Origin of the sequence: Shewanella sp. TB7-MNA-CIBAN-0143, from assembly GCF_040310065.1 — a bacterium.
In the GTDB taxonomy this organism is placed as follows: Bacteria; Pseudomonadota; Gammaproteobacteria; order Enterobacterales; family Shewanellaceae; genus Shewanella.
The window spans coordinates 1-90,194 of sequence record NZ_JBEOPL010000023.1; the positions used below are offsets into that span (position 1 = coordinate 1).

The following is a 90,194-nucleotide window of genomic DNA, read 5'->3' on the forward strand; positions in this document are numbered from 1 at the left end:
AAAACATGACAGCAGTTTGTCGAATATGCCCATGCGTCCCCTTCGGGGATAAAAGAGTAGGTCATTTCCAGGCGCCTGATGGATTTGAAAGAGTCGTGACCTGGCGTGATAATCAGGTATTTTTACTTCTGCCATTTACTGACATGCAGGTCTTTAACAATATTTACTTCAGTAAACAAGAAGCTAATTTTTTTAACCAGAGTCATTACTGCTAATTCATGGTTACAATGTAAAATATTGGTGAAGATATCATCATTTTTTACATGATATGTAGTAGGTATAAGGCTTTATTATATTTTTTGCGAGCAATTATTAATCTTGAAACCAAATTTCGGTATTTGAAAATTGATATAATCTATTGTTAACATAAGTTGATTTCGTCTGCTGTATATTCCTACCACTTTAACCTTATTGATAATATGATAGTGGTTTGAGCTGTGTGCCATACTTCATCTGTGTAAATAAAATAACACTTATCCGTTAAACAAGTTAAAGTGTGTAGATCTATTTAAAGTGTTTAATAAATAAAAAGTTTTTATGTCGTATATGCTATTAGGATTCATAACTATTTCTTTACTTATTGATAAGATTACCGCTAGCATATCTTCATATATTTAATTGGGTGGGTCTATTTTGCCTCGGTTGCCAAAACTTTCTCTGTCTCTACTTGTTCCTGCATGTATCTTTATCCTTTACCTTGGCTTGGTATGTGGGGAGTATTTCTATGAGCATGCAGAGCTAAATGATCAGCTTGCATTAAGACAGTCAGAGCAAATACAGAAAGATTTATTTCGAATGCGGCATGTAGTTGAATCATCGCTGTTGACGCATGATTTAGAACGAATAGAGCAGGAGGTTGCTTTAGTTTCAACAGATCAAAACATGATGGTGTATGTGATACTTGATTCGAGTAGTGAAATTCAATTCGCTAATCATATTATTTGGCGAGAAAGTAATGCCACTAACGTGCTAGAAGGTTATTCTGCTGATTTACATAGAATTGTCATCACCAATAATAAACCTTATTTAAAGGTGAATTTGGACCGTTTATCGATTCAGGCTTACTATCCTCTTAATGCTAATTCTCGTTATAGTTATTCAAATTCTGTAGAGCTTATTTATCTAGAATATGACATTACCAATATTTTATCAGAAGCGGTTGATAGTCTGTTAAAGCGCTTTATAGAGATATGGGGGATTGGTGCTCTATTGTTGTCTTTATTCTGTGTCATGTTGCATTATTTACTGATTAGACCGTTAACTCAATTAAGCCAAGCCGCTAAAAACCTCGACTCTCCTGATTTCAATACTGATATCGTGTGCACATCGACCGAACTAGTTAACTTACGCGATTATTTGAATCAGGTTAATGGCCGGTTATCTCGCAGTAAAAAACGCCTCAATGATGCAGAGCAACGTTGGCTTTTTGTGGTTGAGGGTGCTCGTAATGGTATTTGGGATTGGTGTATTGCTACTGGCGATGTGTTTGTTTCTGATCGTTGGAAAGATATCCTAGGTTATCAACCTTATGAGCTCGATAATGATTATTCTGTTTGGGAGTCGCGTTTACATCGTGATGATAAGGCGCAGGTATTAAATACCTTACAGAATTACATCAGTAATCAACATGAATATTATGAAAGTGTGCATCGTTTACGTCATAAAGATGGACGATATATTTGGATTCTAGATCGTGGCAAAATAGTTGAGTGGGATGAATTAGGACGGCCATTACGAATTATCGGCACAATAACAGATGTTTCTGGTGATGTAAAAAGCCAACATATTACAACCGAAAAACAGGGTCATAGTGGTCTTACGGATTTAATTAATCGTGATGTATTAGCCGATCAGCTCTATGATTTACAGGTTCTTAGCCGCAAGACTGGTCAGTTTTCTGCACTGCTTATGATTAATTTAGATAATTTTAAATTAATTAATGATGCTTTGGGTCATCAACTTGGTGATAGATTATTAATGCAGATAGCAGCACGCTTATCTGGCACATTTTCTAGTGCTGGTTTGGTTGCTCGACTTGGCGCGGACGAGTTCGTTATTCTAGCCAAAAATTTTGGTAATGAAATTGATCAAGCAAGTAAACGTGCATTAGCATTGGCAAGTGAAGTGAGGCAGTTAATTGGCCGCGGTTACACCATTTCAGATCAAAACTTATCCATTTCAGCTCGGATCGGATTAGTTGTTTTTGATGGTATTGAGTCATTAGAACCTCAAATATTATTGGCCCGTGCAGATAGCGCTCTGGAGCAAGCAAAAGATAGTCGCTCTAATGGTTGCGCTATTTATCAACCGGAATTAGACCAGAATCAAGTGCAACCATTCAAATTACAAAACGAGTTGAAACTGGCTATCCAGAACAAGCAGATGTCATTGGTTTATCAACCCGTTGTTGATCAGGCCGGGCAGCTCAATAGCATTGAAGTGCTAATGCGTTGGTATCACCCACAGTACGGATATATTAGCCCGCGTAAGTTTATTGCGTCAGCTGAACTGTCTGATTGTATCTTTGAATTAGAGCTGTGGGCATTAGATCAAGTCTGTGAACTTATTCAAACACTGCAACAGGCAAATGCGACAGTTCCTTTAATGTCATTAAATGTATCTTCACGTCACTTTCATCAAGATCATTTTGTAAACGTAGTGATGAACCGAATCAATGCAGCACATGTCTCTCCTGCATTGTTTCAGTTCGAATTATCTGAAGATGTATTCGTGGTGAACGCTAATGTTGCCAGAAACAAAATAGCTGAGTTACAACGATTTGGTGTCAACATTGCGATGGATAATTTTGGTGGAGGTTCTTGCGCGGTCCATTTATTACAAGGTATTCGTTTTTCACAAGTGAAGTTAGCAGCTGTTTATATTGAGGACATAGAATATAACCCTGAAACCTTTAACATAGTGAATGCCATTGTTGAGTTTGCCACTAAGTTAAACTTCCCTGTAGTGGCTAAACAAGTCGAGAATAAGCAGCAACTCAATTTACTGACCCATGCAAAATGTACTTGGTTTCAAGGCTATATTATCAGCCGCCCATTAGCTCATGACGACATTATTCAATTAATTAAGACACAGTTATCTTTGAGTGTTGTGCAATAAAGTCAATGGTATGAGATAGGGCGATATTACGCATGTTATCTTTTTCGATGAACACTTCGTGATATGCGCCTTCAATAATGACTTTATGGCAATGAGTACTTAGTGCTACGTTTTGCGCCTCATTACAGACAATCGTGTCTTTTTCAGCTTGCAAAATTAGTATCGGAGTCTGGCTGTGCTTAGCGTAGTTGATGCATTTCTCCGCTGCATCCATTGCCTCTAGTAACCAATGGTTAGTCGGTGAGCCTAACTGTGCTTTAGTGGTTTCTTCGAAGATATTGCGATAGTGCTTATAGCGTTGTTGGCTATGAGTGAGTCGGTTGCGTTTAAAGCTGTCTGGTTTGTAATGAGTTCCCCCTATTACAAATGTACTGTGTACTTTATTTGCTTCCAGACGATTATTATCAAGCTTTTGTGCTAGCCAACGAATGATGGGTTTTGTAAACGGTAATCGAATACCAAACATTGGAGCAGAGAAGACTGCTGCCGTAAACGTATTTGGGTGTTGATTAATGTAATCGCTGGCAATGGTGCATCCCATTGAGTGAGCGATGATAAATAGCTCATCATGCTGTTGTTGGCGTACGACCTGCTCAATAAATTGAGTTAAATCCTCGGTGTAATCGGTAAAGTTGGCAACATAACCCTGATGTGGATTGTGTGTCAGCCGGTCTGATAACCCTTGTCCTCGATGATCTAAAGCGTAAACGCTAAATCCTTGTTGGTATAAATCAAACATCAATTCTTGATATTTTATATAGGATTCAACTCTGCCATTGCTTATCACGATTGCGCGCTGATTGTTTGGATGTTGGATCATCGCATAGGCAATATTTATACCGTCATCAGTACAGAAACTCGATTGGTGTACTTGTTGCCAAAAGTGTCGTTGCTCACTGGTATCGAGCTTTAGTTCTGATGAAAATTTCATGTAATGCATAGTTATTAAGCCAGCTCATTTATATCTAAAGTATTGTGTGTTCGATGTATTTATCTGTCTGATTATCCGTTACTTGCTTGTTTTATTATCGCCTTTTGGCTAGCAATAAACTCATCAACCATTTGTTCTAATACCGACATTGGGATAGAACCATTTTCTAAAATGGCATCATGAAACTTTCGGATATCAAAGTTTTTTCCTAATGCCTTTTCAGACTTAGCCCGTAACCGTTTTATGGTTAATTCACCAATTTTGTATGACAACGCTTGGCCAGGCCAGGAAATATAGCGATCTATTTCAGTGGTAACGTTGTGCATTGAAAGTGCAGTATTACCGGCCATAAAATCTATCGCTTGTTGGCGGCTCCAACCTTTAGCATGCATGCCGGTGTCGACGACTAAACGCGCCGCACGCCACATCTCATAGGTTAGCCGGCCAAAGTTACTGTATGGGTCTTGATAAAATCCAGCTTCTACGCCTAAATATTCTGAATATAAGCCCCAACCTTCACCAAATGCAGAGATGTAACTGTAACGTCTAAAATTAGGTAAGTCAGTGAGTTCTTTATTGAGTGATATTTGTAAATGGTGCCCAGGCACTGCTTCGTGTAGGGTTAGAGCTTCAAGCTCATAGAGTGGTCGCTTGTCTAAGGCGTAGGTGTTTACCCAATAATAGCCAGGCTCGTCGTCACGGTTTGAACCCGAGTAGCGCCCTGTGGTGTATTTAGGCGCAATTTCAGCAGGTACCGGTGCAATACCATAAGGTGTGCGCGGTAATTTGCCGAAATACTTAGGCAACATGGCATCTGCTTTTTTGGCAATAAATGCTGCTTCTTTAAGTAACTCATCAGCGGTTTTAGGATAAAACTGTGGATCCGTGCGTAAAAACATTAAAAAATCCGCAAAACTGCCTTTAAAGCCAACACCTTTAATTACCTGCTCCATTTCTGATCTTATACGAGCAACTTCTTGTAATCCAAGTTGATGGACTTGTTCAGCTGTCATTGGCAGCGTGGTGTAATACTCAACTCTGTTTTGATAAAACGCAGCGCCATCTGGTAAAGCCGAAGCCGCGATGTCTATTCGTGCGTTGGGAATATACTCCTCAGTCATGAAATTATAAAACTGTTGGTACAGAGGAAGCACGATTTGTTCTACGATTGTTTTGCCTTGTTGGGTCAGCGTATTTTTTTCTGTTGCGCTAAAATGGTCAGGATAGTGGGTAAACGGAGTAAAGTAGCCGCTGCTCTCAACCGGAACAATAAATGCGCTAATACTGTCTTCAAATCCATTCAGGGTGATTTTTGCCGGAGTAATACCGCTGGCTAAACCTTGTTTGAGCCAATATATTTGTTGGGCAAAATAACGTGGTAATTGTTCAAGTTTAGCTAAATAGTGCTGATAATCTTCAATACTATTGAAGCGAGCTTTAGCAATAGACGCAATATAAGCATGAAAACCACTTTCAGCTGTTATGGGTAAATAGTGGTCATGAAACCGATACATGTCGACTTCGTTTTGTAGCTGGTCTTGTAAAATCTTAGCATTGATGACATCTGATTTGGATAAGTTTTTCCGGTCAAGCTGCTTAAGTGTATGGAGAATTTTGAGCGTCTGTTGGTTCTTTTCTGCTAATGTTTCTGCAGATAAATCGTCAAGCTTTGCAGCTACTGATGCATCTCCTAAACTGGCGGCTAACTCCGGTGAGTAAGCTAAATTAACCGCCCAACTCTGGTCTATAATCGCTTGTAAATCTCTATCTATCTGCGTTTGTTGGCCAGTGATTGGGGTATCAACCTGAGTCGTGGTTGAATGGCTACTACAACCCAATAAACTTAACATTATCAGTGCAGGTAGGATAAGCAAGCGCATCTATAGTCCTTTATGGTTTAATCTGTTTGTTAGCATTAGAGTATGCCCGATTTAAGTATAAAAAACACATTCCAAATTAGCGTTTGCTTTTTAGTGTGGTAGATTCCAGAAAAAAACATTGGCCATCAGAATTTGTATAAATACATGTTAAACTGAATACGATTCTCTGACCGACAAAATTAAACTAATGGCAGGGTAAGTTTATAGGGGTTAATTATGATAGATAAAACCATTCCGTTGGTTGATTTGCATCGACATTTAGACGGTAATGTTAATGTAAAAACTATTTGGGAATTAGGCCACCAACACGGTATTCAGTTACCCGCTAATTCGCTAGAAGAGCTTGCGCCATTTGTGCAAATCCAAGGGAAAGAGAACAACCTAGTCGATTTTTTGAAGAAACTAGATTGGATGGTCGCGGTATTAGCTGATCTAGATGCTGTAAAGCGTGTTGCTTATGAAAATGTTATTGATGCAGCATCGCAAGGGTTAGATTACGCTGAATTGCGCTTTAGCCCTTATTACATGGCGATGAATCATAATCTGCCCATTGAAGGTGTCGTTGAAGCCGTTATCGATGGTGTACGTGCAGGTGTAAAAGAGCAGGATATTAGCGTTAACCTCATTGGTATTATGTCGCGTTCTTTTGGACAAGAAAAATGCCGCTTAGAACTTGAAGGCATACTTGCCCATCGTGACAGCATTGTGGCGATGGACTTAGCCGGCGATGAACTTGGTTTCCCAGGCGATTTGTTTACTGAGCACTTTAAGCGTGTTCGAGATGCAGGGCTACAAGTTACCGCCCATGCTGGTGAAGCCGCGGGTGCTGAAAGTATGTGGCAAGCCATTAACGTACTGGGTGCAACCCGAATTGGGCATGGCGTGAATGCGATTCATGATCCGAAGTTGATGGAGTATTTGGCCAAGCATCGTATTGGAATTGAATCATGTCCAACTAGCAACTTACATACGTCTACCGTTCAAGATTACGATGTTCATCCACTGCGTAAATTTATGGATGCTGGTGTATTAATTGGTCTTAATACCGATGACCCAGGAGTGAGTGCTATTGATATCGCTCATGAGTATCGTGTGGTTAAATCTGAAATGGGTTTCAGTGATAGTCAGCTGGCGACATTGCAACGTAATGGGGTTGAAATGGCCTTTATGTCTGACAGTGACCGCAAAGCGTTATACGCTAAAAAAGCGAAGTAAATGGCGAATGTGAGAAAAAAATAGCCAGCAAATGCTGGCTATTTTTGTATTCTACTTTGCATAAACAGCGAGTTAAATAACCCTTGAAAACTGTTGCTGACGAGCTTTTTGACGATAATATACATCAAAGCACATACAGATATTTCGAATAAGTAGACGACCGGTCGTGCTAACGGTAAGTTTGCGGCCTGTGATATCAACCAATTTATCATTAATGAATGTTTGCAACAGTTTTAGATCTTCAGCAAAATATTCATCAAAGTTAATAGCAAACTTTTGTTCAATTTTATCCATGTCTAAATCAAAATGACAGATAATCTGTTTAATGACCGCGCGACGAATTTCATCATCGTGATTTAAGCTACAGCCTTTCCATAATGCATGACCATTAGCATCAATAGATTCGTAGTATGGACGAATATCTTTTTGATTTTGGGCATAGCAGTCGCCAATTTGGCTGATAGATGATACCCCTAACCCAAGCAAGTCACATTCTTCTTGGGTGGTGTACCCTTGGAAATTACGATGTAATTTGCCGGCATTTTGTAACTTTGCCAACTCATCATTGGGTTTGGCAAAATGGTCCATACCAATAAATTGATAACCCGCATCTGTTAACGATTCTATCGTTTGGCGAAGCATATCTAATTTCTGTTGTGGAGCAGGCATATCATGTTCTTTAATTTTACGTTGTGCAGCAAAACGCGATGGTAAATGTGCATAGTTAAAGACAGATAGACGATCAGGCGATAGCTCAATAATGCGCGCAATAGTTTTCGCAAACGTTTCTGGCGTTTGCAGCGGCAAACCGTAAATTAAATCAACGTTAGTTGATACAAAACCGAGTTCTTTAGCTCTGGCAATTAAGTCGAAAATAAATTGTTCGTCTTGCTCACGGTTAACGGCAATTTGTACTTCTTTATTAAAGTCTTGCACACCAATAGACACCCGGTTAAACCCAGCTTCTTTTAAGGTGTCTAACATGCTGAGTTCTATCTCTCGCGGGTCAACTTCAATTGAGTATTCACCCACGTCAGCAAAATTAAAGTGTTGTTTAATTAGTGCGGTCAGTTTAAGAATTTGTTCAGGGCTTAAAAATGTCGGTGTTCCGCCACCCCAATGCATTTGGGTTACAGTGTAATTTTTGAATAATGGAGCGCGCTTAATAATTTCAGTGGCCAGATATTCAATGTATTGATCTGCTTTATGAGCATGGCGAGTAATAATTTTATTACAACCACAGTAGTAGCAAAGCTTGGCACAAAAAGGAATATGCACATATAGCGACAGTTTGTCTGACTTACTGTTTTTAATAGATGTCAGTAGATTTTGCTCAGTAAAGGCATCGTCAAACTCTAGTGCGGTCGGGTAAGAAGTATAACGGGGACCGCTGTAATTGTACTTTTCGATCATCGACTGATCCCAACTAATCTGAGTGGGCTGCTTCAAGGCGTGTCCTCCGGGAGTAAATTAGCAACAGGCGAAGTATGCAATGTTCGTGATCAAATAACCTTGATCTAGGTTGTAAAAATGAATGTTGCCTATGGTGATTAGTGAGGTTTAGCGATAGCTGATATGAAATAATGACCAGACTGTGCAGCAGGTCACAGTTTGTGTTTGGCGATTATTTAAGTAAGGCTGGTTTCTAGCCAAGGTTAAAACGTTGAGAGCCTAAATTGCGCGCCTTACCATCGTATCTCACTTCAGTAAGTTGTACTTTACCGCTGCGGTGTTTCAACACAATGCTCGTTGAACGAGTGCCGTATTCCTCATGTTCGATAAAAATAGATGATAGACGTCGCTCCCACTCAAGACTAATGCCTGTTTGAGGTAAATCTTGATCTTTGGGTTGAGAAGTATCGCGCATGATATTGAGTAATTGGTCTATGCAAGGTGATTGCATTTGTTTGATATAGCTTTGCAGCTGTTGCTGACCTTTAGCCATTTTAGGCCATATATCATCCAGCGCACCGTTACTCACAGCATGAAAACCAGGCTTAAGCAAAGTGGTCGTTAAGGTTTTACTGTTAAAGCAATGGAGTTGATTGTGCTGTTCGAAGACTAAATTAAACGGATTGTAGTTTATCGAGTGTTCAGTTAACCATTGGCTATTGATGTGTTGTTTGGTTAGCGCGTCAACGACTAACTCTCCACGACTGCGAACGCCATCTTGCTGTTCGATTGCTCGAATATTGGTTAGCCCAGCAAATTGACCCTGTTCATTAATTCCTAACCAAGTACCGCCGGCTTGTTTATCTTGCCCAGCGATAATGATTGGTGTTGTTGCCCAACGATAGGCGGGTTCGGTTGCTCTGTGATGAAATTCATCGCGGTTAGCACAGACAATTAAGGGATAATCTGGATGCGCCTCAACGGCAATAAATAGAATACACATGACTGCCCCTTAAAAGTATCGACACCGCCATCATAACCTAATAAATTGATTGTGATTAATGATGATGTTTATGTGTCGAAGTTGACTCGTGATGATGTGCAACCTTTGTGTCTGAATGATGGCCGTGGTCATGGCTATGTGGTGCTGATTTTAGGTTGATCATCAAACGGCTTAAAAATTTTCGAGGTCCAAGTCGCAATAAGCTGGCGCCAAACAATAAAACGATTGCCACTAGACCAAGTATATTGGCCGCCTCAGGTAACTGTAATGTTAATGATGAGCTCAGAGTGAGTTGATCTGCCACCATTAATCCTACCAGTAAAATCCCGCCTAACATGAGTCCTTGTTTCCAATTCATTAACTTCAACTGGCCGATGCTGAGTACCGGCGCAGCGAGTAAAGTAAATGCCACTGCAATTTGGCTCCAACCACTGTAAGCCAAGGCAAGCGCCAAAATTACCGTGCCTAAATTACAAAAACGCATCGGTAAAAAGACTAATAGCAAAATAAATACCTGTAATGCGGGGTTCTCAAGCGGAACAGAGGGATGACCTATTAGGTTTGCTAATACTAAGCTAAGGATAATCCAGGGGGCACTTCGGTCGACTAATTGGCTAAAGCCAAAGCGCCAAGGTGACTCAGAAAGTGTTGGGTGCGGATCTGTTATATAAACTTTTGTCAGCGTCATTAGTGCCCCAATAGCTAATAGCCCCAATATTTGGTAAAGCGCAAACCAAGGGCCCAATAGTAATAAGGTAATTAACAATGCTTCAGGACCCGCTAGACGCTGCAACCAACGTAACCCTAGGGAAGGATGAGATGGGCGTAATCCAGCAGCAAACCTAGCGGTGGCGATAAAATAACTGCCTAATAAAATAGGAGAAATAGTCAGTAACCAACTAACGAATTGCTCTGAACCATGGTCTTTATGAGCGTGTTCATGGCCACCAGTATCCATCAGTAGCAGTAGGGCTAATAACCCTAAACCTAATAGGCTGCCAATGCCTGCTTGGTATTGATACTGACCTTGCTTGTCTTCTTGTTGATGACCATGAGGTTGATGTAATACCACGTGTAAAATAGAACCGGTAACAAAGGCTTGCAAGTAAACCGTGTTTTCAAGACTTAATTGAGTTAACAAATGTTCGCCAGCAAAGTAGCCGACGCTGGTTAATACCATCATTGCAGCTAAAACGGCGCTAGCCCATCGAGTGCCGACTTGAGGTTTGAGTAACCACCAAATAGCGACGCCAACAGGTAGGCGGTGCATGATCACGCCTAAGGCTAGAAGTGTCGAATTGCCCTCTTGTTGTGCCAATACCATCGCTCCACCGTCTGTAATGGTGTGCAGTAATAGTCCGCCAATGCCGAGTGTGAGGGTGATGTTGTGGGTGATTTCTGAATATCGATGAAACAGTTTTTCACTGGCTGTCGGGCCCCAAACGCCAAGCATGACAAACAATAGCGTGATAAACCCACCATGCTCCAACAGTTCTGGCAAAATATGAATGAGCACCAATCCGCCAAGGGAGACGAATATAAATCCATCTAGGCCTTTTTGTAATCCGCTACCTGATGAAAAGAAGCGATAAAAAAGTGGCCCAAACAGCAGTGCAATACAGCTAGCGATTAGATAGAGCATGTTATCCAGAAATAAATCGAAAAAAACAACGCAGTATACCATTTTAAACCAGTATTGTAGCGTGTGAATATCTCAAGCTGAAAAATTTACTTAGAACCTATAGAGAATGCAGATCTAGTCATTGACGTTAAAGCCAAAAACCTTTTTCGGGTCATCACTTTGGCAAGCGTATGTGGCTATTTTTGATGAGGCATTATTCACTATTTTTAACAACTAACGCCTTGTAATCATCAATAAACTGGCTGTTTTCATCGCTTATGTTACTGCGTTGGGTATACAATGTAGCCCATATTTTGTTAATTAAAAGATTGTTGTCCATGGATATTTTTTCTGCAGCCGTCATGTTGTTCTTGATTATGGATCCGCTGGGTAATTTACCTATATTCGCTTCCATACTGCGGCATATTGATCCCAAAAAACGCCGTAAAGTCTTAATCCGCGAACTGCTGTTTGCGTTGGTTATCATGTTGTCGTTTTTGTATGCTGGTGAAGCTATTCTTAACTTTCTGAACTTACGTTCTGAATCCGTAAGCATTGCGGGCGGCATTATCTTGTTCTTAATCGCGATTAAAATGATCTTTCCTTCGCCGGGGGGCGTGGCTGGATTTGCTGCTGGTGAAGAGCCTTTTATTGTTCCGATGGCTATCCCGCTAATGGCTGGTCCATCTATTCTAGCGGCCTTGATCCTATTGGCGCACACAGATAGCAGCCGCATGACCGATTGGACTATTGCGTTGGTCTCAGCATGGGGCATGAGTGCCGTTATTTTAATGTTCTATAAGTTGTTTACTCGTATCCTTGGTGAGAAAGGCTTAATCGCGGTAGAGCGACTCATGGGGATGGTATTGGTGATGATATCAGTACAAATGTTACTGGATGGAATATCAAATTATATCAACTCCACGGTAAATTAAGCTAAATTGTTATAGATAAACATGGTGCCAAGTAACTGCAGCAAGCCGACTCAACAGAGTCGGCTTGCTGCTTTTAGGCGCTGGGTTAATAGCCATTTGTATTAATTTTTAATCGAATAGATTTATTTACATTAAAGAATGTCTAATTTAATTGTAACCCTGTGGTTGCAACTGTTAATGTCATGTAATTATTGTTTGGGGTGAATTATGAAATATATTATCGTCATGTTGGGGCTTGTTTTTATGACCTTGCAAGGGTGTCAAAATCAGTCAGCAGCATCAAAGGTAGACGAACAAGCAGCCACTGTAGTGGTAACCAAACCATTAATTAAAGATTGTGGTCCAAGTGCGATGCCACCTTTACGTGATCGCACCAAATTAACTGAAAATTTGCGCAAGAAAGGGCTCATCACCGCGGACATGGATCAAGCACAAATAGATAAAATTGTTGCTGATTATATAACTAAACGCCAAAAAGCATTTGAAAAATGCCATAAACCAACACCAAATACAGGTAAGTCGTAATGAGTAAGTTGACTAAATATCAAGGGTTAGCCGTTTCATCTTTATTGCTTGCATGTAGCAGCATGGCTGTTGCTGCTCCACAAACTGGTACACCTGCAGATGTAGGGCTAATTAATGAACAACAAGTATTGTATTGGTTAATTAAACGCGGCGAAGTGAGTGCTGATGCCAGCGAAGCTGAAAAACAAGCTGCTGTAGATGCTTTTGTAAGCCGTGGTCGAAATGCTACTTTTAAACCTGCTGCCATTGAAGTAAAAGCGGAACAATTACGGATTAAACGCTCAGCGCAAAAAAACATTAAAAATGTTCAATATACCGCAGCAAATAACAAAGTTTTAGCCGATCAAGATATTACTAAAACGGTAAAGGTGTTAGCTGTATTGGTAGACTTTCCTGATTTACCTCATGATGCTAACCAGCTTAACGTAGGTGATACGGACATGTATTACAGCAACTACCCAACATCACATTATCAGCAACTGCTATTTTCAAAAACCGGTTTTACAGGCCCAAGTAATCAAACCCTGCAATCGGCTTATCAGTATTTTCAGGCGGTGTCGGGTAATAGCTTTTATTTTACTGGCCAAGTGCAAGACTGGGTAACCGCAGACAACAATGCCGCTTATTACGGTGGTAATGATGTTGATGAAAATGACAAGGCAGTACCTGAGCTCGTCAAAGAAGCGGTGACCAAAGCCGTGCAAAACATGACTGACCTTGAATTAGCCCAATACGATATTGAAGACCCTTTTGATATCGATGGCGACGGTAATTATGACGAAGCAGACGGTATTATCGATCACGTGATGCTGTTTCATTCAAGCATCGGTGAAGAAGCTGGTGGTGGAGTATTGGGTGAAGATGCCATTTGGTCGCATCGTTTTTATGTCGATTCAAATACCAATGGTTATATTATTCCTGGTCGCGCCCTTAAAGTATTCGGTTACACCGTGCAGCCAATCGATGCAGCGGCTGGAGTATGCACCCACGAGTTTGGTCATGACTTAGGCTTACCAGATGAGTACGACACCACTAATAGTGGTGATGGTTCACCTGTAGGTGCTTGGTCATTGATGTCTGGCGGTAGCTGGACCGGTAGTATTGCTGGTGCTCAACCAAGTGGGTTTAGCCCATATGCAAAATCTTTCTTACAGCAAAAATACAAAGGTAAGTGGGTTAATGAGCAGCATATATCTCTTGCCGATTTAACCAGTAACGGTACCGCTGTGCAACTTAACCATGCCGTCAATACTGATGCCGTAAACCAGCTATCTATAGCGCTACCCGCTGAGGCTGTTGTTTTTAAAGCACCATTAACGGGTCAATATCAGTATTATTCAGGTCAAGGCAATATGATCAATAATGCCATGTCATTTGATGTGACCTTACCATTAGATACGCCATTAGCATTATCATTTCAAGCCCATTGGGATATTGAAGACGATTATGATTATGTGCAGGTGTTGGTTGATAGCGTTGCTATAGAAGGTAACCACACAAACAGTACAAATTCAATTTACCCTACGGTAAAACATTCTATTAGCGGTAAATCGAGCGACATTAGTACCGCGTATGGAAGCGATGCCTGGGTTGATCTAATATTTGATTTGAGTGCATATGCCGGTCGTGATGTGCAAATCAGTGTGGTCTATAAAACCGATGAAGCCGTTGGTGATTATGGTATGGCGATTGATGATATTCAATTAACTAATCAAGGCACGGCATTTTATATCGATGGCGCCGAATCAAGCGGCATTGCAACGCTATCCGGTTTTAGCCGAATTGAAGACAGTCTTGCTGGTAAAGCGAGACGTTACATTGTGCAATTACGCAGCCACCAAGGTGTAGACGCTGGGCTGGTTTATGACAAATACGAACCCGGTGTGCTGTTATGGTTAGAAAACTTCAATCAAACCGATAACAATGTGTCAGAACATCCTGGAAAAGGGTTAATTGGCGTGGTCGATGCAGACCAAAATTTGATTGGCAGTCAATCTACTGATGTGCAAATTCGCGATGCAGCATTTAGCTTATTTGCTCAAAGTTCATACAGTGGTGATAGCCACTTAGCCGCCGAGCCGCTATTTGACGACAATCGTGATTACAGCGCGCCGCTAAAACCACAGGCTGGGCTGATATTGCCTGAGTTAGGCCTAACCATGCAAGTCACAGAGCAAGCAACAGACAGCAGTACTGCAACCGTTGAATTTGCTTTGTCTGACAGCAGCGTGCTACCACCGGTGACACTTGTCGCCGACATTAATGCACAAGCAACCGGTGCAGATGTTAGTTTTAATGTGGTCGTGAGTGGCGGCACTGATTACACTTATACATGGTCGTTTGGCGTGAATAATGCCACCAGTACCGATACTGCCCCTAGCTATACTTATTCCACATCGGGTGATTATAACGTCAGTGTTATTGTTACCGATGGCGCGGGTAATACCGTGACAGCAACCGACGTCGTCCGAGTGGTTATTCTGCCAATAGCTGCTTTTACTTTATTACCGACTAACTTAACTGTGGCTCTGACAAACACCTCCAGCCAAGGTTTTGGTAACTTGACTTATCAATGGAATTTTGGCGATAGCAATACTAGTACCGCTCAAAACCCAAGTCATACCTATACAGCCGCTGGCAGTTATACTATTACCTTAAAAACCACAGACTCTCAGGGTAACGAGTCGACAGCCAGTCAAGCAATCACAGTATCGTCGCCAATAGTGGCAGTGACTACACCAACCACAACCACAACAGATAGTGGTAGTAGCGGTGGTAGTTTGGGGTGGTTAAGTGTATTAATGCTCGGTCTATTGGGCTATCAGCGCAAACGAGTTTAATCTCTCGTAGCAAACAACAGAAACGCCCATAAGGGCGTTTTTTATTTTGATTACTGAGTTAGGTTTACAATATGCTGAGTAGCGTTAACCTTAAGTGCTTTGATTGATATACTCGACAGCCGCAGGCAGAAATATTTCGCTAACAATAAGCTGTGAACCGTGCAAGTTAAAGTAACGTCTACGCCCCCATAAACTACTGTTAACCTGTTGATTTAAGCTGGTGGCTAGTGCTGCTAAACGGCCACAGGTTTCAAACTGAGCGACTTCAATATTGCCGGGAGTAATGTCTGGGCTATTAAACAATAACTCACCTAAAGGTCGGGTGCCAAGGCGAGTAAAATCATTCTGTTGATTGCGAATCTGTTTATCATCAGCATTTTGATTATTAGGGGATTGAGTGCCTAAAATAGTCTGTGGGATCAGTGTGCGGGCAAATACCCAAGGGGTGCCGTCAAGACACAATAATACTTCGCGGACCCAAACAGGGTTAGTTTGAGCAGGAAATTCATCTGCTAGAGGCTCAAGTAAATGCTCGCCTAACACTTTCACTTCAAAGTGTTTGCAGTGTGTCTTGAGGCGCTGGGTCAAACTTCCGGTTGCTAATAGCCACTCTTTAAGTTGGCTATGAGGCAATGAATCGATCTTTTGTGGCGAAAACCAATGAATTGATTCACCATAAGGAAAGCTAATACTGGTCACGTTCATCTAAAACTCGTTACAATATATCTCAACGGCAGTAGTCTATCATGTCAAAGATGAGCAAACACTCATAGGGAGTGGGCACGATGGCTTATTTAATTAACGTTCCACATTGAAAGGGTGTCTCTCACTATGAAAAAATTGGTTTCAACGTTAGTTATGCTGTGTTGTTTCGCATTTAATGTCCATGCAGCTGATGAACCAGCCCTCGAAGATTATGCTTATTACGGTTTTGAGCCTGATATTGTAACTAACTATATTTCTAACCGTAAAAAGTTAGGCTTTGTTAAAATCAGTGTCGAATTGATGGTAAAAGATCCGAACGATTTAATGAGCTTAGAACATCATGATCCTTTATTACGCTCGGCCATTGTTGAAATTTTGGGTAATCAGTCAGAAGAAAAGGTTAAATCCTTATCTGGTCGTGAAGAGATCCGCCGTGAATGCTATGAGACCGTCAACCGCCTTATGGAACAAGAAGTCGGTCGCTCTATTGTGGTTAACTTATTATTTACTAAATATTTATACGATTAATGACCCGTTCAACGACTCCTCCGATGCGAGCCAAGCATAATGCAGCTAAGCGCTCGCCAAGCCGATCCGCTACCAAGGTTAATCCTGTTTCTGTGAAGCCTAACAAGCCTGTGTTATCAAAATCATTGCATCCGCGTAATGCCCATCTACAGGGTTATGACTTTGCTGCATTGATCGTTGCTATGCCAGCACTAGCCGCTTTTGTTCGGCCAAATCCTTATGGTAATCCTTCCATTGATTTTGCTGACCCAAAAGCGGTAAAAAGCCTCAATGCAGCATTATTGCTGAGCGAATATCATATTAACGGTTGGGATATTCCTGAAGGATATTTATGCCCGCCAGTCCCTGGGCGTGTGGACTATTTGCATTACATTGCTGATTTATTAGCGGTTAAAGGCAAAGTAGTCAAAGGGGCAAGTATTCGAGGGTTAGACATCGGCACTGGTGCCAATGGAATTTATCCATTGCTGGGTATTCAAGCCTACGGTTGGCAATTTGTGGCGTCTGATATTGATCCTGTGTCTATCGACAATGTTGCTAAAATTGCTCAGCAAAACGCCCAGATTACCACGCATTTACAGTTAAGATTACAGCCGCAACCTGAGCATATATTTAAGAATATCATCGCTGCAGATGAACGGTTTGATGTCACCTTGTGTAATCCACCGTTTCATCGCTCACTCGCTGAAGCTTCCGAAGGTTCATTACGGAAAGTCAAAAATTTAGCCAAAAGCCAGCAACAAAAACATGGTCAACAATCGCGTAAGTTAGCGCTTAGTGAGGCTAAACCGACGCTTAATTTTGGCGGTCAAAAAGCCGAGTTATGGTGTGATGGTGGTGAGCAAAAATTCTTAGCCAACATGATCAAGCAAAGCCATGATTATGCCAACCAAGTGCTATGGTTTACGTCACTCGTGTCAAAGTCGGACAATCTCAAACCTTGTTATCAACTACTTAAACAGCTTAATGCTGTGGAAGTCAAAACCATCGAGATGACACAAGGTAATAAAGCGACCCGTATTTTAGCGTGGAGCTTTTTAACCCCAGCAATACGCCAACAATGGGCCACATTACGTCCTTAATCTTTAGTGGCATCAAACTCAATCGTTTCACTGCCGTGATACACCAAAAAATGTCGCCCTTTAGCACGAGCTATCAAGGTAATGCCCATTTGTTTGGCCAAATCTAGGCCCATTTGGGTAACGCCACTGCGTGACAACAATACTGGTATGCCCATTTTGGCGACTTTGATGACCATTTCTGATGTTAATCTGCCTGTAGTGTAGAAAATCTTATCGTGTCCCGTTTGCTGATCTAACCACATATCTCCCGCCAACGTATCAACGGCATTGTGGCGGCCAACATCTTCAACAAATGCTAAAATTTGTTCGTCTTGGCATATTCCGCAACCATGCACAGCGCCGGCATTTTTGTAGGTTTCATTATAAGCATTGATATTGCCGAGTAAGGCATAAATAGTCGATTGTTTGAGTGATGGAGTAGGTAAATCAATCTCATCCAAGCCTTGTAAAAATCCACCGTAAACAGTGCCTTGGCCACAACCGGACGTCACTGTTTTTTCAGACAATTTCTGCTCAATATCTTCAGATATCTCTTGGGTTATCACCGCCGCTGAACTGACTTCCCAATCAACGATAACCGACTCTAATAGACTTAACTCGCTAATAAACCCCTGGTTTTTTAAGTAGCCAATAGCGAGTGACTCTGGTTTAGCCCCCAACGTCATTAAGGTTACGATAGGACGCCAATTTAAATATACGGTTAATGGTCGTTCGCAAGCGACAAATTTATCGACGACCTGGCCTTGTTCGTTGATGGCTTTAACTGCAATGGTGAGCGGAACCTGCGTGTTGGTTTTAACAAACTTTATTGCATTGCGCTGCAAAGATGTGGCTGAAACAGATTGAGTCATAAGCGAGATAGCCTCTTAGTGGGTCATTCATAGATTGAAAGAATAGGCAGAGTTTGCCTGCTTCAACACCTGATGATCATAGCAATTATTATTCCCTAAACTGAAAACAACTTGTCTAAGCGTGATCTGGCGCAAATCTTCACAAATTCAATGAATTTGGCGCGTATTAATGTCCCACCTAAAATTGCACTGTGGACATATTGTCCTATTCTTAGGAGGGATTTCGGGATCTAGTTCAAAGTTAATTTTACTTTTTAGTTGGCATCATTTTTGCTCCTATTTTAGTTATAAACAAATCAATCAAGTGTATTTCAATACACATATTCATGTCAGAGGTAAGCATTACCATGCAACACACCGACACGATTTGGCCAATGTATGTTTCATTGAAAAAGGTTCAAACCCAAGTAGGGCGCTGGACATCTGTTCGCTGGGAGCTGGATCAAATGGTTCCAGCAACAGAGCAGCAACCAGACAATTCTGTTTTGGTGCCACTGGAATTGTACAAAGATCAACGTGGTAGTTATCGCATCAATCTCGATATGGATAATGCAACACTCTTTATTGTGTGCGATGAATTGATTGATGGTACATGGGTGCCTGCGATGATCTCTGCCGATCAACACGTGAGTGCCGGTTGCCTAGAATCAGATACTCCAGTGCTCAATATTCCCATGCCTAGTGCCATTGCCTGTTGGATAGAGGCATTCATCACTCGTCACGGCGAAGTGGAAATCAGCGCTCATAGACGCAAGCATGTTAACCGCCGTAAAAATGAAGGGCCGAGCGCGAATCGCTCTGGAAATATGCAATGAGCGATAAAGCAGAAGGTCTTCTTAACCGTTGGGAAATTAGGCGTCAGCGGGTTGCTGAAGAGGCTAAACAAGAAGAGTTGTTGCAACAGGCACAAGAAAAGCCTGATGACTTCAACATACTAACAGCTGAACCAATCGAAGACGTTAGCGCTATAGATGCGGATGAGGTGGCAGAGCCAGAAGCATTACCAGACCCAAACTCGATTGAAGTAGGTGGCAGTTTTGCCCGCTTTATGGCCAAAAGTGTCGACCCAACGACTAAAGCTGCTGCGCTACGAGCATTATGGAAACAGCCACAATATGGTCATATCGATGGGCTGCTTGAATATGCATTGGATTATACCAATCAACCGCTATTGTCAGCGGATGTATCTGCAGAGTTGGCCAGTAAAGTGTTTCGATATGTCATTGAAAAAGAAAAGCCTGAGCCAGAATTAGATGCTGACTTAGCGCCAACTGACTTAGCTGACCCCGCTGAATTCGCATCAAACGAATTAGTACCAACCGAATTAGCTGAACAAACCGAAGAAACCGACTCGATAGCCGAAGAGGACTCAATCGATTTAGCCGATAATGATGCAACAACGATTGCGGCGTTATCGCAAGCAGAACAACCGCTTTACCAGGATGATGATCTGATAAAGCAAGCTGTCGCCAGTGATGAGGCGAAAGCGTAACAACGACACAGTCACCAGATGAATATGACATAAATAAAAGTCGTTAGTTACAGATTTAGAACAAGTTAATGTCAATCTATTACGTGCAATAAGCGTGAACAGTGAACTGAGCTATCACTGTTAATGAGGTATAAAAACCGATAATTGGGAACGCAATGAGTATAAGAAAAAACCAGCCACAGCTGAAACAAGCACGACAACAGGTGATGGCGAATACGCAGATTTTGCAAAATTTAATTCCGCCCACTGTTAGCTATATCACCCAGGGGCATGTGCTTATTATTGGGCCTGAAGATCTCGCGCGTTTAGCTGCGGACAAATTGTCCACAATGGCAAGCCGAGTCATTTTAGCCAATGAAGCGATCACTAACCAAGATGAAACTCACCTTGAAGCGGTGATGAATGCTGCCACTGATGTTGAAAGTTATTACAATAAATTGGCCAGCGTAAAAGGTTTTTTAGGCCAGTTTCAGGTCAAAGTTGAAGGTGAAAGCGGTATTACCGAACTAAGTGTGGTCGCCATACGCCAAGCGCACTTTGATATTGTGCTCGATTTAAGCCACAGCCCATGCATTAGCCTTGAAATGCTTCCTCCTGGTTACTTTTATGTCGGCCAAGACAGCGATTTACTTGCCGATGCGATTGCCAGTATTCCAGAGTTAATCGGTGAGTTTGATAAACCGCGCTATGTCCGAGTTAACAGCGATATTTGCGCTCATGATAAACACGGTTTAAACGGTTGTAATCGTTGTTTAAACTTTTGCCCTGCTGATGCCATTAGTAGCGTTGCACATAAAATTGAAATTGACCCTTATCTTTGTCATGGCGCAGGCAGCTGTACTAATGCATGCCCAACTGGGGCGCTAAGCTATGATTTACCAACCCCAGCCTCACTGCATACTTACCTCGAAAAGTTAATTAGTCGTTATCGTCAAGAAGCGCAAACTGCCCCAGTAATATTATTTCATGACAATGAAGCTGGCGCAGAATGGATTAACGAGCAGTTAAGCGGTGACGTGTTACCTGTTGCAATGGAAGAAATCACTGTAGCAAGTATTGATCATTGGTTGGCTGCATTAGCCAATGGTGCACGCGAAATTTTAATTCTACACACTCCGGTTACGGCACCAACATTACTGCAAATGCTTAAAGGTGAGTCTACATTAGCAAATCGCATACTCGACCAAATGGGACAGCCACAACGGATTCGTTTAATTACACCGTCAGAGCTAACCCAGTTAGATGAGGCGCTAGCCATTAGTTTAGCTTGGCCAGTAATCATGCCGATGACCTTGAACGCTATCGAACCTAATACCAATGTAAAACGCAATATTATGTTCCAAGCGATTGACCACCTAAATGGTCAAGCTGCAGGTGTTGATGACGTGTTAACCATGGCGAATATTCCCTACGGTATGGTTAGCATTAACAGTGACAAGTGCACATTATGTTTGTCGTGTGTGTCAACGTGTCCAACCCAAGCGTTAAAGGATGGCGGCGACGCTCCTGCTCTTAAATTTGTTGAGCAAGATTGCGTCCAATGCGGTTTATGTGAAGCGGCCTGTCCCGAAAACGTCATTAGTTTACTACCTCAAATCAACTTCAATCAGTCTACAAGACAACAAGTTCAAGTATTAAAACATGAGCCTCCGTTTGAATGTATTCGATGTGGTAGTGAATTTGCCACCCAATCTATGGTGAAAAAAATAATTGAGATGGTAGGTGAACATAGTGCGTTTAGCGCCAATATTGAACGTTTGAAAATGTGTGGCGATTGCCGTGTAAAAGACATGTTTGAAGACATCCTTGACGATCCAGAAAAGCAATTGCAATAAGAGATCTCCTATGACAGAAACAGGAAGACAAGTAAGTGAAAATGATCAGTTAAGAGCCGATATATATCAGTTGCTGGCTGCGTTATTTCGTCGCCAACCCAATACTGAGTTATTACAGTTTTTAGCTGGTTTAGAGGTAGAGGCCGAGGATGGCAATACCATGAGTCAAGCATGGAATGCGTTAAAACTGGCAGCAGAAAATAGTGATACCAACACCCTAGAAGATGAATACTTTGCCATTTTCTTAGGCGTAGGCAGTGGTGAGATTATGCCTTATGGCAGCTGGTTTATGACTGGCTCTTTAATGGATAAACCCTTAGCGGCATTGCGGAGTGACCTGATGCTACTAGGCTTTGAACGTGAAGAGAATGTAAAAGAACCAGAAGACCATGTCGCCGCATTATGCGAAGTCATGGGCTGCTTAATTTTGGAAGCACCAGGTTACCGTCAATTAGCGTTTTATCAACGCCATATTGGCAGTTGGATTATACGTTTTTGCGATAATTTGGCTAAAACACCTAGTGCTAATTTTTACCTAAACGTCGCGCAATTAGCTAAAGCATTTTTTACCGCTGAAGCCAATGAATTTGAACAACTGAGTTTGGATATTCCGGTGAATTGTCCAGGTAGTGCTGACTTAGATCCGCTTGAAGAAGAGGTTGTACAAATTAACTAAACTGGATGACGGCTTATTCAGCCCCATCTTTATTTTAACAAGGAGACCATATGAAAAAGCAAGCTTCCGACATGGGTCGTCGCCAAATGCTCAAAGCATTAGCGCTCGGCAGTGCGGCAGGTGCTGTGGCCAGTGTCAGTGCACCCGCACTTGCTCAAGTCACTAAACCGTCTACAGAAGAGCCTACGGGTAATAACTATCGCGAAACTGAGCATATTCGCAATTACTATGCTTCGTTAAGCAAATAACAAAGGAGAGTGTGTGATGCGATTAACCCGCAAAACAGACACGGCCACTAAAGCTGAAAAGTCAGGCCTAGGTCTTAACCGACGTCAATTCCTCAAGTCTGCCAGTTTGGCGACCGGTGGTATTGCAGCGGCTTCAATGCTTGGCGCAGGTATGATGCGTAAAGCAGAAGCTAAAGATGTACCGCACAATGCACCTACCGAAATAAAACGAACTATTTGTTCACATTGTTCAGTAGGTTGTGGTGTGTATGCTGAAGTTCAAAATGGTGTGTGGACAGGGCAAGAGCCTGCGTTCGATCATCCATTTAACCAAGGTGGACATTGTGCTAAAGGCGCAGCATTACGTGAGCATGGTCACGGTGAAAAACGCTTAAAATACCCAATGAAGCTAGAAGGTGGTAAATGGAAGCGTCTATCATGGGATCAAGCCATCAATGAAGTAGGCGACAAAATGGAGTCGATTCGTCAAGAGTCTGGTCCTGATTCAGTTTACTTTATGGGTAGTGCTAAATTTTCAAACGAACAAGCTTATATGTATCGCAAATTAGCAGCAATGTGGGGCACGAACAACGTCGATCACTCTGCTCGTATTTGTCACTCTACCACGGTAGCCGGTGTTGCAAACACTTGGGGCTACGGTGCGCAAACTAACTCGTTTAACGACATCCGCAATTCAAAATGCATGATGTTTATTGGTTCTAACCCATGTGAAGCTCACCCAGTGGCGATGCAACACATTTTGATTGGTAAAGAACGCGGTGCCAAAATCATCGTAGTTGATCCACGCTTTACCCGTACAGCGGCTAAGTCTGATGAATATGTCCATATTCGTCCAGGTACTGACATTCCATTTATTTATGGTCTGTTATGGCACATTTTCGAAAACGGCTGGCAAGATGATTCATTCATTTCTCAACGTGTATACGGCATGGAACGTATCAAAGAAGAAGTGAAAAAATACACTCCAGAAGAAGTCGAACATATTGCCGGTGTGCCAAAAGCACAAATGTACCGTGTTGCTAAAATGATGGCAGAAACTAAGCCAGGCACAGTCGTGTGGTGTATGGGTGGGACTCAGCATCACATTGGTAATGCTAACACTCGTGCTTACTGTATTTTACAGCTTGCCCTTGGCAACATGGGTATAGAAGGCGGCGGAACTAACATTTTCCGTGGTCACGATAACGTACAGGGTGCGACTGACTTTGGTTTGTTATTTGATAACTTACCAGGCTACTACGGCTTAACGTCTGGCGCATGGGACCATTGGGCTAATGTGTGGGACCTTGAACCAAAGTGGATCACCGAGCGTTTTGACCAAGGTGAATACTTAGGTCAATCTCCACAAACATCTGCGGGTATTCCTTGTTCGCGTTGGCATGATGGTGTGTTAGAAGACAAAACCAAGATTGCTCAACGAGACAATATTCGTCTGGGGTTCTTTTGGGGTCAGTCAGTTAACACCGAAACTCGCGGTCGTGAAATCCGTGAAGCACTGAATAAAATGGATACCATTGTGGTCGTTGATCCATTCCCAACCATGGCGGGTGTTATGCACGAACGCCAAGATGGAGTGTATTTATTACCTGCGGCAACTCAGTTTGAAACCTACGGTTCGGTTTCAGCCTCCAACCGTTCACTGCAGTGGCGTACGCAAGTTATCGAACCATTATTTGAGTCATTACCTGATCACACCATCATGTATAAACTGGCCAGAAAATGGGGCGTTGCGGACCAATTCTGTAAGCACATCAAGGTTAATGGCGATGAGCCATTAGTGGAAGACATTACCCGTGAATTTAACACCGGTATGTGGACTATTGGTTATACAGGCCAAAGCCCTGAGCGTTTGAAAATGCACCAAGAAAACTGGGGCACCTTCGACGTAAACTCACTTGAAGCACCTGGCGGCCCAGCTAAAGGCGAAACCTATGGTTTACCTTGGCCATGTTGGGGCACACCTGAAAACAAGCATCCGGGCACGCAAATCTTGTATCGCACCGGACGTGAAGTGAAAGACGGTGGTGGTAACTTCCGCGCGCGTTATGGTGTGGAGCACGAAGGCAATAACATTCTTGCTGAAGGCTCTTTCTCTAAAGGTTCTGAAATTGAAGATGGTTACCCAGAGTTTACTGCCGACATGCTTAAGCAGCTTGGCTGGTGGGACGACCTAACAGCAGAAGAAAAAGTCAAAGCTGAAGGTAAAAACTGGAAAACTGATATCTCTGGCGGTATTCAACGTGTGGCAATTAAGCATGGTTGTATTCCTTACGGTAACGCTAAAGCGCGTTGTATTGTGTGGAACTTCCCTGACGATATTCCATTGCATCGCGAACCGTTATATACCCCTCGTCGTGACTTAGTGGCTAAATACCCTACTTATGAAGATCGTATGGTGGCTCGTCTACCAACGCTTTATAAAACAATTCAAGACAAGGATTTTGCTACCGACTACCCACTAGCCGTAACAACCGGACGTTTGGTTGAATACGAAGGTGGTGGTGAAGAAACCCGTTGTAACCCTTGGCTTGCTGAATTGCAGCAAGAAATGTTTATCGAGATCAATCCAGCAGACGCTGCAGATCGCGGTTTACGTGATGGCGATGACGTATTTGTTCACAGTCCAGAAGGTGCAAAAATTACTGTTAAGGCAATGGTTACACCACGTGTTATTGCAGGTGAATGTTTTATGCCATACCACTTTGCAGGCGTATTTGAAGGCAAGAGTTTAGCCAAAAACTACCCTGAAGGAACCGTGCCTTATGTGATTGGCGAATCTGCCAATACCGTAATGACCTATGGTTATGATGTCGTAACGCAAATGCAAGAGACCAAGTCTAGCTTGTGTCAGATAAGCAAAGCCTAAACACTTGATGAGGAGATAAGCCATTATGGCAGTCATGAAATTTCTGTGTGACACCAAACGCTGCATCGAGTGTAACGGTTGCGTCACAGCATGTAAAAACGAAAACGACTCTGCTTTAGAGTGGGGTATTCAGCGTCGCCGCGTGGTAACGCTTAATGATGGTGAACCAGGAGAAGCGTCAATCTCAGTAGCATGTATGCATTGTACCGATGCACCATGTATGGCTGTATGTCCAGCCGACTGTTTCTACCGTACCGAAGACGGCATTGTGCTACATAACAAAGATACTTGTATCGGTTGTGGCTATTGCTTCTATGCCTGCCCATTTGGTGCACCGCAGTTCCCTAAGAAGTCTGCATTTGGTAGCCGTGGCAAAATGGATAAGTGTACTTTCTGTGCTGGTGGCCCAGAAGAAGATCATTCAGAAGCCGAGCGTCTAAAATACGGTTCAAACCGTATTGCAGAAGGCAAATTACCAATGTGTGCAGAGCTTTGTTCAACCAAAGCATTGTTAGCCGGCGATGCAGGCATAGTGTCTGACATTTACCGTCAACGTATGGCTGCACGCGGTAATCCAAATGTAATTTGGGGCTACAATCCTAAAACCGGCGAAATGATCTAACCCAGAGCAATGGCTGCGATAATTTTCGCAGTCATATAAGGAGTGACAATGTTAACTTTAACGTTAAACAAATCACTGCGCAGGATGTTTGCTCTGTTGGTTCTGTGTATGGGATTGGGGTTGGTTACATCAATGGTGTATGCCGCCGATGAACAATCAAGTCAGCAACAAGCAAAGTCTAAAACCAGTGATGCAGATCTCTGGCGCGCAGTAAAAGCCGGCGAACCGGGATACAGTACAGACAAAGGCCTTGATGCTGATGTTCTGATAAATGTATCGGGTAACGAAGGCAAGATATTGCGAAATACCTACCTGAAACCCGCACTCGGCTTAGCCGTTGTCGGTGTTTTTGCAGCCTTTTTAGTGTTTTACTTCGTTAATGGTCCATCAAAACTGAGTAAAGGCTTTTCGGGCAAAATGGTACTTCGTTGGAGTAAAAGTGATCTCTGGTTACATTGGACTATGGCAGTTTCATGCTTAATCATGATGCTAACCGGTATAATCATTATGCTCGGACGCCATTTCTTAGCCCCTTATGTCGGTGACGGTATTTGGGCGGGGATTATCGCCTTTAGCAAGTTTGCCCATGACTGGTCTAGCCCCATTTTTATGGTGTCTTGGCTGTTGTGTATTATTAAGTGGATGCCACTACAAACCTTCAAAATGTATGACTTGAAATGGTTTTTAGTGGTGGGTGGCTACATTAATTTTGGTCCGTTTAAAGGCAAGCATCCAGACAGTGGATTTGCTAACGCGGGTGAAAAAATGTGGTTTTGGACCTTAGCTATTTTTGGTCTAAGCATCAGCATAACAGGCATAATGTTAGTGTTTCCAACACTGGATTTACCGCGCGAACTGTCAATGCTCGCCTTACTTGTACATGGCTTAAGTGCGACGATATTAATCGCATTTACCATAGTACATATTTGGATGGCAACCGTACTCAGTGAAGGCGGTATGGAGTGTATGGTATCTGGCTATTGTGACGAAAACTGGGCTTCGCAACACCACAATGTGTGGTACGACGAAATCAAAGCCGATGGCAGCTTAAAATACAAAGAGTAGCCCTGCTTTCTGGTGTTAATACACCAGATTGATGGCAGAGATAAAACACCTTGTTGGGTAACTAACAAGGTGTTTTTTATTGCTGTTGGCACGTTAATAACTTTAAGACCTTTGTAATGAGTGGAATTGCTTGTAGTAGATGATGGCGGTTTAATTTGAATCACTGTTCAAACTCAGTTAGTGTGCAGGATATTATTAAATCACTAGAAAACGAGTCGCTCTATAGGCTTGTTGTGTGACAAAACTAAAAGACAAACAATGATAGCCATTTCTCGAAATATTCAATTTTTATTCTTTGCCTTTATATTGGCAGGTTGTTCTACTATCCAATCAGGTAGTGGAGATAGGATAGGTTTCACTGAGTCAGGTAAAGCCTCGTACTATAGTGATATACATCAAAACAACAAGACTGCAAGCGGTGATATCTATCAGCATAATCAAAAAACCGCTGCGCATAAAACGCTACCATTTGGCTCTAATGTCAAAGTGACTAATACCCATAATGGTAAAAGTGTTATCGTTAACATTAATGACCGTGGTCCGTTTGTTAGAGGGCGCATCATTGATCTTTCAAAGTCTGCCTTCAGCAGTATTGGCAATATATCTAGTGGTTTAATTGACGTTAACATTGAAGTCGTTCGTTAGCACTTTTCTATGGCGCAATATGTCTTGCTGACCTGGCATCGAAGATAATCCAGTTTGCTAACCAACTGGCCGTATGGTCGGTTTCATAGGCGAACGTTTAACATATGGTTTGGTTTCGCTTTCTTTAGCTGAGCTTTTATAAGAGTCGGTTTAACAGTAAGTCATTATTTAAATTGTAATGTAATAGGCTGCGAAATTAACCAGATTAAAAAACTATGTGGAAGTGTTGCAGAAGATATGATCGAGATTGAATATTCTATAGGTGAATTAAAAACGTCGATGCTTGTTGTCGAAGCACATCGTTTTTACCTTATTACAAAGGAATGGATAAAGGCTGTAGATCTGAATGTGGGTGACCAAATATTAGCCTGCAGTGATGCAGTAGCTAAGATAGAAAGCATAAATAAAGTTGAAAGTTCAGCCCATTGCCGCGATTTAAAAATAAGCCATAATCATAATTATTTTGTCACCACTGCGCGTCCTGCGTTTCATGACACTCTCTGTGATAGAGCCCCAGCCGATAAGCTTGAACGTATTGCATACGAGCTGGCCAATAGGCCCTCAAATTTCCCCGATGGTAAACCAACCGGTCACCACGGTGGCCCTTGGGCCGCGGCTAAATATTTACACCGCGATCCCAGCAAAGAAGTCATCGGCTGGGGCCGTGCCAATGACAACATGTGCGCAGAAGATGCAGCTATAAGTGATTTAAGACAAAAAGTGGGTAATGTCGTTGAATTACATCGAGGTAATGTAGATATTTCACACGCATATTTGAGGAAATATACCAAAAAAGGTCGTTTTGTGAATAAAATGAGCCCTTGTGTTTACTGTCGTGATAATTATGGCAGCGCGCTAAATGACACCACTGAAGGCGTGAGTAATTTGCCTAAAGAAGGTCGTGGCTATTTACCCGCGTTAGATAAATAATTCCTAGCAACATTTTTCCCATCATTTATGAAGTCCACAACACTATTTGTTTACCAAATTAACCTGAGCTGTCTAAGGCTAAAGCCGTGTCCGCTGTTTTGAATACAATGGCGCAGTGGGAATATTGTCGAATAAGCGCGTTAAGTTGATTTGCAACCAATGTCCTTTTACTTCAAATTGGTGATAAGCGCTTCTTGAGGTGCAAAACACAATCGCAGCACTACGTTACTTCACAACTAAGGGGGTTATTTGAATATTTCAGAATCACATAAAAAAGAGCTTTTAGTTGCTAAATCACTATTAGAAAATCCTGGTCTAGCGGTAAAAATAACGAATTTAATCGGTACCCCTATTGAGAAAGGGTTAGCGCTTCTACCGGATAACTGGAATAAAAATATCGCTAAAGTGACCGAAAAGTCGCTAATTAAAGCGTCTGAAGCGGCAATCTTTACTATGAAAGATATTCCCGGAGAAGAATCATCTAATCTTTGGCATAAATTAGGCGTAGCTGCTAGTGGTGGTGTGGGTGGTTTCTTTGGCTTGGCTGCAATAGCGGTTGAACTTCCTATTTCGACATCAATAATGTTGCGTTCTATAGCTGATATTGCTCGTAGTGAAGGTGAGTTTATTACTACTCTAGAAACAAAAATGGCTTGTTTAGAGGTGTTCGCACTAGGGGGCGAAAGTGATTTAGATGATGGTAGTGAATCGGGATATTTTGCAGTAAGAGCTGCCCTAGCAAAATCGGTATCAGAAGCTGCTGAGTTTATGGTCAAAAAAGGTATTACCGATGAAGCCGCGCCTATTTTAGTCAAACTTATTACTAAAATCGCTGAAAAATTTGGTGTTCAAGTGACTCAAAAAGCAGCGGCCCAAGCGGTACCTGCTATCGGTGCGGCAGGCGGTGCCATAATCAATACTTTGTTTATTGATCACTTTCAAGATATGGCCCGAGGTCATTTTATTGTGCGAAAATTAGAGCGTATATATGGGTATGAAACAGTAAAAAGTGCTTATCAGTCGTTACCTAAAAATGGTAATCAATAACCATAATTCGTGAAATTAACCCGTTTTTATTTGGCTAGTAAATGACAAGTGTGCTTTGAATTTTGGCAATAATTTTGATTTGGATTTACTTATTCCATCGGTTAATCCTAGTAGAGGTTCAATAAGCATCGCAGTAGACCATCAATACATGACTTATTAATAATGTATTGATAGGTCATTTGTGAGGCGGTAACGTTTGTTGAATTGATGATATAAAGCATCTATTCTTTATGTACTTAAATGGGACCTCAAGCTAAATTTAAGCCAGAAAAGGATATCAATATGACACTGCACGGACCGGAACAGACCGAAAATACCCAATCGACAATAACCAGTGATTCAAAGTGTGGCGACAAGGTTGAGATGCGTGAAGTACGCGAGAGTCAGCCGACGCAACCAGAGATATCGCTGACAGAATCTGAGCGTGATGCAGTGATTGAACATGGCAGTCTTTCATCGCTTACGGTTTATTCTATTATTTTGCGTGAAGGTCAAGAAGAACTCGATCGGCCGTTGATGTCGTTGTGGTGGTCAGGAATAGCGGCTGGTATCGGCATTTCAGCGTCTGTTTTGGCCGAAGGTATTATCCGCAGCAACATAGGCTCCGATCATCCTTATTTGTCTATCATCGAAAGCCTTGGCTACACTTTTGGTTTTGTCTTAGTCATTCTCGCAAGGCTGCAACTTTTTACTGAGAACACCATCACCGTGGTGCTGCCGCTACTCGCTAACACCACAAAACATCTTCTTGTTTGCACCGCTCGCTTATGGGGAATTGTGTTAGCAGCAAATTTTGTTGGCACGTTTTTCACGGCGGCAATTGTCGTGCACGGTAACATACTGACAGAAGACATCCTTACCGCTATCCTCCAGATATCTCGCCATGTTGCAGAGTTAACGCCTTCAGAGACATTAATGCGCGGCATACCAGCGGGCTTTTTTATTGCCGCACTGGTGTGGATGCTACCCTCGGCCAAAGGGTCTGAAGTGTTGGTCATTATCATGTTTACATGGCTCATTGCTGCTGGAGAATTTACTCACGTTATTGCCGGGTCTAATGAAATATTTAGTTTGGTACTTAATGGTGAAATGAATTTTTTTACTGCGTTGTCGCACCATATTGGCCCTATGTTAGTGGGTAACATCATTGGCGGTACAGGGCTGTTTGCGATGTTAGCTTATGGCCAAGTTCGACAAGAGATGTAGGTTTACGGTTGAAAAAAGCGAGGTTGTTTTAAATCAAAATGGCTGTCATGGTGCGTTTTGTTGTTTGTGAATGATTTATTTGAATGAGGGTAATATGAAGAAATTTTGTTTGGTATTAATGACGCTATTTGCGGTGGTATCACAGGCATTGGCTGCAAGTCCGGTTAAGTATAATAAAGAGTTAGATGGGTTTGATTATCCCTTTGAAGTTAAAACATTTAATGTTAACTCGCAAAATAAAGATTTAAAAATGCGTTATATGGATATTGGTGATAAAAATGCAGACAAAGTCATCGTGTTGTTGCATGGTAAAAATTTCTCAGGCTATTACTGGGAAAGGATTGCCAATGACTTGCTAAAAAGAAAATACCGAGTCGTTATTCCAGATCAAATCGGTTTTGGTAAATCTTCAAAACCAAATGCTTATCAGTATAGTTTCGGCCAATTAGCTTTAAATACCAAGTTATTATTGGACAGTTTAGATATCAAAAAATTTGATCTTGTTGGTCACTCAATGGGCGGGATGTTAGCGACTACATTTGCGGCTAATTATTCTAGTGCGGTTAATAAATTGATTCTGATTAACCCTATTGGTTTAGAAGATTACGGCAAATATGTGCAGTTTAAAGATGTTAACTTTTTTTATAAAAATGAGCTCGCTAAAACACTCGATAAAGCAAGAAACTATCAGAAGAAAAATTATTATGATGGCAAATGGTCAAGCGAATACGAGAAGCTGTTAGAGCCTGTGAGAGGAATGCTAGCTGGGGATGATTGGCAAGTTGTTGCTTGGAATAATGCCTTAACCTACGGCCCGATTTTTTCAGAAAACATTGTCGATAGGTTTTCACAAATTAACAATGAAACAGTGCTTATTATTGGCACCAGAGATAAAACCGGCCCAGGTAGAGGGTGGTTAAAAGAAGGTGTAACCAGAACATTAGGCGACTATAAAAATCTGGGTATTAATACTCAGAAATTGATTAAAGGTTCAAAACTGATTGAGTTGCCAGGATTAGGTCATATGCCCCAGTTTGAAGACTATGATGTTTTCATAAAAGCATTTCATCAGGCTCTTGAGCAATAATAAACATAAAACCTGGCTTAAATCTCTAGCATTTTTTGTGTATTCGCTGCACTTATTATGGCCAAAAATGGTTCCATAATTGTATGGCCTAAACCGATTATGGCAAATTACTGCGGCGTTATACCTTTTAAAGGATTAAAACATGTCTTTGCTGCTAACTGTTTTAGCAACCACACTGCTTGCTGGTTTGGCTATGCCATTAGGCGCTTTAATTGCCCATTTTGAGAACGTGAGCAGTGAGTGGCTCGAACAGGAATTTAGGCACAGTGTCATGGCTTTTGGCGGTGGTGCTTTATTGTCAGCGGTTGCTTTGGTTTTGGTGCCAGAGGGCATAGCGAGTCTTAAGCCATTACCTGCTTGTATGTGGCTTATGGCTGGTGGACTGAGTTTTATGGCCCTTGATATTTACCTTAACAAAATAGATACCCCAGCCTCTCAACTAGCAGCCATGCTGGCAGATTTTATTCCTGAATCAATCGCTCTGGGTGCTGCATTTGCGACAGGAAGTAACAACGCGTTCTTATTGGCAGCGTTAATCGCGTTACAAAATGTGCCAGAAGGATTTAGTGCCTACCGTGAATTAAATGCATCTTCTGCGTATAAACCCCAAAAAATAATCATCATGTTTTGTTTAATGGCAATGCTGGGTCCCATAGCTGCAATGTGTGGTTATTTGTGGTTATCAGAGTCACCAGAAATTATTGCGGCAGTGATGCTTTTCGCATCAGGCGGTATTCTCTACTCCATATTTCAAGATTTGGCTCCTCAGGTAAAACTTGAAAAACGTTGGGCACCGCCAATGGGAGCTGTATTTGGTTTTGGTCTTGGTATGTTGGGATTAATGTTAACCACGTCATGATCTCTGTGCTACATAGTCGTGCTAAATAATTCTGCAAGCATCAACGTAATGAACTGGGAATAAAAACAAATGGATTACATCAATTTATCTTATCTGCATTTAGTCACTGTAGTGCCGGCATTTTTCATTGGCACTTATTTACTTATTGTTAGAAAAGGTACGCCTAAACACAAAGCATTAGGCAAAATTTATATGGTGTTGATGTTGTTCACTGCCATCGTGTCACTGTTTATGCCTGCTCAACTCGGAAGTCGCTTTTTGAATCACTTTGGCTATATTCATTTATTAAGTCTTCTAACGCTTTACGCTGTTCCTGCGGGCTATTTTTATATTAAAAAAGGCAATGTTCGGGGACACAAACGAAGCATGATTATATTGTATTGTGGTGGTCTCATTGTTGCGGGTACCTTTGCTTTTATGCCTGGTAGATTATTGAATGATTGGGTTTTTAACTAACCAGTTGATTGTAATGCGCTTTTACGCATTATTATCCATGATGAGTTTAACGATGAAAGTGGATGACATGGTTAAACATAAACGGGTGGACTCATGAAATACCAGTTTGGCTCAGGCACGGTATCAGATATTTTGGCGGTATTAGCGCAAATTCCAGAGTTTGAAAAAGCAATGTCTGTGGACCTTATCGAAAACCGATTAGCAGGCAAAAACTATCTGATTTTAGTGGCAGAATTAGATAACAAGCCAGTGGGGTTTAAAGTGGGCTATACGTTATCTGATGGTCAGTTTTACAGCTGGTTAGGCGGTGTAGTTCCTGAGCATCGCAACATGAAAGTTGCTTCTCAGCTGCGACTTATTCAAGAGTCTTGGGCGATTGATAATGGCTTTAAATCTATTAGTGTTAAATCGATGAATCAATTTTCTGCCATGTTACAGATGCTTATCGCGAGTGGTTATCAAATCTGCGGTTATGAGGATAATGGGTCAATAACCGACAGTAAGATAGAATTTATTAAATTTTTACAAACACCGTAAAATAAATAACCCCGCGTAAAGCTCGAGCCTTCCTTATGTGGCTTGTTATCGTGACTTACTAGATAAACGCCCTATGAAAGCTCTGAAGCTATGAGAGATTACCGCGATTCACTCAATGGTATGACTTGTGTGCATGATGATAATAAATACTGCAGGGTTTGACGTGGCTCAGGTAGAATGCCGGCACTTAGCTTTTCATTTTTAGGCGTATTGTAGATGCAAATCAATCGTGTACTTCTGACCGCTGTTGGTAGTGTTTTACTGGCTATGGTGACCATTCAATCCGGCGCTTCTTTAGCAAAGCAACTTTTTCCCTTGGTTGGGCCAGAAGGCACTACTGCATTACGTTTAGGTTTTGCGGCTGCTGTTCTTTGGTTGGTGTTTCGTCCATGGAGAGCATTACCCCAAGGCCGTGATTGGCGGAGTATTATTATTTATGGCTTGTGTTTAGGCGGGATGAATATCCTGTTTTACTTGGCCATTGAACGGATCCCGCTTGGGATTGCGGTTGCGCTTGAGTTTACCGGCCCTTTGGCAGTGGCTTTATTTAGCTCTAAGCGAAAAAGTGATTTGTTTTGGGTTGCTTGCGCCATTGCAGGGATTTTACTGTTGCTGCCTGATTTATCTAGCTCGCAAGGACTTGATCTTGTTGGTGCATTAATGGCATTAGGTGCAGGCGCGTGTTGGGCTGGTTATATCTTATTTGGCACTCGCACAGGCAAGCAAGCTTCTGGTGGTATTACTGTCGCATTAGGTATGACCGTAGCTGCCATCGTGCTTGTGCCTGTTGGCGTTGTAAGCCAAGGCTTAGCGTTAATTAGCTGGGAAGTGTTACCGCTTGGTTTATTGGTAGGGGTGTTATCTAGCGCCTTACCTTATTCTTTGGAAATGATCGCTCTTAGAAATATGCCAACACAGGCCTTTAGCGTGCTAATGAGTTTAGAACCTGCGATTGCTGCATTGGCTGGATTTATTATTTTAAGTGAGCAATTAACCTTGCTACAGTGGTCTGCCATTGGTTTGGTTATTATTGCCTCAATAGGCAGTAGTTTCACGCCTAAAAAAGCCGTTGAAATGGGCGTGTAGCTTTGTTTATAACCCTCACTGATTGTTCCAATTGCTAATTACATTGAGATTCTCTTTTGCTTATAGCTGAAGGTGCTGCGAGCCACAACAGCTAGCTTATGCTGGCTGTGTGTTTAATGTTATCTCTTAAACGGTAATAGTGACTTCTCGCTCATCAATTCCAGCTCAATTATTTCTGTATAGAACCACAATGTTATCGATTAAAAATGGCAATGTTAGCAACCTATTGTGTGGTTGTTAAATGTACAGTGACTCAGAAGGATATATAAAATACTAGACTGTATTTTTATTGTTTAATCTTTATACTTGCCGGCTATTTTGTCTTTGTAGAATGTGAAAAATGAAAAGTTGGATATTTTTAAGTGTGGCCATTTTAACTGAAGTGGTCGCTACTTCAGCGCTTAAAGCCAGTGATGGATTTTCAAAATTGGCGCCTTCAATCGTAGTTATTGTGGGCTACGTGTTGTCTTTTTATTTTTTATCCTTAGCACTAAAAGGTATTCCTGTTGGTATTGCTTATGCCACGTGGGCTGGGTTGGGTATTGTGTTAATTACAGCTATCGCTTGGGTGATGTATGGGCAAAAACTCGATTTAGGTGCGCTGGTGGGTATGACGTTCATTTTAATTGGTGTCGTTGTGATGAATTTATTCTCAAACGTTACGCCGCATTAGTATTAGCGTTAGTACATCACAAATAACATAGACATTGCGTAGCAGAATCCTTGTGTTTTTATTCCCTTTTTTCTCCACTTTTCGAACCGACGGTACCCATTTCTCGTTAATAGTGCTAATGCGCAGCGTTTTTAGGCACAACAAAAGGGGCTTAGCAATGATAGTCATTGTTAAGCCCCTTTTGTTTAGTGTTAGTCATAGCCTTGGATGTAGCCGCTCAAGCCTAAGCGATGAATGGGTTGATCGCCTAGGTTGTAAGCACTATTACCACGCCATGTCTAAAATCTTACGGCTGGTGGCTAAATCGACTTGGCCGCTTTCAGATAATGCCGTCATACCGTGCGCTTCTAAAGCATCTACTACTAGGCTAAGTTGTTCTTGCGTTACACCGTGATCGCGTAAACGTACTGGTAACCCCACTTGCTTGAAAAAAGCCTCTGTATTGTCTATGGCTTGGTCTACACGGCTTGCTTCATCGCCTTCAGTAAGATCCCAAACACGTGCTGCGTATTGCACTAATTTAGCGTGTTTTTGCTCTTTCAACACACGCCATAGTGATGGCAATACAACGGCTAACGTTTGTGCGTGGTCGATATGGAATAGTGCAGTTAGCTCATGTCCAATCATGTGAGTAGACCAATCTAATGGCACGCCAGTGCCTATCATGCCGTTTAGGGCAGATGTTGCACTCCACATTAAGTTAGCGCGGGCATCGTAGTTCGTTGGCTCTTCAACAGTGATAGGACCAATTTCAATGAGGGTACGCATAATACCTTCTGCCATGCGGTCTTGTACGCGGGCATCAACAGGGTAAGTCGCATATTGCTCAAGCACATGCACAAATGCATCGACAACACCGTTTGCAACTTGAATTTTTGGTAAGCTGAACGTTAATTCAGGATCAAGCATGGCAAATGTTGGGTAGGCACATGGGTGATTTACTGGGAACTTACCACCTTGATAGCTTACGACTGCAAAGGCGTTCATTTCTGAACCCGTAGCCGGCAGGGTAGCAATAACGCCAAGTGGAATAACCTTGTCATTCGCCACTGGAACTGGTGTAAAGCCGTGATGTAATAAGCTTGCCGTGTCGCCATCAAACTGAGTTGCAAGGGCGATAAATTTGGTACCGTCCATCACTGAACCACCACCAACAGCGAGTAAGAAGTCGATGTTTTCTTTACGAGTAACTTCAACTGCTTTAATCAGTGTGTCGTACTTAGGATTAGCTTCAATACCGCCAAATTCAAATACTGTGCGGTTACCTAATGCTGCTTTGACTTTATCTAGTGTGCCGAAACGTTGTACGCTGCCGCCACCGTAAGTGATTAATACTCGCGCATTGGCTGGGACAAGTTGGTCTAACTCTGCAATACGGTCTTTACCGAAAACAACATGAGTAGGGTTACGATAATCAAAATTAAGCATAATTGGTGCCTTTTGGTTTAGCGATGAAACAAATAAGTGACTGATGATGTAAATAGATTGATGATACACAACAGCAACGATAAATCATGTGGCTATGATAGCCTTTTGAGTCAAAATAAACATACACAGAACTGTCGTGTTCATGCCTATTCCTATCTTTATTGTGTGAATATGGTTATTTATTGATAATTTTAATACCTTTTACTGCTTTTTTGGTAGTATCGACACCATAGGTTTTTCTGAGGGGAAGGGTATGAGTGAGATAGCAACATTAATGGCACTGTTGGCCCCAAAAGAAGGGGTCAATGATACGCATTTATCTGGCGTGCATGTGTTTCGCAGCTCACAATATGGTGCGCGCGGGCCAATGTGCTATTCGCAAGGGGTGCTTATTGTCGGCCAAGGCAAAAAGCGGGTTTATTTAGACAATCAAACCTTTGAATACGATCGCCAACGCTCATTAGTGATGACAGTGCCATTGCCAGTAGAATGTGAAACCTTTGCCAGTATTGAAGAACCTGTGTTGGTGTTGATGGTTGATATTGATTTAGTACAACTCAATTACATTATTCGTTTAATGGATGAGCATCATCAAATCCCTAAAGATTTAAACGAATCGCGTCAGAGCGGCTTTTTTGTTGCTGATAACACTGAAGATATGGATTGCAGTGTTATTCGGTTATTACAAGCGTTGCAGTCGCCGTTAGAAGCAAAAGTAATGGGCGAGGCGTTAGTGCTTGAGTTGTTATATCGCCTATTGGATTCCCCCAATGCAGCACCGCTTTATGCGTTGTCGTTAAGTCATACCCGTTTATCGAGGGTAGAAAAAGCCCTTAACTACATTCATAAACATTATGGTGAGTCAGTTGAAGTAGACACATTAGCAAGCTTGGTGAATATGAGCCCGTCGGCATTCCATCGTAGCTTTAAAGAAGTTACCGCTTCATCACCAATACAATATTTAAAAAAGATTCGCCTTAATAAAGCCAAAGCGTTGTTACAGTTGCAAAATCTAAAAGTAAAAGAGGTATCAACTCAGGTGGGTTATGAAAGTACGGCTCAATTTAGTCGCGAGTTTAAACGCTACTTTGATCAAAGCCCTGGCGAGTGCGCTAGGTTATAATTTGGATTTGAGCTTAACGAGTGTGCTCCTAGAGGGCACGTCATAGTGTGAATGAAGGTTACCAATGATGACAGCCCCCACACATATTACTTTTTTTGAGTTTTTAACGCCGTTAGTCGCATCAGGGCAGAAGACGATTACTATTCGTGATGCCAGCGAAAATGATTATCGGCCTGGCAGCCAGGTTGAAGTGTTTACGCTCGAAAACCATATTAAGGTGTGCGATATCATTATTTTGGCCGTTGAGCCATTAGCATTTGATGATATTAACGAGTTTCATGCTACTCAAGAAAGTTTGCCATTGGTTGAGTTAAAACAGCTGATACAAACTGTGTACCCTAATCAGCAAGCCCTGTTTATGATTTCATTTAAATTGGTTGATGCGTAATACTCGTGACTCTTTAATAAACGCGAGTTAATATTTCCAATGCTGTTTATTGTTGTTTTATTCCCGTGATAATCCTTTCATCATTGCTAAACAGCAATGTCTAAAACATGATCTGCTTAACAAATGAGCGATGATAACCGTGCTAGTTTGCATATCTATTAGCTACCTCACATTTTAGCCATCTCTAAAGTGATATTTTGTTTTTCTGCTTACGGTATGCGTGTTTTATTAGCGCTTGTTATTCAATGGTTTTGCTCTCAGGGCTCATTCAGTTAGGATTTTTTATGTCTTCAATAATTCAGTCAGCCAGCCAGGAGTTGATTAAACCTTATCAATCTAATATTACCGTCCCCAATTGGATGATTAGCTCTATGGAGCGGGTCATGCAGTATTATGTGGATAAAAATTTACGTTTAGACACTATTTCTACAGACCGCATGCCTAAGCCTGTTGAAGGTAAAAAGTACATGTTGTATGCGCACATTCCGTTTTGCCATACCTTGTGTTCGTTTTGTACTTTCCACCGTTTTTTATTCCGCGAAGATAAAGCACGCGAATACTTTGTCGCGCTGCGCAAAGAGATTCAAATGGCCAAAGATTTAGGCTATGAGTTTGAGTCAATGTACATTGGCGGTGGCACGACCACCGTGCTTGAAGATGAGTTAGCTCGTACCATCGAACATGCAAAAAATCTGTTTCCTGGCATTAAAGAAGTGTCTTGTGAGTCTGATCCGCAGCATTTGGCTAATCCTGAATTTAAGCAATTAAAAGGCTTAGTAGATAGAATGTCAATTGGGGTACAGAGCTTCGATGATGGCATTTTAAAAATGACCGACCGCTTAGATAAATTTGGCTCAGGTCAGCAAACTTTTGACAATATTATGGCGGCTAAAGAGCTATTTCCGATCATTAACGTGGATTTGATTTTTGGTTTTCGTGGCCAAACCAAGGAGATTATTCAGTCCGATCTGGATATGGCGTCTAAACTCGACCCGCGCCAAATTACCACTTATCCATTGATGATCACCCATCAAACTCGTAAGAGTGTTAAAGGTACGTTAGCTGCCCCTCAGGGCGAAATGATGGATCAGTATCGCCAAATTTTAAATACTTTAACCGGACAATATACCCAATTATCAGCTTGGGCGTTTGGTAAAACCAATGACGAAGGTTTTGATGAGTATGTTATTGATTATGATGAATACCTCGGTGTAGGTTCTGGTTCATTTAGCTTTTTAAATGACACGCTATATGTGAATACCTTTTCACTGAAAAAATACCAACAACGTATTGCTGAAGGTCGTATGGCGGTTGAGCAACAGAAAAAATACCAGCTAAAAGAAGTGATGCAATATCGCTTTTTGCTGGGTATGTTTTCGGGGCGTTTATCGCGTAAATATTTCCGTGACACTTTTAACGTTAATTTAGACACTGCGTTGTTTAAAGAAATGACCTCAATGAAAGCCATGGGAGCCATTAAAAATGACCCAGTTAATCCAGACGAATTAATCGTAACTGATAATGGCAAAATGTTGGGGTTATTGATGATGAAGGAGTTTTACTCCGGTATGGACAATGTGCGCGCCCAATTACGACAACCACTTGGCGCAACGGATATGTAATCTCGTTTAGATTAGCAAAGGCCGTGATTATCACGGCCTTTTTGTTATACTCAAGGCTCTTTTTATCTACGCTTTTTTAGGTGAGTTGCATGGCCAATATTCTTTTGCTTGCCAATATCAATTGTGATCGCATTTTAATGCTTGATAAGCCCTTACAAACGGGTGGTCGATTTCATTATCAGGATGGTGGATTGCGTTTAGGTGGTGGCGGCGCAAACACGGGATTAGGTTTAGTGTGGGCTCAACATAATGTTTCACTAGTAAGTGAAGTCGGTAGTGATGACATAGGCGACTGGATTTTAGCTAAAGCCAGTACCTTAGGGCTTGATTGTCGTTTGGTACATCGTTTTGTTGGTAATACTTGTGAGATGTTACTGGTGATGACGCCTGATGGTGAACGAACCATTATTCGACCTCAGCGACCTGTTTTTGAACTTCCTGCGCCACCAGATTGGCAACATTGGGATGCTTTTTATATTAATTCATCGGCCAAAGGTGCTGGCGCTTGGGCGGCGGATGCGATGGCGTGTAACCCTAACTGTAAAGTGATATCGCAATTAGCCAAGGATGAACGTAATCGTCCTTGTCATGTGTTGATCGCTTCAATTACCGATATGCAAGGTCGTTGCAATCAGGACCCATGGCGGTTTGCTCAGGCTATTGCTGGTGATGCATTGGAACACTTTATTGTGACAGATGGCGACCAAGGGGCGATGGTGTACAGTAATGCTGGAGAACAACATGTGCCAGCCGTTATTGCCAATGTGGTTGACACGACTGGTGCTGGCGATGCCTATGCCGCAGGCGTTATTCATGGTTTATGTCAGCAAATGTCTATTACTGATGCTATGCATGAAGGTGCGTTGTGGGCATCATTTGCGGTAGCCACTAAAAGCTCTATTCCTGGTAAGGCACTTAAGCAGTATCTAACCTAAGTCCAACACGGGTTAAGTTAAGGTTTGCAGGCGAACATTGTGCATTTGTTAAGTGTGTGCGGATAACTCAAATAATATTGCTTTGTCATTTTAGTGTCATTGTTGGCCTATATGATGAGCCCGTCTAAACAACTTTTATAGCGTCGAATGGTTCAGACCATTTTTAGCTATTATTTTTGCTATATTATCTCCCATTTTATTTATGGCCTTACTCTTCCCCAGTAAGGCTTTTTTTTGTCTGAAAATTGGGTATATTGGCACTCTATAATCATGCTTAAGCAAGGGTATGCTGGATGAGTAAGCTATTGGTAAAGAGTATTTCTGGGCTGTATTTAGGCGACCAAGTGCAAATGCATAACGGTGTTGCCAGTTGTATTAACCAAAAACATGCCGCTAAGCAGTTGACCGTGCAATTTGACCACGTAATAGGCAATCGTGAGGCCGACCCTAAACATCACGGCGGCCTCGATAGAGTGTTGCATCATTTTCCGCGTGAGCATTATGGCCAATATCGCCGCTGGGATTTAATGACTACGTTTCGTGATGCACCTTCTATGGGTGAAAATATCAGTACCGTTGGCCTTAATGAAGCACAGGTTAATATTGGTGACATCATCCAAATTGGTGATGTCACCTTGCAAGTTACACAACCTCGTTCACCGTGTTTCAAACTCAACCTACAGTTTGGTCATCCTAAATTTGCCTTAGCCATGCAAGAAAGCCGTATGTGCGGCTGGTTTTATCGAGTGTTGTCTGAAGGTGGCATTCGTCCGAGTGACAGTATCTGTTTGCTAGAAAGAAAAACGGATATCAGTGTGGCTAAAGCGATGCAGATGTATTTTTTAGCTGAATTTGATGCAGAGCAATATCAGACATTGCTTGAGTGCGAAGGCTTAGCGCAAAGTTGGGTTAATTCATTGCAACGCCGGCTGGATCAGCAAAGTATAGAAGATTGGGCAATGCGCTTATATGGCAACGCCAGTTAATGCCTCCCGGTATGATAAGAACGATATGATAAAAACAACATGATAAGGAATATCAAATGAATGAACCGATGGTCGAAGTTAGCAAGCAAGCCAAAGATATGGGGTTATTGATCCATGCTGCCAGTTTTGCCGGTTATGTGTTTCCGCTAGGAAGTGTTTTAGGCCCTTTAATTGTCTGGTTAATGAAGCGTGATGAATTTGAGTTTGCCAATCAATGCGGCAAGAACTGTCTTAATTTTAAATTGAGCTTAATGATATATGCCATGGTGTCAGCAATATTAATTTTGATTGGCGTGGGAGTAATACTATTAGCCGCTCTAGCATTGCTTGATATTATTTGTACTATTATCGCTATTGTTAAAGCCAACGATGGCATAGCTTACCAATATCCGCTCACTATCCGGTTTATTAAGTAACCCGAACTCGAAATAAAAACGCCACTCAAATGTGTGGCGTTTTTGTTAAAGCGATTTCTAAAGATATTACACTTTAAAGCGGGCTACTAAGACATCTAGTCGACTGGCTAACTGATTCAATGATTTACTCGCATTTGCAGCCGCGTGAGCGGTATCTGCTGTTCGTAGAGTGATATCGTTGATTTCAGTCACATTACGATTAATGTCTTCAACCACGGTAGATTGCTCTTCAGTGGCGGCAGCAACTTGAATGTTCATATCGCTAATTAGCGCAATGCGTTCGCTAATACCACTTAACGACTGGCTTGCTTCATCGACAGCTGTAACACCTTCGAGTGAGCGGCTACGAGATTGCTCCATAGCATTAACTGCGCGACTGGTTTCTGATTGAAGCTTATCAATCATATTTTGCACTTGGTTGGTTGATGCAGCGGTGCGAGAAGCTAAGTTACGTACTTCATCTGCAACCACAGCAAAGCCTCGTCCAGCTTCTCCAGCGCGAGCGGCTTCAATGGCTGCGTTCAGTGCCAGTAAGTTGGTTTGCTCTGAAATGGCACGAATAACATCTAAAATACTGCCAATTGATTTAGTGTGTGTCGCTAGCGACTCAATCACTTCACCGACTTGTTCAACGTCTTTAGACAATTGATTAATAGTCGAACGCGCTCGAGTGACCACTTTTTGGCCATCAACAGATTCAGTATCTGCATCACGAGCGGTGACAGCGGCTTGAGCTGCATTGCTAGCAATTTCGTTAACCGTGGCGCCCATTTCGTTAATGGCAGTAACAACCATGATGGTACGGTCTTTTTGTAACTGACTATCCGCTAATGTTTGATTAGATTGGTTTGATACATCAAGTGCCGATAAACCTAGTTGTTCGCTGGTTTTGGCAACTTCGACTACAGTATCTTGGATTTTGCTGATGAAGCTATTAAAGCCTCGGGCAAGCTGGGCTATTTCGTCATCGCCATTAACGGGTAATCTTTGGCGTAAATCACCTTCACCTTCACCAATGTTACGAAATAGCTCGGCAATATGTGCAATCGGACGACTAACCGAACCCGCGACGGCAATTGAAATGGCAATAAATACCGCAGCGATCAGTACGGTCCATAATAATATCTGATAAGCCGACTCTTGTAGCAGGGCAAATACTTCTGCTTCAGGTACTTGAGCGACCAAGTACCAATCCATTGATTTAATGTAGCTACTAGCAATTAACATGTGCTGACCATCTACTTCTGCTTTAACTAAGTTAAAGTCATTTTTGTTTAGTAGCTGGTTAGTATTAGCGTTAGGGTAAAGGTTACTGAGTTTGCTTTTACCGATCTTACTCGTGTCTTGGTGCAGTTTGACGTCACCTTTAGTATCAACTAAATATACAAATCCGCTGTCTTCAATTTTAAATGAAGCCAGTAAATTAACCATATCATCTAACGATTTTGCTAGGCCTACCAAACCTCGACCATCAGGTTGTTGATAATTAATGTAAAGCTTAACATCACCGTTACTAGGCTCTGTGAATACATTCAGCATTCGCTCTTGCTTACTATCGCGATAGTCAAAAAACCAAGCATCTTGTTGTTGGTTTAATATGCGTAAAAACCCATCTTGGTTGTAGTAGGCCGCGGTTTCACGGTCGGCATAAGATGCTTGAGCTAAATCATATTGATTTTTTATGCTATTAAGTTCAGCTATAACAATTTTTTCTTGGTCTGCAGGTCGGCCATTTTCAAGCCATTCAAGCAACATTTTACTATTAGCTAGCTGTTCGCCTGCATTCATTAGGCTACTGATTTCGAGATCGATCTCGTTGCGAATTTGCATGAGCAAACTCGGCATTTCCGAGTTTAGCATCCGCTGTTCAACAACTTGTTTTGCACTTCGTTGACTTAATAATCCGACTAAGATCGTGGATAGCAATACTGCAACCGTCACGGTCAGTAATATTTTTTGCTTAATGGTAAGTGTATTCATCTACAACAGCCTCTTGGGAGTATCTCTATGGTATATCGGACACAATGGCAATAAATTGATAGTTATTTTGCTGTTAAGTTGATTCAGTCAGCAAAATAGCCTTTTGGTGTAGGTTGTTTTGATTTTATGTGGGTAATGATAGTCGATAAAACAAAAAAAACGCACCTATATTTAAGTGCGTTTTATTGACTGTGCCAATATTTTAACTATTGGTTCGCTTACATATTTGGATAGTTTGGCCCGCCGCCGCCTTCTGGTGTGACCCAGGTAATGTTTTGGCTTGGGTCTTTAATGTCACAAGTTTTACAGTGAATGCAATTTTGACCATTAATGACAAACTTTTTGTCGCCGGCTTCTTCAACAACTTCATAAACCCCGGCAGGACAGTAACGTTGCGCGGGTTCATCAAATTTAACTAAGTTAACCGATATTGGGATGCTTTGGTCTTTTAGATGTAAATGACACAGCTGATCTTCTTCATGAAAAGTATTCGACAGATATACCGACGATAACTTATCAAAACTCAACTTGCCGTCAGGTTTAGGATAGTCAATTTTATTGTAATCGCTAGCTAAGCCCATCGTGGCGTAATCTGGGGTCGTGTCTCTAAACGTCAGCGGAAACTTGCCACCAAACCAATTTTGGTCGATATAGTTAAAGGCGCCACCGATTAGCGTGCCAAACTTATGCATTGCAGGACCAAAGTTGCGCGAGCTATAAAGCTCTTCATGTAGCCAGCTTTTTTCGAAGCGGTCTTGGAAGCAGTCGAGATCTTTGCCGCCTTCAAGCCCGGCAATTAAGCCTTCGCCTAAGGTTTTTGCCGCGATGATACCGCTTTTAATTGCCGTATGCGTGCCTTTGATTTTGGCAAAGTTAAGCGTACCCGCATTACAGCCAATGATTAAACCACCAGGAAAACTCATTTTAGGTAATGAATTTAAGCCGCCTTTGGCAAGGGCGCGAGCACCATAGGATAAGCGCTCACCGCCAATTAATGTTTCGGCAATCACTGGGTGTGTTTTATAGCGTTGAAACTCATCAAATGGACTGAGATGAGGGTTTTTATAGTTTAAATCAATAATTAACCCAACAGCAACTTGGTTGTCTTCCATGTGGTACAGGAATCCACCACCAGATGAGCCATCCACGAGAGGCCAGCCACCGGTATGAACCACTTTACCCTGTTGATGTTGCTCTGCAGGGATTTTCCAAATTTCTTTAAAGCCTAAGCCATAATGCTGTGGCGTTTTACCATTGTCTAAATGGTATTTTTGGATCAGTTGTTTACCTAAATGGCCACGGCAGCCCTCTGAAAATACGGTGTATTTGGCATGCAATTCCATACCCGGCATATAGCTGTCTTTATGTTGACCATTTTCGCCAACACCCATATCACCGATTAAAATGCCTTTAACGCTGTTATCTTCATTAAACAGTAATTCACTGGCTGCAAAACCTGGGAAAATCTCTACGCCCATGGCTTCAGCTCGGTTGGCTAACCAGCGAGCTAAGTTACCCACACTAATAATGTAGTTACCATCATTGTGCATTGTTTTAGGCACTAAGCTGTTGGGCATTAAGCGAGATTTTGTCTCTGAGTTTAGCAGGTAGATTTCGTCATGAGTGACTTTGGTGGTTAGCGGGATGTCTGAATCACGCCAATCATTAAATAATTCGTCCAGTACATCGGGTTCAAATACGGCACCCGATAAAATATGAGCACCAACCTCAGAGCCTTTTTCTACCACGCAAACAGTGATTTCTTTATCGGCATCTTTAGATATTTGCATTAAACGACAAGCGGTCGCCAAACCTGCAGGGCCAGCACCGACAATTACTACGTCGAACTCCATTGACTCGCGTTCCATCTTCTCACCTTTCAAAGTTTCCCGTTCATTGCGGGTTTATTGTTTTTTATAACGATTAAAATAAGTAAACGATCGTTTATCCTTTACTCACCTTACCGCAAAATGAACGTTTGTCACAGTGGCAAACTCAATCTTGTTAGCGTGAGTCGAGTCACAAATAGATAACGATATAGTCTTTCAAGCTAAGATATTCACCTAAAGGGGTATTTGTAAAACGGTATTTAGGCCTATAATTGGATCTGACGGTTCTCCGAGCTTTTTGCCCTACGTCAATGATATGGGCAGTTAGCCGTGGTAATTTTGCCACCGGGGTGAGTAAAGAAATGCACTCACCTCCCACACTTGGAAAGGTTAACATGTCCCAACTACAAGACAGCTTTGGTCGACGATTTCACTATTTGCGGATGTCAGTTACTGATGTTTGCAATTTCAAATGCACTTATTGTTTACCCGACGGTTATCGTCCGGATGGTAAACCTACCTTCTTAACCCTCAACGAGATTGAAAATCTGGTTGCCGGTTTCGGTGAGGTAGGCACACAAAAAGTTCGTATCACTGGTGGCGAGCCCACTCTACGCAAGGATTTCACAGATATTGTGCGGATCGTTGCCGACAATCCCAATATTAATACCGTAGCGATGACCACCAATGGGTACCGTTTACAGCAACATGCCAAAGAATGGTATGACGCAGGTTTACGGCGCATTAATGTGTCTGTTGATAGCTTAGATCCTAAAATGTTTTATCAAATTACTGGCGAAAATAAGTTCGACCAAGTAATGCGCGGTATTGACGCGGCTCTTGAAGCGGGTTTTGAGCGAGTTAAAGTCAATGCCGTATTATTAAAAGGCTTAAACGACAAAGATTTACCGCGTTTTTTACAGTGGATTAAAAACACGCCTATTGATTTACGTTTTATTGAATTAATGGAAACCGGTTTAGGTCACGACTACTTCAATGCGCATCATTTGGCGGGTGTAGACATTAAAAAACAACTTGAGCGAGAAGGCTGGTTATATGACTTGCCAAGTGTTGATGATGGTCCTGCGCAAAACTTTAGCCATGCAGATTATCAAGGTCGTATTGGATTAATTATGCCTTACGCCAAGAATTTCTGTGCCAGCTGTAACCGCTTACGAGTTTCTGCAAAGGGTAAATTACATTTATGTTTGTTTACTGAAAATGGCGTCGATTTACGCGATTTAATACAAAACCCTTCGCAGCGAGATGAATTAATTAGCCGCTTACACGGTCAATTAGCGCAGAAAAAAGAAACCCACTTTTTACATCAAGGCATTACAGGTGTGACTCAACACCTTGCCTCTATTGGTGGTTAAGCCGACTGACGCGGCAATACATGTGACGCTCAGTCGATGGACATTGAATTTGATTAAGGCAGTAAAAAAGCATGAGCAATTGTTTTACCCATATTAACGCCGATGGCAATGCCCATATGGTCGATGTGACTGAAAAAGCCGTCACTGAGCGCGAAGCCCGCGCTGAAGCTTTTATTGATATGGCACCAGATACCTTAGCCATGATCATGAATGGCAGCCATCACAAAGGTGATGTTTTTGCTACCGCACGTATTGCCGGTATTCAAGCGGCTAAGAAAACATCTGATTTGATCCCATTATGTCACCCTTTGATGCTGACTAAGGTGGAGGTGGAGCTTGAAGCTCAGCCTGAGCATAACCGTGTACGCATTACCAGTTTGTGCAAGTTGTCGGGTAAAACCGGTGTTGAAATGGAAGCGCTAACCGCAGCTTCTGTGGCAGCCTTAACCATTTACGACATGTGTAAAGCCGTACAAAAAGACATGATTATTTCTCAAGTTCGTTTGCTTGAAAAACGCGGCGGGAAATCGGGTCATTTTAAAGTCTAATTCGGCCATTACGAACTAACATAAACCCAATATTTGTTATGAATAAATGCATTGAGAGACCACTATGATCCAAGTGTTATTTTTTGCGCAAATCCGTGAGTTATTAGGCACCGCTAAAGTCGAACACAGTGGCGATAATATTGATACTGCAGAAGCATTACGTGCAGCGCTTGCCGCTACTGATGATAAATGGGCCAAAGTGTTGGCATCAGACAAATTGCTGGTGGCGATTAATCAAACCATGAGTCAGTGGGATTCACCGGTAAATGATGGCGATGAAGTGGCCTTTTTCCCTCCAGTCACAGGGGGGTAACATGGAACATCATAGCAACCAAATTGTTGTACGAGTCCATACGGAAGACTTTAGTGTCGCTGATGAATACGCCTTACTTGCCTGTGATAATCAGGACGGTGCCGTGGTTAATTTTGTTGGCAAAGTACGAGACTTTAATGATGGCAGCGCTGTAACTGACTTAACCCTCGAACATTATCCTGGTATGACTGAATCAGTATTACTGCAGATTAGCCAACAGGCTTGTGAACGTTGGCCTTTAAATAAAGTGACGATTATTCATCGAGTGGGTACGTTGTCGCTTGGTGAGCAAATTGTGTTTATTGGTGTGACTAGCGCTCATCGTAAAGCGGCTTTTGCGGCATGTGAGTTTTTAATCGATTTTTTAAAAACGAAAGCGCCTTTTTGGAAGCTTGAAGCAGGTGATACTGGCGCTAAGTGGGTTGAAGCGCGTGATAGCGATCAGCAAGCAGCCAAAATGTGGCAAAAGTAATCGTCTATATGGCTCGTACATAGCAAGGATAAACCCTCAATGTCTTTCATTAACGCCAACATTACTCAGCGTTCATACTCATATCTGCCCCGATTTCGGGCTGGCGCTATCGCATTATTCTTTGCCATTGTTAGTTCCGTAGGGTTTAGTTCTTTAAGTGTCGCGAGTGATGCTCCTGCGATTGCTGCGGCTGCCAACATAAAATTTGCAGTAGATGAGATAGCGATACGTTTTCAGCAGCAAACCGGTTTGGCTCTGCGGATCAGTTATGGTTCTTCGGGTAATTTTGTCACCCAAATTCAGCATGGTGCACCGTTTGAGATGATGCTCAGTGCCGATGAAGATTATATTGAGCGGTTACATCAAGCGGGCTTTACCCAAAATGATGGCGTTGTTTATGCCATCGGTCGGCTTGCTCTTGCTGCACCTAAGACGTCGTCGTTAATTTTAGATCCTGAGTTAGTTGGGTTAGCGCAATTAATCGCCGATGGAAAGGTGTCTCGTTTTGCAATAGCAAATCCTGATCATGCTCCCTATGGTGAACGTGCGCGTGAAGTCCTTAAAGCGAAAGGTTTGTGGGACTCACTGCAACCTAAACTGATTTTAGGTGAAAATGCTTCACAAGCTGCCCAATTTACCATTAGTGGATCGACTCAAGGTGGTATTGTGCCGTTATCATTGGTGCTATCTCCTGAATTTACCAAGCGTGGTAACTATGTGGTTATCCCTGATTCGCTATATCAACCGCTTAATCAACGGATGGCATTAATGCCTAATGCATCTGAAACTGCGGAGCGATTTTATCAATACATGCAATCAGCAGATGCACAGGAAGTATTAACTCAATTTGGGTTTAATTTACCCAAACCTGCTGTAAAGAAGGCTGATTAATGGATTGGCAAGCTCTGTGGCTGTCGGTCAAACTGAGTTGTTTTACCGTAGTATTGTTAATTCCGTTGGCCATTATTGTCGGGCGGGCGTTGGCATATCGCCAATTTAAAGGTAAATCATGGCTTGAAGCTTTGATCATGGTGCCGTTAGTGTTACCGCCAACAGTCATTGGTTATTACCTGCTAGTAGGGTTAGGTAATCAGAGCATGATTGGTCAATGGGTTGAGCAGTTAACCGGCCAACAATTGGTGTTTCATTTCTCAGGATTGGTAATCGCTTCCATTATCGTCAATATTCCCTTTGCGGTTCAGCCTATTCAACGTGCTTTTGAAACCATTCCTATCGATATTCGTGATGCCGCAGCTTGCTGTGGCATGAGTCGATTACGGATATTTTTTCGAATAGAATTACCTATGATATGGCCTGGTGTATTAACGGCCGTTGTACTGTGTTTTTCCCATGTATTGGGCGAATTTGGTGTGGTGTTGATGTTGGGCGGTAACATTGCCGGTGAAACCAAAACCATCTCAATAGCGATTTATGATAGTGTGCAGGCATTCGATTTCGATTCTGCAGGAATGATGTCTTTGGTATTATTGTTGTTTGCGGTGAGTGCGTTAGCGCTCACTACAAGTATGTCGAAGCGCTTAGGAGGGCATCGTGGTGCCTCACAACGCTGACCTTATATGTGATATTTCACAAACATTGCCCATTCCATTGGAAGCTCACTTCAGTTGTCGGGCTGGTGAAGTGCTAGCCGTGGTTGGCCCTTCTGGTGGCGGTAAAACCACCTTACTGAGAATGATTGCCGGTTTGAGTCTACCTCAACGGGGCCACATTCATTGTGGTGATAGATTATGGTTTGATGCAGAGCAGTCTATTTCGTTAACTCCCCAGCAGCGACACATCGGTTATATGCCACAGCATTTTGGCCTGTTCCCACATTTATCTGCACTCGACAATGTTATTTCTGGGCTCGATCATGTGCCGAAAGAATTACGAAAGCAACGAGCATTAGATTGGCTAGAACGTGTCAATTTACATGGATTGCCTGATCGCTTACCCGCACAATTGTCTGGTGGACAACGTCAACGAGTTGCGCTTGCCCGTGCTCTCGCGCGTGAGCCGGCTATCCTACTGTTAGATGAACCCTTTTCTGCGGTAGACCGAGAAACCCGCGAACGCTTGTATATTGAGTTAGCTCGCTTAAAGCAGCAATTGTCTATTCCCGTGGTCATGGTAACGCATGACATCCATGAGGCATTGTTACTGGCCGATAAGATGATACTGATCAGTCAGGGGCAAATGCTGCAACAAGGCAAACCATTTGAGGTACTATCTCATCCTAATAACGAAGCGGTTGCACGGCAAATGGGCTTGAGGAATATTTTTGACGGTCAAGTCGTATCGCAAGATATTGAACGTAATATGACCCAATTTACACTAGGTGATGAATTGATTGTCAGCGACAGTGCACCAACATTAACTGTTGGCCAATCTATCCGTTGGGTTATTCCGAATCAAGGTATTCGCTTTAACGCCATCAGCAGCGGTCGTCTGTGTAAAAGCTTAAATAAATTAGAAGTACTAATTGAATCTGTGTTGGTGATGGGTGAATCATCACGAGTGATAGCGTCAGTTGTAGGCATTGGATCCATTATCAATGCAGACGTGCCGACACATTTAGTGCATAAGTTAGCCTTAGCGCCAGGGGTGCAAACGACTATTGCGCTTAAGTCCGATCAAATTCATATTTTAAGTGCACAGTCTGAACTCGGATAACCAAGGTTAAATAATGATTTTTACTGCTCAGAATGTCAGATTTCTGATAATAAACCGGTGATTGATGTTTGAATAAGGCCATTTAGCGACCTAAATAGCGCATTTGATATAAAACCTTCCCATTTGTGCTGATTTGTATAGGTTTACCCGCCCTCACATTTCTAAAAAATGTTGTGTCATGACAGCCCATCTAACTGAAAATGGTATTTATGATCAATTATTAATCTTAGATTTCTTGGGACTTTGGCTGCTCTTAGGTAGAGTAGGCGTGTGATAGAATTTTCAATTATATAGAGGCTTGTGATGGTTCGGTTGCTGCTAGCAATATGCTTTCTTCCTTGTGCCGTGATGGCCACACCATCTATGCACTCTTTATTGATCAATGGCGACTTTTTAAAGCCAATAACGGTCATGGAACAATTAGAGCAACAAGACGAAGGCACCATATGTGACTTTGATGTTGATGTTGAAGAAGGTTTGTTGGTGTATAAGATTTCTATGGTTAACGTAGAGACTCACCGAATCAATAAATACGAATACCGAGCCTTAGACGGTACATTATTAACTGAAAAATCGTCTGCTTATGCCTCTGATGATATTGGCCAAGTTAATGCGGCAAAAATGCTGCAAGCTAAGCATATGAAGTTTTCAGAATTAGTGACCCTCGCGATTGAAAACCAACAAGGATATTTAACACAGGCGGAATTGGACCACGATTTATCAATTAGTTATCTCGAACTAAAGTTACTCAATCAAGATAGTAGAAATACTATTGCTTTCGATATTGAGACTCTACGTCCACTACCTTTGCTCAAATGGGATTAAAGACTCTATGACTATGCGTATTTTATTGGTTGAAGATGATGCTACTACGTTAAAGTATGTAGCCGACGGATTTACGGCTCAGAAATATCAAGTTGATAGCGCGACTGATGGTCAAGAAGGCCTCACGTTAGCCAAGCATAACCAATATGATTTACTGATCCTCGATCGCATGTTACCAAAGCTAGACGGCTTAACATTATTGTCTGCTCTGCGTACCAGTGGTAATAAAACACCAGTACTTATTTTATCGGCATTAAGTCATGTTGACGAGCGTGTAAAAGGTTTACGTGCGGGCGGTGATGACTACATGACCAAGCCATTTGCCTTTGCAGAATTGTTAGTACGAGCAGAAAAACTTGCGCAACGTAACGTGGTTGAACCGGCTGCCACCGAAATTGAAGTGGGCAGTTTAAAGATGGAATTATTAACCCGTAAAGTCACCCTTGACGATAGCGAGTTAATGCTACAACCAAAAGAATTTCAATTGCTTAAGTATTTGATGGAGCATCCTAATCAAGTGATTAGCCGCACATTATTATTTGAAGCTGTATGGGACTACCATTTTGATCCTCGCACCAATGTGATTGATGTGCATATTGCCAAGTTACGTCGCAAGTTTGAAGAGCTTGGGCATGGTGAGTTAATTGAAACCGTTAGAGGGGCTGGATATCGCCTTTGTAAAAGGCATTAAGCCTTACCAAAGTAGTGCGTGGCGGATCACGCTGATCTTCTCGACATTAGTAACCATACTCATTGTTATGTTGGTGCTTAGTCTCTATAGACAGTTAGTGATCGAGCAACAAAATCAAGTAGATAAACATCTAGCTGCAGAAATGCAGCGCTATCAACAGTTAGCATTAACGGTTAACCGTCGCAGTTTTGCGGCTCAAATTCGTGCTGCCGATCCTAAAACTGCACTGATTGCCTGGCGCAACAGTGTAGATATGGTGGGCGCATTGACTTTCTTACCCGAAAATATGCCACAACTGCCTGAAACGAAAGATTTCCCTATCTTTACTGGTGGTCCAGATAAACTGCATATTCTTACTGGTGGCTTAGTTATCACCCGTTATGGCCCAGTATTAATTGCTACACGTACCGATCAACTCGCGGCTTTAATCGAGAAGTTTATTAACGCTGCATTTTGGGCCGTTGCATTCACTTTAGGGCTCACGCTAGCGTTAGGCTATATTTTCTCAAAAGCCATTTTGAGACGACTGGTCGAATACAACCGTTTGAGTGAACAGATTGAAGCTGGACACTATGAAACACGTCTGCCAGTAAGCGAAAGCCAAGATGAATTTGATATGCTGGCACGGCAATTTAATTTAGTACTCGACACGTTAGAGCAAAACTTACGAGCTGTTCGCGGTGTGACCGATAATATTGCCCATGATTTACGTACGCCATTATCGCATTTACGCATTGGTATTGAGCTATTGTCGCAAAAACCTACAGCTGAACTTGCCGATGCCACCGCTGAGTTACTTGAAGAGTTAGACCACTGTTTGGGGACTTTTGATGCGATGTTATCGCTAACGCGCATCGAAGAAGGTCAGCAAATGCTTGATTTGCAGCCGGTGAGCTTACAGCAAATCTGCCAAGATTTATTTGAAATGGCTGAGGTAATTGCCGAGAGTCATGACCAAGTATTGAGTATTAGTTTAGACGATGATGTTCACGTGAATGGTGATAAGTATCTGTTGTTCCAGGCATTATTTAATCTAGTGGATAATGCGATAAAGTATTCACCTAATGGCGCCACGATTAATATTATTCAACACGGTAAACACATTCAAATTAGTGATAATGGACCGGGTATTATTGACGAAGATAAAGAGCGTGTATTCGATCGCTTAGTGCGTTTAGACCCTAGCCGTCATTACAAAGGCACTGGTTTAGGATTATCGATGGTAAAGGCTATTCTATCGCGTCATAAAGCGACGATTTCACTACTCGATAATAACCCTGGTTTACTCGTGAGTATTCACTTTAAATAACCCTGCGAGCCTCTCATTTAATCGTTGTTGGATAATATATGTACCAAGTGATCAGTGATCAAACAGACTTTATTGTCATCAGTAAATCCGTGAATGTTCATTTTCATAGCCAAGATGGCAATGCTGGAGTGATTGCACAGGCTGAGGCTGATTTAGGTTACAAGCTTTACCCTGTTCATCGGCTCGATACACCGACTTCTGGTTTGCTGATTGTGGCTAAATCCCCTCAGGCTGCAAATGTGTTTACCAAAATGTTTACTGAGCATAAAGTTCAAAAATATTATTTGGCGATAGCTTGTGGTAAACCTAAAAAGAAACAAGGCTTGATTATTGGCGATATGGCTAAGTCGCGTCGCAGTATGTATAAGTTACTGCGAACCACAGAAAACCCTGCAGTGACACAGTTTTTTAGTCAGAGTATTGCCGCTGGTATGCGGATGTATTTACTAAAACCGCTGAGTGGCAAAACCCATCAATTAAGAGTGGCCTTAGCCAGTATTGGTGTGCCTATTTTAGGCGATAAACTCTATGGTGATGAACTGAGCGATAGATGTTATTTACATGCCTATAGTTTGCATTTTACCTTTCTAGAGCAGGTTTATTGTTTCCAGCAACTGCCTCAGTTTGGTAAGCAGTTTTTGTTACCTGAGTGCCAACAACTTATGATGAACCAATGGCAATCACCGAATGACTTATCGTGGCCTAGTAAAGACTAATTATCTCCCGCTTACCCTAAAGGGTATTGGTTAATTGCTAAAAACATAATGCGTAAGAACTGGACTGGATAGCCGTTATGATTGCTTTGTTATTATCGCAGCAGTTGATTCTTCCATTGAATCCATTGAGCAAATTGTATTGCGGCCTTTACTTTTAGCAAGGTACATAGCGTCGTCAGCGAGTTGTAATAATTGTTCAATACTGAGGTGGGTTTTACAGGTAGCATAACCAATGCTGAGAGTGGTATTGATATGGGTCTTATGCCACAAAACCTTATTTTCATTGATTTTTTGCTGTACTTTTTCGGCCACTATTTGAGCTTCTTTTTTATTGGTTAATGGCAGTATGATTAAAAACTCCTCACCACCATAACGGCAAATGAAATCAATTTTCCTCAATGATTGTTGTAATATGTCGGCGGTATTCTTGAGCACCAAGTCACCCGCTAAATGACCGTAGGTGTCGTTAATGCGTTTGAAGTGGTCTAAGTCGAGTACCATTAAACTATATGCCAACCCATTTCGAAGCCATAGGGCGTCAACTTCTTCGAGCTTGTTCAATAAAGAGTGCCTGTTCCATAAGCCCGTTAGCTGATCTTTATTGGCTAATCTGGCGACCTTGTAGACTAAGCGCGTCAGCGCATTACCAAACAATACTAGGTTAGTGAGTAGCAGTAATATGATGTAGCTCCACATGACTAACGATGAGTTAAGCTTGTCTGCTGCTGAAATGTTGGCAAGTTCATCGGGGAAAAGCAATAAAACCCCTGCGCGAATGATAAACAGTAAGCCAATGGTGAAAAAAGGCACGTTAATCAACGCCGCATAATACAGCGGTAAGTGTTTTTTTACCGCCCGAAAATTATCAATACCACTAAGGGTGATGAACGTTGCTGCGGTAATACTCATTACAATAACTAAGTAGACTGCATAGGTCAGGGATGGTGGGACCAACAGCATTAATAATGCGGTGGTTGCCAGCAATATCAGATCAAATCGGTAAGATAAAGGCTGTTTAAATAAATGTTGGCAGCCCCAACGCACTAGAGCAAACCCCACAAGTATTGTCATGTCTGCCACAAACCAGTATAAATAGTTAATTGCTTCAGTACGTTGGGTATAAAGCAAAATGCCAATAAGAGTACAAATATTGGTAGCGGCGAAACACCAACTGGCTTTAGGTGCGATGCGTAATAGACTGGCAAGCAATGTCCAAGCTATGGCGCAACTTACTGCGATTAAGCTAAAAAATTGAACAAAAATAATACTTTGGTTATGTTCCATATGACTCATTAGTATCGTGAATAAGACTATTCCATAATTTGATATCAAAAGTGTAGCTAAAATAATAGGCTAATTGTCCTAGTTAACAAATTGTATCGTATACTATTTTTATAATAACTTTAGCTAAATTAATCAACTTAAATAAGGTAACTAAAATGGATTCTAATAAATTATTACTGGTGATTATTGCGATTTTACTGCCGCCTGTAGCAGTTTTGCTCAAAAAAGGCATGGGTAAAGACTTATTAATAAATATCTTATTATGTATTTTCTTTTTTGTACCAGGGCTTGTTCATGCTTTGTGGGTAGTCTTACAAGAATAATGTTTAATATCCTATGCTATTGATGTTGTTTGGTCACTGATAAGCTGGAATCTATAGGGTTTTAATCAGTTTGAGATTATAATTACCTCGTAGAAATGCTATCAAGTGACCAATATGAACCGTAAAAAGAAAATTAATCAAACTCTTAAAGCTAAAGCAAAAAAAGCCAATGCTAAGCTGCATGCTGCTAATAAATCGCCTTATATTGCCAAAGCAGAACGTGCACAGCTTGCCCAAGCGCAATCGGTTATAGCGCCAACAGCCGATTTAGCTGATAGCGCATTAAGCGACTCTGGCGCTGTACATTCGCCAGCACAGTAGCACCATAACCATGACTACAGAACATGACGATAGAGATGTCATTTTATCTACGGATTAACACTGCATACTTTACAATGTGGTTGTTTAGGTAAACGCATTTGCCTAAACTCCATGGTCATCGCATCAATCATTAACAACTTCCCCGTTAATGGCTCGCCGATAGCCGTGATGACTTTGATTGCTTCTGTTGCTTGAATGCAGCCAATCATGCCGACCACAGGCGCAAGAATACCTGCCTCAACACACGTTAATTGTTGTTCACCAAATAAAGCACTAAAGCATTGATAGCAAGGGCTGTCTTGTTGGTAGTCAAATACTGTAACAGTGCCTTCCATTCTAATAGCCGCGGCTGACACTAAAGGCACTTGGTGCTCAAAACAGCTTTTATTAAGCTGTTCACGCACTAACATATTGTCTGTGCAATCCAGAATTAAGCTATGTTGACTCACCAACACGTTAATCTCATCATCATCTAATAACGCATTAATGGTATTGATGTTAATTAATGGATTTAGCAGCATCAGCGATTGCTTAGCCGATTCAACTTTTGCTTGGCCAATATTGGCGTCATAGTGCAATACTTGGCGCTGCAAATTAGACAGCTCTACGGTATCAAAATCAACTAAGGTGATTTCACCAACCCCAGCCACGGCAAGGTATTGACTTGCTGCACAGCCGAGTCCGCCTGCACCAATAATTAATACTTTGGCAAGCTTGAGCTTTTCTTGGCCATCGATATCGATAGCCTTAATAGAGATCTGCCGGCTATAGCGCAGCATTTCATTATCAGTGAGTATCTCTTGATCAAGTGAATCCATACTATTCCTAACACAACACGTTATTAAAAGGCTCTACGGTGACTTGTGCGCCTGTTGGCGTGTCGCCTTGGAATTGATCTAATATCACAAAACAATTAGCTAAACTCATTGATGTGAGCATGCCTGAGCCCTGGCCGCCAGTAATCGCTACTTCAAGTTCGCCCAATTCATTTCGACTGAGTATGCCGCGTTGATATTCGACTCTACCAGGGTATTTACGTATATCGGTCAGTAACTTTGCTTGGCAAAATAACGGTTTAACAGGCTTAAGTCCCTGCATTTTATGTAAAATGGGCAACACGAGTTTATAAAACGTTACCATCGAAGAAACGGGATTACCGGGCAAACCGCAAAAAATAGCGTTATCTATTTTACCAAATGCGAATGGCTTGCCTGGTTTAATAGCGAGCTTCCAAAAGGTAATCTGGCCTTCTTCAGACAAAATCTGTTTAGTAAAGTCAGCTTCACCCACTGAGACTCCGCCAGATGTTAATACCATATCAGCCTTGCTGGCTGCTTCTTTAAATGCACCACGAATGGCTTCTTTATTGTCGGCTATTACGCCTAAATCAACCCAGTCAACATGACTTTTACTGAGTAAGCCTTGGATTGAATAGCGGTTAGAATCATAAATTTGTCCGGGAGCCAGTTCACTTCCTACAGGGCGTAACTCATCACCAGTGGAAAAGAAGGCGACTTTTAGTTTACGTGTCACTCTAACTTGGCTAATACCGATAGTGGCGAGTACGCCCATTTCAGCTGCGCGGATAGTGATGCCTTTGTGCAATACTTTGGTACCTGCAAGCAGCTCTTCACCACGACGGCGGACATTAGCGCCTAATCGATGTGGGTGCTCGATGGTAATTTGATTATCGTCGGCTTGGACTTTTTCTTGCATTTGCACGGTATCAAAACCCACAGGTACAGGGGCGCCGGTCATAATACGAATACAGCTATTGGGTGATACTTGGCCATCGAAAGGGTGGCCTGCAAAAGAACTACCCACGAGGGTAAGGGTTGTTTTATCCTGTGATGCGGCTAAATCGGTAAAACGAAATGCATAACCGTCCATTGCCGAGTTATCAAATGGGGGTAAATCAATACTCGATGCTAGATCTTCCGCTAGCACTCTGTCGATAGCCTGGGTTAATGTGACGAGCTCGGTATCTTGGGTTGCTTCAACTTGAGCTAAAAGTTGCTCAATTGCTTGATCGGGATGAAGCAATGTTGGTTGAGCGCAAGGGTCTTGATTACTGGACATCAGAACTTCCTTAATGAATCGCTAAAATACTATCAACTGTATCTTGGCTGAAATAGGTCTTTGCTTTTAATGGTGCTTAGTATGCCATGATGGCACAAGAGTTTTATGATCACACTTAAGGTTTTATATTTTATGTCGAAAAATAACGCCAATACCGATTGGTACTTATATATTATTCGCTGTGCAAACTCGCATTTATACACCGGTATTACCACGGATATTTCACGTCGTTTTGGCGAGCATCAAGCCAGTGGTCCTAAAGCAGCTAAATATTTAAGAGGGAAAGGCCCGTTAACCCTAGTTTATCAAGAATCATTAGCTGATCGAAGTGAAGCGTCAAAACGCGAAATTGCTGTTAAAAAATATACTCGCCAGCAAAAATTATTATTGATTGAACAGTATGAGTTAACCCGTCCACGGTAACGATAAGTTACCTATATTTATAAGTTTTTCATATCAAAATTTTGGTTTACAGTTTTTTTACGACTAGACTGAAATGATGGAATCTCAATGGTTAATCCACAATGGTCAAGTCGTTAATGAGTGTTGCGCTGATCATGTGTTGCAATGCATTTCCTTCAGCGGCACAACAAGTACGCATTCAACCAGCTCAATCTTCAGAAAATACCACTTACCAATATTATTACGACTTGTTATAGCTGCTATTAACCCAAACCGCTGACGATTATGGCTCGGCGGATATTGTTGTTAGCAATGACCATCCACGCTTAGCGCGACGCATTACTCAAGGTTTAGAGGCATTCATTGCGACAGGTCAGCTACATGAGTTTATTGAGCCGCATGAAACAACTCGAGATATGTTCCCATTGAGTCGATATCGCCACAAACACCTTTTCAAAATCAGATTTATGGATTGATTTACCGCATCCCACAAAAAACGCCGCAGCACTTGTGGAGTGATACGGCGTTATTTAATCTCATTGTCTATATAGCGTTGAAGCTTATTTGGACGCTCGCAACACCGGATACTTCATGTATTCATTGTCATAATATGGGCTGCGTTGGTAAAACCAGCGTAATCTTGCTTGGCTATCTTTAGCAAAATCAGGATCTTTAAGCGCTTGATCAAACTCAGCTTGTAGAGCTGGGTTGTCGAGTAACATTTTTGCTGCTAAAGGCTCCACGGCATAGTCTTCAATGTATTCAGTGCGGGTAAAAATGGTATTGAACATTCCCCAATAAAACAATGAATCCTCAGCCTGAGGTTCAAGTAATAGCATTGTTAAGTCACCCAAAGGTTGGTCGGTTGGAATACGCATGCTACCCGCTGGCAGGAGGGTATTTATTTTGTGAATAGTCGTTGTTGCCGTTACCGTTTGATGACCTTCATAATCAGCACTTGAGAATAGTGGGTCGCTGAATTGATATTGCTGCGCGGTTATCGACGTTGGCTTATTCAGTTGTGTCATTCTAATGCCATGCAAAGATAAACGCTCAATAACGTTTGTCCATTGTGGCGGAATATAATAAGCCACAGGCCGAGTTACCGTGATATCTGCTTTTGTGTTAGCCACAATCGGTAAGTTTTCATATAACTTAGGCTCTCCAGTCCAGCGGACAACTTTGTCACCACTGATTGGGCTTTGCTCAACACGGTAATCAATCCCTTTAAAGTCTTTTCCTTCAGCTAAGGTTTCATTTTGCCAGTTGATGGTTAACTTACTTGGGTTACGATATTTGTCTTCATTAATCGCAGACTTTAGCTTGGTGCTATTTTTTGCCACCGTTTTAAGAGTTTGTTCAAGTGTAACGTAGGTACCAAGAACGCGTTGCTTATAAGGTTTAAGGCTATGGTTCTCTATTAGAATAGTCGGTAAATGACGAGCATCACCGTAACCATTGGAAAAACGTGGGCTAGGGTTCCACAATGACAAGCCTTTAGTCATGTCTGTATTATCGTTAGCAAATACCAACTGGCCCGGAATGTGGCCTTGCTCTGTTAATGCATGTTCAACCGCTGGGCGGTAAATAGACTCTAACCATGTAAAAATACTTGGGCTATAGCCTTGTGCAACGTTGTAACCAAAGGTGACATCGTATTGGTAGTCAATACCATCGGTCACATGGATATCAATGTATAAGTCTGGCTGCCATATATTAATCGCTTGAATGAGGTGCTGCATTTCTAGAGTGTCAGCTTTAGCATAATCACGGTTTAAATTTAGATTGTTGGCCGTGGTGCGCCAGCCCATATTCACCGGCCCGCGTTGATTTACACGATTGAATTTGCTGCTACGCTCGTGGGCATCGACACTGAAAATAGGAATAAACAGTAAATTAACGTTTTCAAGCAAATCGCGTTTGTTACGATGGCTGATATCACGTAGTAGCATCATGCCTGCATCTTTACCGTCAATCTCACCAGAATGAATACCTGCTTGCACTAATACCGTTGCTTTACCGTTGTCACTTAATGCTTGTGCCGTTGATACCCCATCTTGTGACGCGATAATCATCCATATATCTCGTCCTTGGGGGCTTTTACCAATGCTGACTTTTTGCAACACGTCGGTGCTGTCTACGAGTTTGTCTAACCATTCCATGGTGTCGTGATAGTTCGGGCTAGAAACATAACCTTGTTGCTCAAAAGGGGTTGCCCATGGTTGATCTGCACTTAACAGTAAGCTTTCACTGGCGCCTGACCAAGGATGAATTGGCGGTAGTATACTGTCATTTTCGAGATGCGTTATTTGCTCTGCCGGTACTTGAGGAGCAGCAGACACAGCATTGTTAGCATGAGTGAAAGTGGAACAGATGAGTAACGGACTAACCATTAAGCTAGCAAGCAAAAAGCGGCGCATGAATATCCCTGTGAATGGTGATGGTGTCGAAATACGGTAATAGCATCATAACACTGCCTATCAACAGTTTCAGTTGCTTTTACCCTTATAAATGAACTGGAACAGTGCCGATAAAAAATCCCAACCGAAGTTGGGATTTGTAAATTACATCGCATTAAATAAAGCGTTACGAATAATGGGTAGCTTGTTTACACGTTAGGGCCAGCATTTTTGATGGCTTCAGACACTTTATATTTTGCAAAGTTATCACTGAACTCTTGTGCTAGCTGCTGTGCATATTTGTCATACTCAGCTTTATCTGCCCAAGTGTTGACTGGGTTTAATAAAGCAGTATCAACACCCGATACACTAACAGGCACGTTTAAATTCAGTTTATCGATATAAACGGTTTCAACATCTTTTAACTCACCACTGACAATAGCATCCACAATGGCGCGAGTTGTCGGGATATCAAAACGTTTACCTACACCATGTGGACCACCGGTCCAGCCAGTGTTAACAAGGTAAACTTGGCTGCCAAATGACTCAATACGTTTCATGAGTAGTTCAGCATACACTCCTGCTGGACGTGGGAAGAATGGTGCACCAAAACACGTCGAGAAAGTTGACTGAATTGCAGACGTTGAGCCCATTTCTGTCGAGCCAACTTTCGCGGTGTAACCCGATAAGAAATGATATGCAGCTTGTTCTTTGCTTAATATCGACACAGGCGGTAATACACCTGATACATCGCAGGTTAAGAAAACCACAGCATGGGGTTCTGCACCACGGTTATCTTCTTTACGTTGAGCGATATGCTCTAAAGGATAAGCGGCACGGCTGTTTTCAGTCAGGCTAGTATCTTTATAATCAGGCACTCGCTGTTCATCAAGCACCACATTTTCGAGTACGGCACCGAAACGAATCGCATCCCAAATCACAGGTTCATTTTTTTGGCTAAGGTCGATACATTTTGCATAGCAACCACCTTCGATATTAAATACGCCACCGGGTGCCCAGCCGTGCTCATCATCACCGATCAGGAAACGTTTTGGATCAGCTGAAAGCGTGGTTTTACCGGTACCCGATAGGCCGAAGAATAATGTGGTATCACCATCGTGGCCGACGTTGGCCGAACAATGCATGGGTAACACACCTTTAGCGGGTAATAAGAAGTTTTGCACCGAGAACATCGACTTCTTCATTTCACCTGCATATTTCAACCCTACAAGCAGTACTTTTCGCTCGGCAAAGTTCAGAATAACAGCGGCTTCAGAGTTTGTACCATCACGTTCAGGTTCGCAGACAAAACCTGGCGCATTGATGATTTGCCAGGTGTCTTTATTACCACGATTAAAGGTTTTTGGAGCGATAAATAAATTACGAGCAAACAGTTGATGCCACGCGAACTCAGTGGTTACACGTACAGGAATGTAATGTTCATCATCAGCGCCAACTTCGAGTTCTGACGTAAACAGTTCTTTGTCTGCAAGGTAGGCTTCTACCCGGCCCCATAACGCATCAAATTTGCCAGCATCAAACGGACGGTTTACTTTGCCCCATTCAATATCGGCTTCAGTGTTTGCCTCTTTGACGATAAATCGGTCATTAGGTGAACGACCCGTTCTTTCCCCTGTCTTGGCCACTAAGGCACCATTTGCGGTCAGCTGACCTTCTCCACGAAGAAGCGCGATTTCTACTAACTGTGCTGTCGTAGGGTTGAGGTGAACGCGGTTAGATACATCCGCCATAGTGTTGATCTCCATGTCTTTTAGGTCGTGTTTCGCAGTGAAAAGCTATTGGGGGTTAGGTATTCAAACTTAGCTTGTTATTATTTTTGCGCGATGGCTATAAGCTAATGTGGGGATTGTAACGCAAGTTAATGCCGCGGTAACGAACAGTTTGGTAATTTTTTTGAAAGTTTTTGGCGTTTGATGTTTTCTTTAGACGGTTAAGGCATAAAAAAAGCGCATTACGCGCTTTTTCTGTAAGTGGTTACGTTGTGGGTAACGACATCGATTACTGTTGTGACTGGCTGCTATGACTACCAGAATATAACGCCGCAATATCTATCGCATCAAAAGAGTACTTTGCTGTGCAATACTCACAATCCATCTCGATTTTCCCTTCCTCAGCCAGAATCTCTTCAACTTCAGTTTGGGGTAACGTTTTGATTGCTGCAGCACTGCGATCACGAGAACAGCTACATTTAAACGTAACATCAACAGGATCAAATAAGCGTACTTCTTCTTGATGATACAAGCGATGTAATACCTGTTCAGCATCAAGAGTGAATAACTCTTCTGCTTTAATGGTCGAGGTCAATGCTGAGAGATGTTCAAAGTCGTCAGTATTACCCGATTTTGCTGGCAATACTTGCAACAACATTCCAGCCGCTTGTTTGCCGTTAGCAAATAACTGTATTTGGGTAGGTAGCTGCTCTGATTGATTAAAATACTCTTCTAAGCAAGCTGCTAGGTTGACATGGTCTAATGATACAATACCTTGATAACGTTCGCCTTCATCAGGCGTTAACGTAATGACCATGTAGCCTTTACCGAACATTTGTTGCAAGCTTGCATCGGCAGCAATATCACCGTTCCAACGTGCTACACCGCGTAATACTTGCTTATTGTTACCATTAATTACTGCTAAAGAAATCGGGCCATCGCCTTGTAACTGTACGCTAATGTCACCACTGAACTTGATCGTTGCCGTGAGTAATGATGTTGCGGCCATTAACTCGCCGATTAGGGCTTGTAATGCAACCGGATAGATATGTGCAGAAAGCACTTCTTGGTAACTGCTTTTTAATTGGACTATCTCGCCTCGCACATCGGCATTATCAAAAATGTAGCGATGTAAAATATCGTTGTTCATTTGCATTCTCTTACTTTTTGGGCGCCTAGTAATCTTTTAAGCGCATAATCTGTCGTCGTTGTTTTTTATCCGGTTTATGGTCTGGTGCCGGATTGTTCAAAATATTTAGCCGTCGGGCTTCAGCGTTTATAATCCGTTTGCTAATACTCTCTGGTGTTTCTTCGTATAGGGTTTGCGCTACATTAGCACTTTGTCTATGGCCAGATAATTGAAGGACAATAATCTCTTTATCATCATTACCTTGGCGAAGGCGGATTTTTGCACCCGCTTCAGCATTCTTACTGGATTTAGTCCGTTGACCGTTGTAATGTACTTTACCGCCATTGATCATGTCTTTTGCGATAGCGCGGGTTTTATAAAAACGTGCCGCCCATAACCATTTGTCGAGCCGAATAAAGCTTTTGTCGGGCTGATTTTGAGTCACATGACCTCCAAAACAGGGATGATTTCACAGACTGAGTAACCTAACTGCCATACAATGTGTGTATTATCGTAATAGAGGGCAATATTATGGCTCTTTTTATGGGCGCAAAGTTAGCATATTTGATGGAGATTCGCCAATCGATATGCTCTGGGGTTGTTGCTTTATCCTGTGTGGGTTAGCATGACGGCTACACATATATTTTCGCATTTTATTAACAATTAGAACAGAGACCTGTACCAAGTCGTATAGAGGGTCCAATAACATATGGATTTATTAGATAAACTGATCACCAACGCTGCAAAAATACCACATAAGCTATTGAGTATGATTGTATTTTGGTTTGGACTGGTCATTGTGTTGCTACTCGCTGCACAGATTACATGGAAGTTGATGCCAGTATCGTCGCAATCTGCGGTGTGGCAACCATCCCCCATCTCAGCAGGCACTGCAAAGCGTATTGAGCTTGCCGGTGTACGTAACCTATTGCTTTTTGGTCGCTTAGACAACAACAGCAATAAACCCAAAGCTGAAGTCGTAGAGCAAATCACCGATGCGCCTAAAACAAACTTGTCTATTCAATTGACCGGAGTTGTGGCATCCACCGAGGAAGCTCAAGGTTTAGCGGTTATTGAATCAAGTGGGCAACAAGAAACTTATGGTTTAGGCGATAAAATCAAAGGGACTTCTGCTTCTTTAAAAGAGGTTTATGCTGACCGGATTATTATCAGTAATGGTGGTCGTTATGAAACCTTAATGCTTGATGGTCTTCAATACACCACACAAGGTGCAGCAAACTCACAGCTACAACAAGCCAAGGTCGATCAACAGGTAACCCGAGTTGATCGTCGTGATAATCAACGTTTTTCTGAAGATTTGTCTAATTCTCGTGATGAGTTGTTAGCAGACCCAAGTAAAATTACAGACTTTTTAGCTATTTCACCGGTACGTAATGGCGATGAATTAGCGGGTTACCGTTTAAATCCTGGTAAAGATGTCGCGTTGTTTAAGCAAGCGGGTTTTCAGGCTAATGATTTAGCAAAATCAATAAATGGATTTGATCTGACCGATATGGGTCAGGCATTAGAAGTGATGGCACAACTGCCTGAGCTCACCGAAATGGCTGTCATGGTTGAGCGTGAAGGGCAGTTGGTCGAAATCATGTTTAGTTTGCCAGAATAATTTGGCGTTAGAGGATTGAGTAGAATGAATAATAAAGGGATCCGACATAACATTATTGCTGGAATGCTTATGGGCGCTGCAATGATAGCGGCACCGAGTGCTTGGTCGGAACAATATGCCGCCAATTTTAAAGGCACTGACATTCAAGAATTTATTAATATTGTCGGTAAAAACCTCAATAAAACCATTATTGTAGATCCAACAGTACGTGGCAAAATTAATGTCCGTAGTTACGATTTACTTAATGATGATCAATATTACCAATTCTTCCTTAACGTACTTCAAGTGTATGGTTATGCAGTGGTTGAAATGGAAAACCACGTCATTAAAGTCATTAAAGACAAAGACGCCAAAATGGCTTCTATTCGTGTCGCCGATGACAAAGCACCTGGTGTTGGTGACGAAATGGTCACCCGAATTGTTCCTTTATACAATTCTGAAGCGAAACAACTTGCTCCATTACTTCGCCAGTTAAATGATAATGCTGGTGGCGGTAACGTTGTTAACTATGACCAATCAAACGTGTTAATGATTTCTGGTCGTGCAGCGGTAGTGAACAAGTTGGTAGAGATTGTTCGCCGAGTTGATAAGCAAGGCGACACCGACGTACAAGTCGTGGCCTTAGATTATGCCTCTGCAGGAGAAATTGTTCGCATAGTCGATACCTTATATCGTTCAAGTGCTAACCAATCACAGCTGCCTGGCCAAGCACCTAAAGTGGTGGCTGATGAACGCATGAATGCTGTTATTGTCAGTGGCGATGAAAAAAGCCGTCAACGTGTAATCGAACTCATTAAACGACTTGATGCTGAACAGGCGAGTACGGGTAACACCAAAGTACGTTATTTACGTTACGCCAAAGCTGAAGACTTGGTTGAAGTATTAACCGGATTTGCACAAAACTTACAAGATAATAAAGAGGGTGCCAGTACTCAGCAAGGCAACTCAAGTAAGCGTCGTAGTGATATCAATATTATGGCCCACAGCGACACTAACTCACTGGTCATTAGTGCCGAACCAGATCAACTGCGTACCATTGAAAGCGTCATTAATCAGCTTGATATTCGCCGTGCTCAAGTGCTCGTTGAAGCCATTATTGTTGAAATCGCTGAAGGTGATAACGTTGGTTTTGGAGTGCAATGGGGCAGCGAAGCGGGTGGCTTAACGCAGTTTAACAACATTGGCCCAACCATTGGTGAAGTCGGCGCTGGAGTCTGGTCTGCACGTGAAGAGGATGGCACTAGCGTGACGACTATTGATGGTAATGGTAATCCGGTAACGACAACTAATCCAACTTCAGACGGTGACTATACCTTGATCGCCCAAGCATTAGGCAAAGTGAATGGTATGGCGTGGGGCGTGACCACAGGTAACTTTGCGGCGTTGATCCAAGCTGTGTCGAGTGATACAAATTCAAACGTACTAGCAACACCGTCTATTACCACACTAGATAACCAAGAAGCGTCGTTTATTGTTGGTGATGAAGTGCCGATTATTACCGGTTCAACCTCAAGCTCTAACAATGATAATCCATTCCAAACGGTAGAACGTAAGGAAGTCGGGGTTAAGCTAAAAGTGGTACCGCAAATTAACGAAGGTTCATCGGTTAAATTAACTATTGAGCAAGAAGTGTCGGGTGTTAATGGTAACACTGGTGTCGATATCAGTTTCTCTACTCGTCGTTTAACGACTACGGTTATGGCAGATTCAGGTCAAATTGTAGTGCTGGGTGGATTAATTAACGAAGAAGTACAAGAAAGTATTCAAAAAGTCCCAATTCTTGGCGATATTCCTTTTATAGGTCATTTATTCAAGTCCTCTTCTAGTAAGAAAACGAAAAAGAATTTAATGATTTTTATTAAGCCCACCATTATTCGTGACGGTATGACAATGGAAGGGATTGCCGGTCGTAAATATAATTATTTCAGAGCATTACAGCTGGAACAACAAGCTCGTGGTATTAATTTAATGCCAAATACTCAAGTCCCGGTTCTTGAAGAATGGGATCAAGAGGCTTACTTGCCAGATGACGTGAATGACATGCTTGATCGCTATAAAAGCGGCAAAGGGCTGAGCACCGATATACGTGATTCAGACCCAGCCTTGCGCACTATCGATGAAAACATGCAAAAGGACAAGGCTCAAAACAATGACTGATAGCGTGATGACAGAACCATTAGCCCAAGTTTCTAGTGAAGTAGCCATGGAAGTTGTTGAAGGTGATGAGGTTTTTCATTCGACGAGTAAAGAGCGCTTGCCGTTTGCCTTCTCGCACCGCTTTCAATTGGTGTTAGCGAAAGAAAACGATCAGCTTTGTCTCTTCTACACTGATAACACACCGCTTAGTGCCATGTTAGAAGTACGGCGCTACTCGGGTGTTGAGTTACCGTTAATTAAGCTAGAAGTGGCAAAGTTTGAAGCTAAACTGACGCAAGCATATCAAGCTAATTCTTCAGAAGCCCAACAGCTTATGGAAGATATTGGTAACGAAATGGACTTGTTTACCCTAGCTGAAGAACTGCCACAAACGGAAGACTTGCTTGAAGGCGATGATGACGCGCCGATTATTAAGTTAATTAATGCGCTGTTATCGGAAGCGATTAAAGAAGAAGCCTCAGATATTCACGTCGAAACCTACGAGAAACAATTAATTGTTCGTTTCCGTATTGATGGCGTGTTGAAAGAAGTATTAAAGCCAAATCGTAAATTATCGTCTTTATTGGTGTCGCGTATTAAAGTGATGGCACGTTTGGACATCGCCGAAAAACGCCTACCACAAGATGGGCGTATTTCGTTGCGTATTGCGGGTCGTGCTGTCGATGTGCGGGTATCAACTATGCCATCAAGTCATGGTGAGCGTGTGGTAATGCGTTTATTAGATAAAAATACCGGCAACTTAGACTTACAACAACTGGGTATGACACCTGGCATTCGTGAAAAATTTGATGAATTAATTCGTAAGCCACACGGCATTATTCTTGTAACAGGGCCGACAGGTTCTGGTAAAAGTACTACCTTGTATGCCGGGTTAACGGAAATCAATTCTAAAGATACCAATATTTTAACCGTTGAAGATCCTATTGAATATGAGTTAGAAGGCGTTGGTCAAACTCAGGTAAACACTAAGGTCGACATGACTTTTGCGCGTGGATTACGCGCAATTTTACGTCAAGATCCCGATGTGGTGATGATTGGTGAAATTCGTGATTTGGAAACGGCGCAAATTGCAGTGCAAGCATCATTAACCGGTCACTTAGTGATTTCAACCTTACATACCAATACCGCATCAGGGGCAATAACCCGCTTGCAAGACATGGGCGTAGAACCCTTTTTAGTGTCATCAAGTTTGCTTGGCGTGCTTGCACAACGTTTAATTCGGACATTATGCCCACAGTGTAAAGAAGCACATGAGCCTGATGAGCGTGAACGCGAGTTGCTGGGTATTACCGCAAACGACACACGTATTATTTATCGCGCTAAAGGTTGTAAGGCCTGTGGTCAAAATGGTTATCGTGGTCGAACAGGTATTCATGAGTTACTTACCGTTGATGACAATGTCCGTGAGTTAATTCATGGCGGCAGGGGCGAATTAGCCATTGAAAAATATGTACGTAAATCGATTCCAAGTATTCGTCATGACGGCATGAGTAAAGTACTCACAGGTGTGACAACGCTAGAAGAAGTATTGCGCGTTACGCGCGAGGAGTAATCAATGGCGGCGTTTGAATACAAAGCCCTTGATAGTAAAGGCAAGCAACAAAAAGGTGTGATAGAAGCTGATACTGCGCGTCATGCAAGAAGCCAGCTGCGTGAGCAGCGCCTTATGCCGTTAGAACTTCAGCCTGTCAGTGAGAAAGAAGCCCGTTCACAGCGTGGCGGTTTTAATTTAGCCTCCCTATTTAAAAAGCGTATTTCTGTTGCCGAATTGGCATTGATCACGCGCCAAATAGCGACATTAGTGGCCGCAGGCTTACCCATTGAAGAAGCGTTAAAAGCGGTGGGGCAACAGTCTGAGAAAGATCGCTTAGGTAGCATGATTATGGCGGTGCGTTCTCGGGTGGTTGAAGGTTACAGCTTAGCTGACTCAATGGCCGAATTTCCGCATGTGTTTGATGACTTATACCGCGCAATGGTAGCCTCGGGTGAGAAATCAGGCCATTTAGAAGTGGTACTTAATCGACTTGCCGATTATACCGAGCGTCGTCAGCAACTCAAATCCAAGCTTACTCAAGCAATGATTTACCCTATTGTATTAACCGTGGTCGCTATTGGTGTTATTGCGGTGTTATTGGCAGCTGTGGTGCCAAAGGTTGTTGGGCAGTTTGAACACATGGGCCAAGAATTACCTGGCACAACTCAGTTCTTGATTCTCGCTTCTGATTTTGTACAACATTGGGGGGTTGTGGTCGTACTGCTTATCTTTGCTGCTATGGTGATGTTTCAGCGACTGCTGACTAATCCGATTATGCGGATGAAATATGACACAGCCCTTTTGAAAATGCCCGTTATTGGCAAAGTAAGTAAAGGGCTGAATACCGCCCGATTTGCGCGAACATTAAGTATTTTGTCAGCCAGCTCGGTACCATTACTTGATGGGATGCGTATTGCCAGCGAAGTTTTACAAAATGTTAAGGTGCGTGCTGCTGTTGATGAGGCTACGGCGCGAGTCCGTGAGGGAACTAGTTTAGGCACGGCGTTGACTAATACTAAGTTATTCCCGGCAATGATGTTGTATATGATTGCATCGGGTGAAAAAAGTGGCCAGCTAGAAAACATGCTAGAACGCGCAGCAGACAACCAAGACCGAGAGTTTGAGTCGAACGTAAATATTGCATTAGGAGTATTTGAACCAATGCTAGTCGTGAGTATGGCATCGGTTGTATTATTTATTGTAATGGCCATTTTACAGCCTATTTTAGAGTTAAATAACTTGATCAGCGGTTAGGTTTGAAGTTATGGATTTTTGTAGGGTAAGCGTAAACCAAGATTTATAGCTGATTTTACGCATGAATATATAGACAATTTTTAGAGGAAGTAATTAATGCAACATAATAATAAACAACGTGGTTTCACCTTACTCGAAGTAATGGTGGTGATTGTTATTTTAGGTATTTTAGCGTCAATGGTTGTGCCCAATTTGATGGGTAACAAGGACAAAGCCGATCAACAAAAAGCGGTATCAGATATTGTGGCGTTAGAAAATGCATTGGATATGTATAAGTTAGATAACAGTATTTACCCAACCACAGAACAAGGTCTTGATGCGTTGGTGCAAAAGCCTAACTCGTCACCAGAGCCGCGTAATTTCCGTGAAGGTGGGTATGTTAAGCGTTTGCCACAAGATCCATGGCGCAGTGACTATTTACTATTAAGCCCTGGTGAAAATGGCAAAATTGACATTTTCAGCGCCGGACCAGATGGACAACCAGGTTCTGAAGACGATATCGGAAGCTGGAATTTACAAGATTTCCAATAAGATGATTCATCATCGTCAAGCCGGTTTCACTTTATTAGAGGTGTTAATTGTGGCATTGCTAATGGGTTTGGTTGCCTCTGCGGTAACCATGTCTATTAGTGTTGCTGGGCCGGAACAAATGCTCAAAAAACAGGCGCAACGTTTTATGACTGCAACTGAGATGGTGCTTGATGAAAGCGTCTTAAGCGGTCAGTTTATTGGCATTGTGATTGACGAAGATCAATATCAGTTTGTGTTTTATAAAGAAGGCAAATGGATGCCAGTTGATCAAGACCGGTTATTATCGGCCAAAAAAATGGATGCCGGTATTACCTTAGATATTGTGATCGATGGCATGCCATTAGTTCAAGAAGACGAGCAAAATGAGTCTTGGTTTGATGAACCTTTTATCGACGAAGAGAGCGAAGAAGAAAAAAAGAAACATCCTGAACCGCAAATTTTATTGTTTCCCAGCGGAGAAATGACTCCCTTTGAGTTGGGTTTTAATACGATTAATGACGACCGTCAGCCAGTCAATGTGCTGGTTGTGGGTGACGCGTTAGGCCGTTTAACATTAGGGCGTGTAGATGAATAAACTCACATCACATCGACGCCCTCAATACGGGAAAGTTAACCGCTCAGGTATTAACAACTTAGGTATTAGTCGCTCATTTGTTAGTCACTCTGGCGTTAAAAGCTTACGCGGTAAGAATCGTGGTATGACCTTACTTGAGGTTATCGTTGCTCTAGCTGTGTTTTCCATTGCAGCAGTATCGGTTACCAAAAGTTTGGGTGAACAAATGGCGAACATGCCCATTTTAGAAGAACGAACGTTAGCCCAATGGGTAGCCAGTAATCAAATGGTCGACGTGCGATTACCTGGTACCTTTCCTGATATAGGCCAAAAAACAGGTCAGTCAGAACTTGCTGGCCGTGAATGGTATTGGCGCCAAGAAGTGATTAAAACCACCGATGATAAATTTAGAATGATCCGTATTAGCGTCAGTGACGACGACAAATTTAAACGCGTAGTGGCTCAGGTAAGCAGTTATGTCCATAACAAAGCCTAGGTATTTCAGCGGCTTTACCTTACTCGAAATGCTTATCGCGATTGCGATTTTTGCCATGTTGGGTATCGCGGCAAACTCAGTATTGTCGACGGTAATGAAAAATGATGAAGTGACCAAAGAGTTTGCTACTCGGCTTAAGTCATTACAGCAAGGTTTTGGTGCGTTAGAACGTGATTTGGGCCAAATGGTAGCGCGTAGCCCTAGATTATTTGAAGGTGATCGTGGCAGCCTTTTTTTTCAGGCTGGCGATAATATCCTCGACTCTGAAACCGAAGCACTGGTATTTTACCGTTTGGGCTGGTTAAACCCCGATGGCATGTTACCTAGAGGCAGCCTGCAATCGGTTGCCTATGTGGTTCAAAATGGCCGTCTTGAGCGTTGGTATTATCCTTATCCTGAACCTGTATCAGGTGCTGAGCCATTAAAAAGCATGGTTATTGACCATGTGCTGTCAATTGAGTATTCGTTTTATATGGATGATAAATGGCAGAAGCAAGTTGATGGAACCGTGATGCCAAAAGGGATTGCGATGGAAATAGAATTAGAAGGTTTGGGTAAAATTCAGCGTCGTTTTTTACTGCCTAAAGGTGCACCAGCAACTAAGTCTGACAAAGACAGTGGCAACAACCGTAACGGTTCAAATAGTAAAGATGAAAATGAAACCGATGATGGGAAATCCTCATAATGGGCGGCCAAAAGCAACGCGGGGTTGCATTAATAGTAGTGATGCTAATTGTTGCTATGGTGGTGATTATTGCCACCAATATTAGTAGTCGCAATCAGCTTTCAATGCGTCGAACGCTTAATTTAGCCCAATACGACCAGGCTTATTGGTATGCCCTTTCTGCTGAAGAGCTGGCGATGAAAGTGCTCAAGCAAGATTTTGAAGATTCAGAAGGAACCGTACATTTACAACAGTATTGGGCCTTGGCCAATGTGGCTTTTCCAGCTGAATACAGTGAAATTGTCGGTGAAATACAAGATATGCGATCATGCTTTAATGTTAATGCCGTCGGTCAAGCATCGAATGAAATTGAAAATGGTCAGCCCAAAATGACCGTCGCAGCTATACAGTTTCAATCGCTGTTGATCAGTTTAGGCGTTGATGATTTTGGCGCTGAGCAATTAACGTCAACCCTTAAAGATTATATCGACGAAGATACGTTATCGGGCCCATATGGTGCTGAAGATGCCGAATATGAATCGCGTAATGTGCCATATCGTGCGGCCAATACCTTGATGCAGCATCGCAGTGAGTTACGTGCAGTGTTAGGGTTCAACCAAGATGTTTACCTGAATCTTTTACCTTATGTATGTGCAATACCTGGTGAAGATAGTCAGCTATTAAATGTAAATACCATTAAGGTTGAGCAAGCAGCTTTACTGACAGCAATGTTAGAAAATAAAATATCAGTCGGCGAAGCTGAAAATGTTATTAACAATCGTCCAGCCGATGGATATGAAAAAATTGAAGAGTTTTGGGAAGGTTCATCACTCAGTGGTATAAAGATTGAAGCAAATGTAAAGTCGAGTTTTGTGGTTGATAGTCAGTACTTTTTATTGAAGGCTGGTGCCAAAGTCGATACTGCAATATTTCGAATGGATAGTGTCCTGAAGCGTAATGGTAAAGATTTAGATGTGCTCACCCGTCAGTATGGTGGCCAACAATAATAACAAATTCATTGCGTAACAATGCGTATTGAGATCGGTGGAGAATAAACAGTGTCTGAACGGCTATTTATCCGGTTAGGAAAATCATCAGAACACCCATGTTCGTGGCTAGTATGGTCAGAACAAGAGCAAGAGATCATCGCTTCTGGTGAATTATCTGATGCCGCCAGTCTCAGCACTTTAGCTGAGCGTGCGGGTAATCGTCCTGTTGATGTACTTGTGCCTGCGGCCAACATGACATTGACACAAATTATGTTGCCCGAAAAAGGTCAACGCCAAGCATTAAAGGCGTTGCCATACATGTTAGAGGAATCATTAGCGACGAATGTAGACAATATGCATTTTGTTGTTGGGCCTCGTGAAGGTGAGCAGCTTAATGTGGCTGCGGTGGCGCATGAGCAAATGCAAATATGGCTTGAATGGCTCCATCATGCAGGCTTAAAAGTAAAACGTATCGTGCCAGATTGTTTAGCGTTGCCGTTAGAGCAATGTCGCTGGGCGGCAATGAGTGTTGGTAGTGAGTATTTAATCCGAACGTCTGAAGGTGGCGGTGTTAGCGTGCCTAAAGCATGGTCTGCATTTGCACTTCCACACCTATTAACAGCTGCAAAACCTAATGATAATGAGTCAATTAGTGTTGCAAGCTACAGTGACGATATTGTATTTGAAGGCGTGGAAATTAATAACAAGCCACTCGATTTACCGATGATGGTATTAGCAAAAGGCATTTTGAACGCCCCAATCAATTTGCTAAGTGGCATTTATAAACCTAAGCATGAATACAGTAAGCAGTTACTCACCTGGAAAAACACGGCGATTGTGGTGATGATTGCGATTGTTTTAGCCTTAGCGAATAAAGGCATCGCCATTCATCAACTGAATAACCAGACCGCTGAGCTGCAAGCTCAAAGCGAAATGATTTTTAAACAAGCTGTACCGGGTGTAAACCGTATTGTTAATATGCGCTCACAAATGGGCAGTGAATTACGCAGCATGCAAGGCCAAGGTGGTGGTGCAGTATTTTTTGAAATGCTAGATGGTTTAAAGCCAGCGTTTAGTAAGGTGCCAGAACTTAAACCGAACACTTTGCGTTACGAAGCCAATCGTAATGAGCTACGAATGCAAGTGACAGCAAAAACGTACGGCCAAATAGATACATTTAAAGAGCTTGTTAGCAATGACTACCTCCTCGAAGGTGGTGCCATGAACAGTAGCGAAGAAAGCGTTACCAGTACGCTGACGTTAAGGAATAAATAACATGGAAAACATGCGTAGTTGGTGGCAAGGTTTAGCCATTAGAGAACAACAACTTGTTGGTTTTTGTGCTGCAGTCTTGGCGATAGGCATCATTTATTGGGGCATTTGGACACCGATATCGAATGCTCAAGAAACTGCCCAACGTGATAACAGCGCAGCGCAGCAAACGTTAAATTATGTTAAACAAACCGCCAATAAAATAGCGGGTCTGAAACAAGCGGGTGCGCAAGCTAAAGTTCGTGGCAGTTTAAGTTCTTTGGTAAATCAAACAGCTGGACAATATAAGTTAGAGATCACTCGCATGCAGCCGCAAGGCGATAAAATTCAGTTATGGATGGATGACGTGCCATTTGATGCGTTACTGGGTTACTTACATGACTTAGTAGAGCAAAAGGGCTTAACGTTAGACAGCGTAGATCTAACCGAATCAGACGTTGCTGGCTTTGTAAAAGTAAGACGTATTCAGCTTTCTCAGTAAGGATTTTTTGTGAGCTTATTTTCAAAAATAGTCATTGGCGTCATTATTTACCTCGCGTTTTTATTGGTTTATTTACCGGCGAACTGGTTAGTCAGTATCGCTCCGTTACCTAATAATGTGGTTATCACAGGTGCTGAAGGTACGCTTTGGCAAGGAAAGGCGGCGTTAATTACCATTGATCAACGCCAAATAGAACACGTTAGTTGGCAGTTAAGTCCATGGGGATTATTGCTTGGTAAAGCCGATATCGATTTTAATATCGGTAATCGAGCTACGGCTGTTAGTGGTAAAGGTAGTGTGAGTTGGTCGTTATCTGGGCTGAGTGCCAAAAATATTCGCCTTGATTTACCTGATAGTTTTTTACTAGCGGGAGCCCGTTTACCTTTTAAAACCCAAATTGATGGCGATGTGAGCTTAATGGTTGCAGTGCTAGAGCAAGGTAAACCATGGTGTGAACAATTAAACGGTAAATTATTTTTAAATAATACTAACGTTAAAAATCAATATGGCGTGTACCCTTTAGGTAACATTTCATTGGGGCTCAGTTGCCTTGATGGGCAATTACAAATTGCCACTGATGAAACTCAAAACGTATTAGGCTTAACGGGAACTGTTATTTTAGGCGAGTCAAACTTGGTTAAAGTGAGTGCTAAAATTAAACCGACCGATGCCCAACCTAAAGATTTACGTGATTCGTTATCCTTTTTAGGTCGACAAGACAGCCAAGGGTATTACCCTATTAACTATCAAGGCGTTGTGCCTGGCTTGTAAAATCGGTTGATATTTGAATAACTAATGCCTTGATATCACTATCAAGGCATTTTTATATCGGCAATAATTTATCGAATAACCTTATCAACTACTTTATTAACTATGTTCAGACATCAACCGCTATTTAACGATCAATCACTACTTGAATCGTTTATATAGTGATATTTGCTTATACCGATTGAAGTGCCAATGATAGTGGGTGGTAATCGGTAATCGCTGGGAAGTCGGTAAATTCAATATGAGGCTTTTGGCTATCGGGGTTTTTAATCCCGAGTTGATAACCTATGCCAGCCTTTTTCGATGCCGCTAATATCACTTCGCTGTCATCAATAAATAAACACCGTGACGGATCTAAGTTGAACTTAGTCAGTGCATACTGCCAAAATTGCGGATGTTCTTTGGGATAACCGCTTTCATGGCTCGATAACATTTCATCTAAACCATGGCCTAAATTGGTATGAGTTAACTTAAGCGCTAAGCTTTGTGGGTGAGCATTAGTAAACAAAATGCGTTGTTTACTTGCCCCTGCTAATGCCTGTAAAAAAGGCATGCTGTCTTGGCGAAGTTTAATTCTATCAGCCGATGCATGGTGTAATGCCAAAATATCGAGTTGTAAATAGCGTTGCCAGTAATCAAGACAATACCAATCTAAGGTGCCAACGACATCATAGTAAGCTTGTTTAACGAGTGTATTGGCTTCATCCAAACTTATTTGACGCTGCATGCTTAATTGTTGTGGCACTAAATGTAACCAAAAGTGGTTGTCAAAATGCAGATCAAGCAAGGTACCATCCATGTCGAGCAGCACTGTATCTATTTTATACCAAGGAAACATGTAAATTCCGGTTGTAGAATATACCCATAATAGTAAGATTGTACCCTGTATATATTAATTCGTCACACGAGGCTTCAATGACACAGCGGCATAAAAAGCCGGAAATCCTGCATACCGAAATTGTTGCCAAAAGCAGACTGTTTCAAATCGAGCAGGTACACCTTAAGTTTTCTAATGGCGTAGAGCGTCAATATGAAAGAATGAAGGGCGGTAGCAGAGGGGCGGTGATGATAGTGCCTATTCATCAAGGTAATTTATTATTAGCGAGTGAATATGCCGCCGGCACTGATAATTATGAACTCGGTTTTCCGAAAGGGTTGATAGATCCAGGCGAAACGGCAGTTGAAGCCGCTAATCGAGAGCTCCAAGAAGAAATTGGTTTTGGCAGTTATCAATTGACCTATCTAAAAGAGCTATCGCTTGCGCCAGGCTACTTTTCCAGCAAAATGCATATTTTTGTTGCTGAAAAACTGTACCCTAGCCGTTTAGAAGGGGATGAGCCTGAACCAATAGACGTGATCCCTTGGCCATTATCTGATTGGCAGTTATTACTCGAGAATGTTGATTTTTCAGAATCTCGTAGTGTTAGTGCACTTTTTTTAACTCAGCAATATCTCAATACACCAACAGATAATCTTACACGTGAAGTCAACGCCGTAAAATAGGTTATTCACAAGTAGTATTGAGTTAGTCATTGAACAGCAACATCGAATAGGCAATAGCCTTATTTATTGATGTCCTTGTGAGGTCATCCTTATCGAATCCAGCAATTGGAGTAATAATGAAGCCAGAAGATGTAATTGAGCAAGTTATAGACATCGCAACGGAAGCTGGGCAAAAAATTCGTGATATTTACCTTAAAGGTAACTTCAAACGCGAAATTAAGTCCGACAATACCCCTGTCACGTCTGCCGATTTAGCCGCGCACGATATTATTTGCCGTCAGTTAGCTGAACTCACGCCCGACATTCCTATTTTAAGTGAGGAAGCTGCAGATATTCCACTAAGTGTGCGTGAAACATGGAAACGCTATTGGCTAGTCGATCCATTAGATGGCACGGGTGAGTTTATTGCTGGCAGTGGTGATTTTTCAGTGATCATTGCTTTAGTTGAACATAACCGTCCTATCATGGGAGTGGTTTATGTGCCGATGACTAAGGTGTGTTATTACGCAATAGCCGGGCTAGGTGCTTATAAGCGTGATGGTAAGAACGAGATACGTATCACCAGTAAACAATTAACCGGTGATGAACCAGAGCATTTACGTTTAGCCGTTAGTCGTCGTCAAGATCCGCAATCTGTTTTAAAGTTACTCAATAAACCCAATCATTGTGAGTTAGTGGTGATGGGTGGTGCAGCATTAAAAAGTTGTTTGGTGGCCGAAGGACGTGCTGATTGCTATGTCCGTTTAGGACCCACTGGTGAATGGGATACTGGTGCTGCGCAGATTATTATTGAAGAAGCAGGTGGTGCACTGATTGATATTAATTTACAGCCTATGACCTACAATGAGCGTGAAACACTCGAAAACCCAAATTTTATTGTGGTAGGTAGTGCTAATCTCCCGTGGGATATATTGTTAACTAATTAATTTGTTTATATTTTAATGGACATAAATTAATATTTTGGATGTGTTGCTTTTTCGAACAGAGATTAATTTATTAATCATATGATGGCAACGACATGAGTAACGATATGGCAACAGTAGCCACTAGAAACCATCAACACTATATCGTGCATCGTGGTTAAATAACGATGGCAGTGTGCAGTTTTATCCGTTAATAACAGTGAGTCTTGAACTACTGTGACTAGATTTATGTTGATTTCAATACTGAATTTGGTGAGACACACATAAAAATGCCCTCATCATGAGGGCATTTTTGCTTAAATGACTTATGACTTATGACTATCTAACCATTGATGTATCGCTTTTCTGTCGCCTTGAAAGATAACTCTGTCCTGTTTCTTTTCAAGTTGATACAGATACATCGGGTCATAATAAATATCGAGTAACAGGCTTATCCAGTCTAAATGCTTACTGGTATCATTTTGGCTTTGTTGTACGTTAAGCGCATTATCAACCAAGTCTTGCAATTCTTGATGTTGCTTACCGCCTAAGCGTTTACGAATGCCCAATAAACTTTGAGTCAAATATGCTTTAAATGCATCGAAACCCGCTTGCTCACCTAATCCAGATACATAATCAGCCAGTTTTTGCTCAACATAGTCATTTAATAAACGCGGTAAACGCGCGTCTAATGGCTCGTCGAGTACGATAATATCAGCTTGTTGCATGGCGCTGTAAAAATGCTTTGGCAGGGCTGAACGACCAATTAGCATACTTTCATCTTCTAACAGCAAATGGTTATGTTGCTGTTGTTGATGCTGCAGCAATGCCACGGCTAAATTATTTTCGAAGTTGATTTGACTGGGTTGCGGATCGATATTTTTGCCAAAGCTCGACCCTTTATGGTTGGCAAGGCCTTCAAGGTCGACTGATTCATTCCGTTGATGGATAACTTCCGTTTTACCACTACCTGTTATGCCACTTAAAATCAGCACTTTAGATTGGCTTGGCGCTTGCTCGATAGTATTAATTAAAAAACTACGTATGGCTTTATAACCCCCTTCAATATAAGGGATGTTCATGCCTGATTCTTTAATCCATTGCTGTGATAGCTTTGAGCGCAAACCGCCACGAAAACAATATAAATAGCTGTCAGGATGTTGTGACAATTGAGCAAGCCAAGCATCTATACGTTGCTGTTTAATTTTACCTTTCACCAGCTCATGACCTAATGCTATAGCAGCCTCTTGGCCACGTCTTTTATAGCATGTACCCACTTTTTCGCGTTCACCATCTTGCATTAATGGTAAATTAATCGAGTGGCCAAAAGCACCTTTAATGAATTCGATAGGCGCTCTTACGTCAATTAATGGACGGTTTTCTAATAGAAGTCTGCCATATTCTGAGCTGGGGATGACCTCGCTCATTAGTTTAATTCCACAAGGATATCGTGTCCGTCAACGCGTGGCTCATAAGTATTGAGCATACCGATACAAATAGCGTCAATTCCATTGGCTTCTAATAATGTTTTAAGTTCCTGTTCTGCCTCTGCACTCACGGCAACTAATAGTCCTCCACTGGTTTGTGGGTCGCAAATAATTGCTTTTTGGTCATCCGTTAGTGGCGGTAAATGTTCGCTATAACTGTCAAAATTACGATGGGTACCGCCTGGAATACAACCTTGAGCGAGGTAATCACTGACTTTAGGGAGTAAAGGGACTTGGGATAAAACGATATTAGCTTTAAGTTGTGCGCCTTGGCATACTTCAATTAAGTGACCTGCCAGTCCAAATCCTGTGACGTCCGTTAATGCATTAACCCCAATAATTTTAGCGATATCAATACCAATCGTGTTGAGCTGACACATGGCATTAGGGGCAATTTGGCTGTCTTCATCACGCAGCTTTTTCTGCTTTTGTGCTGTAGTCAGAATGCCAATACCAATCGGTTTGGTGAGGTATAGACGGTCATTCGCTTTGGCAGTGTTGTTCTGTTTTACTCGCTCAAGCGGTATTTGGCCTGTAACCGCTAAACCAAAAATAGGTTCAGGCGCATCAATACTGTGACCGCCAGCCAACATAATACCGGCATCGGCACAAGCTTGGCGTCCGCCATCAACTACTTGTTGGGCTACTTCAGGTGGTAATAAGTTAACCGGCCAGCCTAATATCGCAATAGCCATAATTGGCGTGCCGCCCATGGCATAGATATCGCTGATTGCATTGGTTGCGGCAATTCTACCAAAGGTAAATGGATCATCCACAATGGGCATAAAGAAGTCGGTGGTACTGATAATGCCGGTTTGTTCATTGAGTTTGTAAACTGCAGCATCGTCACGGGTTTGATTACCGACTAATAAATTGGGGTCAGTAAACACGGGAAGTTGTGACGCAAGAATAGTGCTTAAGACTTTAGGAGAGATCTTACAGCCGCAGCCTGCGCCATGGCTATATTCGGTAAGTTTTATATTGGTATGAGGCATGGTTGTGTTTCTGTCGCTGGCTTATTGATGAGCAATTATAATGTTTCTCAAGGATTATTTCTTGGTTATTCGCGGTTTATCAAACCTAGTCGTGTATTTTTAATTAAAAAAATAATTATTATGAACGTTGTTTTTTATTTTGTTTGCTGTTAATTTATCAACTGACATAAGGTGCATATCATTTTTAGGTTGGTATTGTGGCGAGACGAAAAGAGCATACGCATGAGCAGATCCGCCATATGGCTATTAGTGCTGTGGCTGAGCATCTGCAATACGACAGTATTGATAACTTAAGCTTAAGGAAAGTAGCAACCACCATTGGTTACGTGCCAAGTACGTTAATTAATATTTTTGGTAGTTACCAATACTTATTACTCGCGGTATCTGAGCAAACATTGTTACAGCTTGCTGCGCAGTTACAGTTAATTAAACCGACCACGCCAAAACAAACAATTGAGCAAATGGCATTAGTTTATAGTCAGTTTGCTTTAGCGAATCGACGCTGTTTCCGATTGGTATTTGAATTATCAATGGCGGGTGACCAGCCTTTACCTGTGGCTCACCTCGGGCTGATTAAATCATTATTTTCTGACGTTGAGTCTCAGCTAAGTCAATACTTTCCTTCTGCATGTGAGCAAGAGGTTGAAACGATGAGCCGCGTACTTTGGGGTGGGATACATGGGTTAACGTGTTTGTCATTGGATGGCAAACTATTTGAGACACAATCCTGTTTACAAGACATGTTGACGAGTCATGTAAGCAGTTATATTGATGGAATGAGCATAAAAAGGAATTCAAATGCTGCTAACTAAACGATTTTTCCCCTATTTTGCGACTTTATGCCTAGGTGCGCTTAATGACAACTTTTATAAAAATGTGTTGCTCTTGTTAGTGACGTACAGCCAATTAAATGCATTACCGATTGACGTTAACTTGTTTGTTAATTTAGCTGCTGGCGTATTCATTTTACCTTTTTTCTTGTTTTCTGCTCATGCTGGTATCGTGGCTGACAATATGAATAAGGCAAAATTGATTCGACGGTTAAAGTTGTTAGAGCTGATTATCATGTCGACAGCGGCTATCGCGATTATCAGTCAGAGTTATATGGTGATGTTGCTGCTGCTATTTTTAACCGGCAGCCAGTCTGCATACTTTGGTCCAGTAAAATACTCATTATTACCTCAAGCCCTAAGCGAAGCAGAGTTAGTGAAAGGGAATGCTCTAGTTGAAATGGGCACTTTTTTGTCGATTCTTGTTGGTACCCTAAGCGCCGGTTTGGTGGTGTCTAATGAAAATGGTTTAACGTGGGCTGCAATCATTGTCTGTGTGTTGGCGATTTGTGGTTATCTTGCTAGCCGTGCGATTCCTTCATTGCCTGCCCAAGGTGATTTAAACCCTAGCAAGTTTTCGTTATTTTCTGGCACTTGGCGTTGTATCAATAAAGCGCGACAAACCAAGACTATTTGGATGGCCATTCTCGCCATTAGTTGGTTTTGGTTCTTAGGGGCCACCTATTTGACTCAATTTCCAAATTTTGCCAAGTTGCATTTACATGCAGATGCTACTGTTGTTTCATTGTTACTGGCGTTATTTTCTGTCGGTATTGCGGTTGGGTCATACGTGTGTGAACGTTTTTCGTTTGGGCATGTTGAGTTAGGCTTATTACCATTTGGGGTATTGGGCTTGAGCGTGTTTAGTTTTGACATGATAGCGGCTATTCCGCTTGAGCTTGTTGAACCAGGTTTTGTGTATAGCTTCGAGTCATTTATCGCTAGTGCGCAGCATTATCGTGTGATGATTGATTTGTTTCTTGTCGGCCTAAGTGGCGGGATATTCATTGTGCCTCTGTATGCGTTTATTCAAACTCGTGCAGAAAAACAAGCATGTGCTCAAGCTATTGCGGCGAATAACATCATTAATGCCTTCTTTATGGTGGGCTCTGCAGTATTATCGATAGTGTTGCTTGGGGTATTTCAGTGGAGTATCCCTGAATTATTCATGCTTGTCGGCGTGCTTAATTTGGTTGTGCTGTTATATGTCTACTCACAAGTGCCAGAGTTTACCCAACGCTTTATCAGTTATTTGCTGAGCCATGTTATGTATCGGGTGAATGTACGTGGTAGAGAACATATTCCGGCACAAGGGGCAGGAATTATTGTCAGTAATCATGTGAGTTACGTTGATGCGTTAGTCATTATGGGCGCGTCAACTCGACCTATTCGGTTTGTAATGGATAAGTCGATTAGCGAAATTCCATTATTAAAGTATTTGTTTCGGCACGCTGGTGTTATCCCAATCTGTTCACCTAAAAAGTGTGAGTCGACATATCTAAATGCATTCGAACAGATACATCAAGCATTAGCTAACGATGAGCTAGTGTGTATTTTTCCGGAAGGGAAGTTAACTCCAGACGGTGACATTGGTGAGTTTAGACCTGGTATTGATAAAATTTTACAACGGGATCCAGTAACAGTAATACCGTTAGCGTTAACAGGGTTGTGGGGATCTTACTTTAGTCATAAAGGCGGGCATGCACTGACCACTTTTCCTAAACGTTTCTGGTCTAAAGTATCGGTAAGTATTGCACCTTCAGTTGACGGAGCTACGACCAATTGCAAAGCGTTACAGCAGCAGGTGACTCAGCAATTTAATTAGCACATGATGTACTAGTGAAGCTGCTCAAAACAAAAAAGGTCACGCGTGGGCGTGACCTTTAAATGGTTAAGCTTTAGCTTTACTGTGCGTAGGCAGCTGTTAGGCTTTTCCAATTACGTTGTTGTTCAAGAAATTGGTTACGCAATAATTGTACTTGTTGTTTCAGATTGTGATCTGTAAGTTGCTTGCGTTTCGCCTCTAACAAACTTTTTTTGGCTTGATAATAGTCAACTAAGTGTTGCTTCATCAGCTCATACTCTGCTTGAAACTTTTCTATAATTTCATCGCAGTTAGGTAAGTGAGCAACCTGATTCTGAGCTTGTAAAAGTTGCATCTGCAAACGTGCACTTTCAATACGCTCTTGTGGCACTTTACGTAAGTCACTCGTTAAACCAAACCAGTTCATCAGCTTGATTAACCATTTGGTTGGATCGTAGTCCCACCATTTGATGCCATTGCGATAATCGTTTTCAAAAATATGATGGAAGTTGTGATACCCCTCACCGTATGTAAGTAACGCTAAAAATGCATTATCTCGGGCTGAGTTTTTATCTGTGTACGGTTGTTTACCCCAAATATGGGCTAATGAGTTAATAAAGAAAGTACAGTGATGTACAACCACTAGGCGTAGTAAACCGGCCATAAGAACCATTGATAAAATATCGCCATTTAGCCAGCCTATAAATGCCGGTAAACCAATATTCATTAAGATCACTAAGGCTAAGTAGTGCTTGTGCTGCCACATAACGATACGATCGTTTTGTAAGTCGCGCACGTTGTTGTAGTCACTGTAACGACTCGCTTGATACTCGCGCAGCATCCAACCTATGTGGCTGTACCAAAATCCCATTTGAGCTGAGTACGGGTCTTTATCATTATTATCAACATGTTTGTGATGAATGCGGTGATCACTACACCAATGTAATGCGCTATTCTGTAACGCCAATGCTCCGCCTAGTGCGTATAAAAAACGAACTGAAGAGTGAGCTTTATAGGCTTTGTGTGACCATAATCTGTGGTAACCCGCAGTAATCGATAGACCACTTGCGTAAGCGAAAACAACAAATGCAATCCATTCAATGCCATCAAAGCCATGGGTAAAACCACGCCAAGGGATTAATACCACCGCGCCGATAAAAGTAATGGCAAATAACAAGGTATTAAGCCAAATGATTGGAGGTTTTTTCATTTAGTAGGGTTCCAATAATAGGTTTAAATAAGTTGAGCGTACAATTGTACGCTAATTTTACTTAGGGAACTAGTCATGGTCAACTTTAACAGGGCTGTGTTTCTGTTTTAAAAACGGTATTATCGGTGAATTAATATTGACTGAATGGATTAGTAAATGGGTGTTAGAGCACAACAAAAGGAAAAAACCCGCCGTGCATTAGTGGATGCTGCATTTAATCAACTCAGTGCTGAACGCAGTTTTTCTAGTCTAAGCTTACGTGAAGTTGCTCGTGAAGCTGGTATTGCACCCACATCATTCTATCGCCATTTTAAAGACATGAACGAACTTGGCTTGACCATGGTCGATGAAGGTGGATTAACCTTACGTCAAATGATGCGTAAAGGTCGTCAACGTGCAGAAGCCGGTGGGAGCGTGATCCGTATTTCTGTCGACACGTTTATGGAAGTATTGGAGTCAAACCCGAACGTATTTCGAATACTACTTCACGAACGTTCAGGTACCTCAGCGGCATTTAGAGCCGCAGTTGAGCGCGAAATTGAACATTTTATTTCTGAACTTGCTCATTACACCGAAGCCCAGGCAAACCGCACTCCTGTGTTAGCGCGTGCTCAAGCTGAAGCATTGGTTATTTTAGTCTTTAATGCCGGAGCATCAGCGTTGGATTCCAAGCGTAGCGAGCGTAAGTCATTAGCCGATCAGTTAGTACTACAACTGCGTATGGTGGCTACAGGCGCTGAAGCGTTACAGCATAAAATTGACAACCGTGCTTAATTTATCGCAATTATAACAAACAGGGCGCTAATCATTAGCGCCCTGTTTGTTAGTTAAGCTGTATTACTTACGTTCTAGTAATACTCCTGATTCCATATGATCGGTATATGGGAATTGGTCAAATAGCGCAAAGCGAGTTATTTTATGTGTTTGACCTAAGGTTAACAAATTGTCATTCAGTGTTTCTGGATTACATGAAATATACAAAATCCGCTCGTAACCTTGGATAAGCTTTAATGTTTCTGGATCAATGCCTGCACGAGGCGGGTCAACAAAGATAGTATTGCAATCGTAACTGTCTAAGTCGATGCCTTCTAAACGTCTAAATTGACGCTTTTTCGCCATGGCATCACTAAAGTCTTCAGCAGACATGCGAATAATTTGAACATTATCAACGTAATTAATATCGATGTTGTATTGCGCAGCATCAACTGAAGGCTTGGCCAGCTCTGTTGCTAATACACGATTGAAATTTTGTGCCAATGCAATCGTAAAATTACCATTACCACAGTACAACTCTAGTAAATCACCCTGACTGTTTTTAGTTGCATCAATAGCCCACTCCAACATTTTTACAGAGACTTTCGCATTAGGCTGAGTAAAACTGTTTTCAATTTGCTTGTAATGCAATACCTGTTCATTAACCGTTAAGGTCTCAACAACGAAATCTTTGTCTAAATCGATTTTTTGCTTACGCGCACGACCTATAATGTTGACATTAAATTGAGCAGATAACTTTGCTTTTAATAGAGTCGCGTGTTCACGCCACTCTTCATCAAGCTGGCGGTGGTACAACAAAGACACTAAAATTTCGCCGCTTAATGTCGACAAGAAATCTACTTGAAACAATCGATAACGCAATGCAGGATTAGGTGTTAACTCTGCTATTAATGCGGCCATCATTTGATTAATGATCAAACCAGCGGGTAAATATTGATCGCAACGCACTTTTGCATTCAGTGCTTTATCAAACATGTAGTAATATAAGTCATCATCTTGATGCCACATTCTAAATTCAGCACGCATACGATAATGCATAGGCTCAGAAGCAAAGACTTCAAGCGCCGGTGGATTGAAATCGGCAAAGGCCTGTTCTAGCTTGATGCGCTTTCGTTGTAATTGTGCATCGTAGTTTTTAGGATCCATTGCAGCTAAATTCATATCGTCCACCTAATACTGTAAAAAAGGGCGCAAATATTATACTAAATGACGCTGATGTCTAGTATTACGCACCTAAGTATAAAGTGGCCCGACGATTAATGCTGAGCATATACATATTTGGAGCCCATATTGTCTGGACCTATTTTAGTGTTTGATTCTGGTATCGGCGGATTGTCGGTAATGAACCAAATTAGAAAACAGTTACCACAACATGATTATTGTTACTTATTTGACAATGCACGCTTACCTTATGGCAACTTATCAGAGCAAGAGTTAATAACTGGATGTGTTGCACTTATTACTCATCATGCACGACGTTTGAACGCCAGTATTGTGGTGGTTGCCTGTAATACGGCCAGTACTTTGGTATTGCCTCTATTACGCCAGCAATTAACCATTCCTATCGTGGGAGTTGTTCCTGCTATTAAACCTGCAGCCATGTTATCGAAGAAAAAACACATTGGTTTATTGGCTACGCCTGGGACAGTGAAACGAGATTACACTCAAGCATTAATCAATCAGTTTGCCGGAAACTGTAAGGTTGAATTATTTGGGACTTCAGATTTAGTGTTACTTGCGGAGCAGTATGTAGCTCAACACCCAATCGATATGGATAAGCTAAACGATATCTTAGCACCCATAGCGGCAACTAATATTGATGTACTGGTGCTGGGCTGTACTCATTTCCCAATGATAGCGACAGAAATAAGTCATTATCTTGGCGAAGGAGTAACACTATTAGATTCAGGGGAGGCGGTAGCAAAACGGGTAAGGTTTTTACTGAGTAAAGAAAGTAATGGCAATAAGCAATTACAAGCATGTTATACCAAAGATATTAGCCAAGGGCTTAAAGCAACATTAGTCGATTATGGTTTTAGTGATTTTTCGCTGGTAACCATAACCGACTAACAACACTATTAATTTACTATAGTGCTAAGAACCTAGTTCAATAACGATTAGCTATTTTCCGAATCAGATTCTTGTGATTTGGCTTCTCTTACCTTTAACGTGCGCTCTTGAAAGCTATAGTCGTTTAATTTCGACATTGCTTTTTGTGCGCCCGCTTCAGACATCTCAACAAATCCAAATCCTTTGCGACGTCCAGTTTTACGGTCTCGTACTAAACGAACTGAGTTAACAGGCCCGTACTCACCAAACAATGCCTTTACTTCTCCCTCATGAACACGATAAGGCAAGTTGCCAACATATAGTGTCATTGTAGGACCAACATAAGGTTCGTCAGAAGAGCTTGAACCACTTGTTGGTATAAAGGTGAAAATTAACGTCGCAACGACTACACCAGCAATAAACGCTACCGAAGATGATGTGCCGCCAAACTGAGAAAAAACAAAAGCGCCAAGAAGCGCCGCAATCAAAACAATCACGAATGATTTCTGCATAAAATAATCTCTAATGAATATAAAAATGATAAATAACTGTTAAATACTATTACATACTAATTAAAAATTACCAGATAAACCAGACCACTGTTGAAAAATTGAGCTCAAAAGCGACTTAAATATCAAAAACAAGTAATTTACTAATTAGCCAAAGGTGGTTCTTTAATCAAAAAAGCTAAAAAAAGAACGATCTGCATAAAAGTTCAACGCTCGAAACATATCTTGAATAAAAGCGCTTGCACTAAATCTTAAGCTGCCTATAATGCGCATCCACTGACACGGCATACAGCGAAAGCGAAAACCGGTTAGCGTTATTAACAACTACTTAGCAGTGTTGGTAACAGGCGAAAAGAAGTTTAAAAAAACACTTGACGCAATAAAGGGAATGCGTAGAATACGCAGCCCAAGCCAACGACCTAGCGTCTGACGGCGATGTCTGAAAAATCGACATCAAGCTCTTTAACAATTTATCAAGTAATCTGTGTGGACATTCACAGGTATTGAGTTATTCGAAATTGTCTTCTGTTCTTCGGAATGTTGGCAATCAAAAAAT

At 42.0% G+C, this 90,194-nt stretch carries 87 protein-coding genes, 1 pseudogene and 1 riboswitch; of the genes and pseudogenes, 65 read left to right on the forward strand and 23 right to left on the reverse strand.

Annotation, left to right across the window (positions count from 1 at the left end; all coding sequences use genetic code 11):
* Positions 1 to 215 (forward strand): hypothetical protein (locus AAEY97_RS17115; RefSeq protein ID WP_351000311.1); only part of this gene is annotated, 215 nt, incomplete at its 5' end.
* Between the two features lie 580 nt (positions 216 to 795).
* The gene (locus tag AAEY97_RS17120; RefSeq protein ID WP_351000314.1) at positions 796 to 3,117 is read left to right on the forward strand and encodes a putative bifunctional diguanylate cyclase/phosphodiesterase; all 2,322 of its coding nucleotides are present in this window, start codon (positions 796 to 798) and stop codon (positions 3,115 to 3,117) included.
* Here the strand turns inward: AAEY97_RS17120 and AAEY97_RS17125 are convergent.
* Together AAEY97_RS17125 and AAEY97_RS17130 are read right to left on the reverse strand one after the other, a co-directional pair.
* Positions 3,083 to 4,057 carry an alpha/beta fold hydrolase gene (locus AAEY97_RS17125; RefSeq protein WP_351000317.1) on the reverse strand — a complete coding sequence of 325 codons (975 nt, stop codon included), beginning with the start codon at positions 4,055 to 4,057 and terminating at the stop codon, positions 3,083 to 3,085. The two genes, AAEY97_RS17120 and AAEY97_RS17125, sit on opposite strands and share 35 nt — an antisense overlap.
* Positions 4,058 to 4,119: 62 nt before the next feature.
* The gene (locus tag AAEY97_RS17130; RefSeq protein ID WP_351000320.1) at positions 4,120 to 5,928 is read right to left on the reverse strand and encodes a DUF885 domain-containing protein; all 1,809 of its coding nucleotides are present in this window, start codon (positions 5,926 to 5,928) and stop codon (positions 4,120 to 4,122) included.
* A gap of 216 nt (positions 5,929 to 6,144) precedes the next feature.
* On the opposite strand from AAEY97_RS17130, the gene add reads away from it, so the two are divergent.
* Positions 6,145 to 7,143 carry an adenosine deaminase gene (add, locus tag AAEY97_RS17135; RefSeq protein ID WP_101087463.1) on the forward strand — a complete coding sequence of 333 codons (999 nt, stop codon included), beginning with the start codon at positions 6,145 to 6,147 and terminating at the stop codon, positions 7,141 to 7,143.
* A gap of 72 nt (positions 7,144 to 7,215) precedes the next feature.
* Here add and hemN read toward each other — a convergent pair whose 3' ends face one another.
* From hemN to AAEY97_RS17150, 3 genes are all read right to left on the reverse strand, one after another.
* Positions 7,216 to 8,592 carry an oxygen-independent coproporphyrinogen III oxidase gene (gene hemN, locus AAEY97_RS17140; RefSeq protein WP_351000323.1) on the reverse strand — a complete coding sequence of 459 codons (1,377 nt, stop codon included), beginning with the start codon at positions 8,590 to 8,592 and terminating at the stop codon, positions 7,216 to 7,218.
* Positions 8,593 to 8,788: 196 nt separating this feature from the next.
* Positions 8,789 to 9,538 carry an NRDE family protein gene (locus AAEY97_RS17145; protein WP_059745304.1) on the reverse strand — a complete coding sequence of 250 codons (750 nt, stop codon included), beginning with the start codon at positions 9,536 to 9,538 and terminating at the stop codon, positions 8,789 to 8,791.
* A gap of 55 nt (positions 9,539 to 9,593) precedes the next feature.
* Positions 9,594 to 11,180: a ZIP family metal transporter gene (locus tag AAEY97_RS17150; protein WP_351000326.1), complete on the reverse strand. Its 1,587-nt coding sequence runs from the start codon at positions 11,178 to 11,180 to the stop codon at positions 9,594 to 9,596.
* Between the two features lie 317 nt (positions 11,181 to 11,497).
* On the opposite strand from AAEY97_RS17150, the gene AAEY97_RS17155 reads away from it, so the two are divergent.
* From AAEY97_RS17155 to AAEY97_RS17165, 3 genes are all read left to right on the forward strand, one after another.
* Positions 11,498 to 12,094, forward strand: coding sequence for a YhgN family NAAT transporter (locus tag AAEY97_RS17155; protein WP_351000329.1), 597 nt, complete (start codon positions 11,498 to 11,500; stop codon positions 12,092 to 12,094).
* Positions 12,095 to 12,301: 207 nt separating this feature from the next.
* Positions 12,302 to 12,619: a hypothetical protein gene (locus AAEY97_RS17160; protein WP_102036395.1), complete on the forward strand. Its 318-nt coding sequence runs from the start codon at positions 12,302 to 12,304 to the stop codon at positions 12,617 to 12,619.
* The gene (locus AAEY97_RS17165) at positions 12,619 to 15,459 is read left to right on the forward strand and encodes an immune inhibitor A domain-containing protein (RefSeq protein WP_351000333.1); all 2,841 of its coding nucleotides are present in this window, start codon (positions 12,619 to 12,621) and stop codon (positions 15,457 to 15,459) included. The genes AAEY97_RS17160 and AAEY97_RS17165 overlap by 1 nt, the downstream gene beginning before the upstream one ends.
* A 90-nt stretch (positions 15,460 to 15,549) precedes the next feature.
* Here AAEY97_RS17165 and AAEY97_RS17170 read toward each other — a convergent pair whose 3' ends face one another.
* Positions 15,550 to 16,164 carry a chorismate--pyruvate lyase family protein gene (locus AAEY97_RS17170; protein WP_182744131.1) on the reverse strand — a complete coding sequence of 205 codons (615 nt, stop codon included), beginning with the start codon at positions 16,162 to 16,164 and terminating at the stop codon, positions 15,550 to 15,552.
* Between the two features lie 126 nt (positions 16,165 to 16,290).
* Between AAEY97_RS17170 and AAEY97_RS17175 the strand changes: the two genes are divergently transcribed.
* Together AAEY97_RS17175 and rlmF are read left to right on the forward strand one after the other, a co-directional pair.
* Positions 16,291 to 16,692: a flagellar basal body-associated protein FliL gene (locus AAEY97_RS17175; RefSeq protein ID WP_101087457.1), complete on the forward strand. Its 402-nt coding sequence runs from the start codon at positions 16,291 to 16,293 to the stop codon at positions 16,690 to 16,692.
* Positions 16,692 to 17,774: a 23S rRNA (adenine(1618)-N(6))-methyltransferase RlmF gene (gene rlmF / locus AAEY97_RS17180; protein WP_351000337.1), complete on the forward strand. Its 1,083-nt coding sequence runs from the start codon at positions 16,692 to 16,694 to the stop codon at positions 17,772 to 17,774. Before AAEY97_RS17175 ends, rlmF begins: the two co-directional genes overlap by 1 nt.
* Here rlmF and AAEY97_RS17185 read toward each other — a convergent pair.
* Complete coding sequence (locus tag AAEY97_RS17185) at positions 17,771 to 18,625, reverse strand: formate dehydrogenase accessory sulfurtransferase FdhD (protein WP_351000340.1); 855 nt, start codon at positions 18,623 to 18,625, stop codon at positions 17,771 to 17,773. The genes rlmF and AAEY97_RS17185 overlap by 4 nt on opposite strands.
* A gap of 347 nt (positions 18,626 to 18,972) precedes the next feature.
* Here AAEY97_RS17185 and AAEY97_RS17190 point away from each other — a divergent pair, with 347 nt between their 5' ends.
* The 18 genes from AAEY97_RS17190 (at position 18,973) to AAEY97_RS17275 (ending at position 35,955) form a co-directional block, all read left to right on the forward strand.
* The gene (locus AAEY97_RS17190) at positions 18,973 to 19,440 is read left to right on the forward strand and encodes a DUF3305 domain-containing protein (protein ID WP_059745292.1); all 468 of its coding nucleotides are present in this window, start codon (positions 18,973 to 18,975) and stop codon (positions 19,438 to 19,440) included.
* The gene (locus AAEY97_RS17195; protein WP_351000343.1) at positions 19,437 to 20,117 is read left to right on the forward strand and encodes a DUF3306 domain-containing protein; all 681 of its coding nucleotides are present in this window, start codon (positions 19,437 to 19,439) and stop codon (positions 20,115 to 20,117) included. Before AAEY97_RS17190 ends, AAEY97_RS17195 begins: the two co-directional genes overlap by 4 nt.
* A gap of 155 nt (positions 20,118 to 20,272) precedes the next feature.
* Positions 20,273 to 21,952, forward strand: a complete 1,680-nt coding sequence (locus AAEY97_RS17200) for a 4Fe-4S binding protein (protein WP_351000346.1) — start codon at positions 20,273 to 20,275, stop codon at positions 21,950 to 21,952.
* Between the two features lie 10 nt (positions 21,953 to 21,962).
* Positions 21,963 to 22,628: a TorD/DmsD family molecular chaperone gene (locus AAEY97_RS17205; protein WP_011635547.1), complete on the forward strand. Its 666-nt coding sequence runs from the start codon at positions 21,963 to 21,965 to the stop codon at positions 22,626 to 22,628.
* Between the two features lie 50 nt (positions 22,629 to 22,678).
* Positions 22,679 to 22,876: a twin-arginine translocation pathway signal gene (locus AAEY97_RS17210; protein WP_011635548.1), complete on the forward strand. Its 198-nt coding sequence runs from the start codon at positions 22,679 to 22,681 to the stop codon at positions 22,874 to 22,876.
* 16 nt (positions 22,877 to 22,892) lie between these two features.
* The gene (locus AAEY97_RS17215; RefSeq protein WP_351000430.1) at positions 22,893 to 25,742 is read left to right on the forward strand and encodes a formate dehydrogenase subunit alpha; all 2,850 of its coding nucleotides are present in this window, start codon (positions 22,893 to 22,895) and stop codon (positions 25,740 to 25,742) included.
* 25 nt (positions 25,743 to 25,767) lie between these two features.
* The gene (gene fdh3B / locus AAEY97_RS17220) at positions 25,768 to 26,364 is read left to right on the forward strand and encodes a formate dehydrogenase FDH3 subunit beta (protein WP_101087451.1); all 597 of its coding nucleotides are present in this window, start codon (positions 25,768 to 25,770) and stop codon (positions 26,362 to 26,364) included.
* Between the two features lie 48 nt (positions 26,365 to 26,412).
* Positions 26,413 to 27,429 (forward strand): formate dehydrogenase subunit gamma, encoded by a 1,017-nt coding sequence (locus AAEY97_RS17225; protein ID WP_351000349.1) that lies wholly within the window; start codon positions 26,413 to 26,415, stop codon positions 27,427 to 27,429.
* A 258-nt stretch (positions 27,430 to 27,687) separates the two neighbouring features.
* Positions 27,688 to 28,074, forward strand: coding sequence for a septal ring lytic transglycosylase RlpA family protein (locus AAEY97_RS17230; protein WP_351000352.1), 387 nt, complete (start codon positions 27,688 to 27,690; stop codon positions 28,072 to 28,074).
* Between the two features lie 237 nt (positions 28,075 to 28,311).
* Positions 28,312 to 29,004, forward strand: coding sequence for a polymorphic toxin-type HINT domain-containing protein (locus AAEY97_RS17235; protein WP_351000355.1), 693 nt, complete (start codon positions 28,312 to 28,314; stop codon positions 29,002 to 29,004).
* Between the two features lie 249 nt (positions 29,005 to 29,253).
* Positions 29,254 to 30,051: an EcsC family protein gene (locus tag AAEY97_RS17240; RefSeq protein WP_101087447.1), complete on the forward strand. Its 798-nt coding sequence runs from the start codon at positions 29,254 to 29,256 to the stop codon at positions 30,049 to 30,051.
* Between the two features lie 282 nt (positions 30,052 to 30,333).
* Positions 30,334 to 31,257 carry a formate/nitrite transporter family protein gene (locus tag AAEY97_RS17245; protein ID WP_192116474.1) on the forward strand — a complete coding sequence of 308 codons (924 nt, stop codon included), beginning with the start codon at positions 30,334 to 30,336 and terminating at the stop codon, positions 31,255 to 31,257.
* A gap of 94 nt (positions 31,258 to 31,351) precedes the next feature.
* Positions 31,352 to 32,344 (forward strand): alpha/beta fold hydrolase, encoded by a 993-nt coding sequence (locus tag AAEY97_RS17250; RefSeq protein ID WP_182744140.1) that lies wholly within the window; start codon positions 31,352 to 31,354, stop codon positions 32,342 to 32,344.
* Between the two features lie 142 nt (positions 32,345 to 32,486).
* Positions 32,487 to 33,203 carry a ZIP family metal transporter gene (locus AAEY97_RS17255; RefSeq protein ID WP_101087445.1) on the forward strand — a complete coding sequence of 239 codons (717 nt, stop codon included), beginning with the start codon at positions 32,487 to 32,489 and terminating at the stop codon, positions 33,201 to 33,203.
* A gap of 69 nt (positions 33,204 to 33,272) precedes the next feature.
* Positions 33,273 to 33,659, forward strand: coding sequence for a DUF2306 domain-containing protein (locus AAEY97_RS17260; protein WP_351000360.1), 387 nt, complete (start codon positions 33,273 to 33,275; stop codon positions 33,657 to 33,659).
* A 93-nt stretch (positions 33,660 to 33,752) separates the two neighbouring features.
* Positions 33,753 to 34,196: a GNAT family N-acetyltransferase gene (locus tag AAEY97_RS17265; RefSeq protein ID WP_351000363.1), complete on the forward strand. Its 444-nt coding sequence runs from the start codon at positions 33,753 to 33,755 to the stop codon at positions 34,194 to 34,196.
* Positions 34,197 to 34,412: 216 nt separating this feature from the next.
* On the forward strand, positions 34,413 to 35,282 hold the full coding sequence (locus tag AAEY97_RS17270; protein WP_351000366.1) for an EamA family transporter: 870 nt from the start codon (positions 34,413 to 34,415) through the stop codon (positions 35,280 to 35,282).
* Positions 35,283 to 35,622: 340 nt separating this feature from the next.
* A complete protein-coding gene (locus tag AAEY97_RS17275) occupies positions 35,623 to 35,955 on the forward strand; it encodes a DMT family transporter (RefSeq protein ID WP_350979358.1) in 333 nt (110 codons plus the stop codon).
* Positions 35,956 to 36,219: 264 nt separating this feature from the next.
* Here AAEY97_RS17275 and AAEY97_RS17280 read toward each other — a convergent pair whose 3' ends face one another.
* Positions 36,220 to 37,383 (reverse strand): iron-containing alcohol dehydrogenase, encoded by a 1,164-nt coding sequence (locus tag AAEY97_RS17280; RefSeq protein WP_351000368.1) that lies wholly within the window; start codon positions 37,381 to 37,383, stop codon positions 36,220 to 36,222.
* A gap of 253 nt (positions 37,384 to 37,636) precedes the next feature.
* Between AAEY97_RS17280 and AAEY97_RS17285 the strand changes: the two genes are divergently transcribed.
* The 6 genes from AAEY97_RS17285 (at position 37,637) to AAEY97_RS17310 (ending at position 42,853) form a co-directional block, all read left to right on the forward strand.
* A complete protein-coding gene (locus tag AAEY97_RS17285; RefSeq protein WP_101087437.1) occupies positions 37,637 to 38,506 on the forward strand; it encodes an AraC family transcriptional regulator in 870 nt (289 codons plus the stop codon).
* Positions 38,507 to 38,573: 67 nt separating this feature from the next.
* Positions 38,574 to 38,894, forward strand: coding sequence for a N(4)-acetylcytidine aminohydrolase (yqfB, locus tag AAEY97_RS17290; RefSeq protein ID WP_192116503.1), 321 nt, complete (start codon positions 38,574 to 38,576; stop codon positions 38,892 to 38,894).
* 284 nt (positions 38,895 to 39,178) lie between these two features.
* Positions 39,179 to 40,516: a coproporphyrinogen III oxidase family protein gene (locus tag AAEY97_RS17295; protein WP_162022000.1), complete on the forward strand. Its 1,338-nt coding sequence runs from the start codon at positions 39,179 to 39,181 to the stop codon at positions 40,514 to 40,516.
* Positions 40,517 to 40,605: 89 nt separating this feature from the next.
* Positions 40,606 to 41,451, forward strand: coding sequence for a PfkB family carbohydrate kinase (locus tag AAEY97_RS17300; RefSeq protein ID WP_101087434.1), 846 nt, complete (start codon positions 40,606 to 40,608; stop codon positions 41,449 to 41,451).
* A gap of 293 nt (positions 41,452 to 41,744) precedes the next feature.
* Positions 41,745 to 42,437: an MOSC domain-containing protein gene (locus AAEY97_RS17305; RefSeq protein WP_351000371.1), complete on the forward strand. Its 693-nt coding sequence runs from the start codon at positions 41,745 to 41,747 to the stop codon at positions 42,435 to 42,437.
* Between the two features lie 68 nt (positions 42,438 to 42,505).
* Positions 42,506 to 42,853, forward strand: coding sequence for a DUF4870 domain-containing protein (locus tag AAEY97_RS17310; protein ID WP_350979405.1), 348 nt, complete (start codon positions 42,506 to 42,508; stop codon positions 42,851 to 42,853).
* Positions 42,854 to 42,919: 66 nt separating this feature from the next.
* Here AAEY97_RS17310 and AAEY97_RS17315 read toward each other — a convergent pair whose 3' ends face one another.
* Together AAEY97_RS17315 and AAEY97_RS17320 are read right to left on the reverse strand one after the other, a co-directional pair.
* Positions 42,920 to 44,833, reverse strand: coding sequence for a methyl-accepting chemotaxis protein (locus tag AAEY97_RS17315; RefSeq protein ID WP_162022001.1), 1,914 nt, complete (start codon positions 44,831 to 44,833; stop codon positions 42,920 to 42,922).
* A gap of 218 nt (positions 44,834 to 45,051) precedes the next feature.
* Complete coding sequence (locus AAEY97_RS17320) at positions 45,052 to 46,701, reverse strand: electron transfer flavoprotein-ubiquinone oxidoreductase (protein ID WP_351000374.1); 1,650 nt, start codon at positions 46,699 to 46,701, stop codon at positions 45,052 to 45,054.
* Positions 46,702 to 46,937: 236 nt separating this feature from the next.
* Positions 46,938 to 47,070: riboswitch (molybdenum cofactor riboswitch) on the forward strand.
* Here AAEY97_RS17320 and moaA point away from each other — a divergent pair.
* From moaA to AAEY97_RS17375, 11 genes are all read left to right on the forward strand, one after another.
* Positions 47,058 to 48,038 carry a GTP 3',8-cyclase MoaA gene (gene moaA / locus AAEY97_RS17325; protein ID WP_101087429.1) on the forward strand — a complete coding sequence of 327 codons (981 nt, stop codon included), beginning with the start codon at positions 47,058 to 47,060 and terminating at the stop codon, positions 48,036 to 48,038. It overlaps the preceding riboswitch by 13 nt.
* A gap of 71 nt (positions 48,039 to 48,109) precedes the next feature.
* Entirely contained in the window at positions 48,110 to 48,586 is a 477-nt protein-coding gene (gene moaC / locus AAEY97_RS17330) for a cyclic pyranopterin monophosphate synthase MoaC (protein ID WP_101087428.1), read from the forward strand.
* A gap of 64 nt (positions 48,587 to 48,650) precedes the next feature.
* Positions 48,651 to 48,899, forward strand: a complete 249-nt coding sequence (gene moaD / locus AAEY97_RS17335; RefSeq protein ID WP_011635576.1) for a molybdopterin synthase sulfur carrier subunit — start codon at positions 48,651 to 48,653, stop codon at positions 48,897 to 48,899.
* 1 nt (position 48,900) lies between these two features.
* On the forward strand, positions 48,901 to 49,371 hold the full coding sequence (moaE, locus tag AAEY97_RS17340) for a molybdopterin synthase catalytic subunit MoaE (protein ID WP_101087427.1): 471 nt from the start codon (positions 48,901 to 48,903) through the stop codon (positions 49,369 to 49,371).
* Between the two features lie 39 nt (positions 49,372 to 49,410).
* Positions 49,411 to 50,262, forward strand: a complete 852-nt coding sequence (gene modA, locus AAEY97_RS17345; RefSeq protein WP_335692614.1) for a molybdate ABC transporter substrate-binding protein — start codon at positions 49,411 to 49,413, stop codon at positions 50,260 to 50,262.
* Positions 50,262 to 50,942, forward strand: a complete 681-nt coding sequence (gene modB / locus AAEY97_RS17350) for a molybdate ABC transporter permease subunit (protein WP_101087425.1) — start codon at positions 50,262 to 50,264, stop codon at positions 50,940 to 50,942. The genes modA and modB overlap by 1 nt, the downstream gene beginning before the upstream one ends.
* Positions 50,923 to 52,044 (forward strand): ABC transporter ATP-binding protein, encoded by a 1,122-nt coding sequence (locus tag AAEY97_RS17355; RefSeq protein ID WP_101087424.1) that lies wholly within the window; start codon positions 50,923 to 50,925, stop codon positions 52,042 to 52,044. The genes modB and AAEY97_RS17355 overlap by 20 nt, the downstream gene beginning before the upstream one ends.
* Positions 52,045 to 52,392: 348 nt before the next feature.
* Positions 52,393 to 52,869, forward strand: a complete 477-nt coding sequence (locus tag AAEY97_RS17360) for a hypothetical protein (protein ID WP_242445167.1) — start codon at positions 52,393 to 52,395, stop codon at positions 52,867 to 52,869.
* A 13-nt stretch (positions 52,870 to 52,882) separates the two neighbouring features.
* Positions 52,883 to 53,560, forward strand: a complete 678-nt coding sequence (locus tag AAEY97_RS17365; protein ID WP_041413271.1) for a response regulator transcription factor — start codon at positions 52,883 to 52,885, stop codon at positions 53,558 to 53,560.
* A 67-nt stretch (positions 53,561 to 53,627) separates the two neighbouring features.
* Positions 53,628 to 54,869, forward strand: coding sequence for a sensor histidine kinase (locus AAEY97_RS17370; protein ID WP_351000434.1), 1,242 nt, complete (start codon positions 53,628 to 53,630; stop codon positions 54,867 to 54,869).
* A gap of 38 nt (positions 54,870 to 54,907) precedes the next feature.
* Positions 54,908 to 55,585, forward strand: coding sequence for a TIGR01621 family pseudouridine synthase (locus tag AAEY97_RS17375; protein WP_351000378.1), 678 nt, complete (start codon positions 54,908 to 54,910; stop codon positions 55,583 to 55,585).
* Between the two features lie 75 nt (positions 55,586 to 55,660).
* Here the strand turns inward: AAEY97_RS17375 and AAEY97_RS17380 are convergent, their stop codons facing one another.
* Positions 55,661 to 56,869 (reverse strand): GGDEF domain-containing protein, encoded by a 1,209-nt coding sequence (locus tag AAEY97_RS17380; protein ID WP_351000381.1) that lies wholly within the window; start codon positions 56,867 to 56,869, stop codon positions 55,661 to 55,663.
* Positions 56,870 to 57,024: 155 nt separating this feature from the next.
* Between AAEY97_RS17380 and AAEY97_RS17385 the strand changes: the two genes are divergently transcribed.
* Both AAEY97_RS17385 and AAEY97_RS17390 read left to right on the forward strand, forming a co-directional pair.
* Positions 57,025 to 57,192: a YqaE/Pmp3 family membrane protein gene (locus AAEY97_RS17385; RefSeq protein ID WP_011635586.1), complete on the forward strand. Its 168-nt coding sequence runs from the start codon at positions 57,025 to 57,027 to the stop codon at positions 57,190 to 57,192.
* A 114-nt stretch (positions 57,193 to 57,306) separates the two neighbouring features.
* Positions 57,307 to 57,513, forward strand: coding sequence for a DUF2986 domain-containing protein (locus tag AAEY97_RS17390; protein ID WP_351000384.1), 207 nt, complete (start codon positions 57,307 to 57,309; stop codon positions 57,511 to 57,513).
* A 47-nt stretch (positions 57,514 to 57,560) separates the two neighbouring features.
* Here AAEY97_RS17390 and moeB read toward each other — a convergent pair whose 3' ends face one another.
* Together moeB and moeA are read right to left on the reverse strand one after the other, a co-directional pair.
* Positions 57,561 to 58,331 (reverse strand): molybdopterin-synthase adenylyltransferase MoeB, encoded by a 771-nt coding sequence (moeB, locus tag AAEY97_RS17395; protein ID WP_351000387.1) that lies wholly within the window; start codon positions 58,329 to 58,331, stop codon positions 57,561 to 57,563.
* A 7-nt stretch (positions 58,332 to 58,338) separates the two neighbouring features.
* Positions 58,339 to 59,592: a molybdopterin molybdotransferase MoeA gene (gene moeA, locus AAEY97_RS17400; protein ID WP_192116487.1), complete on the reverse strand. Its 1,254-nt coding sequence runs from the start codon at positions 59,590 to 59,592 to the stop codon at positions 58,339 to 58,341.
* Positions 59,593 to 59,751: 159 nt separating this feature from the next.
* Between moeA and AAEY97_RS17405 the strand changes: the two are divergent.
* Together AAEY97_RS17405 and AAEY97_RS17410 are read left to right on the forward strand one after the other, a co-directional pair.
* A pseudogene (locus AAEY97_RS17405) lies at positions 59,752 to 60,015 on the forward strand (GIY-YIG nuclease family protein); the annotation flags it as partial.
* Between the two features lie 101 nt (positions 60,016 to 60,116).
* Positions 60,117 to 60,251 (forward strand): hypothetical protein, encoded by a 135-nt coding sequence (locus AAEY97_RS17410; protein ID WP_351000392.1) that lies wholly within the window; start codon positions 60,117 to 60,119, stop codon positions 60,249 to 60,251.
* A gap of 303 nt (positions 60,252 to 60,554) precedes the next feature.
* Here AAEY97_RS17410 and AAEY97_RS17415 read toward each other — a convergent pair whose 3' ends face one another.
* The 4 genes from AAEY97_RS17415 to hslR form a co-directional block, all read right to left on the reverse strand.
* Positions 60,555 to 62,414, reverse strand: a complete 1,860-nt coding sequence (locus tag AAEY97_RS17415) for a M14 family metallopeptidase (RefSeq protein ID WP_351000395.1) — start codon at positions 62,412 to 62,414, stop codon at positions 60,555 to 60,557.
* Positions 62,415 to 62,602: 188 nt separating this feature from the next.
* Positions 62,603 to 64,159, reverse strand: coding sequence for a phosphoenolpyruvate carboxykinase (locus AAEY97_RS17420; protein WP_351000398.1), 1,557 nt, complete (start codon positions 64,157 to 64,159; stop codon positions 62,603 to 62,605).
* Positions 64,160 to 64,412: 253 nt separating this feature from the next.
* Complete coding sequence (gene hslO / locus AAEY97_RS17425) at positions 64,413 to 65,273, reverse strand: Hsp33 family molecular chaperone HslO (RefSeq protein ID WP_351000401.1); 861 nt, start codon at positions 65,271 to 65,273, stop codon at positions 64,413 to 64,415.
* Positions 65,274 to 65,298: 25 nt separating this feature from the next.
* Positions 65,299 to 65,697 carry a ribosome-associated heat shock protein Hsp15 gene (gene hslR / locus AAEY97_RS17430; RefSeq protein ID WP_162022011.1) on the reverse strand — a complete coding sequence of 133 codons (399 nt, stop codon included), beginning with the start codon at positions 65,695 to 65,697 and terminating at the stop codon, positions 65,299 to 65,301.
* Between the two features lie 264 nt (positions 65,698 to 65,961).
* Between hslR and gspC the strand changes: the two genes are divergently transcribed.
* From gspC to AAEY97_RS17490, 12 genes are all read left to right on the forward strand, one after another.
* Positions 65,962 to 66,876 carry a type II secretion system protein GspC gene (gene gspC / locus AAEY97_RS17435; protein WP_351000404.1) on the forward strand — a complete coding sequence of 305 codons (915 nt, stop codon included), beginning with the start codon at positions 65,962 to 65,964 and terminating at the stop codon, positions 66,874 to 66,876.
* Positions 66,877 to 66,900: 24 nt separating this feature from the next.
* The gene (gspD, locus tag AAEY97_RS17440; protein WP_162022012.1) at positions 66,901 to 69,033 is read left to right on the forward strand and encodes a type II secretion system secretin GspD; all 2,133 of its coding nucleotides are present in this window, start codon (positions 66,901 to 66,903) and stop codon (positions 69,031 to 69,033) included.
* A 7-nt stretch (positions 69,034 to 69,040) separates the two neighbouring features.
* Entirely contained in the window at positions 69,041 to 70,585 is a 1,545-nt protein-coding gene (gene gspE / locus AAEY97_RS17445) for a type II secretion system ATPase GspE (RefSeq protein ID WP_392341348.1), read from the forward strand.
* A gap of 3 nt (positions 70,586 to 70,588) precedes the next feature.
* Positions 70,589 to 71,821, forward strand: coding sequence for a type II secretion system inner membrane protein GspF (gene gspF, locus AAEY97_RS17450; protein ID WP_101087409.1), 1,233 nt, complete (start codon positions 70,589 to 70,591; stop codon positions 71,819 to 71,821).
* A gap of 96 nt (positions 71,822 to 71,917) precedes the next feature.
* Positions 71,918 to 72,352, forward strand: coding sequence for a type II secretion system major pseudopilin GspG (gene gspG, locus AAEY97_RS17455; RefSeq protein WP_059745209.1), 435 nt, complete (start codon positions 71,918 to 71,920; stop codon positions 72,350 to 72,352).
* A 1-nt stretch (position 72,353) separates the two neighbouring features.
* Positions 72,354 to 72,926, forward strand: coding sequence for a type II secretion system minor pseudopilin GspH (gene gspH, locus AAEY97_RS17460; RefSeq protein WP_101087408.1), 573 nt, complete (start codon positions 72,354 to 72,356; stop codon positions 72,924 to 72,926).
* 64 nt (positions 72,927 to 72,990) lie between these two features.
* The gene (gene gspI / locus AAEY97_RS17465; RefSeq protein ID WP_277949094.1) at positions 72,991 to 73,401 is read left to right on the forward strand and encodes a type II secretion system minor pseudopilin GspI; all 411 of its coding nucleotides are present in this window, start codon (positions 72,991 to 72,993) and stop codon (positions 73,399 to 73,401) included.
* Positions 73,382 to 74,086 (forward strand): type II secretion system minor pseudopilin GspJ, encoded by a 705-nt coding sequence (gspJ, locus tag AAEY97_RS17470; RefSeq protein ID WP_351000409.1) that lies wholly within the window; start codon positions 73,382 to 73,384, stop codon positions 74,084 to 74,086. Before gspI ends, gspJ begins: the two co-directional genes overlap by 20 nt.
* On the forward strand, positions 74,086 to 75,072 hold the full coding sequence (gene gspK, locus AAEY97_RS17475; protein ID WP_351000412.1) for a type II secretion system minor pseudopilin GspK: 987 nt from the start codon (positions 74,086 to 74,088) through the stop codon (positions 75,070 to 75,072). Before gspJ ends, gspK begins: the two co-directional genes overlap by 1 nt.
* A 51-nt stretch (positions 75,073 to 75,123) precedes the next feature.
* The gene (gspL, locus tag AAEY97_RS17480; protein ID WP_351000415.1) at positions 75,124 to 76,329 is read left to right on the forward strand and encodes a type II secretion system protein GspL; all 1,206 of its coding nucleotides are present in this window, start codon (positions 75,124 to 75,126) and stop codon (positions 76,327 to 76,329) included.
* Between the two features lies 1 nt (position 76,330).
* On the forward strand, positions 76,331 to 76,807 hold the full coding sequence (locus AAEY97_RS17485; protein ID WP_192116491.1) for a type II secretion system protein M: 477 nt from the start codon (positions 76,331 to 76,333) through the stop codon (positions 76,805 to 76,807).
* A gap of 9 nt (positions 76,808 to 76,816) precedes the next feature.
* Complete coding sequence (locus AAEY97_RS17490; protein ID WP_162022016.1) at positions 76,817 to 77,578, forward strand: type II secretion system protein N; 762 nt, start codon at positions 76,817 to 76,819, stop codon at positions 77,576 to 77,578.
* Positions 77,579 to 77,747: 169 nt separating this feature from the next.
* On the opposite strand, the gene yrfG is transcribed toward AAEY97_RS17490, so the two are convergent.
* On the reverse strand, positions 77,748 to 78,413 hold the full coding sequence (gene yrfG / locus AAEY97_RS17495) for a GMP/IMP nucleotidase (protein ID WP_162022017.1): 666 nt from the start codon (positions 78,411 to 78,413) through the stop codon (positions 77,748 to 77,750).
* Between the two features lie 77 nt (positions 78,414 to 78,490).
* On the opposite strand from yrfG, the gene nudE reads away from it, so the two are divergent.
* A complete protein-coding gene (nudE, locus tag AAEY97_RS17500) occupies positions 78,491 to 79,078 on the forward strand; it encodes an ADP compounds hydrolase NudE (RefSeq protein WP_162022018.1) in 588 nt (195 codons plus the stop codon).
* Between the two features lie 116 nt (positions 79,079 to 79,194).
* Positions 79,195 to 80,004, forward strand: a complete 810-nt coding sequence (cysQ, locus tag AAEY97_RS17505) for a 3'(2'),5'-bisphosphate nucleotidase CysQ (RefSeq protein ID WP_101087400.1) — start codon at positions 79,195 to 79,197, stop codon at positions 80,002 to 80,004.
* A 302-nt stretch (positions 80,005 to 80,306) separates the two neighbouring features.
* Here cysQ and mnmH read toward each other — a convergent pair whose 3' ends face one another.
* Both mnmH and selD read right to left on the reverse strand, forming a co-directional pair.
* Entirely contained in the window at positions 80,307 to 81,407 is a 1,101-nt protein-coding gene (mnmH, locus tag AAEY97_RS17510; protein WP_162022019.1) for a tRNA 2-selenouridine(34) synthase MnmH, read from the reverse strand.
* Positions 81,407 to 82,462 carry a selenide, water dikinase SelD gene (selD, locus tag AAEY97_RS17515; protein WP_162022020.1) on the reverse strand — a complete coding sequence of 352 codons (1,056 nt, stop codon included), beginning with the start codon at positions 82,460 to 82,462 and terminating at the stop codon, positions 81,407 to 81,409. The genes mnmH and selD overlap by 1 nt, the downstream gene beginning before the upstream one ends.
* Positions 82,463 to 82,659: 197 nt before the next feature.
* Here selD and AAEY97_RS17520 point away from each other — a divergent pair, with 197 nt between their 5' ends.
* Complete coding sequence (locus AAEY97_RS17520; protein ID WP_162022021.1) at positions 82,660 to 83,274, forward strand: TetR/AcrR family transcriptional regulator; 615 nt, start codon at positions 82,660 to 82,662, stop codon at positions 83,272 to 83,274.
* Complete coding sequence (locus AAEY97_RS17525; protein WP_351000422.1) at positions 83,261 to 85,117, forward strand: MFS transporter; 1,857 nt, start codon at positions 83,261 to 83,263, stop codon at positions 85,115 to 85,117. The genes AAEY97_RS17520 and AAEY97_RS17525 overlap by 14 nt, the downstream gene beginning before the upstream one ends.
* A 79-nt stretch (positions 85,118 to 85,196) precedes the next feature.
* On the opposite strand, the gene AAEY97_RS17530 is transcribed toward AAEY97_RS17525, so the two are convergent.
* The gene (locus AAEY97_RS17530; RefSeq protein WP_162022023.1) at positions 85,197 to 86,306 is read right to left on the reverse strand and encodes an acyl-CoA desaturase; all 1,110 of its coding nucleotides are present in this window, start codon (positions 86,304 to 86,306) and stop codon (positions 85,197 to 85,199) included.
* Positions 86,307 to 86,462: 156 nt separating this feature from the next.
* Here AAEY97_RS17530 and fabR point away from each other — a divergent pair, with 156 nt between their 5' ends.
* Positions 86,463 to 87,080 (forward strand): HTH-type transcriptional repressor FabR, encoded by a 618-nt coding sequence (gene fabR, locus AAEY97_RS17535; protein WP_011635616.1) that lies wholly within the window; start codon positions 86,463 to 86,465, stop codon positions 87,078 to 87,080.
* A 63-nt stretch (positions 87,081 to 87,143) separates the two neighbouring features.
* Here the strand turns inward: fabR and trmA are convergent, their stop codons facing one another.
* Positions 87,144 to 88,241 carry a tRNA (uridine(54)-C5)-methyltransferase TrmA gene (trmA, locus tag AAEY97_RS17540; RefSeq protein ID WP_351000424.1) on the reverse strand — a complete coding sequence of 366 codons (1,098 nt, stop codon included), beginning with the start codon at positions 88,239 to 88,241 and terminating at the stop codon, positions 87,144 to 87,146.
* Positions 88,242 to 88,370: 129 nt separating this feature from the next.
* Here trmA and murI point away from each other — a divergent pair, with 129 nt between their 5' ends.
* On the forward strand, positions 88,371 to 89,150 hold the full coding sequence (murI, locus tag AAEY97_RS17545) for a glutamate racemase (protein WP_351000427.1): 780 nt from the start codon (positions 88,371 to 88,373) through the stop codon (positions 89,148 to 89,150).
* Between the two features lie 47 nt (positions 89,151 to 89,197).
* On the opposite strand, the gene AAEY97_RS17550 is transcribed toward murI, so the two are convergent.
* Positions 89,198 to 89,641 carry an RNA recognition motif domain-containing protein gene (locus tag AAEY97_RS17550; protein WP_101087393.1) on the reverse strand — a complete coding sequence of 148 codons (444 nt, stop codon included), beginning with the start codon at positions 89,639 to 89,641 and terminating at the stop codon, positions 89,198 to 89,200.
* Between the last annotated feature and the right edge of the window lie 553 nt (positions 89,642 to 90,194).

Coding starts and splice junctions, on each gene's coding strand:
- AAEY97_RS17120 (WP_351000314.1), top strand. CDS start 796: ATGCGGCATGTAGTTGAATCATCGCTGTTGACGCATGATTTAGAACGA.
- AAEY97_RS17125 (WP_351000317.1), bottom strand. CDS start 4,057: ATGCATTACATGAAATTTTCATCAGAACTAAAGCTCGATACCAGTGAG.
- AAEY97_RS17130 (WP_351000320.1), bottom strand. CDS start 5,928: ATGCGCTTGCTTATCCTACCTGCACTGATAATGTTAAGTTTATTGGGT.
- add (WP_101087463.1), top strand. CDS start 6,145: ATGATAGATAAAACCATTCCGTTGGTTGATTTGCATCGACATTTAGAC.
- AAEY97_RS17145 (WP_059745304.1), bottom strand. CDS start 9,538: ATGTGTATTCTATTTATTGCCGTTGAGGCGCATCCAGATTATCCCTTA.
- AAEY97_RS17150 (WP_351000326.1), bottom strand. CDS start 11,180: ATGCTCTATCTAATCGCTAGCTGTATTGCACTGCTGTTTGGGCCACTT.
- AAEY97_RS17155 (WP_351000329.1), top strand. CDS start 11,498: ATGGATATTTTTTCTGCAGCCGTCATGTTGTTCTTGATTATGGATCCG.
- AAEY97_RS17160 (WP_102036395.1), top strand. CDS start 12,302: ATGAAATATATTATCGTCATGTTGGGGCTTGTTTTTATGACCTTGCAA.
- AAEY97_RS17165 (WP_351000333.1), top strand. CDS start 12,619: ATGAGTAAGTTGACTAAATATCAAGGGTTAGCCGTTTCATCTTTATTG.
- AAEY97_RS17170 (WP_182744131.1), bottom strand. CDS start 16,164: ATGAACGTGACCAGTATTAGCTTTCCTTATGGTGAATCAATTCATTGG.
- AAEY97_RS17175 (WP_101087457.1), top strand. CDS start 16,291: ATGAAAAAATTGGTTTCAACGTTAGTTATGCTGTGTTGTTTCGCATTT.
- rlmF (WP_351000337.1), top strand. CDS start 16,692: ATGACCCGTTCAACGACTCCTCCGATGCGAGCCAAGCATAATGCAGCT.
- AAEY97_RS17185 (WP_351000340.1), bottom strand. CDS start 18,625: ATGACTCAATCTGTTTCAGCCACATCTTTGCAGCGCAATGCAATAAAG.
- AAEY97_RS17190 (WP_059745292.1), top strand. CDS start 18,973: ATGCAACACACCGACACGATTTGGCCAATGTATGTTTCATTGAAAAAG.
- AAEY97_RS17195 (WP_351000343.1), top strand. CDS start 19,437: ATGAGCGATAAAGCAGAAGGTCTTCTTAACCGTTGGGAAATTAGGCGT.
- AAEY97_RS17200 (WP_351000346.1), top strand. CDS start 20,273: ATGAGTATAAGAAAAAACCAGCCACAGCTGAAACAAGCACGACAACAG.
- AAEY97_RS17205 (WP_011635547.1), top strand. CDS start 21,963: ATGACAGAAACAGGAAGACAAGTAAGTGAAAATGATCAGTTAAGAGCC.
- AAEY97_RS17210 (WP_011635548.1), top strand. CDS start 22,679: ATGAAAAAGCAAGCTTCCGACATGGGTCGTCGCCAAATGCTCAAAGCA.
- AAEY97_RS17215 (WP_351000430.1), top strand. CDS start 22,893: ATGCGATTAACCCGCAAAACAGACACGGCCACTAAAGCTGAAAAGTCA.
- fdh3B (WP_101087451.1), top strand. CDS start 25,768: ATGGCAGTCATGAAATTTCTGTGTGACACCAAACGCTGCATCGAGTGT.
- AAEY97_RS17225 (WP_351000349.1), top strand. CDS start 26,413: ATGTTAACTTTAACGTTAAACAAATCACTGCGCAGGATGTTTGCTCTG.
- AAEY97_RS17230 (WP_351000352.1), top strand. CDS start 27,688: ATGATAGCCATTTCTCGAAATATTCAATTTTTATTCTTTGCCTTTATA.
- AAEY97_RS17235 (WP_351000355.1), top strand. CDS start 28,312: ATGATCGAGATTGAATATTCTATAGGTGAATTAAAAACGTCGATGCTT.
- AAEY97_RS17245 (WP_192116474.1), top strand. CDS start 30,334: ATGACACTGCACGGACCGGAACAGACCGAAAATACCCAATCGACAATA.
- AAEY97_RS17250 (WP_182744140.1), top strand. CDS start 31,352: ATGAAGAAATTTTGTTTGGTATTAATGACGCTATTTGCGGTGGTATCA.
- AAEY97_RS17255 (WP_101087445.1), top strand. CDS start 32,487: ATGTCTTTGCTGCTAACTGTTTTAGCAACCACACTGCTTGCTGGTTTG.
- AAEY97_RS17260 (WP_351000360.1), top strand. CDS start 33,273: ATGGATTACATCAATTTATCTTATCTGCATTTAGTCACTGTAGTGCCG.
- AAEY97_RS17265 (WP_351000363.1), top strand. CDS start 33,753: ATGAAATACCAGTTTGGCTCAGGCACGGTATCAGATATTTTGGCGGTA.
- AAEY97_RS17270 (WP_351000366.1), top strand. CDS start 34,413: ATGCAAATCAATCGTGTACTTCTGACCGCTGTTGGTAGTGTTTTACTG.
- AAEY97_RS17275 (WP_350979358.1), top strand. CDS start 35,623: ATGAAAAGTTGGATATTTTTAAGTGTGGCCATTTTAACTGAAGTGGTC.
- AAEY97_RS17280 (WP_351000368.1), bottom strand. CDS start 37,383: ATGCTTAATTTTGATTATCGTAACCCTACTCATGTTGTTTTCGGTAAA.
- AAEY97_RS17285 (WP_101087437.1), top strand. CDS start 37,637: ATGAGTGAGATAGCAACATTAATGGCACTGTTGGCCCCAAAAGAAGGG.
- yqfB (WP_192116503.1), top strand. CDS start 38,574: ATGACAGCCCCCACACATATTACTTTTTTTGAGTTTTTAACGCCGTTA.
- AAEY97_RS17295 (WP_162022000.1), top strand. CDS start 39,179: ATGTCTTCAATAATTCAGTCAGCCAGCCAGGAGTTGATTAAACCTTAT.
- AAEY97_RS17300 (WP_101087434.1), top strand. CDS start 40,606: ATGGCCAATATTCTTTTGCTTGCCAATATCAATTGTGATCGCATTTTA.
- AAEY97_RS17305 (WP_351000371.1), top strand. CDS start 41,745: ATGAGTAAGCTATTGGTAAAGAGTATTTCTGGGCTGTATTTAGGCGAC.
- AAEY97_RS17310 (WP_350979405.1), top strand. CDS start 42,506: ATGGTCGAAGTTAGCAAGCAAGCCAAAGATATGGGGTTATTGATCCAT.
- AAEY97_RS17315 (WP_162022001.1), bottom strand. CDS start 44,833: ATGAATACACTTACCATTAAGCAAAAAATATTACTGACCGTGACGGTT.
- AAEY97_RS17320 (WP_351000374.1), bottom strand. CDS start 46,701: ATGGAACGCGAGTCAATGGAGTTCGACGTAGTAATTGTCGGTGCTGGC.
- moaA (WP_101087429.1), top strand. CDS start 47,058: ATGTCCCAACTACAAGACAGCTTTGGTCGACGATTTCACTATTTGCGG.
- moaC (WP_101087428.1), top strand. CDS start 48,110: ATGAGCAATTGTTTTACCCATATTAACGCCGATGGCAATGCCCATATG.
- moaD (WP_011635576.1), top strand. CDS start 48,651: ATGATCCAAGTGTTATTTTTTGCGCAAATCCGTGAGTTATTAGGCACC.
- moaE (WP_101087427.1), top strand. CDS start 48,901: ATGGAACATCATAGCAACCAAATTGTTGTACGAGTCCATACGGAAGAC.
- modA (WP_335692614.1), top strand. CDS start 49,411: ATGTCTTTCATTAACGCCAACATTACTCAGCGTTCATACTCATATCTG.
- modB (WP_101087425.1), top strand. CDS start 50,262: ATGGATTGGCAAGCTCTGTGGCTGTCGGTCAAACTGAGTTGTTTTACC.
- AAEY97_RS17360 (WP_242445167.1), top strand. CDS start 52,393: ATGGCCACACCATCTATGCACTCTTTATTGATCAATGGCGACTTTTTA.
- AAEY97_RS17365 (WP_041413271.1), top strand. CDS start 52,883: ATGCGTATTTTATTGGTTGAAGATGATGCTACTACGTTAAAGTATGTA.
- AAEY97_RS17370 (WP_351000434.1), top strand. CDS start 53,628: ATGTTGGTGCTTAGTCTCTATAGACAGTTAGTGATCGAGCAACAAAAT.
- AAEY97_RS17375 (WP_351000378.1), top strand. CDS start 54,908: ATGTACCAAGTGATCAGTGATCAAACAGACTTTATTGTCATCAGTAAA.
- AAEY97_RS17380 (WP_351000381.1), bottom strand. CDS start 56,869: ATGGAACATAACCAAAGTATTATTTTTGTTCAATTTTTTAGCTTAATC.
- AAEY97_RS17385 (WP_011635586.1), top strand. CDS start 57,025: ATGGATTCTAATAAATTATTACTGGTGATTATTGCGATTTTACTGCCG.
- AAEY97_RS17390 (WP_351000384.1), top strand. CDS start 57,307: ATGAACCGTAAAAAGAAAATTAATCAAACTCTTAAAGCTAAAGCAAAA.
- moeB (WP_351000387.1), bottom strand. CDS start 58,331: ATGGATTCACTTGATCAAGAGATACTCACTGATAATGAAATGCTGCGC.
- moeA (WP_192116487.1), bottom strand. CDS start 59,592: ATGTCCAGTAATCAAGACCCTTGCGCTCAACCAACATTGCTTCATCCC.
- AAEY97_RS17410 (WP_351000392.1), top strand. CDS start 60,117: ATGGTCAAGTCGTTAATGAGTGTTGCGCTGATCATGTGTTGCAATGCA.
- AAEY97_RS17415 (WP_351000395.1), bottom strand. CDS start 62,414: ATGCGCCGCTTTTTGCTTGCTAGCTTAATGGTTAGTCCGTTACTCATC.
- AAEY97_RS17420 (WP_351000398.1), bottom strand. CDS start 64,159: ATGGAGATCAACACTATGGCGGATGTATCTAACCGCGTTCACCTCAAC.
- hslO (WP_351000401.1), bottom strand. CDS start 65,273: ATGAACAACGATATTTTACATCGCTACATTTTTGATAATGCCGATGTG.
- gspC (WP_351000404.1), top strand. CDS start 65,962: ATGGATTTATTAGATAAACTGATCACCAACGCTGCAAAAATACCACAT.
- gspD (WP_162022012.1), top strand. CDS start 66,901: ATGAATAATAAAGGGATCCGACATAACATTATTGCTGGAATGCTTATG.
- gspE (WP_392341348.1), top strand. CDS start 69,041: ATGACAGAACCATTAGCCCAAGTTTCTAGTGAAGTAGCCATGGAAGTT.
- gspF (WP_101087409.1), top strand. CDS start 70,589: ATGGCGGCGTTTGAATACAAAGCCCTTGATAGTAAAGGCAAGCAACAA.
- gspG (WP_059745209.1), top strand. CDS start 71,918: ATGCAACATAATAATAAACAACGTGGTTTCACCTTACTCGAAGTAATG.
- gspH (WP_101087408.1), top strand. CDS start 72,354: ATGATTCATCATCGTCAAGCCGGTTTCACTTTATTAGAGGTGTTAATT.
- gspJ (WP_351000409.1), top strand. CDS start 73,382: ATGTCCATAACAAAGCCTAGGTATTTCAGCGGCTTTACCTTACTCGAA.
- gspK (WP_351000412.1), top strand. CDS start 74,086: ATGGGCGGCCAAAAGCAACGCGGGGTTGCATTAATAGTAGTGATGCTA.
- AAEY97_RS17485 (WP_192116491.1), top strand. CDS start 76,331: ATGGAAAACATGCGTAGTTGGTGGCAAGGTTTAGCCATTAGAGAACAA.
- yrfG (WP_162022017.1), bottom strand. CDS start 78,413: ATGTTTCCTTGGTATAAAATAGATACAGTGCTGCTCGACATGGATGGT.
- nudE (WP_162022018.1), top strand. CDS start 78,491: ATGACACAGCGGCATAAAAAGCCGGAAATCCTGCATACCGAAATTGTT.
- cysQ (WP_101087400.1), top strand. CDS start 79,195: ATGAAGCCAGAAGATGTAATTGAGCAAGTTATAGACATCGCAACGGAA.
- mnmH (WP_162022019.1), bottom strand. CDS start 81,407: ATGAGCGAGGTCATCCCCAGCTCAGAATATGGCAGACTTCTATTAGAA.
- selD (WP_162022020.1), bottom strand. CDS start 82,462: ATGCCTCATACCAATATAAAACTTACCGAATATAGCCATGGCGCAGGC.
- AAEY97_RS17525 (WP_351000422.1), top strand. CDS start 83,261: ATGCTGCTAACTAAACGATTTTTCCCCTATTTTGCGACTTTATGCCTA.
- AAEY97_RS17530 (WP_162022023.1), bottom strand. CDS start 86,306: ATGAAAAAACCTCCAATCATTTGGCTTAATACCTTGTTATTTGCCATT.
- fabR (WP_011635616.1), top strand. CDS start 86,463: ATGGGTGTTAGAGCACAACAAAAGGAAAAAACCCGCCGTGCATTAGTG.
- trmA (WP_351000424.1), bottom strand. CDS start 88,241: ATGAATTTAGCTGCAATGGATCCTAAAAACTACGATGCACAATTACAA.
- AAEY97_RS17550 (WP_101087393.1), bottom strand. CDS start 89,641: ATGCAGAAATCATTCGTGATTGTTTTGATTGCGGCGCTTCTTGGCGCT.